The organism is Mesobacillus selenatarsenatis SF-1 (assembly GCF_000813125.1).
Taxonomy (GTDB): domain Bacteria; phylum Bacillota; class Bacilli; order Bacillales; family Cytobacillaceae; genus Mesobacillus; species Mesobacillus selenatarsenatis.
The window spans coordinates 1-113,513 of the sequence record NZ_BASE01000012.1; the positions used below are offsets into that span (position 1 = coordinate 1).

The following is a 113,513-nucleotide window of genomic DNA, read 5'->3' on the forward strand; positions in this document are numbered from 1 at the left end:
TGCAATAAGAAATAATTCCACCAAAAAAGCGCAGGAATGCTGCCCCGTATGTTTAATAAGTAAATCAACAAAAGTAACGTTAATCCTCGATCAACGCACTTGTTTCTTAATGTTATTAATTCACAAACTACATTATTAAATAACTATTATTGCTATTAAAACCGCAAAACCTCCAACAACGAGTATTACTCCAACAAAATCATTGAGTTTCAGTTTATCTAAAAATCCATTACGGTTCAGCAGCGCCACTATTATATAAATTAAAATGATACTTACAATCGGTTCAACCGTTTCTTTTAAAAAGTAATCATACTCCACAAATTTGAAGTTAACACGTATTAAAATCCCTAACATTACTAGTACGAGTAAAATTTTTAAGGAATTATAGTTTCCTATAGAAATTCCCTTATTATTAAGTATGGCTATAACAAAAATGATAATTACAACTGCAAAGACCATTTCTAAAAAAAAACATTCCCCTCACCTCCACATTCAATGACATCCTTTCTTAAGCTATCCTGCCCCGATAGTTTAAGTGGAATTGTTCACGAACTAATTATAGGAATGCTGCCCGTTAATCGAAATAGAAAAAAGCAATTCCCTCTTAGACCTTTGTTTGACAAAAGATAAAATGATCATCAGGATTCCAAACGTGTAGATGATCTGCACTGTATCCTCGGAGCCACAACACGCCGTTAATTCGTCTAAGATAAAAACCTTTTGGAAAATCATCGTCTTTGGATAGTATCTCCGACGCTATTGTAATAGAGCCTGATGGAGCTTGATTCCGCTGTAAAAGATTCCCCGAATTGCCTTCAGGCTGATCCAAATATTCCAGTCTTAAGTAAGGTCCCAGCTCAAGCGGGCACAATTCCAAACCTAGTCCGCTTGCTTTTTTAAAGATCTGATCCGTAGTAGCTCCATCAGGAAAACCAAGGTTGGCAACGGTTAATTCTACGGTCTGAAGGTTGTACTTTGTATCTGAAGTCGTAAACTTATCATCAGCTAACAGCCGCTCTCCATACTCATTTATCAAGATAGAGTATTGTTGCAATTTCTGAATAAGCTGCGATTTCGTGAGTTCCCCAACCTCTATTTTTCTATTAATAACTGGACAATCAGGGTATACTTTCTCATTTTCAAAACGCAATCGTAGTCACTCCTAACATATTGGTACATAGACTGAAAAAACGATATAAGGGACTACATTTAAATATTCTCCATTCGCCCATAAGTTTCCTTATTAAACTAAACTGCTTCGTTTGTTCAATAAGTTTTATATCCGTAAACTCTACTAAGTTCAAAAAATCTTTTTAGAAAGTAATACCAAGGAATTTACTTTATACGTCCGTTACCAACTAGTTGATAGTCCTCTTGGTTACTGATTTGTTCCAACTGGTATACATATTCAAAATCTTTATCTTCCCTAAATGAAGTAGCAGCAACTGCATACTGTTTTCCTTCTTCAAGAAGGTTGTAAACCATTGCTTCCTCGATAAAAATTTTATATCGTTTTTGGTTCTCTTTCTTTTCATAAGCGTTGTATCCAATTACCCACATTTCAAGATATTCACCTGGTTCAATATGGTGATATTTTTCTTCTATTACCATACCGGACATACTAATACTCTCTTTCATATTTGAATCTGTATTATCAAAAAAAAAAAATAGCTAGTCAATAGTCCCATTAAAACCGTAGCTATTATAGTCCACTTTATATGTAATCTCCCCATTTAAAGTCATCACTCCCTAAGTACTTATTCCACTATCCTGCTCCGTTAGTTCAAAAAGAAATTCAACCCTGAAAGTGCGTTAATCCTCAAAATCCGCTTACTACAATTATTGCTTCTAAGTTTTTGTTTTCCTAATCTTAATATCCGAGCAATGTATAATAATCTTGGTTTGTGAATGTAATAAAATTTCATGCTGTAATTTCCTTTTACTCAACGGAATGATCTCATCGTAGCCCCATTCATCAAGTCCTCTTCTTCCGCCAAAGACAATTTCATTAGGCTTATCTCCGTAAACATTTCTCTTAATATCAAAGTCCATTAAAAACTTACGAACGTTTACCCATTGTATTTCATATATCCCTGCCCCTTCTTCATATTGCTCAATAATCATTTTGATTGTGGTCGGATCCTTTGTTCTACCATTCTCCTGATTCAAAACGATAAGAGAAACAACCTTACCATCATGAAATGAATGGTTTTTCAAAAAATTGGATGTCTCTTTATTAAATCTAGGTAATATTCTTTTTAATTCCTTTGTATAGCCCATTACATCCCAATGGTCATCGTCTACAAAATACTTCAACAAAAAATCTCCTCTAACTATCAAAATTAATTATTTATTATTATCCCAGAAAATAGACAAATTGTGGAAGGGAAATTAACAACACCCTTCAACTAAACTGCACCGTATTCAATAAGGAATTCAACAAGAAAGGGCCTATTCCTGCCTGGATCAACGCACCAAGTACAATAAGATTCGTTCTGTTAATGTGCTGGAATTATGCTTTCTAACTCAATTATTTCCTCATCAATCAGTCTTTTTAGATTCTTTACAAAGTCATCAACTTGATTAAGTTCAGTAATGATGAAGAAATTAGAACGCATATAATATGGTTTTTCTTTTTTATTATCTGCTATTATTTCTAATCCGATGTTCCCTCTATTATTATGCTTAAAAAATCTAATGGATAAGAAATGGGAGACATTTTCTGTATCATTACCTGATGTCCAGATGAATTAATTTGTTTTTGAGTTGGAAAAGTCAATAATCCCTTTTCTTAACTCTTCAAGTTCGTCATTTGTGGTGTGAAAATCTATGTATACATTACAGTCGTTGCCTTTAAACTCCATTTGCACTTCATAAAAATCAACGTCTTCCCAAATTTTTGTCAATCTTATACTAGGCTCAGGCATATTGTAAATCTCCTCATTTTTTATTTACCTATTATCGATAAAAAAGTTCCTCTTGTCTTCTTGACCTAACCTCTTTTAGCTTAATAAGGTATTCAGCAATAAAGTGCATTAATCCTTCCTGGACCAACCCACTCTTAAGTTGAATAACGTACTTACTTTTCAACCCATATTGCCTTTGTATATGCTATACTCAATCCTGCTCTTTCCATATTCTTTTGACTGACGGAGGCAAATTTCGCTTGGCCCACAATTACATCACATTTTTGAAGATATGCTTGGTGGATACGATGCTTTATTAATGCACTTTGTATACCTTTATTTCTAAAAGTCGGCAATGTTGCCGCTGCAGCTAAAGTACCTATACGGTCTTTTATGAACAAAACTCCAATTCCAGCAGGTTCATTTTCATAGATAGCTAGATAAAATGTCCAATTTTTAATGTTATGAAGTATTCCATTATTTTGTGCTACTCCACTTTTTAAGAAAGCGGGCATTTCGAAACCTTTCGTGTAGATTTCAGCAAAAGTATCAAATTCATTATGTTGTAACATACGGATAACAATTTTTTCTTTATTTGATTCATAGCTTTTTTCTACTTCGTTGGAGATTGGAGCATATAAAGATGTATGAAAATCATTATGATACAAACCAGTTTCACTGAGATGGGTTAGTAACTCTGGAGAAGTATGCGCTGGAGTTAGTTCGAATCGGACGGGAATCTCTTTCTGCTTGTAAAAATCTAAGATCTTATCTATATGCTTTTCATCACCATCTTTTAGCCCCTTAACCGTGTTAAAGGATGGACCAGGTATATTTTTTACCGAGAATGCAGTAGCATTGCCAAACTTTTGTATTTCAACTTTCATTGGGTTTTTATCTATTTTTTGCATTTCTGTTAACCTAGAATTTAAAGTATCGATTTCTGAAAACTCCAACCTCTCTGCTAAGCCTCGATCGACAACTAAACCCATTCTAACAACTCCTCGATAATTAATTAGTGCTGTATTAATTCCACAGTGACATTAATATCTCCTTTTATTCAACTATCCTCCCGTCTTTATAACAGTGAAATTGGAGGGTAAATACTTTTCTCTAAGATTTAAATTTTCGAATGATTGATGTAAATCCGTTAAGTTAAAAGCGTGCAGAAACTCTTAGTTTCAGCACGCTTTTTTAATTAATTTCCTTTATCGTTTTCATAAAATGGTTCATTCCCATCGACTAAAAGTTTTTTAAGTTCATTAAAAATAGTCGAATTATTTTCAGTGAATTTATATGTTGCGTCATTTTCAATATTTAAATAACCCTGGTCATTAATCCCCACTCTATAGATTTGCAATCCATTATGAATGATAGCCATTGATAAATATCGGCCGTCATTTATTATACTTTTATATGGTACCCTGGTATATTGACTTTTGGAGAACTCACCGATTATTTTGTTTATTTTTGCGTCATCCTCAATATCAATATTATAGATATCATCCCATCTTTCATCTCTATAATCGCCAAAATTAATTTTTTCTACATTGTCCATCCCTTTTAATACATCATCAGCAGGTAAAGGAATCCTATAATACCAAAATAAAATCAGGGTTGTCATTACTATTGCAGCAAACGTTCCAACATAATATTTCACTCTGTTATTTCGCATATAAACACCCATTCATTCCATAATATTACATCCGCAATATATAATAATAGCCAGGGGGTGTATCCCCTAGCTTTTGTAATGATATCTAGTCAATTTTCGAATCAATTTCCGAGGTATCTACATCGTCCCCGAACCAGTCTCTTAATTTTGCCTTCGCTTTGTCCTTAACGTCTTGGTCAATATAAATCGCTACTTGGAATAAAGCAACACCTAAAGCTGCAAGATCGTCAGTGTACCCTACCACGGGTGTTAAATCCGGGATTAAGTCTAATGGCAATATGAAATAACCTAATGCTCCAATAATAGTTGCTTTTGCCGTTACAGGCACATCGGGTTTTTGGAGTGTAAAATATAGCAGCAGAACCGAATAAACTAGTGAAGACCCTGCTTTTTTACCGTACTTTTTGACCTTCTCCCAAAACTTATCATCTGAAAAATGTTGTCTTGATGATTCCATTTCTTTTTCTAATTCATCTGTTGTTTTTGTAGTATCCACCTTACTACCTCCCATAATTTAGTAACTTCATTTTACTATAGAATAGGCTAATAGTGAGGAAAATAATGTATCAACCAACTCACTATATTACACGACCCGTGCAACAATCCTTCTTGGATCAACGCACTCTTTAGTTTATGAATTTTATGAATAAGATAACTTTGTTATAAAATTTCTTCTGCATCAGAAGGCAAATTCCTTACATGTTTTAGGAATTTCGTCATATTTTTATCGTCATCAATAGGATATGTGAATAATAGATGATCTGCCACGTCTTTTGCTAGAGTTCTGAATAACTCACATGAAATAAATATGGCATCCCAAAAATTTTCATAGTTATAATCGGAATATGTTTTTTCATACATCGTCCAATATGATTCTGGAAGATAGTTCTTAAAAAATTTGCCCATCTTACCTGTTGAGACTTGGAAGTTATATTTTGTTCCAATCCACCATGCTACCATTTCATCAAGTGATGCTCTCGTGGTATATTCATACATTGATTTTGCGTATGGCAATTCGTCTCGCCAAATTCCTTTTGCAACATTTTGTAAACACCACCAAAAATCATTAGTACAACTCGCATACATTGGTTCTGATGGCTTTTTCACTTGATAATCAATATCTGTTGGCGGAGGAATGGTTGGTAAGTTATTGTCTTTATCTAATAATGGCACAGTAAGTTTATCACTCTCATAACCATCAATCATTGAATCTTTTGTTTCGATATGAAGGTCAATTCGATTTCCGTCAGTAAAAAGCATTAAATATCCATATGAACGGTCAGGATCCCTTTCCAAACCAATTTGTTTATCCATTTTGTCAGGTTCTTGAAGCATCAGTAAATCCCCGAAAACTTTAATCCAGGCTTCGTCATCCAGAAAAGATGCAATTTCCGTCACTACATAAACTATATCGTAATCTTGAAAAATATCTTTCGGAACATTAGGGTTGGTTCTGGAACCGTTCATATATACTGCTCGGATTCGTTCATCCTCTTCTGCAACCCTTAATATTAATTCAAACATATCTTTTTCACTTCTCAAGAGTATTCATCCCCTGTAAACTGAAGGTTTTTGATTCCCTGTTAATTCTTAATGAAATGGTAATGCCTCATCGAACAAAAAAATTTCATATTTCTCCATAAAACGGCCTGCACACTTAAACTCTGTACTCTTAGCTGAACAAGAATTTACTCCACAAAGTCAATTAGCTCTGCTGGAACTTGTTCAAAAATGTAAACTTCAGGGTTATTAAACGGTTTGAGCTTCAAGTACGCGGAAAGCGGAATCATACTTTTCCAGTATTCTTTCATTAATTCCTCTTTTGAAGGTATTCCTTCAACAAATTTCCCTCTGCCTCCGTCATATTCATCTTCTATAAAAGCAAATAAATCACTTGATATATCGAAATTAAAAACTAAAATCTTCTCACTGAACAATGGAAAGCGAAAGTAAGGTTTTTCATATGGTTCTAAATCTGCACCGAAAGCAACTTTGAAATCAATCCATTTGGGTGACTTATCCGGCCTGAAACGTTCTGTCAGTTCTGGAAAGAAATTAGCACCTCTTGAATACCATCTTGTTGCTGTTGAACGATTTAATCCTTCTTTTAAAACTCTTTGCGGTGGAATACCTGCGTCATCAATATCTTCAATAATTATATGATATAAAAACAAAAGCTTAACTCCATTCTAAAATTTCAAATCTAAACTATACCTTACAACACTTTAATAGATTCTCTAGTAACTCTGGTCGTTTTTCAGTGAAAAAAACATCATCAATTGGCACCACTGCATACCAGGGACGTGCACTTTTGCCAGTTAAAACGGGTTTGTCGTAAATCAGATGGATTCTTAATCGTTTATTGATTTCCATCGATGCAGATACCTCTTTGTAAACCTTCTCCATTCTGTCCAAGTCAAACACTCCCTCAATGGCCATCTTTCCATATAACCCATTCCACCAGGATAAAAAGAACTTCACACTTTCTGAGTATCCGAAAGAACTTGACTCGTGGTTCTTAAACAGCTTCTTATATAACACTTTATCAAAGTCAAGTACTCCATTATGGTCATAAATATGATTCTGAGAGTTCTTATCGACAGCCTCCTTCCAAACTTCAGCAAAGGTCTCTTCAAATTCTTCCTCGAGAATCCCCCACTTTGAACGATCAACATAGGGGAACAAGGGTCTTTCACAATCTATATTTTTGCTGTTCAAGTATATGTTTTGAATAGTCATTAAATAATTTAACGAATAAGGTGCAGATACTTCCATTTCAAACCCGCTATTATGCACTTCTTGAATATCTGGCATTTTCCTATTCCTCTCTTATTTTTATTAAAGATATAATCTAACCTGGCTAAATCCTCATAGCCCCAATCCTTTTTAATATCCCAAGACACTTCCTTCTTAAATCACCACACCACTCACTTTTGAGTGCTTCATCAAAGCGCCAGAAGATGAATGCAGAAACCACAGCGGTAAAAAAGAAAAAGCCGTTATTTCTTAAATTCGTGAGCCAGTTCCCGTTTCCAGCATCAAAGAGGAGAGTTGGAATTAAGACAAAAAGAGCCCCAAGAAATACATGAAGCAAACCTGCAGCTGCCCTTCTCTTTAGCCCACCCGTTCTTCTGGTAAGAAAATCAGTAAATATCGAGGATGGAATTCCATAGATTAATACAATTGGCAGGATGTACATGCCGAAAAATAGCCCTACCCCGGATTGATCAAGTACCGATAATAGCATCACCATCATGCCTGTTGCGCCAAAGGCAGAGATCAATTTTCTTAGAACCATAGTAAGTCTCCCGTCCTGATTTATTTTTTACAAAAAAACGGGCCGATCCATCCTCTTTCATGGGTGACAACATATGTCCATCTAAACTCTTGGTCAACGACGTATAAATCCGCATACTCCCCATCAGCAAGCAAAAGGTCTTTCGCCTTCAAATCATAAGCCTCTTCTACTAGTAATACATCATCAGAGTGCTGAAAGAAAATCAGGCAAGTATCTTTATATTGTTTTTCGAATGCCAGCTCCGCCTGCTCTTCCTTATCACACTTTCTTTTCTCATAACTGAACACATGCCACAAGTACCCACTCGCCCCACTATTTGAATGCAGATAGATTTGCTTTTTTTCCAAAGGACTTAAATGAGATGCAAATACATCTTCCCACTTCTTTCGTAAATCATATCCGAAGTCATCCGTTTTACTGACTAGTATTTTCTTGCTTTTTAGTTTGTGATAGAAGTCCATGTCCTTCCTCCCTGTTTACAATACCTTACTTATCATTCTCTTTATGGTTGATTAATTCCTCTTTGGAATTGTAACTGAAAGTTTAGGTTGTGTTTATTTTCGTAGTTTATGATGTTCATAGTTAGGGCTCAATCCGAATTCTGTGGTTACATGATATCGCGGAAAGAGTGCTGACTATTGACCAAATTTCAGTAACGAACATAGGAGGATATATTAATGAAGAAAATGCTTTATTCCATCACAGACTGGGTTTCAACGAAACGCGGAATGTGGATCACAATCATCGCCTGGCTGGTATTGATGGTGGGCTTGAGCGCGGGTCCAAAGCTAGGAGATTACAAAGTGACCAACTTTCAATCTTTGCCGGATGATGCTCAATCCATCATCGCACAGAATAAGACCGAGGATTTTTTCCCAAATGAACAGGGTACTCCAGGTATTCTTGTTTTCCATAATGAGAACGGCGATATCAATCTCGATGAAGTCAATCAAATCCTTGATGGGATTATTTCAGAAGATATTGAAGGAATCAACAACATCGTTGATACTCGTTCCCTTCCGCCGCAGGCGCTTGAGGGGTTCATCTCCGAGGATCAATCAACGATGATTGTCCCGATGGAACTAGAGCAAGGGCTGGGCAATGATGAATATGCCGAAATCAATGACCGAGCAACCGAAATCGGAACAGGCATTGCTGAGAAGCTTGAAAACACAGCCTTTTACATCACTGGTCCTGCCGGGATTGCAGGAGATACCATCAAGCTTTTTGAGAGGGCAGATTTCGTGCTGCTGTTGGCAACTGTCGGAATTATCCTGGTTCTGCTGATTGCCATCTATCGTTCGCCGCTATTGGCTTTCATCCCATTATTGGCGACAATCATCGTCTACCAGGTTGTGAACCAGAGTGTCGCCCTGTTGGGAGCAGGAGGCCTGGAAATCAATAATCAGACGACCTCGATCATGAGCATCCTGCTATTTGCAGCGGTCATTGATTATTCTTTATTTGTTTTCTCCCGGTTCCGCGAAGAGCTGAATCATTATGAAAATAAATTTGATGCGATGAAGCATGCTATGCGCGCAACAGGAGAGCCTGTGTTCTTCGCGGGCGGGACCGTTTTGGCTGCGATGCTTGTGCTCCTATTTGCCGATTTCCGCGATTATCAGAACTTTGCACCGATCTTCGGTACGGCGATGTTCTTCATCATGCTCGCCTCCGTTACCCTGGTGCCTGCATTGTTCACCTTATTTGGACGCAAAGCGTTCTGGCCGAAAGTACCTAAGTATGGTTTAGAAAAAGAGATCAAACACGGCGTTTGGGGTCCGATTGCCAAATTCGTTGTCAGAAAGCCTGGCTTATCTGGCGGTGTAGTCGGCGTGTTCCTGATCCTTTCCGCTTTGAATATTTTCAATCTCGATTATGAATTTGACATGGTGAAAAGTTTCCCTGAAGATTTGCCTTCAAGAGTTGGCTATGAAATAGTAGAACAGAGATATGATAAGGGAGAACTAGCCCCTTCCACACTGTTGATTGAAAGCAGCAACTCACTCACTGAAGAAGATACGATGAAAATAATCGAAAAATTTCAATCTGAAGTTGGAATTGCTTCGATTCGACCTGCCGGTTTAACTGAAAATGGAGAAGCGGCAAAGTTCAGTATTGCATTAGCAATGAATCCATACAGTGTTGAAGCGATGGACTATATGGAAGAGCTGCTGGATCAAACTCCGAAAATACTCGAAGACCTCGGCATGGACGCAAAGGCATATTTTAGCGGTGTCACACCGAAGCTGTTAGATGAAAGGGAAATCAATAACAGTGACCTCATTAAAATCGTTGTACTTGAAACAGTATTGATTCTGGGATTGCTAATCGTCTTGACTCGCAGGCTGAAAATGCCGATCTATATGATGGCAACCATCTTGCTTTCTTATGTATCCGCACTGGGTCTAGGCATTTTCTTGATCGACGTCCTGTTTGGTTTTGAGTCCATCAGTACGCGTGTACCGGTATATGCGTTCATCTTCCTTGTCGCACTGGGAATTGATTATAATATTATCCTGGCTTCGCGCTATATCGAAGAACTGAAGAAACATAACGTGAAGGATGCTCTGGAAATCTCAATCCGGAATACAGGCGGTGTCATTTCATCTGCGGGGGTTATTTTAGCGGCAACGTTCGCAGCCTTGACGACTATGCCAATCGCTGACCTGTTCATCTTCGGTTTCATAGTTGCTGTCGGCATCCTGATCGACACCTTCCTCGTACGAGGGATGCTATTGCCTGCACTGATCCTTTTCTTTGAAAAAGACAAACAAGCGAGCCGCAATACTCAATAAGGGATCGGGAGGCCTCCTCTCCCATTCCCTAAGGAGGCTTTAATAATGAGAGTACTAGTTGTTGATGATGATATAAATATTCAAAGACTCGTGACCATCCATTTAACCAGAGAGGGATATCAAGTATTCAAGGCTGATGACGCTGAGGAGGCTTTATCCCTGCTCGAAAAACAAAATGTCGATCTTGCGATTGTCGATGTGATGATGCCAGGCATGAATGGATTTGATCTCACAAAGATCCTGACACGTGATTGGGAGATTCCTGTCATCCTCCTGACAGCGAAAGACCAGCTTAGCGACAAGGAAATAGGATTCCTCTCGGGCAGCGAGGATTATATAGTAAAGCCTTTTGAAGTGAAGGAGCTGTTGTTCAGGGTTGCTGTTGTTTTAAGGAGGATGCAGCGGGTCTACGACTCGGTCATTCAGGCCGGCAATATGAAGATTGACCGCAGCAGCTTTGAAGTGGAGATCAACCAGGAGACCATTCTGTTTCCGTTGAAGGAATTCGAGCTGCTTACCATCCTTGCCTCCAGGTTGAATAAAACCACTCCCCGCTCGTTGTTGATTGAACAGGCCTGGGGAGCAGACTATGAAGGCAGTGAACAAACGCTCAATACTCATATCAATCGGATCCGGGAACGCCTGAGGAAGCATGGGGCTTCACTGGAAATCTTGACCACCCGCGGAATCGGTTACAGACTTGAGGAATTGAAATGAAGACACTATATAGGAAGTTCATCAACGCAACCCTTCTCATCCTGGGAATCAGCATAGTGATTGCTTTCATTCTTGCCAATTGGGTGTATATGACTTCAACAAAACAAAAAATTGATCAACAGAACGTTAAAATTGCTCGAGAGGTAGCCTCAAGTCTTGAACACAGGCATACTACTCCACATTTAGGCTTTAAAGAGTACTTTGAATCAGTCAGTAAACTGGGGTATCAAATCTATGTTTTAAGTGAATCAGGCGAGGAGTTCTTTTTCGGCGAACCATTTTCGGATAAAAACCTTCCTGCTGAGGCTATGAAGGTGATCGAGGAAAATAAAATCTACCATGGGATGGACGATTCTCCCTCACGCTGGCTGATGATGAGCCATTTCGCCAATCAGCTTGAAAATACCGTCGGTGTCCCGTTTATTTTTGACCAGGAAAAATACGGGTTGTACCTTAGGCCAAATAATAAAATGTTATTTTCTGATGTCCATGTTATATTCGCCTGGTTTTTTGTCGCGGTCTCGATCGTGAGTATCAGCGGAGTCATCTGGTTGTCCAAACGCCTTATTCAGCCAATCACAAAGCTGACAGAAGCGACTAGGGAAATCACAAGGGAAAATTTCAACTACCCTTTGAACATCCAGCGGGATGATGAAATCGGTCAGCTAGCCGAAAGCTTCAGCACGATGCAGGTTCAGTTACAGCATAATGATGAGTCCCGTAAATCCTTCATCAATAACGTTTCTCATGATTTCCAATCACCTTTGATGAATATTCAGGGATATGCCGAGCTTTTAAAAACGCAGGAGCTTGACGAGGAACATCTGGAGTATGTCCAAATTATCGACCAGGAATCCAAGAGGCTGTCCAATTTGACGAAACAACTGCTGCTTCTTACCTCCCTGGATCAGAAATCCTATCCAATGAAGCTTGGAACCACAAGGATTGACACACAAATCAAAGAAACGGTAAGAAGGCACCAATGGCGGTTGGAGGAAAAAGAGATTGAAATCTCTTACCATCTCCCCCCTTCACCTATACTGGTTGATCCGGAACTTATCATGACAGTTTGGGACAATCTGCTCACCAATGCGATTAAATACAACCAACCAGGCGGCAGCATTTTTATCCGAATTGCGCAAAACGAAGGTTGCTTAATCATCACTTTTGCAGATACCGGAATTGGAATGACCGAAGAACAAGCATCAAAAATTTTTGAACGTTTCTACCGGGTTGATGCTGCACGCAAAAAGGGTGGAACAGGGCTGGGGCTGTCAATTGTCAAACAGATTATCGAATTACACAATGGAAGTATTAAAGTGGAGAGTGAGATTCAATCAGGGACGACATTTACGATAACACTTACTGTAGAAAAACAAACGGAGGAATAATTAAATCAAATATAAGAAACTCTTAGCTATTCAGAGCGTAACAGGCATGGTTGGCTCACTGGGACCCACCGTCGGTATGTGGCTGTATAACCTCAACCCATTCAACATGGACGAAACACTTGTGATGATCCTGTTCATCTCGGGAGGATCACTGCTGTTGCTCGCATTTATCCTGTTCGTTTTTGTTACCTTTTTTATCGAAAAGACGGAAACTAGGATTGTGAGTTCGCAAACTGTCGCTAAATAATAGCCTGCATTCAATAAAAGGGAATGACCTGCATACCAGAGCAGGTCATTTTCTTTATAAATTAACGATTTTGAAGCTCGATAATGCTTTTCCCGCCTAAAAAGGCATGTCCTGTCATCAGTGTCATGACTGTATCAAAGCCATAACGATTATATACCTTTTCAACCCTTTCATTAATAGGAAAAACCCATAGGTTTTCAAAGCCCTGTTTTTGTACTTGTTGTTGAATATGTTGAATGATATAGCCAATTAATCCTTTTCCTCGGTATTCCTCTAATGTCGCTACACTCTCCATTCGCGCTTGTCTGCCGTGAGCAAAAATACAGGCAGTGGAACAGGCGACACCATTGTACCTTAACAAAAAGTGTTGATAAGCAGGATGATCGAACTCTTCCTTTAAAGCCTTTTCGCGAACTTCACGCCCGCCAATTTCTTTGATGCTGCATTCGATCTCTAATGCTTCTTGATAGTTTGCTTCGGTAACTTCTTCAATCGAAATAGCATCATTTCTTTCCAGGTTCATCACTTTTTGATCCCATAATTGTACAGGACTTGGCAATTCCTCATATCCAAATCCTTTTGATTTTAATTCACGTATCAGAGCAGGTTGTTCATCTGGAGTGTATATGTAAAATCTAGGAATAATGCTTTTTTCCTGATAAAAGGAAATGACTTCATCAACTACTTTTTCTGGATAATCCACTGGTTTGCGCACATGGGCATGATTCGCATCATAATAGGCAGGCTGATTTTCATTTAAAAATAGAAAACCCCACTCCCTGTCGTGACGAGCAGTAAAGGTAGCAAGGTAAGCAAACTCCAGATCCAATATTTTATCTAACATGTAACTCATTCCCCTCATTCCATTGTCTTGAAAGACACAAGATAACGAAGCAATCCAAGATTGACTTTAACATAAATATCCAAGTTCAGAGGTTGTTTCATTATATAATAGTAAAGGACAGACAAGACATACCACTTCCCTTCAATATCTGGCTCTGGCTCAGCGTATGTCCGCCGGTCGGCCTAAAAGTGAAATTGATTGAGTTATTTTTTTTTGCGAAAAATGAAACCAACATACCCATTCTGAACGACATACTAGTGAAAATAACTTTTGGAGGTTGCCCAGTGAGTGAGGAACAGAAACTAATCAATCAAATCCGGGCAGGAAATGGAGATGCATTCAGCCAGCTGGTTGAAAGTCTGCTTTCGTCTGCTTATCGGACGGCTTATCTTATACTTGGTTCGCGGGAGCTGGCTGAGGATGCAGTCCAAATCGCCCTAGAGGACTGCTATCTCAGCATTATACGTGATGTGGAGATCCGCCATTTTAAAGCGTGGTTTTACCGGCTTGTCTATACCCGTTCGATCGATGTTTACCGAAAGCAAAAGCGAAATCAATTTATTGATATTGAGGAAAATCCAGAAGCAATCTCCAAGATGCAATCCGGATCAGCACAGGAAATAGCTGTTGAAAGTGAAACAAAGCAGGAACTGCTACAGTTGATTACCCATTTAAAGGATGACCAGAGAGTTCCTTTACTGCTGTTTTACTATGAAAACTTGTCAATCAAGGAAATCAGCCTCATCCTCAATGAAAATACCAATACGGTTAAAACAAGGCTGTCACGGGGAAGGAAAAAGCTCGGAGAACTGATGAAAAATCATAGCCACTTTCAAATGGAGGGAAATACTTATGGGATATGATAAGGATAAAAGGCAGATCCCTAATTCGCTGCAGAAGTTTACAAAAGAACTGCCAGGGAGATTTGCAGCTGGTGAATTTGATGATGAGCGGAGTGATCGAGTTGTCCGTGAGCTTGAAGGGTTCGATAAAGCTTTTAAAAAGCAGTGGACATTTTGGAAAAAAGCAGGTGTTACGACTGCCGCGATCGCAGCCAGCTTCATGTTATTTGTGGGTTCAGGGTTCGTCTCCCCTACGATGGCGAAAATGGTATCAAAGATCCCTCCGTTAAGCTCCATCTTTAATAGCCCCGAGCAAGACTTGTCAGAAAGACTGACTCAGACCTTGAAAAAAGAAGGATATCCTGTGAAGCAAGTGAACGAGTTTGTCGGCGGCAAGGATGAAGGCATCATCATTACATTAGATGCCTCAGAAAAACAGTATCAGGAGATGCAACATGATGTTTTAAAAATCGGACATGACATGGTAAAGAGCAAGGAATTCAAAGGAACGAGAATCGAGGATTATTTTGTAAAAGTAAGACCTCATCGCGAACCTTCTGAAGAATGGAAACAGGAACAAGCTGAAATCGAAAGGGAAACCGATGAGGTGTTCCAAATCGTCCAGGATGCCCTGAAACCATTTGATTACCAGAACTCTGTCGGTTATATGAAAGATGAAGTGGAACTTGAAATCCCAAGTATCGAAAAGCAGGAAAAAGTGGATCAAATCAAAAAGGCTGTAGAGGATGCCCTCACTGCAAACGACAAGGATGATGTAAAGGTCACTATCAGGAAGTTTGATGTGGTCAAACGAGAACAATACGCCCTCTGGAGTGATGCGGTTGGAGGAATTGGTCATGAATTCAAAACCTATAAAAAATACAAAGTCTCCGGCGTCGGCTATAAAAGTAAAGATGGGCTGATGACCATTTTCATCACCATGAAAATGAAAAGCACTGACAAAGAAGCAGCCGAACACGCCACAGACCTTTACACAATGGCCGAGGAATTCATCAAGTCAGACGAAATATGGCCAAAAGTAAAACAAGATCCATATAGGATTGTCGTAAGGACCAAGGATAAAAAGGAATTTAATATTGAGGAAAAGCAATTTAAATAAACAAAATTGGATACAAAATGTCCATATTTCTTAAGCTGTTCTACCACCCGACAAAGATAAGAAAATGGCTACCATAGATACCAGGCTATATAAAAAAACGCTTCCGGGTGCAATCGGAAACTCAATGTACAGCAAGATGCTTGAAGTGCAGCGGCCAATAGAATAAGAAATGATCTACTCAAACATTTGCCAGTGCAGGGTAGGTCATTTCTTTTTATTTGCAGAAATTACTTCAAACCATTGGGACAAGCCAAAGTTTCATAAAAGAAAGAAACGCAGGGTATCCCCCACGCTTCTGATGAAATTATGGCTGAAACGGGTTATATCCGTCAATGGCGTAAATAAGCCAGCCTGTAGCCGAAACGGATTCCACACTTTTCATCGTCCAGTATCCATTATTCGTGCCAAGCAGAGAGTAAGGCACTCCGCCAGTTCCATAAAAATCCTGAATTTTGATGATTTCATTTAAGAAGTAGTTTGCATCCGCTGTTCTTCCATCCATCTTAAAGGAAACGACCATCTGTCCTTGCCCTTCAAACCATACATCATCTTTATCACTGTCAAAATCGAATCCATCAATCGTAATTGAACTACTTTTTACCCTCTTCGTTTGTAAATTCCGATGAGTATTCATCACATAGTCTAAACCACGATTATATTGATAAATACCTGTCGTGCCCAGTGCTTGCACACCCCAAGCATTCGTATCCATTGGATTATTTGGATCATTGCGGCCTGCCCAGAAATATCCTTCTGTGTCCTGCCACACTTGATCATCTAAAAATGACTTTACTGCTGCAGCTTCTTGTGTGTAACCGTAGTGCTTCAGCATGGCATACGCATCTTGGTTGTGTTCAGTAGATGCCCAAGTAATTACATTATCAGCAGTATCCAAACCACCGTTAATTCCACCGTCTGCTTGCTGGAATTGGAGCGACCAGTCAATTGCTTTCAGCGCCATATTCCGGTATGTCACCGTATCCCCTGTATCCTTTTCATATTTGGCAACAGCCATCACAACCCACAGGACCGGTCCGACATGCTGATTATATTCTTGAACAGATTTATTATTGCAATAGTACGCTGTATACCAGGAGCCAGATGGTGTTTGCAGACTTTTCAATGAATCCAAAACTGCCTTTGCGCCTGCATGATCCCCTTTTAACAAAAAGGCAATCGCACCAACAGCCTGGTCGTAGGTATACGATATTTGCTGTGAATCAGAAAAACTATCAATAAGCCCCGTTGTGCACTGCTGGCCCTTTAACCAATTATATGCATTGACAGATGCTGTTTCGGTTGTGGAAACGGCCGAGGTTACAGACGCTGATGAATCAATGAGTATCACACATATCAAAATCATCACTAAATTCTTTATCTTAAGCATAACTTTCCTCCTGTTCTTTTTTAAAACTAACTCTTTACATATAGACAGGGTCATTTGGGAAGAAAAAAAACAGATATGATTTTTTTGAAAAGCAGTCTCAAATACCTTCATTCATACCGAAACCAATCAATGCCGTAACAGAAATTAGCTCATTTCAGTTAAAAAATAAACTGGTATAATCCTCTGAATACCATCCCTCCTTCGAATGAATTTCTTGCTATATATCTATTAGATTTGTATCTAATTGCAAGAAAACGGACTCAATTACAGTGTGGACTCCAATACTAAAACGTTCGGGATCATTCACCGCAAAGGTGCATCTTTTTTATAAATTTCATTCAAGGAAAGCGGTTTCATTAAATATAATACTATAATCCTTTTTATAATAAATCAAATCATATCCATCGCGGAGATTATGAAAGAAATATGTAAAAAATCCATTTTTCATGTTGTGATGTGTGGATTTTTATCAAAAAAACCTCTAAAAGTATCAATTTTTGCGGAAACCGATTTCCTTTTAAGGAACAACGACCTATATGACTTATTTAAAAATAAGAAAAAAGAAGCGAAAGGATTCTCTAAACCGCGCACAATGCCTAGGACATTTTAAAACCGAAAAAACTCTTGGAAGATATTTATATGTTGACCTTACACACGATTTCATAATTGAACAAAAAAAAGAGCACAAAAACCTTCTTGTGCTCCTTTAAGATTGTCTTATGATTAATTCGGGATCGACAAGAACTTTTTTGGACTCAGGATTTCCATTTATGATATCCAACAATAAGTATGCTGCCAGCTTCCCAAGCTTTTCTTTATCCTGTTTGACAGTCGACAATTTTGGGTCACTATAGCGGCATGCTTCAATATCATCACAGCCAATCACCCTGATGTCTTCGCCGATGCGAAGACCGTGTTCACGAATCGCTTCCATTGCACCAAGTGCCATCATATCGGATGCCGCAAATACTGCTTTTGGATACGGCTTTTTTGCAAGGATCTTCTTCATGGCTTCATAACCGCTTTTTTCATAAAAATCCCCGAATTGAACCCAATCTTCGACAACCGGAATGCTAAATTGATTCATCGTTTTCAAGAAGCCATCTGTTCTCATGTCGGCCACCAGATTACCCTTGAATCCGCCAATATAGGCAATGTCTCGGATGGAGTTCAAGTACAGGTATTCAATGACATTGGCCGAAACCTTATAATTGTCTGTCAGGACATAACTGGAATTAGGTCCTTTCAGTGCAATATCCACACCGACACAAGGAATTTCGCTTTGGTCAAGCTCGTAAACAACAGATTCGATCTCTTCACCTGAAATGATGAGACAGCCATCCACCTGATAATGTCTTGCTCTGGAAAGGTAATCACCTAACTCTGTATTGAAATGTTCATTACTGAATATCAAAATATCGTAGCCCATGCTTCCAATAGTCTTTTTAAAAGAGTTGATAACCTCATTAAAAAAAGGGTTATTCAAATCAACACTTACATTACCAGCATAGATCAAACCAATTAGATTTGATTTCTTTGTTGCCAGTGATTTTGCCGAAAAGGTTGGCTGGTAGCCTGTGGACTGGATCACATTCATTACTTTATCTCTAGTCGCACTGCTGATTCCTTGATAATTATTCATGATTTTAGAAACAGTGGCCGGTGAAACCCCTGCCATCTTGGCAATTTCCCGAATCGTGAGTTTCATAGTCGAATTCCAACTCCTAAACTATTACAGCTTCAAAAAAAGTTTAATTTAAGATAACACACTTTCAGAATAACGAAATGCAGCAGAAATAGCTATAGAACTTCTTCCAAAGTTGAAATTTCAACCTATTCTGCCCGCAATTCCTGGAGTATGCCACACCGATCAAAATTCTTTCGATTCACAGCCGTAATTGTTCGGTACATTTGTTTACACATCAAACCAACGATTGCGAATCGTTTGCTTAAACCAGTAAAAACTATCTTTCTTGATTCTTTCAAGCGTTCGGTAATTGACATACACAATTCCAAATCGCATGCTGTATCCTTCTGCCCATTCAAAGTTATCCATCAATGACCAGGAGAGATACCCTTTGATATTCACGCCGGATTCAATGCTTCTGCTTAAGGAAGTGAGATGCTGCTTAAGGTAGGCAATGCGACGGTCATCCCTCACACGGCCTTCGACAGGTTCATCATTGTAGCATGAGCCATTCTCGGTAATATAGATTGGTACCTGACCATATTGCTCCGTCAGATAGGTCAGGACTTTATAAAAACCTTCAGGATAGATGTTCCAGCCAATATCTGTTTTCTCATAGCCCATATCAACAGGCTCAAGGTCAAATAATCCTGAGTTTTCCTTATATTTTGCTACACCGCCAGTATAATAATTGATGCCGACAAAATCGATTGGCTGGCGGATGTCTTCCATATCTCCATCCAATATTGGAACATGGACTCCTTTTTTCGCAAACCAATCCACCATAAACTGTGGATAGCTCCCCTTGAAAACAGGATCAAAGAACCACTCAATCAATTCTGCATTCCCGCGCTGACATGCAAGGACATCTTCTTCCTTATTACTGTACGGCTCATACCATGTAACGTTCGGCGCATAGCCGATTTCACCATCAAGGCCAAGAGTACGGAATTTTTGAACTGTACGTCCGTGGGCAACATGCAAATGGTGAGCTACGTTCACTGCTAATTGCAGATCTTGGTTTCCAGGTGCATGTCTGCCCTCATAATTCGACAGGAACGATACACACCAAGGTTCATTAAAAGTAATCCACTTGTTTACCTTTCCAGAGAATTCCTTAAACATCAGCTCAGCGTAATCCACAAAGGCATCAATCGTGTCCCTGTTATCCCAGCCACCTTGATCCTGCAATGCCTGTGGCAAATCCCAGTGATAAAGAGTAACCATCGGTTCGATGCCATTCTCCAGCAAGGCATCAACAAGCCTATGGTAATACGCCAGGCCCTTTTCGTTCACTTCTCCCCTGCCAACTGGAAAAACGCGCGGCCATGCGATGGAGAATCGATAGGTATCAATACCAAGATCTTTCATGATCGCTACATCTTCATCCACTCGATGATAGCTGTCGCATGCAACTTCCCCGCTGTCTCCATTTACGACTTTACCGGGCGTTTCACAAAAAGTATCCCAAATGGATTTGCCTCTTCCATCCTCTTTGGTTGCGCCTTCTATCTGATAAGAAGCAGTTGCAGCTCCCCACTTCATATTTGCAGGAAATTTAATAATTGTCATAGTCGTACCCCCTATGTGATGTCTGTGTTCAATTTATGTTGACTATTTTTGCCTTCTTCCCATTTCAATGACAGTTTATGGAACACACCATACATCATAAAAGCAAGCAAACTGCCACAGAGTAAAAGGAAGAATGGAAAATAGTAGCTGACAATGAGAACAAGTAAGATCATTGCTAGAAATAACACCGTATAATTCAAATGCCCTAATGACAAAAGCAATGAATTTTTTACTGTATGAAAAAGACTTAGATCATAATGCACAATCAGGAGAAATAAATAGATCGAAGTAAAAACAAACAGCAACATAAAGAAAACGAGCATCGTCAGAACAATACTTTTTCCGGTAAACTCATTTTGAAGAACAATTGCTAAATCCACCGAAATGATGGCAAAAAAGATTGTCCAAACAGCACCAAGACCGATACTCTTTTTGAAATTCATTTTAAACTCCTGAACAAACACCCTATAAACCCCTACATCCAGGCCTACTCGGATCCATTTCCTCACCGTCCCGAACAGGGCTGCTGTTGCCGGAAAAATCGTCATAACCGGCAAGCAGAACAGCAGCCATAAAAGGTTCAAAAGGACAAAAGACGTAAAAATAGTGATGATTTCATTGAACATATTCATTGTTTTATTCATTCTGACACCACTCTCTGATACAATACTTTACTTGACAGCGCCTTCGGTCAAGCTTGAAATGAACAAACGGTTAAATAGCAGGAATATAATCACGAGCGGAACTGTCGCCCAGAATGTTCCAGATAGAATCATTCCATTATCACGTACATAGTTATCGATCAAACCACGCAATGCAACCTGAATGGTCTGTGATTCTTCATCACGAAGGACAACGAGCGGCCATAAGAAATCATTCCAAACATACATGAACTTGATAATCGCCAATGTAGCAAACGCCGGAATGATGATCGGGACCGTTATATTCCAGTACACACGGAAAATCGAACAGCCATCGATTTTCGCTGCCTCTATTAATTCGTCCGGAACATTGCTGCTAATGTATTGTCTCATCCAGAAAATACCGAATGCATCGATTAATCCTGGAACTATGATCGCCTTAAAATCACTCAGCCAATTTAATTTTGAAATGATGATATATTGTGGAATCAATCCAAGCTGCGGCGGAATGATCATTGTCACAAGAATCATGACAAACAAAGCATTTTTACCCTTGAAGTGAAGCTTTGCGAAAGCAAAACCAGCCAATGAGCTGAGAATGAGCACCCCAATCGTCGTGATGGAAGCGACAATGAAGGTATTCCACATCGCTCCGAAGAAATCAATCGTATTCAAAACCTTTGTGAAGTTAGCAACCAGCTCTTTCCCTGGTAAAATGGCTGGCGGGATGCGATTGATCACCTCATTCGTATTCGTTGCCATTACAAACATCCAGTAAAACGGAAAGATCGAAAGAAGGGTAGCAATGACAAGAATCGAATACAAAAACGCCTTTGAAATGAATTGTCTGGAAGATTGTGATTTCATGCTAATGCCTCCTTTATTTTCCGATCCTATTTGCAATGAAAACATTGATTGAAGATAGGACGACAATAATCAAGAATAGAATGATGGCTGTCGCCGAAGCTGTACCGAATGCCATGTTATTGAACGCTTCACGGTATAGATAAAGCACAACCGTCAATCCTTCCTCTCGGTAAGTTCTGCCCACCATGATCAGCGGCTCTGTAAACAGCTGCAGTGCACCGATCGTCGATGTGAACACCGTCAGGATGATGATTGGTTTTAACATCGGGATGGTGATATATTGTATTTTCTGTCTTGTAGACGCACCATCAATCGTAGCTGCTTCATACAGCTCAGAAGGGATTGCTTGTAATCCCGCAAGGTAAATAATCGTGTTGTAACCAACCCATCTCCAAAATACCATGGTCGAAATAGCAATTTTCAGTCCCCAATCACTTGTGGTCCAGTTAATCGGGTCCATTCCAAACCATCCAATAATGATATTGAATAATCCGAATGGCTGATCGTTAAACATAATTCCAAATACAATTGCCACAGCTACTGTTGAAGTAACATAAGGCATAAAGACCGAAACACGGAAAATACTCTTGTATTTGATTATGGCTGCATTTAAAGCATACGCCAAAATGATACCAATCAATAACTGGGGAAGGGTTCCCAAAATCCACATAATCATTGTGTTAGAAAGTGATTTCCAAAATAAAGGATCTGATAGAATTAAGTTGAAGTTTTTAAATCCGACATATTCCATTTCACCGAATCCATTCCATTTATGAAAGCCCAGATAAAAGCTGAAAAGGATGGGAAATAACCCAAAGATGGCAAATAAGATGAAGAACGGGGAAATATATAAGTATCCAGCCAAAGCTTCTTTCTTCTTTTCAGTGAAAGAACGCTTCGTGCCTAACGGATTCTTTTTCAAAGAAGCTTTTTCAGTATTCACACCAGTCATGTTCTTTCTCCTTTCTAAGATTGAGAGCGGTCTATGTTTTTAACCATAGACCGCTCTTGTCTTGTTACTGTCTGCCTATTTGCTTTTCAATACGCTCAACTGCTTTATTCCATTCTTTTTCTGGATCAGCTTTCTTCGTCGCTACATTTGTCAAAGCAGTCAAAATCTCAGTGTTTACGATCGCATAGTTCTTACCCATATAAACTGGCTTAACGCTCTTGGCAGCTTCAGCAAAAATCTTGGCTGTCGGCTGTCCACTGAAGTATTCGTCAGTTGTTCCTAGGAAATCTTCATTTTCATAAACATCTGGTGTTGATGGAAACAAGCCCATGTCGTTAAAGGACTTCAATTGACTCTCAGGAGAAGTTAACCAAGAGATGAATTCCACAGCTTCTTCTGGGTGCTTGGATTCCTTTGGCACGGTCAGGAATGAACCTCCCCAGTTGCCTGCACCTTCAGGAATGTTTGTCAAAGACCACTTACCGCCTGCGTCAGGAGCATTGCCTTTAACAACACCCATCATCCATGCAGGAGCACCAGGCATAACTGCATAAGAACCATCTGCCATTGCACTGCCCCATTCTGGAGTCCATAGAGAGTTCTTGCCGACTAGGCCTTCTTGAATCATTTTCGCAGTGTAGTCATAGGCATCTTTTACAGATTCTTGAATGATTAATTCATCTTTTTCATTGAAGTAGTGCTCTGATTGCTGGTCACGCAAAGCGTTGAATACAAGCTCAGGGCTATCAGACATCGGCTTGCCTGTCTTTTCCTTTACCGTCTTCGCCATTTCGTAGAAATCTTCCCAAGTATTTAGTTTTGCTGAAAGCTCTTCAGGTTTAGTAGGAAGGCCAGCTGCTTCCAGGACATCAGTACGATAGAACATTGCAGTAGGACCGATATCAGTTGGGAATCCCATCTGGAAGGAACCATCAACACTCTGTCCTTGTTGCCACTTCCAATCAAGGAAATTCTTTTCATACTCATCAGCACCGTATTCTTTTAAGTTATAGAAACGTTCGCTTGCTTCCTTGAACTTTTCCATTTGGCTGACTTCAATCATCGCGATATCAGGTGCACCGCTTCCAGCTGAGATGGAAGTGAATAGATTGTTGTGCATATCATTCAATTCGCCTTCATTCAGCTTTATTTTTACATTTGGATGGTCCTTTTGATATTCGTCAATCAGCTTCTGGTACCCTGTGCTTCCGAATACCCAGAAATCCAGGGTTACTTTCTCGTCACTGCCGCTTTTGCCTGATGAAGCTTTCTCATTGCTGTCGCTGCAGCCTACAAGGGAAAGTGCTAAGGCCCCCGCCGTTAACATGGATACAAATTTTTTCATACGTATTGCCTCCAAATCTATAAATTTTTTTACTGATAGGTTTTCCATAGAATGATTAATTTGCGAAACCGGTTTCCAAACTAACGAAAAAATTTGGAAAGGTTTTCTCTGGTTTGTACTATGCTAATCTAAAAGACTATTAAATCAACATATAAACACAATCCATTCAACGGAAAACGCTTTCTTCATTTACATAGTACACCCCATTTTCTGAAAAATCAACCCACTTTCTTAGTCGTAATAATTTAGACACATATAAAAATATCGTATTTCTTACTGTTTTAAAGTGTATTTACAACAAAAAACGGCTATTTTTGTCCATATTCTGCGAAACCGATTTCTATAGGAGCATAACTTTTAATAAATAACAAAGATGAATGATGTAATAGTATGGAAATAGACGGTGCTTCTCGATAGAAGCTAAGTTTTGTATATTAATATATAAACCTGTCTTTCGCTAACATTCTTTGTCGACAATATATAGCCATCTATCTAGTGAACTGAAGGTTCACTTTTTATGCTGCATGTATTCAGGCATATTTTTTAATCTTCGTTTTTACCAAAAAAAAGAAGACCGATCGTTCCGGTCTTCTGGTTCGAATATTATTAATTCATCAAGGCAAATCGTTTGGAACTTCGCAGACTTCGTAGAGCCGTAATAGCTTTGACGAAACTGTAGCAATAGGATTGTTATTTTTAAGAAGCATAGGGGTGTTCAATAACCCCTGCTTCCTCATTATCTTAATGGATTTGAGGTCTGCCCTGTGCTTCCCTTAATAAGCGCGTGCAAACCAGACGGTGTGTTTTGATTCGCTGCCACAATGGATGCATGTTTGTTTTTCTGCTGGTGGGTTGAATGGTATGTTTCGTGTTGTGAATTTTGTTTTTTCTTTTACGCTTGCTTCACAAGCATCGTCTCCGCACCAGCCTGCCAAAACCCATCCTGGGATGGATTCACTTGTCTGAGCCTCTGCAATATGCTGTTCGAGCTGTTCCATAGTATCGATATGGGTATGAGAATTTTCTTCACGGAACGATTTTGCTTTTTCGAACAGACGAGTCTGCATCGTTTCAAGTTCGTTTTTAACTTTTTCGACCATGGATTCTAATGGCACAGAAATTTTCTCATCCATATCCCGAGCCTTCATCAAGCCCTGATTTTGATCTAAATCGCGCGGACCTAGTTCAATACGGACCGGAACACCTTTTAACTCCCACTCATTGAATTTATATCCTGGTGATTGATCGGAATCATCAAGTCGAACGCGAATGCCTTCTGCTTTTAGAGCGGCAAAGATCTCATCCAGTTTCTCGATGATGGCCGGGTTCTTTTTCCATGGACCAACCGGGATCAGGACCACTTGTGTCGGCGCAATTCTTGGCGGCAGTACGAGACCCTGTTCGTCTCCATGGACCATGATGACAGAACCAATCAAACGAGTTGATGTACCCCAGGATGTTGTATGCACAAATGTGTGTTTGTTTTCTTTATTCAGGTATTTAATATCGAATGCTTCCGCAAATTTCGTACCCAGGTAGTGGGATGTACCTGCCTGGACGGCTTTTCCATCCTTCATCATTGCTTCGATCGAATAGGTGTCAACCGCGCCTGCAAATCGTTCAGACGGCGTTTTTTGGCCATCATAAACTGGAATCGCAAGCAATCCTTCGACAACTTCCTTATAAATATTCAACATTTGCATCGTTTCCTTGCGTGCATCTTCCTCGTCTACATGAGCAGTGTGACCCTCCTGCCATAAAAACTCAGAGGTGCGGATGAATGGGAGTGTTTTCTTTTCCCAGCGGAATACATTTGCCCATTGATTTATCAGAACTGGAAGGTCCCGATAACTTTTAATCCAATTTGAATACAGATGCCCAATCATCGTTTCCGAAGTTGGCCTCAATGCCAGACGTTCTTCTAATTGCTCTCCTGCAGCTTCAGTAACCCAAGGAAGTTCTGGCGAGAATCCTTCAATATGATCCTTTTCCTTTTGGAAGAAGCTTTCTGGAATCAACATAGGGAAATAAGCATTGCGGTGGCCTGTTTCCTTGAACCGTTTGTCCATTTCCGCCTGAATATGTTCCCAGATTTCATAGCCATCCGGTTTAAAGGCAATACAGCCGCGAACCGGGGTGTAATCAAATAATTCCGCTTTTTGAATCGTTTCAATATACCATTTTGTAAAATCATTTGTTTGCTGTGACATGTTCTTCTCCTCCTGAAAAATCAAATAGAAAATAAAAAAGCATAAATAGTCCTTAATAAGGACGTCTTTATGCTAATAGACGTGGTACCACCTTAGTTCGACATTCATAGAATGTCCTCTAAACGTTGGTATCGGAACGACCCGGTTAGTTTTTCGCTAACATCTCCGTGGCAGGGTTCAATAAGGAGGGGTGATATAGCTTTCAGCCAAGGCTATATTCTCTGGATTCACAATCCTTATTTACTTGATCACTTCATTGATTACATATTTATAAATTAATATATCAAGTTTCTCGCAGTAATTCAATAGAAGCATAGGGAGGTACCTTTTGCTTCGAAACACAGTGACAACAGTAACTGAAAACCGGTGATTTATTGAATGAGAAGGAGCCTATTCTACTGCAATTTTACCAACAGAAAGAGAAGCACCGGGTACATCCTCATTGATTAGCTTTTCTACTGACGCCTTGTATGATCGTGTTTATTTTGCATTGGCCAAAATGGCCTGCTGCACTGTTCCATAAGTGTTTAATTTGGAGAAGTCGACTCCCGTGTTGATGACATCGATTGCAAGTTCAGGGCGTATGCCTGTCAGCATTGTCTCGATGCCGATCAGCCTCAGTACTTTATTGATATTGAAGATGCGTGCTGCGATTTCTGCATCGATCATGGCGATTCCTGAGAAGTCGATGATCAGTTTCTTGATTCTGAGTTCGCTGATTTTTGGAATCACATGGGTCATGATATGGTCGCTGCGTTCGAAATCGAACTCGCCGATCAGTGGCAGGATGGCCATGTCCTCTTCGAGCGGAACAATTGGTGATGACAGCTCAGTGATGATTTTTTGGTTCCTTTTGTTTTGTTCGCTTGCAAGTCTTTCCCGCTCCATCATTGTTTCCGTGATACTTAAATCAAGCAGGTAGCTGATTCGATTATTGACGAAAACCACTTCTTCGGTGGACAATCCCTCTCCAACAGAAATCTTTGTCAGCATTTCAATCAGCTGAAGTCGGGTTTCTGCATATGGCTTCAGAATACTGGCGAGCTCCTCATGACTAAATTGATATTCCCTTCGATTTGCTTGTCTCTCTTTAAACCAGGCAATGAACGTATCCGTTACATCTTCCTTTGACAGGTTCAGTGTATTACCGAGGAATTCCACGAATGCTTTGTTCGTACTCAACGATTGCTCGATGACTTCTGCTGGAAGAATGATTTCAAGTTTTTTCAAATTATAATCAGTAATTTCCTTACTGATTTCATCTGCATTATCTTTTAGGTGTTTAGAAAATCTTTCGATTGGATTCACAAGTTCAGCTCCTATTGATCATTCCCTAAATTATTTTTTAAATTATACCATGATACTCGTAGAAACTAGAAATTTAAGCTCCGCTTGTTGGCTATAAACAAAAGAGGAGCTTTCCACCTAGGGAATGCTCCTCTTTTTAAGTAGTTTGCAAAGTTCCGTCTGTTTCAGATTTCTCGAATGCCCGCTTCTAGTAGAATCGATTCTTCTTAGGAACCATATGTTTCAATTTGCTTATTAGTTTTTTCTAGTTTCGTATCCACTTTGCTTGCCTCTTCAATATGCTTGTGAATCAGCTCGTTTACTTGGTCGAACAGGGTTTTCGTTTGAGTAAGTTCGTCCATGACTTTTTGAGAGCTGCCTTTTTGATGGTCAATCTCCACAATGACTTCACCAACTTCAGATTCAACCTTTTTTTATGAAGGAAGAAATGCATTCCATTCCAGTTGATGCATCCTTGCTTAAATTTATACTTTTATGTATAAGTTCTGCACTAGAAGTGGCAGAATCCATATTTTCTTTAATTTCACTTTGTATGTTTGCTGTAAGGAAGCCAATATCATTTGTACTTTTTGCAGTACTCTCAGCAAGTTTCCGAACTTCTTCAGCGACAACTGCAAATCCTTTCCCGTGCTCCCCAGCTCTTGCCGCCTCAATCGATGCATTTAAGGCAAGAAGGTTTGTCTGGTCTGCTATTTCTTTGATAACCTTCACAATCATTTCGATTTCTTTTGAGCGGTCATTCAATTTCATCATATTCTGGTATGATTCATCATAGATTTCCCCGACGCGGATAATCAGCTGTTCAGCTTGATGAACCAGATCTCCTCCCTCATTAGCCTTCAAGACCATCTCCCTAGAAGATTGGATCAAATCATAGCCCTTATTTGATAACCCTATCGCATGATCGACAGAATCCTGACTGATATCATGCACCTTGTCAAAGTGAATCTTTATTTTACCGACCATATCCCCTAATACATAGTGCTGATTATTCACAAGTTCATGCTGTGCAATCGTACTTCCCAGCTCCTGATAGAATTTTTCGATGAACGCTTGGAAAAATGCTTCTTTTTCTCCAAACTGCGAGTACAATTGATCGAATTTATCTTGAAGTGCCTGCTTTTCTTCTTCTACAACCTTTAACCGTTTCATTGATGTTAGCATTCTGCTTTCCCACACTTTCCCAATATCTGCATGAAAAGTATAGCAATAACATAGTTCGGTTGTGGTGATGTATATCACAATAGCTCCCTAAAAAAGAACACAACGGATTATACTCCACTCGAATGAAAGTAAGTAGTTCAGATAGCGTGGAGAAATAATAGAATTAGCAGCGGAAGTCGCTATGAAATCGTAAAAGTTTTTACTCGTTTTTTTAGTGATATGTAAGGGGTATTCCTGCTTTATTGCAGAATTAACACGAGAAATAACATACCAATTAACAGGGTGACGATAGCTATTGTCACTTCATTATTATAAATTCGATTATGGTTGTTATTGAGGTGTTAAAAAAAAGGACTAGGTAATTTATTTTATAAATAAAGAAAAAATCGCTCTTGTTCCGTTAACGGGCAGGATAATTGAAAAAGGCAACCTAAAAATTAGGCTGCCTTTTCTGTATCTAATTACATTGTAACATTAATTTCCAATTAATATCAGTCTATATTTATTTAAATAAATTGATAACCTTGATATAGATTTGTTAGGAGGTATTTGGATGATAGACTATCGGATTAAAAACATTGGGGATTTCTCACCAAAGGTTGGTGAACTTGCATCTATGTTAGAACATACAAGAGCAGTTACATTGGAAGAGGTAAAGGATTTAAGTGAAGAAGAATTGGATTTTTTGGTAGATGAAGGTTCTAATACTATTGGTTCGCTTTTACTCCATATCGCCTCAATTGAATTTGTCCATCAGGTAATTTCATTTAAAAACCGAGATATTAATGAGTTGGAGCTTAAACAATGGAAATCCGCACTAGAACTTGGTGGAGATGCCAGAAAAACAATTAATAGAAATACTGTTAATTATTATATTAATGAATTGTCTAAAGTCAGAGAGAAGACTTTAAAGAAACTCAAAGAATTAAATGATGAGTGGTTATTCGAGGAGAAGGAATGGGGAAATGGAGTTCCCTATAATAATTATTACCTTTGGTTTCACGTATTTGAAGATGAAATTAATCATCGTGGTCAAATTAGAACGATTAAACGTATGCTCATAAAAAACAAATAAGATTTTCCTTAATGGGGCTTTAATGAAATAATATCCCTAAAAAGCTCAGAGCAATAAACTCTGAGCTTTTTTGTGTGCTATTTGCTGTTTGATTTAAACTGTAAATTTAAATGTTATTCATATTGTTATTTTAGGTTTTCTCCACAATAACTGAACTACTTAGAATGAAAGGTCTGGACTTTTTTATAAAAAAGTACGCAATATACTATTGATTACGATACTTCCGCTTTTGAGTCATGCCGGCTAGTAATAACCTCAGCTTTTTCTTCCCTGCCTTCGCTCCACTTAAAGACAATGGCTCCAGCTATTATGACGAGTACACCGAGGAATTGTTGGAAAGTAAACGGTACCTTCTCCAATCCCATCCAGCCTAATGAATCCCATAATACCGCGAACCCGAGCTGTGAAGTCAACACAATTGAGATCGCAAAGGTCGGCCCAAGATATCTTATGGCCTGAACGATGCCTGCAACGACTCCGATTCCGAGCAAGCCGCTGAACCAGTACCAACCTTTCATTTGCTGCAGATCGAACATTTTGCTCCCCTCAAAGAACAGGCCTATTATGAAGGATGCCACGAATCCTAACCCCAATACTAAGGTCGTTGTCGTCCATGAGCCCGCTTTTTCATTGACCTTGCTGTTAAAAATATTCTGCAGGCCGACAAGCGTGCCAGCCATTAATGCAAATAGTAAGCCTAAAAGCATAGTTTACCATCCCTATTCATAAAGATTTTCCTTAGCAAGAGACTTGAGTCCCTCCAAATCCTTGATTACAATTGCGCCATTGTCCCGTTCCACCAGGCCAGTTAAGGAGAATTCCTTGATGACTCGGTTAAGATGGCGGTAGCTTGTTCCAATTAAATTGGCAATGTCGGTGAGATTCGATGTACTGACCCTCCCATTGACCAGCGCTTCGTTTTCATCATAGGCGACAGATACGAGATAGCTTGCCAGCCTCGTTTCAACAGGATATAAAATGTTATGCCGCATGAACTGGGATTTGATATAAAACTTCCTTGTAATGATTTTCAGCAAAAATTGCAGGAATGGCGAGTGATCTTTTAATAATCTTCGCAGCACAGTTTGCCTGACTCCGATCATGATGACAGGAGAAACTGCCTCAACGGTATTGATCGTATCAATTTCCTGAACATACTCAATATCCCCAATGACTTCAAGCGGAGTTTTAAAGGATAGGATCAATGTCTTACCCTCTTCTGAAGTGGTAAAAATCTTCACTTTCCCCTTAACCAGTATATAGAGATATTCGACAGCCTCACCCTGGGAACAGATTTGTTCCCCTTTATCAAATTCAAATATAGTTAGGTAAGGAAGAATCTCCTCACTAAATAATGATTGTATCTGGTGAGACACCAAATACGTTTCTATCTGTTCTGGTCCTTTTAATTCTTTCATACGCTTTCCTGCCCCTTTAAACTTGTTAATCCCTTCGATTACCAACCCAGGATCATCACACCTGCTAACATCATTGTAATGCCAATCAGCTGCGGCATCCTCATTTTTTGTTTCTTTACGCCGAACCATCCATTCCGGTCAATCAGGAAGGTCATCCCAAGCTGGGCAATCAACATCGCAGAAACAGTTAGAGTGACGCCAATAAAATGGATCGCAGTTACGTTACTAAAGACAACAATAGCCCCAAATGTACCTCCAATCAAATAAAGCGGCCTCACTTTTCTGAGCCCCTGCCATTGCCCTTTTACAGCAAAAATCAAGACAAACAGAGCAGCTAAAAAACCCGTAAGTTGGGTAATCGAAGCCGTCTGCCATGTACCAATATCCTGGCTGATCCTCGCATTAGCCACTCCCTGCAACGTGATAAAAGCTCCCCCTAAAAAAGCAAAAATTAAACCTTTCATTTCTCTCTCCCCAAACCTCATGTTTGTATTAATTAAATGACAGAATAAGAGGGTTCGGGAAGGACATATGTCCTAAAACAAGCTATATTTGTTTTAACACATAAAAAACGCCTGTACAATGACAGGCGTTTTCCTCATAATTAATTGTTATTTTCTTCACTAGGCTCTTCATCTAAATCTGGTTCTTCTTCATCAGGATTTTCTTCACTAGGCTCTTCAGTTACATCTGGTTCTTGATTATCTTCCTGCTCTTCTATGTTTTCCATATTATTTTCATCTTCCGGTGGCGGCTCTTCATCTGCAGAACAACCGGCCAACATAATTCCTGCACCTAATGGGATAGACAATAGTACATTTTTGAATTTCATTTTCTATCATCTCCTATTCTACGATGTATGTTCCTTCATTTCTTTCCCTTTATAGAAGAATATAAACTTGTTTTATGTGGCGGTGGTTGTTTTAAGAGAGGTGTATCTCAAAGCTTAAAAGATTGGTGATTTCTTAATTGTCTGCGGAGAAAAGCTTGCAGTACTATAAGAAAAAGCTGAACCGGGAATTTCCGGTTCAGCTCCATGATTAATTCTTTTTAACCAATTCGTATCCATTCTGCTGGATGGCGTATTCGACGCCTTGCTGCAGGCTTGAAAAGGATTGGATTCCCTCGATTTTTACATTAGAACTTAAGATTTGGATGCTTAGTTCCGCTGACACACCGACAATAAAACATTGTCCACCAATCAAGCGTACTGATTGGATTAATTTTTGAATACCATGAATTGTGTACGGGTCGACCTGCTTAATGCCCGTTAAATCAATTAATAAGTATTTAGCTTTCAGCCTGGTGAGTTCCACTAATGCTTTTTCCATCAAGTTGCTGATCCGCTCTTCGTTATATTGGCCAATCAACGGGATGACGAGAATGCCATTCAGAACCGGAATCACTGGAGATGAAAGCTCTTGGACCAGAGAGTTCAGCTCTTCCGTCCGGGCCTCTACCTTCTTTTCCAATTCCATGATACTTTCCTGTTCTTTCTTTCTTGCAAGTTCATGGATGTTATGCGAAATGGTCACTGTAGATGGAAAGATTTCAATCTCATCATATTCATGGCCTTCCTGCTGGCTTTTCGTCATTTTATACCACACGTCTTGCTTGAATAGTCCGCTGAAAATACCAGCCCAATGGCTTGGCAGCAATACTCCGGCCTTATTTTTACCAGCCAGCTTGAAAATACGGTGTTCCCAGCTATTGCGGATTCTCACGACAGCTCTCTTCTCTTCATAAGAGTAATCATGAATTTCGAATACTCCCCAGCCTGCGCTTTTGTAGATATCACTATATTCATTCAGCAACTCTACCACATCGGTCCTGCCCTCATAATATGAGCTAACAAGATTGCCCATGCGGAAACCGGTCACTTCATAGACAGTAGTTGACACATCACTTCCGGAAATTTCTTCAATCGTATTCAGGAATAACTCGATCGCCGAATCCCAGAAAAGCAAAGCAGGGGCGCCATCAAATGTAAGCTCCCCTTCCTGGCTATTCCATACAAACTCATTTTTGTTCACCTTTATCTGATGGTTAGAATGTCCAATTTTAATACTCCCTCAATAGTATGAATTATTTCCATTCTAACTAAAACGATAATAGAATGCCAATATGCTGGTCTAAAAATCATATGGAAATATAGGAACGTACCATTGACCTATACTAACTAGCTTAAATGCATACTTTAGCACCAGAACATTTATTTACCTACTTTAATAGATTACCTTTATTTTTATTTCAACAAATTAGCGATCATGATAAAGAGTATCGATAGGGTAAAGAAACCAATCATGAAATAGCCAAAATACCTTAGCGGTTTAGGTAACTTTTTCAGATTTACATCAGTTGGGATTCCTTCGATTTTGCTCATATGTTCCATTGCATCATTAATAGGCTTTTTATCCGACATGATAACACTCCTTATTATTCCACATTTACTATCAAATTTAGGACACACTGTTAAAAGTTCCGTTGGGACATAAATGAAAAAATCAAGCCTTCAATTTATATTAAGAAAACGGCAATTAAAATGATGGATATCCCTGCGATTGTAAGGATATCCTGTCGCTGACTGCTGCCTTGGTTTTTAACGATTTGTTCTTTCTCGTATTGTTTGTGAATCTTATGGTGCAGATGTTCATCGCCCGGTATCTCGGGTGCTTGCACACCCATTAGCCCTCTTCCTCCAAAGTAAACGAGCTTGTGAAAAGGCAAAGCAGCAAATAAGAGTATAAAACCTAATATCAATCCCCATATCCCAACCATATTACCATCGAATTTCCCAATCATAAGAAATAAAATTAGGAAAAGAGCTGCATAACTGCCGATCACTATATAGAAGCTTAGCTTTAAACTTCTCTTCATCTGAATTCACCTCTTTTTACATACGAAACTCATCTGCAAAAAGTTCCCAATTATTTTTCAGCGAACAAGGGGAAATATCGCTGATGAATCAACATTACAAGTAGATTTAATAATGTGCTTGTCTACCCCATTCGATATCTTTTTTTCAGGCCATACGAGCTGAAAAAAAGCGGTTACCCTAAAGGATGACCGCTTTTAGGAAGTATATTATTAATAAATGCCAGGTTAACTAGTTAAAGTTCTGCCTCTAACTGTCGTTCCTTCCAGGATCAGTACTGCATGGCAATCAAAAAACTTATATAGAGGTGCTCAATTCGCCTTCGGATTGCAGTTTCATAATCGCTCCAAAATATTGTGAAGCGGTGGTAAAGGAAATAAAGGCAATGAGCTCGCTAATTTCTTCTTCAGTCAAGCTGTCCTGTAATACATGAAAGATTGAATCAGCTATATCACCCCTCTGCATTAAAAATACTTCCGCAAATCCAACCGCGATCGACGTTTTTTCATCGAATTTTTCTGGATCCGGTCTGCCTTTTGCTTTACAATACTCACATCCATTGCGTTGAGCCAGTGTTCGTCTCACCTGTTCTTTTAATTCGTAAGTAAGGAGTCCATCTTTTTCTAATACATTCCCTAGCTGAATCCAGCCTTGCATTACCTCTGCGTTATGACCTAATAGACGTTGAAATGGTGTATCTCCAATATTTGATTCATTTATTCTTGCCATTAAAATTCCCCCTTTGCTATATTTAATTATAGAAAATTAAATGCTGATTTCACATTAAACCAAGAATTAAAAATAAAGATATTTTTAACTAATTTAAGGAATTAAAGGGGAAATTCATTAAATATGAAAATTGATGATACTGACCGGAAAATTTTAGATGAATTGAGCAGAAACAGCCGACTTTCCATGAGTGAACTCGGCAGAAGAGTGAATTTATCTTCACCATCCGTAACAGAACGGGTCAGGCAAATGGAGTCTTTTGGAATTATTAAAAACTATACATTAGAAATCGACTATGAGAAATTAGGACTGCCCATCCAATGTATTGTTGAAGCTACCGTTAAAAACGGAGATTACAAATCATTCAAGAACTATATTCAAAACCTTCCTAATGTAGAGTTTTGTTATCGGATAGCAGGAAACGCATGTTTTATGCTTAAGCTTCATTTCGAAACTTTTTCACATGCAGAGAAATTCATTGAAGAAGTTAATCCTTATGCCCAAACGGTTACACATTTTATTTTCTCCCAAGTACCAACGACCCCGAGGAACTACACACTGTAGACTTTAATTATTACATTCGAATCTTGCCGTCTCTTCAGAATTTGAAAGTAAATTAGCACAAAAATACCTGGAGACCAATATTTGGCTCCAAGCATTTATTATCTGACTGTATTAAAGATTAGCACCCTATAGTTTAAGTGCATTTCTTCACAAAGTTGTACTGTTATTACAGGAATGCTGGTCCGTTTGTTCAACAAGACAACTAACTTATTTTTATAACCACTCACTAAACCAACTAGTCATCTCAAATTATTCCGTACTTTTTTAAAGCATAATGAATACCATCTTCATTAGACTTTTTCGTAATAAAATCTGCTACGTTTTTCAACTTTTCATTTCCATTACCCATTGCTATACCAAGCCCAACTAGTTCCACCATATCAATATCATTTTCCCCATCACCGAAAGCAATTGCCTCCGACTTATCAATTCCAAAGAATTCTAGAGTTTTCAGTATAGCCAGAGACTTTGATACATCCTCCTGTAAAACATTCAACACATATGGATGCCATCTTTTAAATGTTAGATGAGGAAACTTTTGTATGTACTTCTCAACTGTTTCGTTATTTGCAAAAAGACACATTAAAAATACCTCTTGTTCATGGATTGAACCATTAGTAACAGGATAATTATCGAGAGACAAAGTTTCCTTTAAGGCTGTTAAAATTTCCTTTTGTGTGACACCATTCATACTAAATTCTTCAGTATAAAAAGATAGACCGTTATTCTCTAACAGAGCGAATTCCATGACTTCTTGAATGACCGTTTTATTCATTGGTACTTTATAAATTACTGATTGGCTGTGTTTAACGTATCCTCCATTTGCTGTTATGAAGGTTTCAATGCCTAATTCCTGTAAGTCCTTACACATTGATAATGGTCTTCCTGTTGCAGCAACAACCTTGATTCCTTTGTTTTTCAAGGCTTTTATAGCTTCAATAGTCGAGTATGGTATGCTGCCATCTTCATGGTTTGTTATAGTTCCATCAACATCAAAAAATGCGATTTTATAACTCATTATAGAAACCCCTTTTTTCTTCCAAGAAATATAGCACCTTTTAACAAATTGTACCAAATGAATAAAGTTTATTGTTAAAATAATTAATATATCTTTTAGGAGGGGATAATTTTGTTAGATATGTTTTTATATAATTGGCAGGTAAGAGAGGACTGGTTTAATTGGTGTAAGTCTTTATCCTTAGGAGAGTTACAGGCTGAAAGAATTGGCGGTATGGGAAGTATCTTAAAAAACCTAATCCATGTTATTGACTGTGAACTTTTATGGATTAATTACATGCTTGAAGAACCTCATGACTATCCTGAAAAGAACTCAATTTCTAACTTGGACGAGGTTATAAGGTACTCTATATTCACAAAAACAATAACAGAAACATTCCTTCGTAATTTGCCTAATGACTATGAAAACAAAAAAATACATATAAATGGTAAGGGAGGAATATCTTATTCATTTACTTATGGTAAGATAATACGTCACCTCATCACTCATGAAGTTCATCACATTGGACAATTATCAATTTGGTCACGGGAAATGGAACTTAAACCGATTTCTTCTGATCTAATTGTTAGGCAGTACGGATAAAAAACAGGCCCCCTTTTCTAATGAAAAGGGGGCCTTAATTTAGCTTTATTATTAACCTAAGCTACCACGTTTGTTCAATAAAAAAATTCAATGAAAAAAGGTGCTTATCCTTCCTGGATCAACGCACCCGTTAATGTAATAACAACTTTTACTTAATGGTTGAACGGTGAAGCATCATTTCTGAATTATATACTACTTCCTTTTCAAAGTAACCGTCTTTACCTCTGAATACAGACAACTTCAAATTGGTACCTTTTTGCTGAAACACAACAGCATTCTGGTTTTCCTTTTCATTTACTATATATAACTCAGCTAATCCTTGTACATGGTCATCGTATAAGGTGTATTGTTTATTACCATCTTTAACAACTAACTGCCAAACCTGGCTATCATCCCAAAGATATTGACCTTCATTCTCTGGGTGAGTTTGGGGAGCTGGAGAAACATTTAAAATGATGCGTTCTTTCTGACCATCGCCATCGACATCTTCTTCAACATCCTCTAGTGTTAAAACATCTTCATAAACTTTTACATTTCCGTTTTGAATTTTCGTGATGCCTTTCTCATTAGTTGTTGTTTCTTGTGAGCACCCTGTTATTAAAAACACAAATAAGAAAAGACAAAAACACTGCTTCACGCGAAAGACTCCCTTCTTGAATTTTGATAAATTTCTTTATCTATAACTATCCTTTATTGTTAGCTGAATATATAATTACTCGCTTGGTTTCTTCACCAATGGCTCATACATATTCTCAGAGACTGAATGACTACTGAACAGGAAGGAAAGCAACCTTCCAAATTCCATCTTCATCCATAATCATTCTGAACCCTTTCAAGTTTCCATTCTCATCCGTGTATTCTATATGGCCGGATATTTCATCCTCTTTGATGAACTTACCACTTGTGATCCAGCCCAAAGAATCAAGAATCTCTTCCCTTGAAAGGTCTTCCTTTTCCGACTGATCAAGCCCCTCCTCCAATGTCCACAAACGACGGTCTTCTCTGGAAGTATAGAGGGCATATTGTGTGCTATAATCCTTATCTAATTGAGCTTGGACATAAAGCTTTGCGATACTGATTGGTGAAAGTTCTTTCAGATATTGACGGTTATGGTCAAGAGTGAACCATCCATAAGCATCACTTTCTTCCTTGGTCAGCTCAAAATTGGTTGCCTTTGCTCGTTTTTCTTCCTCAGGGGGGTCAGATACATAGACAATTTTCTCATCCATTGTTTCGAGTAGGAAGCTACCGCTTTTCCTCTCTTCTACTGCCAAGTCCATATAAGAGAAGTAAATTTCATAACTGTGCTTAGCCTTGCTTGGCACCATATTTTCAAATGCTATAGATGAATGGTCCATTCCTTCATAGCGAAGGATCAATTCCTGTGCTGTCTGTAAGTCACCCTCTAATAAATATTTTTTTAGGCTATCGGCATCTTTCTGTCTTAAAAATTCAAAATAATAAATCACAATCTTAGCAGGTTCCGGTGTACCGAGCGTCTTACTGATATTTTCATAGAATTCCCTGTAAGCATCATTTCCTGCGATAGTCTCTTCAAAATCCATGCCAGGAACGTTTTCTACATGCTCTGGAACACTAACAGATGGCAGTAGATATGGAGCAGCAATCAGTGAAAACAGTGCTATTGCAAATGTAGATGCAAGCACATATCCGAATACTGGATTTTTTTTTGTATACCGTGAAGGCTGCTTCTTATCTGAAGCGAGTTTTGCTCGCATTCTGATGACGAATTGTGCATCTGGTTCCAGGTCTGGACGGTTTTTCAATGGTTCCAACATTCTATGGTCAAGCGGTTCCTTTCTATAATTGGCCATCGGTCAAATCCCACCCTTCATTAACAGACTTTACATGTTTCTTTAACTGGTTTAGTGCCCTGTGATAGTCCACTCTCACTTTCCGCTCCCCGCATCCCAATGCGAAGGCTGTTTCCTGAACAGTTAGTTCCTTAAGCCCCCGAAGGATGATAACTGATCGGTAATGTGGTTTCAGCTTTAGCAGGGCTGCCTGGAGTTCCTGCCAGTTCCCTTTATCCATCACTTGTTCCTCAACTGTCTTTCCATCTTCGTCCGCTTTGTCAGACAGCCAGTCAGGAAAAAGAGTGATAAACTTCTGTCTACGCTTCAGGTCAATTGCAGTGAACTTGGCAATCGACAAAATCCATGGTTTTAACTTTTCCGGCTCTTTAAGCGAGTCATACTTGTGCATTGCTTTAATAAAGGTTTCTTGGGTTATGTCCTCCGCTTCCTGGCGGTTGTTCGTAAAATAAAGTGCGAAATGATATACATCACGATGATACTGTTCATATATATCACCGAAGTCAAATCTACCTCCCATTGTTCTCTCCCCCTGTCTCTAATAACAAGTCGTTTGACGATGCAGTTTGTTTCATTGTTATCTCTATTTTTAATTTTTAATTAGTTCTTTTACACAAAAAAGGCCAAATATTATTCAAGTTCATTTGGAAGTGTCTCTTAGAAACGACTTCTTCCCAACCAATAAACAAAAAAAAACTGCCTTAAGCGACAGGTTGAATTAATCAAACATAGAATACAGTGAAAAATAATTTAAATTCCCTCAGATAATATAATTGAGTACAATTCACAAATCCAAGGTTTATAAAAATATACCCTTCCAAATAACTCCTCTAAATTAAGACTATATCAAACCTTTTATCAATTAAAGTTAAGAATGTTAACTAATCTAATATCGGAAAAAACCATACATTTTCACAATTCTTCTTCAACTAAACTGCATCTTTAGTGGAAGAAGAAAAATTAACTATAATAATCCTTTATATTACCGTTATCCCATTCTTGTAAAAGATACTTTGAATCAAACTTTAAGGATTCAGATAATGTTCCAACAGATAATATTACCTCCTTCGCTGTTTTTTCATTTACTGAAAGTAGATGAATTGCAGCAATGTATCTTACATACATATTTGAATGCTCCAATAGTTGATATAAAGCATCTACTCCATTTAATTGTTCCTTTAACAGTCTAAAATTTTTATAATGGATATCATATAACTTATTGGTTTTTTTATAATTCTCAACAACCTCGTAGGCAGCAATGCCATAGTCAATTGCGGATTGAATACATTTGTTTAAAAGTTGTTCAATTACCATTGTTTTCACCTCACACTTTTTCCACCGTAACTTTATAACTCATTATTAAGCTAACCTGCTCCTTTACTCCAATAGCAAAATAGCAATCAATCCCTGCATATTCAGGGATTGTACCCGTTTGTTTAATAGGCAACATGCTAATCATTCACGAAGGCCCTATTTATTTTTTGCTTTTAATGGTATCAAAATATCATTTATTTTTTCACTGGCAACATCAAGTTGATATCGAATAGTTATGTTGAATTTACCATTATCAATTTCAAACCGCTTTTTTGGAATTTCAGTATTATCAAAATAAGTTTTTCCCTCTTCTAGTCCCATTGAATAGACATCATTGCAACCTGTTTCATAAGATTTTCCTGAATAGCTTATTAAATCATTGCAATCATATAACAGCTGTATCATTTTCTTAGTTTTATTGTGAATTTTAACTTCTACTTCGTATAAATTCTTATCTGAGTTCCATTTTGCGTTTGCTTTAAAAGATATGTTGTTCTCTTCATTTTGCCCTTGCATTTCAGTTAATTTTGGACTGCTTATAGAACAAGATGTTAAAAAAGCAACTACCATTATAGGTATAAAAATATAGAGTTTTCTCACAAATCCACCCCCAATATTTGAAGCGAATTAACTTTTTACTTACTCAATATAACTACTTCGTTTGATTCAATAAGGAATTCAACAAAAATGCGGTTAATCCTTCCTGGATCAACGTACTCGGTTGTTTAAGTTTTCTTATGGGCTTTTCGCGTGTAGAATAAGTAACTAGGTTTTTTATTGAAGGATTGAGGGAAGAAAAAGATTTGAGGGGCAATCGATGCATTGCCAAATTAGACCACAAATAAATTGCCAATTGCTTGTTCAACTAACCTGCACCGTATGTTGAATAAGGAATTCAGCAAAAAGGTGCCTCATTCCTTCCTAGATCAACCGCACCCTTTAGTTTAAATGCAGTTCTTCACATAGGAGCGTCATTACAGGAATGCTGCCCTTTTAGTTGGAAGTAGAACTATTCTTTTTTACTCTTGAAATTACAAAATAAGCAACCAGATATAATAGATATAAAAAGATGAATACTATTAAAACTGAAAGTAAGAACTTATCTTGATGCCATACTGTTCCACAACATTTATTCCATAAAAATAAGGTAAAGGCGGATCAATGTTAACTACTGTCAGCTCCACAAATCCTATTGGGAAACCTATTACCATAGGGAAACTCTCTTTTAACTCATCATATGTTTTAATCATTTTTCCGTCAAAAAAAACGGTAGAATAAACAAAAATGCACGAAATAAAAAACATCAATGGTAGAACTACTAACTTCTTTAAAAAGGGTCGCATTTTTAAATCACCTCAAAAAAACCCCTATAAAGTCTCTGTATTATTATTGTGCAAAACTGCTTCGTTACTGCCCAAAGAAGTGGGATCGCCGTCTCCATCCCGTCTTGAACTCTTGCACCCGTTAGCACAATATCAAATATATATTAATTTAACGGGGATTCAATCTTTTCATTTAATGCCTCTGCTTGGCTCATAAAAGAATCCATATTGGCACTTATAGTAATATTTAATCCTAATCCAACTTCACGAAGTGTTTTCCGTAAGTCTTCAAAGTTCTGTTTATCCTCTTCAGTTAAATCAACAAAACTATATAATTTATCATTAGGATATTGATTTAATTTGGAATACAAGTTTTCAAGGATTTCCTTGTCACTTTTAGAAAGCGTTCCTAACTGCTTTCCAGTAGTCATTCCAAGCCAAATTCCGTTTGTTACATCCCCTAATTCAGTTGTAACCAGGTTAGGTTCAGACCAATTATTATCCATCTGGTTAGCAATCAAGCCTTCCAATTCTACTAAATTATTTTGGACTTCTGTAACAAGAACTTGCTCCTTTACGAAGTTAATCTTTATAATTCCCCAAGCTACAATTGCGACGAGTAGTATATTCAAACCTATTGAAAATCTGAATAGTAGCTTCTTTTTTTTACTCAATTTTATTCCCCCTTTACCCAAGATGATTTCACCATAAAAACCCATATCTCTTGTTAAAGTATTCTGCTCCTATAGTTCAATAAAAGAAACTCTAATCCATCTTGAATTAGAGCTATCCGTTAATGAAAAAACTCTAATTATTTATTTACTTTTTTCGTTTTTTAACGCGTATTAAAATGATAATGACGATTGCTATTAAAAGAAGGGTAGGTAGGATTTTTGTGAGTATATCCATCCAATGAAAAGGTGCCTGCTGGACATAAACAGCTTTTTGCCACTTGTTGTCTCCTACTTCAACAGCTATTGCATTCTTAGTTGATATATTATTTATTTCAAAATACTTCGTACCTTTAGGATAAGCATTTGAAGCATTTCCGTAGTAATCTCCAGTCATATCATTAGGTTTTGTTTTTACTTCTCCAATCTTCTCTCCAATTTCATTAGCTAAAACCTTTTCTTCTTTTACTTCATAAACGTTCCCATTCCAAACGACAAAAGGATATGCCCAACTTAATGCTTGAACGGAGGATGTAATAGTAAGAATAAATAATATAAAAAACAATAAAGTTCTTTTCATCAGTACCTCCTCTTATTTAAAGTTCACCATAAAAATACAATAGTTCTTGTTGCACTAAACTGCCTCGTTAGCTCAATAAGGATTTCAACAAAAAAGGCGGTTAATCCTGCCTGGAATAACGCACCCGTTTGCTGAATAATTAAACTCTTTTTACCATTCGGACTTGTTTTAAGATATGTCCATCGAACTCTAAATCAGACTCTTTAACTAATTCGAACCCTTTAGCTTCATAAAAGTTCAAGCCAATCTTATTATCTTTTTCAACGTTTATATAAATTTCTTTTATACCTTTTAATTCTTTAACCGCTTGTTGTATCAAAGCAGTACCTATCCCTTTACCTTGGAATTCTGGATAAAGATAAATAGCCGCCAATTCAACTTTTCCACCATCCCTTACTGTGGAATAGTTTGCAAAACCGACAACTTCCCCCTCAAATTCTGCAACATAAACAATAGAACGTTCTATACGTTGTATCATACTTTCATCACTGTAATTTGATTTTAAGAAGTTACTTTGTACTTCTAAGGGAATTATGCCCTCATATGTTGCATTCCAAGTTGTTTTCGCTATGTTTTGAACTTGTTTTGTATCTTCGTAGTGAATCTTACGAATAGTAATATGCATATAAAGCTCTCCCTTTAATACGTCTGTAGAAAATAATTAGACTAGAATGTATAAATTCCTTCTTCAACTCTACTGCTTCGTTTGTTTAATAAGGAATTCTACAAAAAAGGTGGCTAATCCTTCCTGGATCAACGCACCCGTTAATTAAACAATATCAACATTCTTTCGCCTATTTTTAAACAATCCATCGACTTTTTAAAATCCTCTTCAAAAGCTTTATACATAATCTTATTTATCTCAATAGCCAATTCTCCAGCACTATTCACTTTTGGAAGAATTTCAACTATGTCTTTTATTTCCTCATCATATTCATCATCAGGACAATGAATTGCAAGTAAGTTAAAAGGGTCCCATGCATCTATTACCTCTTTAACAATTGAAAACTCATTCAATCAATTAACCCTTCTAATACTATAAGTTAGGTCCGGTTTGCTTGTTAAGCATTCCTGCTTCTTTACTTCAACAAAAAAATCTACTATCCTGCTTGGAACAGTAGCTGCTCCTCTTATATATTCACACCCGTTGAAGATTAAAGTGTTTTTACTTCTAAAAAATCGAATCCAGTAATCCCTTGTTTTAATACAGTATCTTTATATATTTCTGAAACAAACAATGGTATTTCGTAACCTTTAATTTTGAATATATGATAATCACTTACTGCATTTTTGTTTATTGCGTATTTCCTTATCGAATAAACCTTTTCTTCATAAAGTCCAATAACGCTATAGTCGGAATGTTCAAGGTTTAATACATCCAATATGTTAAGGATATTCGCCACAGAATAACCTTTTATTATAGAATTGTCTTTTGAGTTAACAACTCTTACTGGGAGATACTGAATTTCACTTTTATCAATTCCTTTTAACAAGGTTTTTAATTTATTTGAAATAAGGAACCAACCTAAACTGTTTGCCAAATAATCGGTCTCCTCGCTACCTTCTTCTGGGTTATAGTAAAAAGTTAAACCCTCATTCCAATTTTTAATGGACTTACCTTCTTGAAGATGGTGTGACTCAAATCCCTTACTGTCTTTACAGAAGCATACTATATCGTTCTGGTTACTATCATCAAGAAGCAATTTATAATATTTCATGTTTCCACCAACTACATTTTTTCTCTATATTTTATCATGCCTTTATTGCACATTACTGCTTCGTTTGTTCAATAAGGAATGCAACAAAAAAGCGGGTAATCCTCCCCTGGATCAACCCACCCGATAGATTATTAAAAAACCTCTCAAGATTATTTAAAATTACTTGGGATTTTAACGAGAACATAATTTCCAGTCCACATTTGAGTGGTGGCAATTAATCTCCTTCCGTCTTTTTCAAAGAACAGACCAGCACCATCTTTTTCTTTAAATTCCCATCCATTTGAACCAATCATTTGTTTTATATTTTCATCAGCAATCGATATACCTTTGTTCTCGCTTCTTGTGATATACCAAATAGAATCGCCTTCTACTGCAATTTCTGCTATTTCACTTTCCGATTCTTTTAGTTTATCAATTGCTTCTTTTGCAGATAATTTCTCTATTGGAAGAGAGGGATAGTATAATTTATTTACAAATATGAACACAGCTATAATAACTATTGCTATACCTAGTATAAATCCAACCTTTTTCATCTAATTACCCCCTTATTGGGTTCAAATCAAGTTATTTTATAGATCCGTTCTTCAACTAAACTCCTATAGTTAAATAAGAACTCCAACAAAATAGCGCACACATTCTTCCTTAAACGACGGTAGAATGCTAGATTATTTACTCGCGGCAATAGTAAATTCCCAGGGGATATTTTCTCCATTCCACCCACGATGTTCTTCGAATTTATGCAGATGAAAGCCAGCTGCAATAAAAGAATTAATGATTTCACCGATTGTATAGTACCTGACACAAACATCTGGGAATGTTTCTTGCTCTTGCTGTTCAAAGAAATATTTAAAGGCTACATCTCCATTATGTATTTCTTCATCAAAATAAGCAGCCTGAACCTGATACTGACCATCTGTTGCCTTCATAATACATCTTCTTAAGGGATGGAAATCGCTTAGAAGCAACAGACCTCCAGCTTTTAGCAAAGAAGAAAGTACGGACATGAAGCGGTCGGGATCATGGAAGTAGTGTAAGATTCCTCCTTCCAGATAAAGTATATCGAAGTGACCGCCATATTTAACTTGGTCGATATCATATATGTCTGTGACAATATACTCGATAGAAGTATTTGCGTGCTCTGCCAGTTCCAGAGCATATTGTTTATTTTCCTCTGATATGTCAAATACGGTAACTTCTGCACCTAATAAAGCAAGAGGCACAGCTTTTCTGCCATTTGATCCACAAAGGTTTGCAATCTTTTTTTCTGTAATGTTTATAAAGTAGGGTTGATGTTTCTTTAGCTGTGCTTCTGGATTTCCAATGATTCGCTTGGCAAAATCCTTTGGGGTTCCATAGCTCTTATTCCAAAATTCATACACTCTATGCTCCCAGGCCTTTTTGTTTTGATCTCTTGCTTTACTTATGCTCATATAACATCCACCTTAAAAAGACATTATTTGGTTATAAACTATTCGATAGATTATGCTTAATGTCCTTCCAGCAGTATCAAAAAGAACGCTTATCACAAGCGTTCTTCATGATATAACTTTTTATTAAAGAAATGCTGCACCTTTAGCTAAATAAGGAATTCAATCCCTCATGAATTCACACATTTTTCAGTTTAACATCTTCCTTAAATCAACTCTTGTGTAGGTTTTATTATAGGTAGTACCATCTTCATTATAAAAAATGGCATTTTTTAAATATGGTTCTGAAACAGCCTTGTAACCATGCTGATTAATTAATTTTATCATTTTAGGATTTTCTATTGTGTCAACACTAACAAATATCTCAGAAAAACCTAAGTCCTTTGCAAGTTTTTCTCTATACCTTATTATTCTTGAGCCTATGCCGTTCCCCCGATAATCCTCTTTTACATAAAGGTCACTTAATTTAGGAAGAGTAGTACCATGTAATTTAAGAACTCCAAATCCAAATATATTTGAATTTTGTTCAGCGATTACTAGGTATGCATCCTTTTTCGCGAATTGTAATAAATATTTGTGAATAATTCTTTATTATTTCTAATCTTGCATAAACCAGTTATGTCTGCATCACTCGCCAATCTTATAGCGTAATCCATTATCTGTTTCCCCTTCAATCTTCGCTTGTTCAACATAATGCATCGTTAGCTTAATAAAAGGTTTTAAGGCTTCACCTAATTCTTTCTTTTTGTTTAACCAAATATAATGTTCTGCTCCTTCAATTTCGATATATCTAGAATTAGGAATAAGGTTTGAGACTTGTTTAATTGACCAAGAAGGGCGAATATCATTCTCGGCATAAATAAACAGTGAAGGTAAGTCAATCTGGGAGATTTCTCTTAGCAATAATGGTTTCTTTATAAATTCTCTCCAAGAATTAATAAGAGAACGATGAACAATCTTATTAGCCTCATACTCAAAATTCGGTTTCAATTCATCAATTTCTACTATGTTTCGATTATAAGTTTCCTTCCAATCTCTATCATTTTGGATTCCAGTACCTGAAATTGAAACATATCCTATTACGGATTTCGGATATAAAAGCGAATAAGCCAACCCTAAATCAGCTCCCCAGGAGTGTCCAATTACTACCCAGTTTTTTAGGCCGTACTCTTCCCGAATGTTTTCAATGTCTTGAAGACAAGCTTCAAAATTGTATCCATTCCCGTCATAATTTGAGCGGCCACAACCTTTAGGATCAAACATAATAACTTCACAAATATCTTCAATAAGATTTGATAAAGGTTCCAAATAATTACAAGAGCCAGGTCCACCACTGATTAATATAACTGGAACTCCCTGCCCTATTTTTTCTGTCCATAGATTGCCATTTTCCACTTTAATGTACTTTTCAACCAACAATATCACCCTTTAAACCAAGTTTTAATGCTGATATTCTTCCTAAATACTCCAAACTCCTTCTTCCACTAAACTGCATCGTTCGTTCAATAAGTAAGTTCCACAAAAAAAAGCGTTAATCCTACCTGGGTCAACGCTCCCTATAGTTGAATAACAACTTATCCTTCAACCATTTTCAAATATGGTATCTCTTTTCCATCAATAATTGCTATGTATGCAGGTGTATCTGTTTCGAATATCTTTGTTCCTATTGGCAATTTATTCGCTGTACCATTTTTAAACTTTGATGCCTTATCTGCTTGTTTTGTTATTTCACCTACTGCCTACCTAATTCATATTCCAATTCTGTTACCCATTCTACATCTTCTGCATTTGAAAACACATAACCATCAAGTAGAAATATATCAGCATCATCGTTTTTTAAATAATCTTTTGGGGTTGGATTACTGATTAAAGGACTACTCGAATAATTATTATTACAACTAATTAAAAGTATAATCAAGATACTAAGTGGCAGTATGCTTTTTGCAAAATTCATTATATACCCCCTTATAAATATATGACGAGATCACTTTATAAGTGTATTATTTCAACCACCACTTATTAACATTACTGCATCGTTAGTCCAACAAGCACTTATATTTATTCATCATAAGCATCTCCTAAATATCTAAAATCATCTTGAAGCCAATACCATTGTTGACCTTTATTCATCATTAACCCTTCTTATAAATTCGTAAAAGAAGTTTCGACAATAGGACAACTTCCAGCAACACCGTGAACATCCCAAGAGCTGTCAAAACGTCGTCCTAAACGTAATTTATCAAGGTCAATCGTTATGTAATCACCATTCATATTATCGCCAATAATATACCAATTTGAAGATATATCATATTCAGCTCTTTCTTCGATAATTACTGGGTTTGCTAATACAAATCCTTGAGGAGAAACAATTTTTATTGCATAATCACAGCCAACAAATAAATCAATTCCCCCACAAATTTTATAAAATTCTTTTAAATCGCTTGGTAAGGTGTGTCCTTTTTCTACATCTGGAATACCTGTTGGAGGATGAACAAAACAGTTTGGCAATTTCTTTATTTTATCAATCAAGTGTTTAATTTCAATTTTTTTCTTTAGCTTTTTTAACTTTTTAGTCAGCCTAAGTATTTAATTCTCCCTGTTTTTGTTCTTTCCTTCTTGAACTATCCTGCCTGTTTTTTTAATAAGGAGAAGTCCGTAACTCCCTCTCAATCAAAGCACCAGTTAATTAACTTATTCATTCCTTCTTCTTAATTTCGTTTAATAATTCAACTATCTTTTGGTTTGTTTTATTTAGTTTCCTCAACTGTACTTCTATTGAAAAAATTGTTATAACTACAGCTATTCCAATAATTATCGTCAAATTAATTACCTCTCCCAATGTAAAGATGCTGAGATTGTCTTTATTTCCAACCATTATAGCTTCTGAGTGAATTATATTTGATTTATAGGATATATTTCTGAATGTGTTTACAGATATTAGTAGGATATCTTTTGGTATTCTCCCAGCACGGAATGAACAATATGAAGGGAATCCCATTCACCTGAGGAAGAACGAATAATAGGATTTTTTTTAGGAAACAATCACCTTTTTTTCATGGTAACACAAAGTGAATGGCTATTTATTATCTTCTTTTGTGCTGGTTTAGGCGAAGGGTTAAAACTGTATTGTTATATAGCCCAACAGTGTGAATTATGGTTTTTCTAGCACTGGAAAGACAGATAGAATTGATTCTATTTCTTTAATTAATGCTTTTAAATAGGATTGGTCTGAACAGAAATCGAATTTTAACACGGCCCCAATCCCTGATGGATAGCAAGGTTCTACTTTCCACGAAACTCTGCCTTTTTTATCAAGTTCACCTTCGAGTTCAAGATACCCATCCAAATTGATAAGACTAGCCCTTCCCCAATCCTGCATAGTAAGTTTAAAGATAAGGAATTCAACAAAATGGCAATAAATCCCTCCTATACGAGATTATTTTGTTTGCTTAAGGAATTTACTGGAATCTGTTACAATAAAACAGAATAATCTTCAAATTAGAAAAGGGAAATTTTTTTCAGGGAGGGTAGATCAATGAGCAAAAGACATATAACAATCATTTTATTGTTAACAGTTATTTTAATAAGCGGTTGCAGGGAGGAAGTTAGTTCGAAGCTTGGAGGCGAAAGATTGAAGTTTAATACAGAAGAAATTCTTGTTATCAAAGAACTTATTAATCAAAATCAGGGTGAATATCAGCAAATCAAAGAAATAACTGATAAAGAAAAAGTGGATATTTTCTATAAAGTTTTAAGTAAGGCAAAATGGGAAGACGATACCGGCAAAAGTAGTTATCCCGATTTTATGATAAACAATAAGTATTCGATATGGAGACTATCTCCTGACAATAATATAAGGGTACGGGTCAATAACCTCGAAAAAAACACATTTCTTTCCGAGAAAGACTCAAAGACAATTTATAAACTCATTTTTGATGAAGATTAATTGCTTGTTCTACCAATCTCCGTTTGTATAAAAAAAGGCCGTTAATAAATTGGAATTAACGCACCTAAAAGTTAATGAAGAATACTCTTTTCTTACTGAAAGGACTCGGCTGTTTCAATCATTTTTTCCTTGGTCCCATTTTCGTCTGAATAGGAGGTCAAGATGTAATGATAATCGCCTTCCGTCCAATGAATCGAGGATCCAGGTCCCTCTATATAGAAACCTGTGTTTCCGTTAACTGTAACATCCTCTTCCTCAATATTGACGTATTCAACCGGGGGTGGTTGGACAGTCAATGAAAACTCCATGCCTCCTTCTTCCCCATTGAATATCACCTCGTGTATATTTGTTTCGTGAGGAGGGATAACTCGTTCGTACTCTACTATAGTAGTTGGAAATTTCGTCGGAAGTTTTGGAGCAATTCCTTCTTCTTTCAATTCTTCTTTAAGTGCCGTATGGTCAAACCTTTCCTCATTTTGACTGCATCCCAATATGATTAAGGGAACTAATAAAAATAACATAGATAATACCCTTTTCATGAACACCCTCCTTCCTTATAAATTAACTACGTTTTAATTATAAAAACGTTTGATTTTCATTCAAAAAAGTTACAATTTTTTCTAAATTCACTTGAAATACCTTATTCAAACTAAACAACTATTAACAAAAAATTATAAATTGAAGATAGTTGCAATCATTATAAAAGCGGTAATGTAAAACACTCCTATAAAGAGTAATGAAATATAAAACACTCCAGAAAAAGCAGCATATTTTTTAACCACGATGTAATGAGTTAATACATAAGCTATTCCATTAGCAATTAATACAAATACTACTGTTATATATGTGCCAGCAAGACCTCTATTTATATATTCTCCATCTGAAAAGAAATAAGAATAAATAAAGATACTCGATATAATAAAACTTCCAAATAGGTATATATAAAAACCTGGCAGTAACTTTATAAAACTAAGTTTCTTAGTAACTAACAATAAAAAATACGAACCCACACTGATAATAACAAGTGTTATTAAGTAATAAGCAAGGAAACCCAAGACATCACCCCTTTTTTCAAACTAATCAACTATTGTTATTTCACAAAAAAAGCGCTAATCCTTCCTGGATCAACTCAACTGCAGCGAAAATTTCACTTTTGCTTTATTGCAATATATAGCAATAAGCCGAAAATTGCACCACTCATAATTAGCAGCACAAATTCAATGTTGCCAAAGAATGAGCCTAAACCTATTGACGAAAATACGCCAACTATAATTAATACTAAAATTAATAAATAATTCATTTCTGCTCTCCAATCTTTATGACTGCTCTTTATACCAAACTACTTGTTCCTTTGATATGAATTTATTAAAATTTATAATCCTTCTCCCCTAAATCAACGCGCCTGTCCTGATAAAAGATGAAGAATGATTTACTTAGACATGCTTGTCTGATGCTTGATGGTAAACTGGGGATGTGTAACATACTCCATGTAATTTACCATTCCATCAAACTCCAAATAAGCTTGATAGCGAGTTCGAATTGCTGGATGTGTAATAAAGGAAAGAGCTTGATCTTTCGCCACCCAACGGCTTTCGGTCGTTTCTTCAGAAACAGCCAACTGACCACCAACAGGTTTACATACGAAATCAAAAATAACTTGGGTAGGAACATCAGTTACACCATCATACCACTTAAAAGATCCCGTATTGGAATAGACACCAACTAAGTAGCTAACCGTAGTCGTAATCCCGCTTTCTTCTTTGATTTCACGAACCAAAGCATCTATTAGGTTTTCTCCAACTTCCACTTGTCCTCCAGGGTAAACCCAACCACCGTCACGAGTTTTCACTAAAAGAATATTTCCTTCCGAATCTTCAACAATTCCACCTGCGGATACAATATGTGTAGGAAAAGACATAGTCCGACCACCCTTTTTCTCGAATTTTTGGTCCAATAGTTAAGAAATCAGTTAAAACTCGTATGCAAACGCACCATTTTTTCCTTGTTCCGATATGACATTAATGTAATCTATTTCTAAAAAGTACAGCGCTTTACTTAGAACATCATAAAAGAACGGAACAAACTCCAATTCCTTAAAAACAAAAACTTCTATCTGCTTATCATTATTTCGATATGCTTCGAATATCCGATGGTTTCCATTAATACAGTAAGGTTTATCATTAGTTAGATATCGACTTTGAAGTACCATGACAGGATTTCTATGATTTGGCTTTATCCGGCTGGGATCTTTATTTATGTTACCAGGATCAACTGAGTCAATAATTTTCAATGGAGAAAACTTTACCGGTTTAATGCCTCTATCTTTTATTAGAGCAGTGGCACCATCAATATCTAACGCATATTCGAATATTCCTGATGGGTACTCTGAATATAAGGAGAATGTCTCCTGTCCGATTGGATGGATGACCGGGTAAGCTTCACGGATAAGAGTTCCATTCAAAATTACAGTCCATTTCTTGGCAACCCCAGACCCATAACTCGACTTTTTCTCCATCTCCTGAATTCGCGAAGTAATATGGGAGAAGGGATTAAAAATCTGCGATTCTTTTTCATATAGTTCAATTTTACTCTCCAATATGGATCCTCCCAACCAATTGTTATTTAAATATTAACAAAATTTAACACTTTTATAAATCACAATATAACCATTGATACTAATTGTGCCAACCTCCCTTAACTACAATAAAAAAGGTGCTTAACCCTTCATGGATTAAAGCACCTGTTGCTTATGAACAGACCTTACTTTTACACTGCTGGAAATAAACAAGGAGGCATCCTGGTTCATAAAAATAGAAGTTCCTTGATAGAATGTCTTCATTTTAGTAGATTTAAATCCAGCTTGTGTCAAACTTTTATTCAACTCTTCATGTGAAAAGCCGTTATGAACTTTCGGATGATTTATTTTATCGTTTTTATCAAAATCAATAATAATCAGCTTGCCACCGTCGTTTAAAATACTGAACATTTCTTGTAAAATTTTTCGAGTATCCGGTATATGAAGAAGGACCAGAGACATTAAGACGATGTCTGCCTTAAGCTCAGGAGTTTCTTGAGTGAAATCTGAATAAAGTACTTTTGCGTTGGTCATCCCTTTGTTAGAAATCTTTGTCTTAGCCACCTCCAACATCTGTTGTGATGAATCAACCAACAAGACGGAATCAACTAGGTCTGATAATTCTAAACTAACCAGACCTGTACCGCTCCCATAGTCCATTAAGGAACTTGATTTGCAATTTTGTAATTCTTGTCTTACTTCCTCCACTATAACTTTAGCTAATTCAATTCTGTCTTCGGTATCGTATCTTTTGGCCATCTGTTCGAATACGTTATTTTCCATATTCCACACACCTATGTAAAAAAATTTTACGTTACTTATTGGTCAGTATAGCAAATTTCAGTACCTATTGAAGGATTCTACCCTTTAACACCTCTCGTAAATATGCAAATGGCGTGGAAAGTCTAGTTTCCACGCCATTCTACTCCTGAGTTTTGCACAGGTCTCAACCATCTATTTTTTTAAAAGTAAATACACAAAATACGGAGCACCAATTAATGCAGTCATGATTCCTGCCGGGATACCTTCTGGTTCAAGGAGATTGCGGCCGATGGTATCTGCGAACAATAACAGCCAGCCGCCGACCAACACTGCGATTGGCAGGAATAATTGATTTCTTGGACCAATCAGGGCTTTTGCAAGATGCGGAGCCATCAATCCGATGAAGGCAATCCCGCCTGTTACCGACACGGCCGAAGCAGCTAGTGCAACTGCTGTTAAAAGCAGGACGATCCTTTCTTTTTCAATCGATACTCCAACACCTATCGCGACTGGATCGCTTAAGCTCAGAAGGTTTAAGCGATTGGCTTTATAAAGCGTAAACGGAACCAGGATCAAAAGCCATGGCAGGAGTGCCAGTATAAACGGCCAGTCTGTTCCCCAGATGTTGCCGGCAAGCCAGCGGGCGATGAAATCGACTTTTTGCCTTTCTGCTGCTGAAATAATGACAATCATCGCACCTGACAGTGCCATCGAAAAACCGATACCGACAAGAATCAGTCTCACAGGCTGAAGTCCGATTCCTTTTTTATAGGAAAACAAATAAATCAGGATCGCGGTTACCAGTGCACCACCGAACGCGACCAGTGGAAGCATGTACGCAAATGAAGCGGCATCAATTGGGAAGAAGAGAAAGAACACGGCAATTCCTAATCCGGCTCCAGAATTTATTCCAATGATTCCCGGATCAGCCAAATCGTTTCTCGTTAACCCCTGCAAAATCGCTCCGGATAGTGCCAGCGCCATCCCAGCTAGAACTGTCACGATAATTCGCGGCATTCTGATTGAAAACAGAACAAACTCTTCTTTGAACGTACCATTTCCAAATATCGTCGGCAAGATCCGATTATACGATACGGAGGAATAGCCCAATCCCAAACTGACTAAGATGGTTAAAATAATTAAAACTGACAAGGTCAACACAATATACCTTTGCTTCATGATTATGGACGGATGAATCATGTGAAGCTCTTCCCTCCTTTGCGGACGATGAACAGGAAGAACGGCAGTCCAAGAATGGAAATAATCGCATAAATCGGTGTTTCATAAGGAGCGTTGATCGTTCGTCCAAGAGTATCTGCGATCAGCATGAACGACGCTCCGATTATAGCTGACATCGGCAAAACGAATCGATAATCTGTGCCAACAATCATTCTGACAATATGCGGGACCATCAGTCCGATAAAGGCCATGTTGCCAACTAGCGCTACCGAAGAACCTGCCAATAAAACAATAACGATAAATAATACCAATTTAATCAGGCTTGTCTTCTGGCCAAGTCCTACTGCTACTTCTTCACTCAAGCTCAAAATCGTCAGTTGCCTTGCTAGGTAAAAAGCAATCAGCATTCCAACCAGGATGAACGGAACGATGATTTTCAGCTGGGTCCATGATGTACCCATCAGGCCCCCGGCTGTCCACATCGAGACATCTTTAGAAATTTTAAAATACAAACCGATTCCCTCTGCCACCGCGAACAAAAAGGCGGAGACCGCGGCTCCGGCCAGGACAATTCGCAATGGGGAGAATCCGCCCTTCTTCAAGGCACCAATCCCAAAGACGAGGATGACACCGACAGCTGCCCCGATAAAACATGCAAATGTAATGGCGAGGTAACCGGCCGAAGGACTGAGCGCCATAATCAGTGCCAATGCAGCATTTGCTCCAGCCGTCAAACCAAGCAAGCCCGGGTCAGCGAGCGGGTTTCTAGTCAAGCCCTGCATAATCGCACCAGCAACAGAAAGGGCAGCACCTACGAAAATTGCTGCAACCTCCCTTGGGAGTCTGATTTCCCTGATCATGGTTATTGTATCTGTTTTAACGGTTGAAGTAATCGCAAGCCAAATCTCCTTGACAGTCGTATCTGCTGCTCCAAAGACCATTGCTGTCATGAAGCTTGCGGCAAGAATGAGGATCGCGGCAACAAATCTGGCAAGCATGGAGAGCGAGCTGTTTTGGTTCAACATATGCATCTCATCTTTCTGATAGTAATAAAAAGCGTAAGCGCCTTGTTCAGCCCCGACAAGCGCTGGAGGGCTGACCGGTGAAGTCGCTCTTTGACTTCATTGGGCGGACCGAAGCGGCTCGAGGGGCTAGGCGCTGGAGCTGGATTGAGCAACCCCATATTGTTATCCCCTTCTGAATTAATCTATCATCTCATATCCAGCAAGAAGAGGAATTCCTAAGAATTCCTCCTGCTAATTATTATTGTTCCAAAAATGATTTTTTAAAGAATTCCAGCTGATATTCAAGTGTTAGAGGATCATTGAAATAGAATTCCTTCGCATTCACTTCGAATACACGGTTATTCTTTACGGCAGGAATATTTTTATAAGTCTCGGTTTGCTGGAACGATGTATCTCCCTCTGCATTCTTGCTGAAGATCACATAATCACCAGCGTATTCAGACAGTACTTCAGGTGAAATTGCATAATACCCAGGTTCTAAAGCTGCTTCTTTCACTTTTTCAGGCATATTCAAGCCCATTTCCTGATAAAGGATTTCTGTGCCTCTAGCCCAGTTGTCGCCAAAAACATACAGTTCCTTGTCGAAGTTTTCAATAACAGAAACGGTAGCGTCTGCACCAATTTTCTCCTTGATTTCTTCGCCAGTCGCTTTGGAGTCTGCCTTGAAATTATTGATCCACTCTTGAGCTTCTTTTTCCTTATTCAAGACCTTGCCGATTTCCAAGTGCTGCTCAAGGTATCCAAGCTTTCCGTAAGTAAATGTTACAGTAGGCGCAATTTCCTTCAGCTTATCGACATTTTTGATATTAGATAGACCAATGATCAGGTCTGGATTTAATTCAATAATTTTCTCCAGATTTTCATCTGTCACTTCTTCGACATCTTGCAATTTCTCAAAACGCGGATTCATTTTTGACCATGCGTCAACACCGACCATGTTCACATCGAGAGCCATCACATTTCCGGCAAAAGAGGAAAGGACAATGACTCTTTCTGGATTTGCAGGTACTTCTACAGCACCATTTTCAGATTGATAGGTGACCGTTTTTGGTGTCTCTTCCTTCTTTTCGTCGCTTGATTTTTCTGTTGTGTCTCCACTGCCGCATGCACTAAGCACGAGCACCAGCATAAGCAGGAATGGCATAAGTATTTTCTTCATTTTCTTCTTCTCCTTTTAGTAAGTTGTACGTGATGCAAATCGGTTTATTTGTACGTGGATCTCTCCCGATTTCAGCGTCAATTTGGAAAACTTTCCTGAGAACATGCTTGTTGATGACTTCTTCACTTGTTCCTGTTTTGACAATCCTCCCCGCCTTTAGAGCGATAAGATGATCGGCAAACCTGGCTGCATGGTTCAGATCATGGAGCACCATGACAATCGTCCGGTCCTGCTCCCTGTTCAATTTTTGCAGCAGTTCAAGAATTTCAAGCTGATGCGCCATGTCCAGATAGGTCGTTGGTTCATCAAGGAATATCATTTCCGTTTCCTGCGCGAGAGCGAGTGCGATCCAGACACGCTGCCTCTGCCCGCCGGACAAGGAATCGACGGCCTCGTATTTATAACTTGCCGTTCCTGTCACTTCAAGAGCCCAATTTATGACCTCCATATCCTTTTTTGTCAGCCTCCCAAATCCCTTTTGATAAGGAAAGCGTCCATACGACACCAATTCCCCTACCGTCAGGCCGGCAGCACTTTCAGGTGTTTGTGGAAGAATGGCCATCTTTCGTGCCAGGCTTTTCGTATCTTCATTAGAGATACTCGAACCATCCAGGTAAATCGAGCCAGACTGGTGGGGAATGATTCGTGACATCGATTTTAACAAAGTCGATTTGCCGCAACCATTTGGGCCAATGATAATCGTGACTTGCTGATCGGGGATTTCTAAAGTAAGGTTATTCACGATTGTTTTTTCCCCGTATCCCACGTTCAATTGGTCTGTGTATAAGCGGACCATTCATCATTCCTCCAAAGTTTTTCAATTTCTCGTTGATAATGATTATCAATGTCGTTTACAATGAATACTATAAAGCTATTATTTATTTCAGTCAATGACAGATTTGTGAATTATCAATTTTTCCGTCAAATTTTTAAAAAATATCTAACTCAATACACTAATAGGAGTGTTTCCCATGGAAAACATTGAAATCTTTGACCTTACCATTATCGGTGGCGGGCCTGCCGGACTTTATTCCGCGTTTTATGGAGGTTTACGTGAGATGAAAACGAAGATTATCGAGGCACAGCCTGACCTCGGAGGTAAGATCCATGTCTACCCTGAAAAGGTGATCTGGGATGTTGGCGGAATCGGCCCTATCACCGGCGCAAACTTAATCAAGCAATTAAAGGAACAGGCGATGACCTTCAATCCAGAGGTTGTAGTGAATGAAAAAATCGAATCCATTAGCAAGGATCAGGATTTATTTTTACTAAAAGGTGCTTCAGGAGAAATTCACTATTCGAAGTCTGTCATCGTTGCGATTGGAAGCGGAATCTTAAAACCTCAGAAACTAAATCTTGAGGGTGCGGAAAAATTCGAGGTCTCAAACCTCCACTATATGGTCAATTCTCTCAAATATTTTAAGGATCGGACGGTTGTTATCTCTGGAGGCGGCAATTCGGCGATTGATTGGGCGAACGCGCTCGAACCTGTTGCAAAAAAGATCTATCTAGTCCACAGAAGAGATTGCTTCTCTGGCCATGAATCTCAAGTGACCCAGTTGATGAACAGCTCTGTAGAATGTGTGTTTCATTCGAGCATTACTAATTTAATTGCGGACCAAAGCCGCTCATCTATCGGTTATGTTGAAATAACCAATCAGAATTCTGGTGAAGTCCATCGCCTTTCTGTTGATGATGTGCTCGTCAATCACGGTTTTGATCAGGACGCATCATTACTAAAAAATAGCGAAATGGAACCGAAGCTGATTGATGATTTTTACATTGATGGAACTGCAACAAGTGAAACCTCCGTGCCAGGCTTATTTGCAGCAGGAGATATTTTAAAGCACGAAGGAAAATTGAACTTGATTGCCGGGACATTCCAGGACGCAGCCAACGCAGTCAATAAAGCAAAACAGTTCATCGAGCCGGCAGCTTCCCAAGCGGCAATGGTATCATCCCATAACAAAGTATTTTCAGAGAGAAACAAGGAAATGATTCTTGAGCTGATTAAGTGATTTTTTAAGGAGGGAAGTCTCTTGCGTGAAAAACAAACTGAAAAATTGCTGACGGACTACCATCTGGAAACTTTTCTGGAGTGTCCGTACAAGTTTTACCATCGATTCGTGGTTGGCAAGAAGATCAGCGAGTATAGTTGGCGCGAGGCAGTACAAAATTCAGTTAATCTCATTGTCCATCAATACTATAGCCTTCCGACTAAGGCCAGGAGTAAGGTCACCGTCCTAAGATTGATTCAGCAGTACTGGGACCAGATCCCTCTTCATTTATTTCAGGATAAGGCTCATTACTACACAATTCTAGCAAAAACAACGGACCATCTGCTACAGTCTTTAACGAGTAGGGAAATCAAGAGCTCCCCTCTCTTCCTGTATGAACAATTTCAAACTTCCTTAGATGAAATCAATGTTTCGATTAGATTTGAGGTAGGAAATTGGAGCGACCGTAGTTTCACCGTATCCAAATATCTGCTCGAAGCGGATGAATCGATGGTCCATCTTTATACATATTTAACCATTCTTTTCTCCAATCAGGCATTCGGCATGCTTCCTGAGAAGGTAGAAGTAATCACCCTCCTTGATGGCAAGCATTCTCAATATTATCCAGATGAAAATGATGTCCAGCTTGCTAAAGCCTACTTTAATGAACTTAAAGAAAATATTAGCAGGCCTAAAGAATACTTTAAGGACTGCAATGAATGTGTTTTTGAGCATGGTTGCAGTTTAAAAAATGACATAAAAGTCGTTGAGAAGAAACCTGGTTACTTGCATTAGGTAACTCTTTGTTCCGTCATTTTTACTTCCTATCTCTTTGAAGGACAGTCCTTTTAGGGGTAAAATGGGTATAAAGATAACGAGAATGAGGAGACTTCCATGTCTAAGTTTAAAAAACAGCAACGTCAAGACCGCTGGGATCATAAATACGATTCCCTCGATTTGAAAAAGCTGCTGACAATCCTGAAGGAAAACCGGAGGAACATTCAGAGTAACCAGCAGCTCTATTATGATCCAGACCAGGATGAGCTGGATATTAAAGACTATTACCGGGGTGCGCAGAAGCTGGATTTGTCAGGTCTGGCCCTCTTTTACAAATTCCATACAATCGTGTTCCAATCTCATAAAAATCAGCTGCCCTACTTCCTGGCAAAGGATTTGTATTTGTACACCTGGGTCGATTTATATCCGGACGGTTCCGCAAAGAGTGTCTATTCCAGCCAGAAGAAGGATCCGGAGTCATTGTTGATTGAGGATAACGAAACACTGAGGGAAAAATACGATGAGTTCAGACGGCGATCACGCAAGATTCAGGTGAATGGCTTTGATTCGATCAAGGATTTGAAGGTTTTTGAGGACCATTTCAAGATGAACACAGAACATATTGTGCCGCAGTCCTGGTTCGAGGGAGCCGAGCCGATGAAAGGCGATCTACACCACTTGTTTGTCTGTGAACCTGATTGCAACATCTCGCGCTCGAACTACGCATTTGCCGATTTTGATTTTTACAATCCGGAACGTGACGATGAACCAATTCAAAATAACTGCGGAGTCACAACAGGCTTCGAGTTCGAACCTGAACACGGCAAAGGAGCCTCCGCTCGAGCCATGCTTTATTTTTTCCTGAGATATCCTAAAAGAGTAAAGAACGAATTCAAAAAGAAAGTAGATATCCCGCTGCTGGTCCGCTGGAACAAAGAATTCCCGCCCACCCTTTACGAACAGCATCGCAATCAAGCTATCTACTATATCCAGGGAAACCGGAACCCGTTCATCGATTTTCCGGAATTGGCAGAGAAGATTGAGTTTCCATGGTAAAGGCTGAACCAGATTTTTGTTGGTTCAGCCTTTTATTTGTTTACAGATTTTCTTTGCCCTATTGTACCCTGCATCTACATGGTCTCAATTGACATAAATAAAGAAAAAAATAAAGACTGTAATTTAGATAAATTTATAGATAAAGTGTTCCTTGTATGAATTCGAGAGGAGTGGTCTGCTATGTTTTATAAGTTTAAAAAAGAGCAGCAGCAAGAAATGATATCTGATATCCAGAGGTTTTTTTCAGACGAAAGGGATGAAGAAATTTCGGAATTTGCAGCTGAAAGAGTCCTTGACTTCATTAAAGAATCACTAGGACCCCACTTTTATAACGCAGCTGTATTAGATGCCATCCAAGTTGTAAACCAACAATATTCTTCTATGGAAGAAGAAATGTTGACGTTGGAGCAGCCTATTAGAAAGTAGTACATACATGAAACCCAGCCATTGTGAGCCGGGTTTTCCTATCAAAATTGATATGTCTTTAAGTTTTAATTCCAGTTGTTTGGCAAGTACGATTATTCACCTTGATCAGCAAATGAATTAGCTATTTCAACAAATACATCAGTAGGAACTCGGTTTGATACTCTTTTATCAATGCTCAGAATATACTGCCAGCCATCCCTTTCAAAGACCAACAAGTTGAAACCTGAGACATCTGTATAAATGGCATCGTTTCCATTCTTTAATTTAAATACGTTCTTAGCCTTCAGTGGGATCTTATATTTAGCAGGACGAACATTAATTTTATAATGGTGTTCAGCCGACATATCACTAATTAATTCGATTTCTAAAGAGTCATTTATCTCCCCTTCTAAATCATTGAACCTTCCAAAATGATGCGTAAAGTCAATAGGTGGCACTCTCAAAGGTAACTTTAAATCCTGATTGAAATGATGTTCAAATTCTTTCACTGACTCTTCAACTGTTTTATAGCCTATTTCTGGGTAGATTTCTTCCAATGGCCTTGGCTTATCATTACTCGCATTCGCTGTTCCACTATGTATCCAAAATAATATGATACTTAATATAAACAAATGGAAAAACTTCTTATGCATCTACCTCACCCTAATTTATATTTGGGTTATTTTTCCCGATTAAACCGTATCTATCCCTGTCCAGCGCTGTTTATATAAAACTTTTACGCCCCTGCATATTTTCATACATTTATCACATTTACACCTTATTATTATTGAGAATTTAAATGACGAATGAATGGAGTCTAACATCATGAAGAAAATATTATTCTTTTTTATAATCATTCTGTTTCTGATCACAGGCTGTTCGTCTGGCCCGGATCCCAAAGAGGAATCGCTTGATAACGTCCCCGAACTATTGGAGGTCTCAATTATCACTCCTGAAAATATCGAGGCCAATGAGGAGATTACAATCAAAGCAGAGGTAATTCAGGGAGAGGAAAAAGTCATTGATGCAGATGAGGTGAAATTTGAAATCTGGAAATCTGGTCAGGAAAACCATGAAATGATACCGGCACAAAACGAGAAAGATGGCACATATTCCATCAAGAAAAGCTTCAGCGAAGGCGGGAAATATTTCATTGTGGCTCACACAACAGCAAACCGGATGCATAGCATGCCAAAGAAGGAAGTAATTGTGCTGGGTGTTGACTCAGACCATGAACACACTGCTGACGAGGAAAATGAAAAAGATGATCAACATTCCAATCATGGTCATAACGACCACCATAATAGCGAGGCAACCTTCGATTTCCATGCTCCTTCAACGATAAAAAACAACAAGCCTACCGAGTTAACGGTTAAGATTGCTCAGGAAGAACAGCTAATTACTGGTGCTGTAGTCCGTTTTGAAATCTGGCAAGAGAACGATACGAAGCATCAATTCATCGAAGCGAATGAAAATTCATCAGGAACTTATTCCGCTGATTTCAGCTTCCCTGGTAAAGGGCATTTTATAGTGAAAATACATGTGGAAAAAGGAAATATCCATGACCATACAGAGAAAACGGTAGAAGTTGAATAAAACCCATCTCAAAATAAAAAATGCTCATTTACCTTTTTTAAAAGGCATGAGCATTTTATCACACTTGTTATATCTTCCGTATTTAATAATTTAAATTAATGCAGATGGTTATTCAAAATCATAACAACGGCAGTTGAACGATCCTTATTCACCTTCTAATGATAAAGGTCAATAAAAATTGACGCCATTTTTAGGAATCAGTGAATAAATCGGCCTTTATTTTGTATTATTCAGCCCTAAAAAATATAAGGCTTCTTTAACACCGGAAAAAGTTTTTACGTTTTCTAAGTTGATGCCAAGTTTAACTGCTTCTACGGCTAATTCTGGCCTTACCCCTGTTATGATGCACTTTACACCAATTAATTTTAGCACATTGCTGAGTTTAAAAAGAGAATCAATCACTAAATTATCAATTTTATAAATTCCTGAACAATCTATAATCAAACTCCTTACTTCTTGCTCTTGAACATTGGCTGGTACTAATTCTAAGAGTTGTTCTGCTCTATCTTGATTTATTGCTCCCAACAAAGGAAGCACAGCAATGCCTTTTAAAAGGGGTACAATATTTGACGCTAACTCATCTATTTGTCTATTCATTACATATTGTGCTTTTTCTTGCTGTTTTCTCTCCGTGATGTCTTTTACATAAGTTTGAATGGCCTTTGTTTCCCCTATCTTAATAGGGTGACAATATAACTCAACCTCAACTTGGGTTTCATCCATTCTATATATAGTTTCCTCAATAAGCTCTGCTGGTTCATTATAAGCCCCGGATATTCTTTTTGTAATTGCGGGTTTAGAAGAGTCTTTAAAGATATCCAACGGACTTGCCCCAATTACTTCGTCTCTTGAGGCTCTAAAAAATTTTTCTGCAGCTTCATTTATATATATGATCTTCAGTTGCGTATGAACAATTAGCGGATCCAGTGCATATTCAATTACTTCCTTGTAATCAATACCTTCAATGTTTTCACTCATTACATCACTCCCTAGACAAAGGGTAAATCATTTTATCGTTGTATACAAGGAGAACCACTTTACCATTAAATTTAAAATTGACCTATCCTAATTCGAAAGAAGGCAAAAAGCCAGCAATCAATTTACTATTCTCTACAGTTATCCCCCCGTAATTTACGATTGGGTTGGAGTCGGAATATGTATATTAACCCAAAACTCCCCCTTTGTTGTAAACTGAATAGCAGACAGCAAAAAGCTGAACCTACTTATCATTCATAGGTTCAGCTTTATTGTGCTTTTACCGTTAATTATTCGAAATTTAACGGTTGGTACCAATATTTGTACGGTTGGCTCATTTAATTATACGGTTAGCGCAAATAATTTAACGGTTGCAGAAGATTTTTTAACGGTTAGGTCCATTTTATCCTCGTTGTTCCTCTTTTAATCCTGGTTAAACATGATTTAATCCCCGTTGACCCAATTTTAATCCCCATTGAACATGATTTATTCCCCGTTGACCAAATCTCCACAAAGATGAGTGGGGTACAAAGTCAACTAGCAATAAAAGAAAGCTGACTCAGCTACTGCTCAGTTCGCCTTCTTCTCATATTCCAACACAAAAAGCGGTTCATTTTCCATCCACTCCGCGAATAGCACATCTTCATAATGGTGGATTTTTTGCTTCTCTAATTCATTTTTCAGCCACTGTTCGTCCAAGCCTGCTTCTTTAAGATTTTCGCGAACTACTTCTCCATCAAGAATCATATTGACTGGCAAGCTTGGATCCTCTGCTTTGATTTTCATATCGCTATTTTTAGGTGTGTCATAATCTGCTTTTGGCAGGACACTGACCATTCCATTCGTTTCGATGATCGCGTATTCTACTTCGCGTAGTGAAAAGTAGCCTTGCTGTCTGACAAGACTCTGCAGCTGGTTGATATCCAGCTTGGCTTTTTTCAAAGCTTCGAATTTAATCTTTCCTTTTCGGACCACAATGTTCGGTTCGCCCTCCAGTAACTTCCGCGAACGTATGAACTTTTGTGTAACCGTCTCTGTGACATAAACAAGCACTCCCCACAAGGCCACGGCAAAGGCGATTTCGCCTATTTTTACTTCGTGATCATAGATGGCGTTTCCCACCAACTCACCAAGGATGATTGCTGAAATAAAGTCAAACGGAGTAATCTGGGAAAATTGCGTCTTCCCTTGTAATTTTGTCATGATAAATAGAAATACAAATCCGCTCACCAATTCTACGGCAATTGATAAATAATGATTCAACACTCCCACTCCTTCCTTACCCATTATGGGAAGATTTACAGAAGTTGAATCGTTTCCCTTCAAAAAAACTCCATAAACCGACAAATAACTCGATTTTTTGTCGCGCGATTTATTTCCACATAACGGTAAAACATGTAACTTTTATGAGAAAATATCGTTTATAAGTTTGAGAATACAGATTCTTTATTGCACGGCCGTAGCCCATATCCGAAAGATAGGCCCTGCAATTGAAATCAAGGAGGATAGGAAATGAAAAAGTTGCTGGTTTCGATGATGCTTCTATTGTCGCTGCTGTTCTTTGAGGCACCTGCAGAGGCTGCTGGCGGTGATATGATTATCATCAATAAGTCTAACAATCAACTGGCTTATTACAAAAATAATAAACTGGTAAAAACGTTTAAGGTGGGAACTGGGCGAAAAGCTTCTTATACGCCTGAGGGCAAGTTCAAGATCGTTAACAAAATCAAGAATCGCCCTTATTACAGCGGAAATATCCCAGGCGGTGACCCTAGGAACCCGCTTGGCGACAGATGGCTCGGCATTAATGCGAGGGGAACATGGGGAACAACTTATGCCATCCACGGCAACAATAACCCTAAGTCAATCGGCGGATATGTGAGTGCCGGTTGCGTGCGAATGTATGACAACGAGGTTCAGTGGCTTTATGATCAGGTGAAAGTCAATACTCCGGTTGTCATCACCACTTCCAAAAAGTCCTTTAACGCAATCGCATCCGCTAACGGATATAAGGTAACAGGCCAAGCCGCAGTTCCAGTCATCGCAGCACCAACAAGCACTGTCCTAAAAAAAGGTATGCGTGGCGCAGAAGTGAAGCAACTGCAACAGGCCCTAACGAATAAAGGCTACAGCACAAAAGGAATCGACGGAGTTTTCGGGCCAGCTACAGAAGCCGCCGTAAAGAAATTCCAAAAAGCGAAGAAACTCAAGGTTGACGGTGTCGCCGGGCCAGCCACCAAAAAGGCGCTGGGAATGAAATAGCAAAAAGACGGTCCTCCATTATATAGGAAGGACCGTCTTCATTTTTTAAACACCCTTGACTAATTCTCTCATCGAATTCAGCTGTTCAGACAGCTCCAGGAACCATTCTTCATCCCCAGTTGCAAGCGCTAAATCAATCAGATTTTGTATTTGTGCCTTATTTTTCACTTTAGGGTCAGGCAGTTTTTTTACTCCATTTGTGGAAATTGGAATTATTTTGCCAACCATGGATTCATCATCACTTGATGTAATCGTTGCATTAACCTTTTCGTCCAGAATATCAAGGGACTCTATATATCCGATGAATAATTCACCATCCCGGGATTTCCCCTTTACCCAATCGCCTACTTTTAAAATACTGTTATTATTGGACAACATATAAGTCACCTCATTCATTTAATCTGTAATATTTTTCATTACATTTATCGCCTAAGAAGAAGATACTCTCTCCTTAGTCGCAGTTCGTTTCTTTTACCAGGTCCACTATTTCTTTGATCGAATAGTGCTTCAAATATTCTCCCAAGTGTTCTTCAGCACCAAGGAAAATAGCAAACAGAACCCTGTGCATATTCGCTCCGACGACACATTTCTCATTAGAGTCAGGACACTTTGGCTGTAGTGCACCTTCGGAAGTAAGTTTATATATATCCCTGAGGTTTACTTCATTTAAATCGAGCGCAAAAATGAAGCCGCCGCCGGTACCTTCTTTTGATTTGATAAAGCCATGTTTTTTTAACAAGCCCAGCACTTTGCGGATACGCACAGGATGAACCCCTGCACTCTCTGAGATCGCTTCGCTTGTCGACATTCTGTCCGGCTGAAGTGCAAGCAGGGTTAAACTGTGAATGGCCAAGGTAAAATCGCTGTTCATTGCCTGCCTCCTAACAAAAGTAACTATTTATTATGCTATATATTACCTTTCATCCAGTCCGATTTAAAGCAAAAGCACCTAGGTCGCAATACTATCCAACTCTAAGCCAGTAAATGTACGTAGCTTGCGCGGCAAGAAGCTTCGAATTTCTTCTTCATTGTAGCCAACCTGCAGCCGTTTATGGTCCTGGATAATCGGGCGGCGCAGCATTTGCGGATTTCTCCTGATTAGTTCATATAATTGATTCAGTGGAAGAGAGTCAATGTCCATATCCAGCTGCTTATAGGTTTTTGAGTTCGTCGAAATAATCTCTTCTGTTCCATCCTCTGTCAATCGAAGAATCGATTTAATTTCGTCAACAGAAAGTGGATCTGATACAATATTTCTTTCAATAAAATCAATTTGATGTTCCTGCAGCCATGCCTTGGCTTTCCGGCAAGACGCACAGCTTGATGTGATATATAAAGTAACCATGATCAACAGCTCCTCCGCCTAACTGTAATAATAAAAATTACAGATAAACAACAATAGAATCTTTTTAGATATAAAAATACCGATACTGTAATATTAAACTTTACAGTTAGCAATGTCAATAGTAGTTTCAAGGGTTTCCCCCTTTACACCACCCATTTTTCCCTCCATCTAAAAATAGGCTTATCCTTTCGAAACTCTGGTGCAATCATCTCGTCAAACTATTTGAGGTGATCAAAAATGAAGAAGACAAAACGTTTCATGCAGCTCGGGTTGGGCATCTTGTTGATGGTTTCATTACTCTTTTTCGCCAACGGGTTTGGTTATGCAGATGACCATTCTCTGACTGTTAAAAAAGGTGATACACTTTACAGCATTTCAAAAAAATACAACCTGACTGTCCAGGAGTTAAAGGAGTTCAACGGGTTAAAGAACAATACCATATATATTGGCCAAAAGCTGCTGCTCCCTGGCGTGACAGAATCGGAACCGATGTATGCAGTTGTCGGTGGTTCTTTTACCAAGAAAGACAATGCAACAAAGCAAATCGCTAATCTTAAAAAGAAAGGAATTGAAGCTACGTTCGTTACAAAGGTCATTAATGAAAAAACTTATTACCGTATCCAGGCTGGTGTTTTTTCAAAAAAAGGTAATGCCGAAAAGCAGAAAGAGCTGTTGCGTAAAAATGGGATTAAAGATGCCTATATTGTAACAAGTAAAAATCTACATGTTAATGGTGTCCACGTTGGCTCCACATACAGCCAGCTACTGCAGCAATTCGGAAAGCCGGTAAAAACAGAGGACCAGTTGAATATCCGGTCGCTGTATTACAATGGTGAGGGTGCAGGAGTTCGCGTGAATTTCAACATGGAGAATGGCTCCGTATTCGGCCTGCAAGTCTATCCGGAATATTTACAACTTAGCTCCCTTCCGAAAGACAAAAGTCAGATTATCGATGTATATGGATACCCTAATCAAGTAAAGACCGTCTCTTGCTACGAAAGTGCGTCTTGCGGCCAATTCATCTATCAATTTAATAAGAACAATTTAATCATCCAGTTCGATCGCGATGGAAAAACTGTTCAGTATTATGATTTAAGTAAATTTCATTAGCTTAGAGGCCGCCATTTGGTGGTCTTTTATTTTGCAATTTTGGATAAAAGAAATGCCTTGTATTAATAATAATGGAGGACGTTATTAACCTACAAAGGAGAATGTGTAGCATGAAAAAAATATTGGTGATGGGTTTTATTTTATTTTTATCGATGAATATGATGGCCGGATCACCCCCTGCCTACGCTAAACCACAGCACAAATGTATTACCCAATCTGAGGTAAAGTTCGAAAATGATTTCCGTCGACTATGGGTCGACCATGTATTGTGGACAAGCAACTATATTACAAGTGCCACGACAGCAGGTGCAGAGGATCAAAAAGACGTGCTTGAGAGGCTTCTAAGAAACCAGGAGGACATCGGAAATTCAATCAAACCGGTATATGGAGAGGCAGCCGGAAACAAACTTACGGACTTGCTTAAGGAGCATATAGTTATTGCCGGTGGTATAGTTGAAGCAGCTAAAAGTGGAGATAAAGCAAAGCTAGATCAGCTAAACAAAGAATGGTATAGAAATGCTGACGATATCGCCGCTTTCCTCAGCAAAGCCAACCCAAATCTAAAAAACGAAGATGTAAAGAAGTTACTGTATACCCACCTGGAAATGGTTGCAGATGACCTTAACGCAAGCTTGAAAAAAGATTGGCAAGCAAGAATTGTTTCCATCGACGACGGAATGACTCACATCATCATGATGGCCGATGCCATATCAGATGCAGTTGTAAAGCAGTTTCCGGAGAAGTTTAAGAAATAGTTTGTAACGGTGAAATATCAATAACACAACAAAAAAGCCTGCAATTCCTCTTACGGTGCAAATCCTATAAATAACTTAAAATGGCCTGCCCAAACTCACATCAGTTTGTGCAGGCCATTTTTCTATTCAAATCTATCTCCTACATAACTGCATCGTTTGATTATTATGGAATTCAATAAAAGGCGGTCAATCCTTCCTGATCAACGCACCCTATTGCTAAATATCAATTTATAAGGATAAAACCATATGTTTTCCAAAAATCCGCAATAACCCAAAATGGTGGTGATAAATCAAAACGTACATAGTTGATAATTTCGTTCGAAATCATTCTCTCTACTTACATTATACAACTATTTATGAATTATTTATAGACTACTCTTTTAGTAATTCCAATAATATACTGATATACACAAATCCAAAAATTAAGAGGTGGATAAATATGGATGCCAATAAAGATGTCTTGGATCATGGTCCTTTTTTTCATGGTACTAAAGCCGAATTAAAAATTGGAGATTTATTAGAATCACAACACCTATCAAATTACCAAGATAAAAAATCTAACTATATATACTTTACTGCAACATTGAATGCTGCTAAATGGGGTGCTGAATTAGCAACATCTAACTCAAAAGAAAGAATTTTTATTGTAGAACCATTAGGTGAATTTGAAAATGATCCAAACCTGACTGACAAAAAATTCCCCGGTAACCCAACACGTTCTTATAGGTCTAAATCTCCTTTAAAAATAGTAGCTGAATTAAGTTCATGGCAAAGACATTCCGATGAAGAAATAAATCATATGCTTGCAACTTTAAAAATGTTACGCGAACAAGGAAAAGCTGTAATATATGATTAATCTTTAACATCTTTAAGAAAATGTCTTAGGAGGACCAAATGAATTTGCTTTTCCAATTGGTTATCGCTTTCGGCTTTTGTACGCAAAGATGTGCAAAAGCCGGGGCTTGAATATTGCCCTAACTCACTAGCTTATGCTTTGTTTCTTTTTACTCCTTTTTAAAATTGAATTACCGATTAAACCAATCCATAGGGATGCCAAAAACCAACTTTTATTTCTATCAAAAAATTCTCTTCCAATATTGAAAAATGCCAAAGTAACAGCTACTACACCGATAATAGATAAAGTGTAAAATAACCAACTCAACTTAAGTTTCATTTTGTACCTCCCAATAATGTAACTTAACTTCTCATTGATCCAAACGTATTTCAACGAGAAAAAGGCATCAATCCTTTTATGATCAACGCACTTTAAGTTTAAATCTTAAAATTTGCTATGAACTCCCCAACATTAATTCCCAGACGATAGGATCCATACCAAATCCAAAATGTAATTAACAGAGTTGTGAGGACAGGATGCTCTTCAGTTATTCTTTTCAGTTCTTTTGAAAAATCAGCCATCTAATCAGTCCCCTATCATGGATTTAAAATTCCCTTTAATTTTTCACTTCAAAATTAATTGGTGCAGTACTCAAACTGAACTGATTTGAATCAACCGAGAAAGGTGAAGTTTGAACAAATGCATCATATTTTCCTTCTTCAAGATTGATACCATTTAATGTTTGAGAAAACTTTTCTTCTTTTTTCATAGTTGTTTTAATATCATTAAAGTCAATTTCTTCAATTACATTTCCACCTTCATAATTTCTAATTACGATTGTGATTGTAGGTTCAGAAGTAAACTCTATGTCTTTTTCACCAATATATTTTAAGTAAGCACTAATTTGTATGTTTTCGTCTTCTTGGTATAGTTTCTTATCTCCCTCTATAACCAAGCTGAATTGATCTGTTTTCTTTTCTTCTTTAACTGGCTCATTTGATGAATTGCTATAACAGCCAACCAATAATAAAAAAATACCTATAAATATAAATACAATATTCTTCACATGTACCCCCCCTTATAATCTCACACATGTTATATTTTACCATAATCCTATTGTTCCTTTTAAACATAGCTGCTTAACTAGTTCTTACACTCTAATTCTAAAAAAAGAGCGTCAATCCTTTCTGGATCAACACCCACATACATTCTAATTTCACTAATCCTGAATAAGTCTTTCAAAGATGATTTCATAAGATCTTGGTTTTCCGTTCCCATTGTACTCCAAGGGTAATACTTGTACTAATCTCCACCCATCAGCTGCATATTCAATAATAGTTTCCCTATGTGTTGCTGAAGAAAAAAATCCCCCTAGAGAAGTCTCTACAAATATATATTCGTACATTATATGTACCTCCAAATCTTATATTTTCAATTCAACATCTATATCACAAGTTACATGTCAATGACCAGACAGTCCTTATTCTTTGTCCATCTTTTCAATCCTCTGCCGATGATTTACATCAATAACAATTTCACCAACTCCCATTGCAATTAATCCATTCAGCAAAGCAAATAACAGAAGTGCTATATCTCCACCACTATCTGAAAAAGAAACCATTATTATCCCTAATACACTAAAGAAAACAAAAGCCACTCCTAATAAATATAAAGCACGGCCAATAAACAATTTTTTCACCTCTTCGTAATTCATTCTTCTCGTTGGTTCAATAAGTTCAACGTCGAAGGTTGTAATTCATTCATGTCTCTATACAGCCATTTATTAAAAAGAAGATTCACCGTTTCTTCTTGACCAATTCAATTAAATAGAAGACTTGTGATATTAGAAATGATAGAAGAATGACAATTATTGTTCCTAACGTTAATACCATCTCTTCTGCTGGATTGCCACCGACCATAAAGAATGATGCAAATGTAAAAAAGAATATCAGACTTACCATTAGAGTTAAGAAAAAAACGCTAACATACTTTGACACAAAAACCCCCCTCTATAACAAAACATAATTTATATTTTCTAAAAGTCGCTGCGTACTTTTTTTGTACTAATCACTACATAGTTATATAAATCAATGGACAGGCATATTGTTTAAATGAAACTTCAACAAAAGGAGCCTATAAAATTGAAACGAATAATCGCCTTATCAGGTTTACTGCTACTCTGTATTTATTTGGTCTATAACAGTCCTCAAATATCCCAGAAATACTCTCAAATAGAGTCCTTAGAAACAAATGCCAGAATTGGCACAACTGATGACCTCCTGGAAACGATCATACCTGAATTTGAGTATGTACATGAGAAAGGTAAAGACAAAGAAGTGGATGGTTATATCGTTGAAACTCACAGGGAGTATGAGATTTTCAGGGATGAAGATGGTAAGATTTTAAAACAGGTCCCAACTTCAAACTTTGAATATATTAGATATAAAAAATACTAATTCACTTTGGGTGCCCAACCTATTGTTGGTGAACTAACATACATTAGTTAAAAATGATGTTATACAAAATAAACGCGACTATAATCCCAATTACAACAAAACCGCCAATTGTTGGACTCCCAAAAAAGGTTCTGTTCCAACCATCTTCATTATTTTTACTATGATCTTTGTTTTCCTTATTCATGAGTCCATATCCCCCTATATTTGATATGTTAATTTTATAAAACGCTGTTTTACTTACCCTATAATTTTATATCGATTTTCCACCTTTTTGTATGGGATCAAAATATGAGGCTGGCCAGGAGGTGTAAAATCTTCTATGCCTGTTTGATTAACATCGGGAGCGAAATATTTTCGGCCCCATTTTTTAATGCCATCTCCAGTAATACCTTTTTTGATGATTCCTTTTTTGGGCCTGCCAAATGGAGCAATATTCCTAAAGGCAAGACTGGAATATTCAGTGTAGAATACCATATCTTCGACCATTTCAATTTTATATAAGATTTTCTCTGTGCCTATCATTCTTTTCACCTACAAAAAAATATGTAATATTTTGTATACGATTAAGATGAAGAAAAGTTTCTAAAAATACACAAACGAGAGCCTGGAAATAACCAGGCTCATCTATTTTCATTTTATTAAGTCGCTTTCGTCTTCAGCAGCTGGATGCCCATTCCGATAAAAACAATTCCAGTCAAACGGTTTAAGACCGTTCCGGCTTTTGCATTTTTCCTTAGCCTTGTTGTTGCCATCGAGGAAAAATAGGCAGTAAGCAGACACCAGATTCCACCGGTCAGCGTGAAGGTCATTCCAAGGATGATGAATGGTATTGGGCTTGCAGTTCCTGCATCGGCCTGAATAAATTGTGGGAGGAATGCAAGGAAAAACAAAGCCACTTTCGGATTTGTTACATTCGTGATCATGCCTTGAAAAAAGATCTTTTTATTGCTCTGGATTGGCAGGGATTTCTGTTCATTTGTCTTGCTCTTTGCCATTAACATTTGGATTCCCAGTAAAGCAAGATATATGGCTCCCGCAATTTTAATAGTTTGAAATAAAAAAGCTGATTGCGTCAATATGACTGATAAACCAAAAGCTGCAAGAAGTGTATGAACGACGATTCCAGAAGAAATTCCAAAAGCTGAGTAAATCCCAGCTGTGCTGCCTTGGGATATACTTCTGCTCACGATGTACATCGTATCTGTTCCAGGCGTTAAATTGAGCAGAATCGCTGTTACCAAAAACACTTCGAAATTACTAATCCCTAACATAAATCATCTTTCCCCTCTGTAAAAATCGTTCAATTAAACAACTTTCTGCTGATGCTGCTCGATGAAAGCTGCTAACGCTTCTTTGAATTGCTCTATTTCTTCTATCGTATTATATGGTGCCAGGCCGATTCGAACCCAACCGCCTGTTGGATAGACATCAAGAACCTCAGCCATCGTGGAAGCGTAAAAATCCCCATCTGCGACACACATATTGTACTTTTCCGCAAGCCATGCTGTCACCTCGCGGGAATGATGACCTTCTATTGTGAAAGCAAATGTTGGTGTCCTTCGACCGGAAGCCGCGCGATACAATGTCACTTCCGGAAGGCTCCTCAAAAAGCTTTCCACCTCGGCTGCAAGTTCATTTTCATATTCATCGATTGCATGCATTCCGGACAACAACCGTTCCCTTCTCGTTTCTCCATAACCTAATTCCTCAATGAAATGGATTGCTCCCATAATCCCGGCTATGCCCTCATGATTTTGAGTTCCGGTTTCGAGCTTGTAAGGAATCTCGACAGGTGCAGGCTTAAGCTTATAGACAGGAAGTTTTTCAAATAAACTCTCCCTTACGACAGCGATGCCAACATGCGGCCCGAAAAACTTATAAGCAGAACACAGGAGGATGTCACACCCTAGTTCCTGAACATCTATCGATAAATGCGGAACTCCATGAACAGCATCGAGAATTGCCAGGGCTCCGACTTCTCTTGCACGTTTTATAAATGGCTCTAAATCCGTTACAGTGCCCGTAACGTTCGATGACATCCCAGCTGCTACCAGCTTTGTTTTTTCTGTAATAATTTCTTCTAAGTCATCTAATTTTAAAGTGAAAGTTTCAGGATTCAGTTTAATGTACTTAACTGTGGCACCACGGTCCCTGGCAAGGGTAATCCATGGATCAACATTGGCACGGTGGTCCAGCTCTGTGACTACGATTTCGTCTCCCTCATTAATAAAACCTGCTAAACTCCGTGCAATTGCAAAGGCATGGGTGGTCATATTGGCACCAAACGCCACCTCATTCGCCTGGCATCCAAGCAAATCAGCGACAGCCTCCCTGGCTTCGTCCAGCAATGCATCCGTGTCAGCGCTGGTATTGAATGTCCCGTGAAGATTAGCCATTCCATTCCTTATGTACCGATACATCGACTCCATCGCAAAATCTACCATTTGTGTACCGCCAGGGCCATCAAAGTAAATCACCTGCTTGCCATCATCCTTGCGTCTTAGAGCAGGAAACCTCTCCCTAACCTGTTCAATCGGAAACATACTAGCCAACACGCATCACTCCTTAAAGAAAGATAACATCATTATGTCATAATTTTCAAAAAACTGCAGTTATAAAATTTCGACAAACGAAAGAGCCCGGTCATAGAATGGCATATAAAAAGCAAAAAACTCGCCTCAATGGACAAGTTTTATCAAATATTTGATGGGGAATTTCTAAAACAAATTTAAGTCCGACCAGATTGTGTCGATCTTAATCTCTCTTAGTAAAAGACATCCATATATTTAATCCTATCTTACACAGAATGTAGATTATAAAGAAGTTCACTAAAAGCGCCAACATGTTGACATCAATCCCGCCATATCCCCTTCCATGAATAGACAAAGACTGTAATGGTAAACCGTAGTATTTACCAGAATCATCGTGACCAACAGTAGGAACAAATGTAAGGATTATTGTTAGAACTAGTGATGTGATTTGCAACTTGTTGATTGTCCTCAATTTTTCATTGTCCATTTAAACCACCCCACTTATAAGTAATTATTTCTTACCTTTTAGTTCTAAAAGTATAGGTGCTATATTTAGTAAGATAGAAACAATTGTCAAAAACCATAATGCTCTTTCCATACCAGGTACCACATCCGATAAAGCTGCCCAATCTTCCACTTTTACCCACCGAGATACAAGGCTGTAGTCTGCACAAAGTGTTAATGCTGTAAATGATAAACCCATCGCCATAGCAAGCTTATAATCCTTTCCTGCTTTATAAATATAGAGATTTATAAAAGTTGCTACTATAGCAATAACCCCTAATATCACCCACATAACTATACCTCCATATATTTTCTTGTCCCGTAATAATACTAATGTGCTTCATCTAAATTTTTTGCATTACTTTTTTATTAGACATTAATACTTCTAGATTATTTTACAGTGAATACTCATTCCTTTTGTGATTTCTTACTGAATAAACCTGACCGTTAGTTCCATAAGAAATATTGATATTGACCTGGAGGCTTGATATCAAATAGGAATCCCAACCAATTTACGTCTGCCTATTTATAATGTGTTTAGATTCTTCCCTGTTTTGTTCTTCCGACTTTTGCTTTCTTAACTCTGTCATTTCTCTTTTCAATTCCTTTATTACCCTTGATTCATCTATACCTTTTGTAACGGCTGTTTTGACAATTAGATAAAATACAAATAAAAAAATTATGCCGTATAGTAATTCCATTTTAAGCCTCCCATCAGTTGCCTTTCTTATTTACCAAATATTTTCTACATAACTGCACCATTATCAATAATCATATGTTTTGTCTTATCGACAGCTCACAAAGCACTATTCCACCGTTTACAATTAACCATTTACCAAGTCATCATAATATTCTTTCGGATTAGCAATATTGTTTTCAATAAAAAATCTAGCCTGATGTTTGAACATATCTATATAAGAATGTCTATCCATACTTAAGTCTCCCAAATCACTAACGTCTCCTTGGACTTTTACAGTATCTGTTTTAAGTTCAACAAAAACGGTCATATAAGTTTTTTCTTTGTATGTAACAATACCGATTGCTTGTTGTTTCTCTAGATCTATATGAGGAAATTCGTGTTGTACTCCTGTCGATTTAAAAAGTGTATATCCAACATTAGATTTTTCAGCTTTATTATCCATTTTTCACCACCTCGTTTTTTATTAGATAACCTTTTTCATTGTCCGTGTACTTGTTCTATCCTGTTCTTTTTGCTGCATAAGGAGTTCAACAAAAAATGCGTTAATCCATCTTGGATCAACACATCAAACTATTTTACCAGTTCTGCTCTTTTTAGCCTCATGCGTTATTGGTTATTCACCTTTTGAACTTTGGAAAAGACCATCAATTACTCTAAATGTTACGACCACAACTGTAATAAATCCAATGACTGCAAAAACGCCTATTGTCCCTTGTATAAACATTTCATTTCCTATTTCCATTATTTTTATTTCCCCTTTTTCAATAACTTTGTAAAGTTAAAACACGATGAATCTATCATTTATCAAATCTCAGTTTTGCATGTGGAACAGGTAAGTTTAGCCTCCTTGTCTATCGATAACTTCTCCACTTTTTGAGAGTCCTCTGACAATAGGCTCTCGTCCTGTACGAAAATAATATCGTTTTCCTTCTTTCTCAATGATTTTAGTCTCTTCAAATGACTCTTCATAATGTCCTTTTGTTTCGACTTTTACAATTTCAGGATTGTGAACTTCCCCGAACACCACATAAAGATCATGAAGTGCATTGCCTTGTCTATCAAAGTCATAAAAAGGTTCAATATATAGCGTCATATTATCATTTTCATAATGAGACCATCCATGGCCGCCTATACTCTCCCAGCCATTTTCGTCACTGCCTGTAAAGCATGCTACTGCGAGGGCTTCCCAATCAGCTGAAGGAAAGTCTTTTTCATCAGGGTCGGTCGTGTACATAACTACAGTTACTCCACCTTGTTCTTCTTTATGGATAATATTATTCACTTCATACGGAATTCCTTTTTGTATCGCCTCTTGAAAATCATCGTATTTTCCGAATTCAAACTCAGATGTATAAATCCCAAAAATAATGCCTAAGACTGCCAAAAGACTTATGGCTACGATTCTCGTGTTTTTCATATTCCCCTCCATATTGAATTTCCATGGATATCCTTACTCTATTTCATATCAAATTAATCCGCTTAGTCAGTAAAAATCAACTCTATATTTATTCATTCCGATATAAAAATAAAGCTCTAATCAAAAAGACAAAGCCTATTACAAAAATGAAGAAATAATTATTCCCTTGTAAGAGGGTATTCATTGTAAGAACATCTAATATCGATACTACAAGCAATGAAATCCCTATAAATATGAATGCCTTTAACTTTGCTGCCGGCTTCATGTAGCCCTCCATTCGTTTTGAGCAGTTGTATTCTACAAATTAAATCTAGCTTGGATACCTTTAACAAATTATACCAAAAACCTAAACTTCATTGTTGCATTTTTCAAATATATTCATCCAGAAATACACCTAATAAACCCCCACCAATCAAAAAAAGTGCTTTGAGACTATGTCTCCAGCACTTTTAATACTTATTTATAATTATTGATAATTTATAACTCACATAATTACTCAAGTTAGTCAAAAACTCATCTAATGATTCATTGGAGGGAAATCTGCATTCCAAAAGGTAACAGCTTTCTCCACTGACTTTAAAGTTGTTCCTGACAATATCTTTTTGTTTTTTTAAGAATGAAAGATATGGTTGGTGATTCGTCGTTTTCGTAAAAATATGAATGATTGCGTGAACTCCATACCCCATTTTCATTTGATTTACATTAATGGTGTATCCTTCAATAATCCCTTGATCTTCAAGCTTTGCCACCCTTGTCGATGCAGCCTGGCCAGTCAAATGTACTTTCTCGCCTAATTCCTTCATTGTTATTCGGCTGTTTTTGGTGAGTTCATCTATAATTTGCAAATCTGTGGAGTCCAGCATTTTATCAAATCCTTTCAATAATCAAGTGAAACAGCTAAAAGACTTGATTTAAAGTATGTAAGTCAAAAGCGGTCTTATTATAAACTATATGTACATTATAGAAAAGGAGCTAAAGAAAATGAATATACAACAAATTAGAAACGCAACACTAATTGTGCAATACGCGGGAAAGAAGTTTTTAATCGATCCATTTTTGGCAGAAAAGGGCACTTATCCTCCTTTCCCAAATTCATTAAGGCAAGATCAGAATAATCCTTTAGTGAACCTGCCATCTTCCATTGACGAGATTATCGATAATGTGGATGCTGTTATTGTAACTCATTTACACCTCGACCACTATGATGATGCTGCCAAAGAGGCACTTCCAAAGGACATTAAAATGTTTGTGCAAAATGATGAAGATGCCATTGCAGTTAAAAACGATGGTTTTCAAAATGTAGAAGTTTTGCAGGAAGATACAGCTTTTGAAGGCATACAGCTTATCAAAACAAAAGGAGAACATGGCAGAGGGGAAATATTGAAACTTGCAGGTCTAGTGTGTGGGGTTGTCTTTAAACACCACACAGAGAAAACCTTATATATTGCTGGAGACACAGTTTGGTATGAAGGAGTTCAAAAAGCCATTGAAACACACCATCCAGAGATAATTGTCGTGAATGCCGGAGACAATCAGTTCCTCGAAGGCGGATCACTCGTCATGGGCAAAGATGATGTGTATGAAGTGCAAAAAGTAGCCCCTGCTGCAAAAATCATTGCAAGCCATATGGAAGCTGTCAACCACTGGACTTTATCAAGAGGAGAACTAAAAAGCTATATTAATGAAAAAGGAATCTCTGAGAGTGTTTTCGTACCAGAGGACTGAGATTCGTACTCATTTTAATTAAAGAATAGAAAGAATAAACTCAGGTAGATGTTGTTAAACTGAAGTAATCACCACCTAATTTCTAGTAACTACAACACAATAAGCAGCAACAGAAAGCTCAGAATCAAATAGCTCTGAGCTTTCATTCAAGGTAATCTCTAGAATTTCAGATAATTATTTAGTAAAAAACATGGTATTCAAAAAATGAAACCCGCTAAGTTACCCCTCAAAATTAACCATCTTAAAATAAAAGAAGACCGAACTTACTAATCCTAAACCTAACAAAATACTTCCGCTCACCAGGAAATTATTAATATAGCTTTTGACAATCAAATAATAATAGGCAGTATCCGCTCCTCCACGACTGGCTAACCACGAATCCGCATAAGAAGTTCCAAATTTAACGCTAAATGCAATTAAAATAATCCCCAGGAAAGCTAATAAGGCACTAATAATCGCAAAACCTTGCAATTTTTCCTTTGACAATTTATCCCACCCCCTAGACAATAATTTATCATAAAAATCAGAAAAATAATTGACTACTTATCAGAATTTTACTTAACCTCAATCACAAATCCGTAAAAAGCATCTCCATGCGATAAGTGCTCTTCCTTTTCATCCATCCACCATACACCATATGAATAATAATAGATCCCTGCCTCAGTAGGGACGGTAAAGCTGTTATCAGAAACAGTAATTTTCTTTTCTTCATTATTATGAAATTGGACTAAGTGGATTTTATTAGGTTTTGGATTATAATCCATTTCAAAAGAAATTGCCTCCCCAGCTTTCACGATAATGGGCTCTGTGCCTTCTAAGCGTTCGACCCGTCCAGCTGTATCGACACATGTACCTTTCCAGCAATAAGTACCTAAATCCGTGTCGTATTTTTCATCGCCAATTTTGACAAAAGCTGATGGCGGCTTAGCCCCAGACAATCCACCATTAGAACAACCTGCTAAAATCACTCCAAAAAGCATGACTACTGCTAAGAAATACTTCCACATAACAACACCCCTTTTGCAATTAGACGCAAAATTGATGGAAATGTTTCCTAAGTTTTTACATCGATTGAAAACCTGCACAACCTAAAAAGTGCTTGAAGACTATTGCAGTCTCCAGCACCTTTATTACTCATTAATATAAAAAGGCAAGCACAACACGCGCTTACCTTTTTCCAATGTGAAAAGATTTATTAGGTTAAACTCGGCATCCTTACTAATGACTCTAATCTTCTGTTGATTAAAATCATGAAAAACCTTGCTTTTATCACAAAGGTGATGATCGCCTTAACCAGGCTGTGAAGAATATTCACTGAAATCCCCCCACATTGAGATTAGTGTTAGAACTAACAATAATCTTAGTTTGTGCCAGACGCTTATTTCAATTCCCTTTTTTAATAATAGCCGCCCGGTCCTCCATTTGCGGGGGCTCCTCAAACCAGCCGTTCTTGATTTTGATTTCAATGCCTTCCTGCGAATAGAAAAATATATCCTTGGACACCATGATCGCTTTCATGGATAAATCGTTTCCTAAGGTGAAAAATGCTCCCGCCCCCGCACCGATAAGCCCAAAATCATTCAAAATGTATATGCAATGCATCATGAGTTTGTCTGAAAACAGCGGAATGGTTGATGTAGTGATCGTGCCCCCTAATGTAGCTGAAGGTTTGGAGATTGCTCTCTTAACAGATATGTTCCCGGTCTCTTGGTCAAACGGAATAACCGGGCACTTTTTCAGCAGATATGTTCCCGGCCTCTTGGTCAAACGGAATAACCGGGCACTTTTTAGCAAATATGTTCCCGGTCTCTTGGTCAAATGCAATTACGGGCACTTTTTCAGCAAATAAGTTCCCAGTCTCTTGGTCAAATGAAATAACCGGGCACTTTTTCAGCGAGTATGTTCCCGGTCTCTTGGTCAAATGGAAGTTACAAGGCACAATCCAAGTAATCAGGCTATTGAACTGGATAATAGTATTTTAAACGAACATAAAAAAATATGCCTATACGATAGAATCGTGCCTTTATAGAGCTGCTGATTTAGGCTAATAAATACGAAATAACCTCTGGTATGCGTTTTTTGAAGGCTTGATAATTATGCTCGGCCCCTTCGATGACTTTCAGTTCTGTCTCGACCTCTTTATTCCGGATAATTTCGAATACGGCTTTATTGGTTTCCAGGAATGGCCCTGCAAGTTTCTCGCCACCTTCTTTCGTGCCGCAGTCCAGATATACTTTTTCCAGATGAGACAGATCTGCAGTTTTCAACAACTGCTCTATTTCCTCCTGGTTACGATAAAAACCGGATGAAAGCCCTGCTATTCTTTTAAAAATATGAGGATAAGTGCATGCAGCGTATGTTGTGATTAACCCGCCCAAAGAGATGCCGGCCATATAGGTTTGGTTGGGATTCGTACTATACTTCGAGTCAATGAGTGGCTTCAATACGTTCACGATGAACTCAACATACTCCTTTCCTTTTCCGCCTTCAGAACACGGTTTGCCAAGAAGCTTTGTTGTATATTCTCCATTTATCCAGGGACAATACTCATTCACTCGGTCCCCAGAATTCTGGTCGATTGCCACTACGATGAGCTCTACATCATTCTTTTCCAGGTAGTCATGCAGTTCAAGCCCCACACCGCCAATCGCCTCTTCATTGCCAAACACATTCTGACCATCATGCATATAAAGAACAGGGTATTTTATTTCCTTCTTATTTAAAGGCAAATAGACTCTAATTTTCCGTTCCTCTCCAAACAATGACACAGGGAAACTTTCGATCATACCTTACACACTCTTTTCGCTTATTTTGATGAAAATTTTACCATATAAAAAAATTCACTACCAGATACATTTTTAAAAAGAAGGAGAATTTTGGAAGAATGTAGAAAATAACAATCTTCAATGCATATTTAATTACAGCAAAAATATATTTAATTTGATTTTGGGAATGCATAGGGGGCTTTTTATGAAGAGATTAATCGTGACCATGTTAGTATTTATCATTGTCGGCATCGGATCCTTTTGGACATTTGACTATGTCAGCCGTGATGGAGATTTCACTAAATGGAGCCATACAACCATGGGGTATGAACATTACAAGGAAGGGAAGAAATACTATTTAGGCTATGATATTAACTGGGAAGGTATCGGAAAACCAACCCTCGAAAAAGTGGAGTTCATCAAGAAAGACGGAACAATTGTAGCTAAGGATGATGATGAATTCAAGAATGAACCCTATATAGCAAAAAATCGAAATATTAGCGGTCTGGATGAAGAATCCGTACTGGAAGAAGGAAAACACGAGGATCTGACAGATATTAAAAATTACCAGGTAGACGAGGATTTTCATTTAATCTTAGCTGCCCAATACATACAACGGCACGACTCCTGAGAATGATATCAATTTATTAAGGATTACCTAAAAAAATTCGGCGTCACCCAGCATCGCAATATTCCATTTGATGATGGAGTAATCACTGATCCGATTGAAAACTAAGCTTAGGATTCCGCACAGCTTTTTTGCTGATGTTTATGCTATATAACTACGGACTCATGAAAATAAGTTCCGGCCATCAAAAGAAAGGCAAGGGAGTGTGTTCCCTTGCCTTTCTTTATCAACTATTTCTGGTTCCTAACTATGCAAACTTCCTTTTAACCATGCCCGTGGACGGTATGAGCCAATTGGTATTTGGATTAAGCTGGTTTTCCCTATCATTCTATAAAGCTCATCGGCCTTGCCTGCATCAAACCCTAGCAGGGGGTGGCCCCCTAATCCAAGAGCAGAAGCTGTTAAAAGTAAATTTTGTACGAGCATTCCTGCTTCCATTTGTAATATCCGGTAGCCTCTATATCCTAATTCTTCTCGAAAAAAATCCTTATTGCCAGCGACATGCAAGCAAAGTGGTACTTGCTGCAGGTTAACGTTATCTATTGACAATCCTGTTTGTAAACGCAGGCGGTGGTCCCCTTGCTGGATTTCTTTTAGAGTATGTTCTGCATGGTTGTAGTAGTAGGCTCCATGGGGGATCCCTTCTATATTGTAGAAACAGCCATAAATTGAAACTCTGGACTCATGGCTGCAGTAAATATCGTCCAAATCATTCCGGTAGGAAAAAGCAGCCATTGACTCCTTCAACAGGTCAGCCAGCTGCTGCTGACTAACCCTAGATAAAACAAAATCCATTTCTGGAGAAGAACGTTTTTTGCTTACCTCTGCCAAATCAAACGGTAATGATTCAGTTCTAGGAAGAGTAATCTGTCGATTCCCCTTAACTTCACTAGGTTGGTTACAAAGCCTGTTAATCGACTCGGTCGACCCCATTTTTGCTGCTTCATTCAAGGTTATTAGTTTAGGAAACTCTAATACTTTCTTCGACCTTTCATGACTCTTAAATTCAAGAGGTTTCAATTCCCTTTTCAATTCTTCTGACGTTATGTTTTTGTGGGAAGCTGTTCCATTTGCAGACCAGTTTGTCGTTTCCACTGACAGCGGAATAATTGAATACACACTCTCCTCCTTCTCACATAATCCGAGAAGATGATTGATTGCCGAATCCAGATATTGAAAGTAAACACCAGAAGCGAAACCAAAACGTTTCGCCGTTGCCAGCAGCTGCCCCATCAGTACCCCAGCATCCAATCCTTGGAGCCGATAGGAAAAATTATTGTATTTAAAGAAGTTTTTCCAAAACATCGTAGAAATGAACACGGTCCCAAAGCATGAAGAGATATCGCAACGGTCACCAAGTGCGGCAGCAATATAGGAATCGAAGTTGCCAGCTCTGAGCAAAGCAAGGCGGTGATGGGCTGGATCAAAATGGTAAATCCCTTCAGGCAGATCGTCTATCTTTAAATATACATAAAGTTCGTTCGGGTAAAGTCCCCCGCCAGAAGGAGCATGCCTCCTATAAGTATGGGCTGGATCTGCATCATCAGAAAAAAACGACTCGCTTACTTGAGTGATTCCATAAATATACCAGAGGAAATGTCCAATCTCCTCTATCCCCGGCCTGGCTGGCGTCTTGTTTTCTGCCAGGGACAAGGGCACCTCCCCGGATAGTGGCACCACTGGCAACCCTTTATACAGTTTATAGGTAAGAGGAGCGTCTTCCCAGTTTGGTTCCCAGTTTTGCTGATTGGCACGGTCTATATTAAACTGAAGATCCATTAAAAATTGATTAAGATTCATCCTGCTGCCTCCTAAGGGAACGGATGCGGGAAGTGATTTAGTTCTTCACGTGACAAAGGTTCTTTCACATATCCAAGCTTCATTGGGACGTGGAGCACCCGGTCAAGTCCTTTGAGACGGGTCAGATGGTGTCCAAAGGTCATGGGCAGCATCCCCGGTATCAATACTTTTACACAATAAAGCCCATTTTTCCTTATTTCAGGAGGAGTCTGGTCGACAACGATGACATTGAGCCCCAATCGCCGAAATTCCTTGAGGATATCATTCAAATCTTCCGTTAGGTCCGGATGTCGCGACTCCTTTTGAAACGCGTCTTGAAAACTCTGTAATGCTCGATCTTCATCGAGCAGGAAGCCTAAGCGTTCCTCCGCCTGCGGCAATCCGTATAGCATTCCGTGATCATCCATCTCTCGTACTAGTGAATCATCATCAAGCATTTGCAAGTATTTTTCCTTGTTTCCTTCCAGTTTTTCATCGAGATTGAGCATCATGCCGGCGAGCTCCTGAACCGCGCTTTTGGCGGCCTTAACTGGATCAAGATGTGCCCCTGCCGCACAAATAATGTTCAACCCATTATCCTTCCTGTTTTTCGCCATCGCCCAGACACTTGGAATACCGTGCTCCATGGTGGCATTAAATAAATACAAATCATATCCAGCTACAGCCCTCATCCGCTCCGCCATCAAAAGCAGTTCTTCATCTTCAGCAGATTGAAGATCGAGGCGGGGCAGTTTCAACTTTGAGTACCAGGACAAAAGGAAAGAATCACGCTCTACTACTTCCATGATGCCGTAGAAAATCGCCTCTTCCCTGCTTCCGCCAAGCGCGCAGCCATTTGACGTTTCATAAACAAACCCGGCTGATCCGCATCCCAGACTATAATAGGAAAGCAGCTCGGGGACGAGAATCGGACGCTCTTCTACAAGCGAGTACCCCCAAACCCAATCCATCGGCCGGTCAGGGTCGAATTGTTGAAACGGAAAACCTGGCTTTACATATTCTTCATCGGCATGGACACCTACTTCCAGTGGGTTCAAGGCCTGCTTTTCCAGGTTACGGTAACTATCATGAATGACTGTCCGCTTCCCGCGAGGCTGAAGTCCGCAGTGACGCTCAAGCCCTTCCAGTATGGCAGTCAATTCGCTTTCTGCGTAGCATTGTGTCCTGCCGGCTGTACCCTCATTGCCTCCGGAAATCATTGGCAGATTGACGCTCGCATCGGCGAAGGGGGTGACCAAATCGTACATTTTACTGTTTAACAGCCCTGTCCGATTATCAAAATAATCGCCAATGAGCGCTTCCTTCATCTTTTCCAGCGGTGTACATCGGTAGCTGCTCGCACTGATCTTCGGACTTGGATTTAATGAGATCTTTGCAAGAGAAGCTGAATCGTCTGGAATTGAACTGCAAACGTGGCACAGGGAATCTGCCAGGAATGTATGCCACGATCCATTCAATGTTTTTAAGTCGGTAAAATACATCCGTCCTGCCGAAAGGCCCTCCTTGCCCGCAAGTACTCGATCTGCTTCGGTTACTATTAAATGAACCAGATGCAGAAGGCCATTTTTAGATGCCCAAGGGTCTGAACTCGTTTCTTTTTCAGACAGCTTTCGCTTCACCTCTTGCATTTCGCTCCGTTCCTGCCCCCCCAGCAGTCTCCTCAGGTCAGCACATTGGGAACATCCGGGTGTGCCTGGCCTGACGAGCGGCCCAATGATTCCTTCTCCAAACGAAACAAAGGCACGGAGCCAGGGACTGCCACTTAGTTTTACGGCTTTTTCAGCTTTTTGATGCGCCATGGGATTCCAAGAATCATGAAGGACAAGAATCAACTCTGAATTTTCTGGCAGTCCATTCTCAAAATCAGTCCTTCTGAACATCTGGTAGCGTGATGATAATTCTTCAGCAACCGAATCGGCCAGCAATCCTTCCCCAATAATGACTACGAAGGAACTCAACTCAATCCCTCCTCTCGCAGCGACACACCATATACCCCATCTAGTTGCTGGTTGAAAATCGGTTCAATGCTTAATTCATACACTGACATTTGAGTTCTGTTCTGTTTAAGAACCTCAATGGCATCCTGCAGTGTTTCAAGCTGAATCCTACCTGTACATTCCGGAATCGTTAAGATTTGTTTATCCCTTTCCCAATAATGAACCTCTGAATCTTTCAGGACTTTAGCTCCATCTCCATCTGACTCATTTTGAAAATCGGATAATGCATTCTGTAAAGCGCTTCTTAACGCCAACGTATTATTCAGCCCTGCACTTCCATACCAGCCTTTCTCCGTTCCAATCCAGATAACAGGGAAACCATGAACTTCCTTTCCGGCCCCCGCTAAAGGTATTCCCTGTATCGTCGTAAGAGCCTTTAAATAGAAAGCACATCTCTCATCCTCAATAAGCTCAAGGTCAATAAGGGAAATAGACTCTTTCCCGCTGAGCAGTCGATTGTTCAATTCTTTTGAGAGACATTTTTGGAGCCCTCGCCCAACAGCTTCCGGAAAAGATTCACCGGCACCAACACCCAAAGTTCGGCCATTCTCAATCACTTCCGCCATGCGGGCTGCGTATGCTTCAATTCCCGTCAACGCCGCCTCCATTCGTGCTTCTTCATGTGTGAACCCTGTACAAACCCTTGCTGCCAGTAATTCAGACGGCCCACCTGAATATGGATCAGCTGCCTGGACTCTGCATTGTGCCAATGGAAGCTGCTTAAGGTCCCCTTCCTCCCATTCATGTAATATCCCAGTCTCTTTTGAAGTCAATAGACTGAAATACTGCAGAAGTTTTTCACGTTCACCTTTTCTTTGGTCATGACCAAGCCGATTCTCAAGATCTCCTACCTTTATGGATGAGAAAACGCCTGTTACTAGTGGATGTGGCGAAACCAAATGCCAGCTTCCCTCGAGAGTTTCTAAATTCAGCAAATAAATTCTGTTTCTTTGTTCAGCTTTCGTGATGCCCGCAAGTTCTTTATATAATTCAAATGTAATAACGTTTGCCAGCAATGCTCCGGTGGTCAAAGATGCGGCAGAGACCTTGTGCTCATTTTCCAAAACAGAAGAATGCAATCGCCTCCACGCCGACTCCCAGCAAAGCTCTGAATCAGGAGCAAACAAGGGACCGGCCATGCCTGTTTGTTTGAACAGTATGGCTGGAATGAACGTTTTCCTAACCTCCCTGCAGATCGATTGCAAAAGCCGCAGTTCTTCAACATTGCCGCTTTGTGAAACATAGAGGACCACATCGAAAGGGCTAAGCACCTCGCTCCAATCCTTACTATTATGCTCCTCGTACTCCAACTCCGAGTCTGTTTTACGTGCATAATTCACAAGCTCAGCCAACCTTTTTCTATTCGTCGGGATTTCATCTGTAATAGAGACATTCATTTTCTGCAGACCGGATTCCAGCAAAATGGAAACGAGAGAATTCAACATGGGACCTGAGCCGACGGCCAGTACCTTTGCCTTGCGGAATGACTGGAATCTTGACGCACCTGAACCAGCCAAATTGTCGACAAACTCAATTTGCGAAGCGAATTTTTTCAGTACTTGCTCAGATAATTGATGCTGTTCATCCTGTCTCACATCCCTGACAAAACCATTTTCAAGAAGAACTTCAGCAATTTGATAAACGCGCTGCCTGTAAGCTTCAGGCAGGCCACCGGTCAATTTTCCCAGCGAATACTCCCCGTTAAACATTGGCAATAGCTTTTCAACCCACTGGTCAATTCCATTGCCTTCAAGACGGAATGAACATGAATTATTCCTTAAATACACACCACTGTTTGGCTCTGCGAGATAAAATGTATCTCTTTTCACCTTCAATACCATAGAAGGGTCCAGCTTCACCATCTCACTCCTCCTCAGGCACAAATGCCTTTACTCTCCTTCATTGACTGTCATTATCATCGTATGTAGCGCAATTTGTCCCTTATGTCTCACATTAAAGAACAAAGCCCCTGCAAAACTTCCGCAGGGGCTAAAGTCTGTATTGTCTAACTTAACCGCGATGGCAGCGGCCGCAACCACCACAGCGTCCGCACCCGCCGCAACGAGCACATCTTCCACATCCTCCGCAGCCTCCACAACGGAAACATCCGCCGCAGCCAAAGCAGCTAAAGAAGCAAGAAAAACCGAAACAACCGCCAAAACCACCCAGGCCTAGAAAAATTCGCTCATCCCCTGAATGGTATTGGTTTTGATCCCAGCTAACCGGCTGAGTTGCCTGGAAATCACCAACATTAAGCATTTGCAGTTCATTTTGAAAATTATTCATCATTATTCTTTACCTCCTCGGATAAATACAGGGCTCCAAAATACAAGTCACAACGTTGAGCACTATCGAAAATATTCCTATATACATGGTACAAACATAATTAATAAGAATACTCTTCACCAATTTATGAAGACGAAACGGCATTTGTCACATATGCAAAAGCCTATTTAAATTTTTACAGAAGAATGCGTCTGAAACTGATTACTTTTAGTTCCTTCGAGAACAAGGGACGCAAGAGTTTGGAAAAATCAAATTGATTCGGCCATTGCTTCAAAAATGAAACACTACCGCATAACATCCTCAAATAAATCCCTAAGCATGACTATAAAAATATTCTGCAACTTCCAACACAAAGTTGTACAATGAACATGTAAACTCAATTATTTGGAGGGAATAGCATTGAGAAACCATGAAATTGATTTTAAAATCTATGGCGATGACATGCAGTTTGTCGAGGTTGAATTGGATCCGAATGAAACAGTTGTAGCTGAAGCTGGCAGTCTGATGATGATGGATCAGCAAATTGAAATGGAAACGATTTTTGGCGATGGTTCAGGCAGTGGCGGCGGTTTCGTTGGCAAGCTCTTTGGAGCGGGAAAACGATTATTGACGGGCGAGAGCCTTTTCATGACCACATTTACCAATACTGGCCACGATAAGAAGCATGTATCATTCGCCTCTCCTTATCCTGGTAAAATCATTCCGATGAATTTGAGTGAGAATGGTGGAAAGATCATCTGCCAAAAGGATGCTTTCCTCGCTGCGGCAAAAGGTGTTTCAGTGGGGGTTGAATTCCAAAGGAAGCTTGGAGCAGGCTTCTTCGGCGGAGAAGGCTTCATCATGCAGAAGCTTGAAGGAGACGGAATGGCATTTGTCCACGCTGGCGGAACGATACATAAAAGAGAACTTCAACCAGGAGAGGTCATCAAAGTCGATACTGGCTGCCTGGTTGCAATGACAAGCAACGTGAATTACGACATCGAAATGGTAAAAGGAATTAAAACAGCCTTATTTGGCGGAGAAGGACTTTTCTTTGCGACACTTAGAGGACCAGGAACTATATGGATCCAATCACTTCCATTCAGCCGCCTAGCCAGCAGAGTATTTGCAGCCGCTCCACAAGCCGGAGGACAAAACAAAGGCGAAGGCAGTGTCCTTGGCGGAGTCTTCAGAATGCTTGATGGTGATTAATGATGACAAATGGGGATGGATTTCGAGTCAGGAACCATCCTTTTTTCATTTGAGAATAATGGAACAAAGAGCCCATTCTTGTAATACATGAATCTTTTCCATTACATAAACGTATTAAAGTTAGCTAAACTCTTTCTAAGTGAGGTGTTGACGGATGTTCTTAAGGATTTTTCATAAATCGAATCGTCCTACCAAAATAGCTCTATTAACCGGCACCATTCTTTTACTGCTAGGTGGAATAGCTAGTCTTTATCTTTAAGCTTTTTATTACAAAGTCGACGACTAAAAATAAAGGCTAAACCAAGTATTTTCCTGGTTTAGCCTCTTTGATTGATTGTTTTAACTTGTGTTATCCCTAATGTAATGGAATATAACCAATCTCCTCAAGCAACTTCTGGCCCTCGGGACCCTGCATCCACTCAAGCATAGGCTGGACGGATTTTTTCGGGTTGTCCTTTACTGTAATAGCATATAGATTGACGACATATGGATATTTACCTGATGCAATATTTTCAGGTGATGGCTCGACTCCGTTCAGTGAGATCAGCTTGATCTTTTCATTCGGATTCATGCCGGTTGTGAAAAAACGAAATGAGTAACCTATTGAATTATTGTAGTTGCGGTAGCTGGCAACCTCCTCCATTACATCGCCCATTCCAGCAACTTCTTCTTTTAGCGCCGGCACCAATGGCGTATCACCCATGAATTTTTCCATGATTGTCTGGCTGCCCGAGTCCGCTGGCCGCTGGAACGCCATGATCTTATTATCCTCTCCACCAACTTCATTCCAATTGGTTATTTTACCAGAATAAATGGATTTAATATGCTCCGAAGACAGGGATTCAACAGGATTCTTTTCATTTACAAAAAACACAAAGGCTTCCTTGCCAATTGGTGTGAGAACGAGTTCCTTCCCCCTGCTCTCTGCTAGGCTTTGTTGCGAAGCAGAAGGCTGGGCTCCGAAGAAAATATCAACCTCTCCTGATACTAGTCTTTCAAAAGCATAAATTGTATTCGTGAAACTAACAATCTCCTCACCTGATGGTAGCGCGTTATTGTTTTTAATATCTATGTAGGTTGCGTTTGCGAATGCAGCATAAACGGGATACGCTGCCTCCGCTCCATCCAAAATGGGCATTTCGCTTTGAGTTTCCACACTGAAACTCGCCGGTTCTTGAAGCTTTGGCAGGATGTTATTGGGGTTCGTCACATAATACGGCTCCAGGTCAACACTCGAAAAGCCATTGCCATAATCAAAGCCATATGATGGCGGAAGGATATGCTTGCTTCGCTCAATATGGATTGAACCAATAACAGCCAACAATAGGACAATGATGCCAATCCCCGCAAACAGATTCAGCTTCCTGAAAGTAACTTTCGACTTCGTCCTCCGTTCGGATACGATATAGCCGATCAAAAAGAATAAATAATAAGCGAACGGCACTGCAAATATGTAAATAAATTGTCCCATCATCGCGGATAAAAACGAATTCGGTAAAAAAGGGAACAGCGTGAATACGAAAACTACCCATACCTGATGACCGAAGAACCCCTTTGATATAATCATCCCAACTGCAGCAAGGAGCACCGTCAGTAAAAGCGGAGTATAAATCGGCAGATACCGACCATAAAGCGTTTTGGCCTGTGGTCTTTTCCCAAATCGAAACCCTATGATCATAGCAACAATCGAGATAATCCCTAACAGGGCTGGCGGACCGAACCTTTCAATTGATAAAACTGCAAACCCTAATAACGATAGAAAAAGAGGCATAATTACTAGATAAATAATCAAAAAACCAGAATCCTTCTTCATTTCGAAGACCTCCAAAACTCATTATATTTAGTGTAATTTTACACTAAAAGAATAAATTGGCAAACATATATTTTTGAATTTTGAAATTGAAATGTAAAAGATCAACTTTATATTCCATTGGTGAACTAAATCTCCTGAAACATGAAAAAACAGGGCACCAATACAGTCTATTGATGACCTAAATCTTGAAAATATGAAAAAACAGGGCACCAATACAGTCTATTGATGACCTAAATCTTGAAAATATGAAAAAACAGGGCACCAATACAGCCTATTAATGACCTAAATCTCAGAAATACGGAAAAACAGGGCACCAATACAGCCTATTCGTAACCTAAATCTCGGAAATACGGAAAAACAGGGCGCCTATACAGCCTATTGGTGACCTAAGTCTCGAAAATACGAAAAAACAGGGCACCAATACAGTCTATTGGTGACCTATATCTCGAGAATTCGAAAAAACAGGGCACCAATACAGCCTATTGGTGACCTATATCTCAAAAATAGAACGAATCAGGGCACCAAAAAAAACTAAATTAATGTAACTTCCACAAAAATAAGAGAGGAACCTTAAACAAAGCTCCTCCCCCAGCATCAAGCCGCTCTATTTATCTTTATATCCTTCCTCCGATAAACACTCAGAACGACTCCCATAATAAACGCATTAAATAGCATCGGGATAAATCCATAACTGATGAATGGCAGAGACATAGACGTCAGTGGAAGCAGACCAATCATCATTCCAACATTGTAGATGAATTGAACGAGGAACAATGTCACCCCGCCGACCAGCAACAGGTTTCCAAAGCGAGTGTTGATTTGAGTGGATATCATAACAATTCTCGCCGCAAACAGTGAGAGAATCACGAATAAGCCAATCCCAAACGAATAACCGTAATGATAAGTCAGATTCACGAATGCGTAATCGGTATGCTCGAATGGCAATGCTTCAGTTTTGACGGCAGAACCGAACCAACCGGCAGAGGATAATCGTTCTTTCAGTTGCAGATACATATATCCCCAGCTGTCTGGATATTTTTCAGGATTCAGGAATCCTAATATCCTTGCAAGCTGGTATTCTTTCACAGTGAACCAGGCAAACGTGCTAAAAGCTGCAACTCCCATTATTGACGTGATCGTTATGAGAGTTGCAGTTTTTCGACTAAACGTGCTCCACCACATCATTATAAAAATCATTACCATATAAATGAAGCTAACTGCTAAGTTCGGAACTGCCATTAAAAGAAGCAGTGGTAAAGCAAATAATAAAAAACGCTGCCATAGTTTGATTTTCGGATTGTTGAAAAATGAAGCCCAGCCCAGAAACAAGAATGGCAGTGCGTAGTGGCTTTCCATCTGGAAAGGGCCAATCATAAAATATGGGACCCCATTTATGATTGCATTTGGGATCGTTAATAATAAGAATAAAAACAATACCCCGATAGAATAATATACCCAGCCTTTGTTTTCTAATTTTCGATAATCAATAAACATCATGGCTGCTGCAATCATCACACCTAGTAAAACATGAATAGCTTTCATCACTAAATAACCATCTGATAACTCATCACCCAATGTGATCAGCGGCAGGAAGCTCAGTGCCATGGTAATAGCCAACAAACCGATCAGCCACCAGTCAATCCTAGGTTTATGAAGTTTATTCAACTCGTGTCCAAGCTTTGACGGACTTCCCATTTGGCTAACCGCTTTTTCCTCCGCTTCTCTCTCACTCAAACCTTTACCAACCCATTCTTTTTTCACCTCATTAAGATGGTATTCCAATTCCGAAGCCACATACTTTTTCGCTTCCTTAGACCGAATATGATTCGTCACTTCACTTAAAAAATAATCCCATCTATTATTCATAGCTCTATCACTCCTCCAGCACTCCTTTTATGACGATACGGCCTGAAGACGATTCTTTCTCCTGCTTACGGAGATACTTCCTCCCTTTATCGATAATCTGATAGAATTTCGTTCCTTCACTATTCCAGCAGGAAGCAATCAACCGTTTTTGTTCAAGTGTGTGCAGCATCGTGTACACCGAGCCTTCATTGGCCTCAAACTTCTTGAAGCCCCTCGACCTTAGCAGTCCCTTCAATTCATAGCCTGTTTTTTCATGAAGAAGCAGCTGCAGAATTGCTACCGTAAGCAAATCATCACTTTCATCAGGCATGTTTATTTGTTTATGAATTTCTTTTCTCATTTTTTCTGAAAAACTTAATTCTTTAAAAGTAGACTTCTCCATGGATTTTCGGAGTTTATTCAGCCGTTCTTCCATTTATATTTCCTCCAATCTTTCTTTAAGGAGTTCTTTCGCTCGCTTAAGCCGTGTCTTAATTGTGTTTTCTTTAAACTCTGTCACCGCCGAGATTTCCTTGATGCTCATCTCTTCAAAATAAAAAAGGTAAATCACTTCCCGATAGTTAACTGGCAGCTCCATAACCGCGGCGGCCAACTGGCCATCTTCTTCGTCCTGAATCACGGTTTGCTCGACACTATCACTCTGCAGTGAATCATAAATAGGCTGATAATCGGTCGTAAAAACATTCTTGTTGTACCAGCTTTTCAAATAGTCCTTGCAGTGGTTGGAAGCGATCCGCCATAGCCAGGTCCGGAACTTTGATTTACCGCTATATTTATGAAGCGATTTATAACATTTCACGAAAATCTCCTGAGTCAAATCCTCAGCGATTTGTTTATTTTTCACATACGAAAACGTTAGCTGCAGAATCTCTTGCCCATATCTGGTCATGATTTCATCAATCGCCTCTGCCGCATTCTCGATTTCATTCATCTCTGCTGTTATTTCCTCCACAACCGTTCCCCCTTCAAAGTTATAGACGACGGACTTTTAAAAAAGTTTTGTAATCATTTTTTGATCTATTTAAATCGGGATAAAAGTTCTATTTTTTCAAAAATTGAAAATAATATTCGTTCCTCTTCGCTTTCGTCTAGTAAAATAGAAAGTGGATTTAAGTCGCGTGTACATATTATACAGAAATTAATTGTAAGGGAGGCTTTTAAAATGATCAAAGAAGAAACTCAACGAGCCTATACCTCAGATATAAAAGATTTCCATGATATAAGCTTAGCACTGCTGAATGCAAAGGATTTTCTCTCCAGTCATACATTGGACGGAAGATTTACATATGCGGCACCTTCCTGTGAAATTCTCTTCGGTTATACATCAGCCGAGCTGTACGATCAGTCCATTTTCAATTTTTGCCATCCGTTCGACCAGGAAAAGTTAGAACATTACTTTTCTTCAAATCAATACGGAGAAATCATGTTTCGTTTCAGGAGAAAAGAAGGTGATTATCTTTGGCTGGAGTCAAGCAGCACGAAGGGGCTTTCAAACACTGAGGTTGTGCTCATATCAAGAAATGTAACCCACCGCGTAAATCGGGAGGAAAAACTGAAAGAACGTCAAAAGAGAGATCGGTTATTCCTTGAACATTCCAAGGATACAATGGGAATCATCACAAAAAACGGTGTATGGACTTACATTAATGAACAGGGTAAGAAATTGATGGGCGCAACTAGTTTCGATGAAATAGTTGGTACCTCTTTGTATGACTATACTGACTCAAAGGACTATAAGTTGCTGCGAGAAAGCTTGGACACAAGAGACTCAAGTGACCTTGAAATCAGTTTAATCCGGAAAGATAATGATTCGAAGAGAGCTGAGGTGCAGCTTATCCCGACGGTATTCAAAAACAGAGATGTTTCCCTTGTCATCATTAAAGATATTACAGAACAAAGGAATACCGAGGACCAGCTGCAGGTAGCTGAAAAACTTTCAGTAATCGGCCAAATGGCGGCCGGAATCGCTCATGAAATCAGGAATCCTTTGACTGCGATAAAAGGCTTTACTCAGCTTTTGAGTGAGCACCCGGCAGAAGAAGCAGAAGATTATGCCGAAATCATCCTGGATGAGCTCGCCCGTATAGAGTCTATAGTTGGGGACTTGCTGGTCCTTGCCAAGCCTCAGGCTTCCAATCTATCGAATGTAGATTTGGTCCCTCTGGTGAACGGCGTTGTGAACTTGCTCAATCCTCAGGCAACGCTATCAGATGCCTTTATTAAGATTAAAACTGATTCACCTAGCATTTACATAGATTGTGAACCGGATAAAATAAAACAGGTGTTAATCAATTTAATCCAAAATTCTATAGAGGCGATGACAAAAGGCGGAGAAATCCTTGTGGCTATTTCAAAAGAAGCAAACCTAGCTTCAATTCAGGTTACGGATCAGGGAGCAGGAATTCCAGAAGACCGTCTCAATAAACTAGGAGAACCCTTCTATAGCACAAAAGAAAAAGGAACCGGCCTCGGCTTGATGATTTGCCAGAAAATCATTAAAAACCATGGCGGCAAAATCGATTTCTCTAGCATCGTTGATGAAGGAACAACCGTTACGATTACCCTGCCTGTACATGATAATTACCAGGATGACATTATTTAATCAGGGAAATAAGAATCACTTGCTAGTGAAAATAACCCGCTCGGTTAAAAATGAAAACCGTTCCGTTTCAGGGTGCACATATCATATATATGACAATTAAAATGGCGTGTAAACTGACTTAAGTTTTGTCACGCCATTTTTATGCTTTATTGTATTTTTGCATCTAAAATGAAAACAATCTTGTTCAACATAAGCACCCGTTACTTCAATAAGCTAAGTTCCTCTTTAGCAAGTTTTATTGCGTTCTGTTCTGTATCAGTTATTGTTTTAGTATAAGTAATTTCCTGCCAAAATTCTTCCCAAGTATCACCTTCTTCATCTACACACTCAGGAAAGTATTTAAACAACTGGATTTCATATGTCTTTTCGCTTTTTAAAATGACAGCCTTAAATTTTTTGTTATCCGCTAATATTTCTTTAAAAATCCCCATTAATTAATCACCATTTTTTCTATATGATTTTTCACTAAAGCACCCGTTAACTCATATGATTGTATTCTAATATCCGTTTACAGTTTGAATTATTCCAGAACCAGCTATTATTTTTGCCTCAACAGTTCCTGTTATGTTTACTATCAGTAAATCTGTTTGTTCATCCTTGCAAATATCAATATCACCTCTGTACGTATTACTACTTGCTTTAATGCTTACTTCCTGAATATCAAAGAAGTCCAATTCAACAAAAGTAGTTGTATATCTTCCTTCAATCCATTTTTTTGGAGGTTTATCAGCGAAAAAAGGCAAATCAAAACCCACGGTCAATCTATCTCCTTCACGAGATATTTCAATCTTTTCTATTCTTAAATTTTTTAAAGTAGGCACCTTTGTATAAATCATTGAAATGAATTTGTTATCAGTAAAGTGTTCGTACCACATATTTTCAACCCCAAATTTCTACTTAAAATTGTTGTCTTTAATGTACCGTCTTATTTAACTAACCTGCTCCTTTAGTTCCATAAGGATTTTGTAAAAAAAGTGCAATAATCTTTCCTGGATCTCCGCACCTGATATCGTGAAATAAAAGGTAATTGTTATGTTTCCTTTGCATTTTTAAATAATTCAGATAGAGAATTAGCGATTATTCTTTTTGCTGATAAAATTTCATCGGGATGTTCACTAACATCGTGATATATCTGATAAACTGGTGGATTTTCACCTTCATCTAAAGAGATATAAATTTGGTCTCCTGTTCCTAAAGCATCATTTCCAATGCATAAATAGCCCTTATCTATTAAAGAAATACCTGGATATGCCTCAGTAGCTTCAGAGATTATCCCTTTAACATTTAGGAATTCTATATCTAAGTAATCTTGGTCATCTTCTGAATCTAAGTATTTTGTTGCAATTTCTAAACCACAAATAGGGGTACTATAATAAAACTGAATAAGCCATTCGGGGAGTTTATTTTTAAATAATTTATTTAAATCATTAAGTTGATTTAATGAACACCTTTCTCCCATTTTACCTTCACTTTCAGCACGTTCGAGTAATTTCTGTACGGAATTTTTAACTTCTGGATTCACCATATCACTCCTTTCAGGACAATTCATCATCTATTTTTAATAGTAATCTTACCACTTCTTCTTCAGCTAACCTGCCCCGTTTGTTCAATAAGGAATTCAACAAAAAAGGTGCTTAATCCTTCCTGGATCAACGCACCCGTATGTTTAAGTGTATTGTTTTACAAATAAATTGAACTCTTCTAATATTTAGCAAGACATCCCCAAGAAGTATTCCATTTATTCATAAAATCACTGGTGAAATAAAGTTCACTGTTTTTTTCTGCCTTATTGTAATAATTAAAGAAAAGAATAGGTTCTTCAAAGCAATTTATCAATTGCTCCCTTCCTAATGTGTTATCGATTACATTACACATATGATAACCGATTGCTTTGTCTCGGGGTTCAAAACCATTGGAGTCAAAGGAATATTTATTAATCAGGTTTTTTATTTCATCATCTTTTTCGGCATAATTGAGGGCTTTCAGGATATCTTGTTCTAATTCTCTAATGAGTGTGCCAATATTTAGTTGTCGGTTATCCATTGACTGACGATATTTTAGTGCGTAATCCTCTCCGTGAGATTCAACTACCAGAGGATACAAATCGTGTGAATGGTTAAATAAATAGGTAGCTGCTCCCTCACTTAATATGGCAATTGATAAATACCTGGCAATATCAATTCCCTTATCTATTCCTGTTAATTTAAATTGTGGAATTTTACTTAACCAATATTTAAAACCTATATGATGATATTCGTGCAATAGAATCCCTTCTATTAAGTAAAGATCCTTTTGATTAGAAGGAAAAAACATAGCATTTAATAACATATCATTGTTTCCATAAATGCTTCCACCGTTAATCCCATCTAATGTGAAATAGATATTAATATTTATTTCAGTATTAACCGGAAGCGTTTCCAAGAGTTTCTCTTCCATTTTACTGAAATTATACCTTTCAATTAACGTAAGTTTATTTCTTAATAAATCAATATTTCTTAATTTACATAGATTTTTATATAGTAACTGCAGGCTAGGATTATCTGTTTCGTATCCAATATTGCACATTGATTTGTACAAAATCTCTAAATATTGTTCCTTACTGAAGACCCCCTCATAAAAGGCAAGCATTTTATTAAATGCGATATTGGATTCAAATTGGGTTACTAACTGTTGAAAATTTTGTTCTGTAAAATCCTCAGTATCAAAGAACTCAACAAAATCTTTTACCAGTGTGTAATCAACCTTAACTTTCATTGGACATCCCCCCTAATCCGCCTACATACTAGCTCCTAGTGCCTCTACTCCTTTTTTAATTAATTCGATAATGGGGATCTTTATCCTGTTATGTAATACAAAATTTAACCAATTGTTCAAATTTCTTATTCAACTAAACTGCCCCGTTTGTTCAATAAGGAATTCAACAAAAAGGTGCCTTAATCCTCCTGGATCAACGCACCCGTTCGTTGAAGATGAACTCATTAATCAGAAATAATGAGTCCATCTTTTGCAACTTGCCCCTGAACAATAAAATTTGGGTATTCAACCAATTCAAAGGATACTTTTTGGCCATGTTTTAGAACTCTGAATACATCAGGAAACTTTTCCGAATCAAGTAAAATAGAACTGTAATTCAGAAAAAAATCGCTGAAAGCAACAACTATTATAAAGTGCTTTTCGGCTTCTTGATTGATATTTTTTTTAATATGTTCCTTCCAGCTAACAACGCAAAATATAAAGAAATTGTGACTAGTAATATTGCATAAAAGTCTCGTCTAGCAAGGTAAGTTGTAGAGTGAAGACCTTTTATAGTTAAGTGAGCAAACAGGTACGAGATAGGCAATAGAATCATTTTTTCTAGTCCATTTCTTATTTTTTCGTTCTTACGGAATATGACCAATCCAATTCCACAAATAAGTAAAAATCCTATAGCAAACATCACATAGTAGCTTAAAACTAGCCGAGGTAACGTAATGACAGAACCATCCGTTATTGGATCTCCATAAATTAAAATATTTTCACTTCCATCGGTATTGTAATAATAGATTGAAGCGACCGTTTCTCCATTCGGGTTTAAGACAGTATTTTCTAGGTTGTTTTTGCTTATTTTATGTTGCCAAATCGTTTCCCATGTAGTTATATCATAGACATAACCTGAATTGTCTGCTGCTGGATATTGTTCTACATGGAATCCGGAGACTTCTTCACTAAAATTCAAAAGTACAGTTCCGTCATCCTTTTCAATGATCGAAACTGCATTTTCATTATAAGAAATGTATGCTGGCTCTGTCAGATAAGCCATTGTAACCACTGCAAAAACCAATGTTACCATGACTGTAAGAATAATCGTTTGCAGCTTTTCCCTTCGCAATGTATTTTGTATATTTCTTAAGGGAGCTATATCGGTATCTATTGGCAGTTCTTCAAGCGTCCTCATTTCTTCAAGTCGTTTTTTGCAGTTTTCACAAGAAGCTATATGTTCTTCAACGATATCTCTAGTATCTTGACTTGCCATATTCTCGACATATAAAGGCAGTATATCCCTAATCATATTACAACTAATTTTCATCGATAATCCCCCAATCGCGCTTTAATCTTTTCTCTAGCACGGTGATAAGTAACACAAGCCCAGTTATCACTTTTTGCATACAATTTGCCAATTTGCTTAAATGACAGTTCTCCAAATACACGGAGCGTAAAGACTTTTTTATATGGCTCTTTTAAATTCTGGATAATTTCATGTACCTTCATAGACGCTTGCGAAGTGGTTATTTCTTGTTCTACATTGTCTTCACTAGCTGATTCCGGAAGTGACTTTAAATCTACAAAGTTTTTTTTCTTACCCAAGTAAGAGTAATAACTGTTTTTGGCAATTTGGCATAACCAAACACGGATATCACTATCCCCTCTGAAACTGTCTAGCGATGTTAGTGCCTTCATAAAAGTTTCCGAAGTGATATCTTCAGCGATATGCTTATCGCCAGACAAACTATACACATATAAAAATACATCTTTAAAGTATGTATTATAAATATCCTCAATCTGTGTCACCATCTCACCTCCTTATATATAAGACGCGATAAACTCAATTATCTTACAAAAATATAAGAAAAACCGTACAAAATACGTCCGGTCTTTTTTCTTCCACCATAATTATTGGAAATCCTGTAGTCGATACTCCTAAATCCCTTTATAATATTCAGGGACCATTTCTCCTCCACATTGTTCACACTGAAATAGGTTTAGTTTGAAATATATACAATCTTTATACTAACTAATATCTTATTGCCAAGCGATCTTTAACAATAGGGCCCGTTTGTTGAATAAGAAAAGCGCCCCTTCTCAATTGAAGCATCGCATCATCTATGAAGTTATACAATAAATTACGTTCTTTCATCTACTTAATAAACAAAGCTAATTGTGAATCATTACACTTAAACTAACCTGCTCCTTTACTTCAATAAGAAAAAAAGCATTCTTAAATAAAGAATGCCCCTTTTAGATTAAGTGTGATCTTCCACTAAATATTACCTTAATATATATTTCTCACCAGTGTACTTGGAGTTTATTTCCATTTAAATCAAAAAAGTGAAAAAAGGAATGTCCATTATCCTCTTTTATATCCTCAACCTTAACACCATTTTCAATAAGGTGTGTATGAAATTTAGATAGTTCTGGACTTGTAAAACCAATGCTAAAGGCTGGAACATTACTAATTGTAAAATGTGCAAATGTATCATCTTCAGTAGGAACTAAGATAAGTAAAAAAGGTCCCTCATTAACTTTTATAATGGCAAATGGATCCTCAGTAATGGTTAATAATTGAAGCCCTAATATATCTCTATACCATTGTGCAGACTCCTCCAAGTTTTTCACCGGAATTCTAATATAATGTACTTGTTCAATAAATGAATTACTCATAAACTACCTCTCCTTTATTTAGTATGGTTTATTAAGTAATTCCCTTTTCATATCCCTTTTTCCTTCCAATTTATTGAACTAACCTGCTTCGTTTGTTCAATAAGGAATTCAACAAAAAAGGCGTTTAATCCTTCTGGATCAACGCATTCGTTAATTCTATATGAATTTATAATGACGAAGGACTATCAAACAGACAAATCGATAAATTCCAGTTTCATTTCTGCTTCTGCTTTCGATCGATAAACGGTAATTTTATCATAGGGTTTCAAGTTATCTTGCCATGAACCTATATTACTCAGAAAATCTTCTCCGTTTTTAGAAATTATCAAGCACTCTAAATGCCTATTGATATAACAAATTGGTGTATCACTTTTCAAATCACATTGTTGACCAACAGTTCCGATAAATCCACCTTTACTATCTTTTGCCATAATATCTACATATGGAACCGTATAAAATTCTAAATGTGGAATATCATCGTCAAAGATAAATTGAATATCATAATCGTTAGCATATTTTTGATACTCCTCATTTTTATGATAAACACTCATAGGATAAATTGTTGTACCTGCTGGTATAACCTCAGTATCTTTTAAATTTACATTTATGGCTCCAGTTAATTCTGTTCTATCTAGATAAACTTTTCGCATCTCAAACCCCCGTTTAATCTGATTTTAATGTAAATGCTAATTCCTTTTGTGATTTCTTATTGAACTATCCTGCTTCTTTAGTACAATAAGAAAAGGCTGCCACAACGAAAGCCCTGATCTTCAACTCACCACCCGTTTGTTGAATACCTTTTTAAAAGTAACAGTTAATCTCCAGTTCTCCCGTCTAATGACCAATAACCGCCACCCAAGCCAGCATCATCTACTCCATAAGGATACGAAGTACCACCTACCACCTTACCTTCTACAACATATACGTAGGTGTAAGCTTTACCTTTTGATTTTACTCCATCACAACATTCCCAATTATCCAATGGGTGATTTTTGACGATAAATTTCTCGACATCAACTGTTTTTTTATAATAGGGAACTGGGTTATTCCCAGGGACACCCCAAAAGAATTGATATGGCTTCCTTTCAACTTTACTTTTTGTGATTTTATAGCTTTCTTGATGTTTTTCATAAGAAAGCACATTGTACCCTTGTTGCTCAAGATATTCTTTTGCAACCGTAGCAGTCTCTGATAATTCTTTATCCTGACAACCAACTAAACCTAAAAGTAGTGCAATAAATAATAAAAGTATATTACTGAATTTCATTTTCTCCCCTCTCCTTCCAAATATAAAATTAAACTTGCTTCTTCAATTAACCTGCCAGTTTGTTTTATAAGCGAATTCCACAAAAATAGCGTTAATCCTTCCTGGATCAACGCACCCGATCGTCTAATTGTATGGTTTCACAAACTCCTGTTTTTCCTGCGTTCCATTGATTTAGAGTATCCAAAACAATCTCTAAATAGTTTCCTACCGATATATTGATGAAAATTATTGTATTTAAATCTGTAATATTCGTTCCAATAGCTAATCATTCTGTTATAGCTTTTGCAGAACGAAACATTATTTTGAAGACAAAATTTTTTGATTCTTTCTGTGTCCTGGTCTTTTAAGATTTCATAAATCATTTCTAATATTTCTAAGACATATTCATCACATATTTTTACGATGTATGGTATTGGCCAATCTTTATAATCCATCAAAAGCAATGAATTCATATGTTTTTGTCGTACAAAACCGTCACAACTTCTTGAATAAATGCAATGCACAATCATTTTTTGTTGTTCATTAAAACTGTCTATAAATTCATCTGAATTATCGATGTAATAAATCCGATAAGGAAATTTAATCACGTTATCATCTTGAAAATACTCAACAATCTCCTCTGATTCTCCAATAGTGACATTATTATAGGTCTTTTGCGAAATGAGTTTAATTATTTTATTCACATCATCTCTCAAATTGATTGGAAATCCATCGTGAAAAATACAATCACACCCTTGCTTTGAGCTTCATTTGTGTTGTTCAACTGCCTCGTTTGTTTAATAAGAGTTCAAAAAAAGGCGGTTAATCCTTCTGGATCAACGCACCCTATTGTTGCTTAAAAGTATAAGACATATGTCAGTTTAAAAATCCGCAACAACCCAAAATGGTGATGCTAAATTAAAACGTAAATAGGTTAGTTGTCGTTCGAAATCATTCTCTCTACTTACATTATACAACTATAGATAAATAATTTATAGACTACTTTTTTTATCATTCCAATAATATACTGTTATACACAAATCTAAAAATATAAGAGGTGTATCAGTATGAATGACAAAAAAGATGTCTTAGATAATGGTCCTTTTTTTCATGGTACTAAAGCAGCATTAAAAATTGGTGATTTATTAGAACCACAACACTTATCAAATTACCAAGATGAAAAATCTAAATATATATATTTTACTGCAACATTCGATGCTGCTAAATGGGGTGCTGAATTAGCAACATCTAAATCAAAAGAAAGAATTTTTATTGTAGAACCATTAGGTGATTTTGAAAATGATCCGAACTTAACTGACAAAAGATTTCCTGGCAACCCAACACGTTCTTATAGGTCTAAATCTCCTTTGAAAATAGTAGCAGAATTAAGTTCATGGGAAAGACATTCCGATGATGAAATAAATCATATGCTTGCATCTTTAAAAAAGTTACGCGAACAAGGAAAAGCTGTAATCTACGATTAATCCTTAAAAACGTGATGCCTTAAGAGAGGCAATTCAATTTGCTTTTCCGATTTGGTTTTCGCTTTCGGCTATTGCACCAAAGTGGTGCAATAGTCTGTTTTTGAATGTTGAACTAAACCACGTTTCTTCAACTAATCTCCATATGTGCAATAAGGATTCACCAAAAAAGGACGGCACTCCTTCCTTGGATAACGCACCTGGATATCTTCCCTGATTTTAAAACCTGCTTTTCCAGTCATAATAAAAATCCTGGAGGGTAGTATGTATTGCATCTTTCTTCATTAGTTATGTAAAGACTATCGGCCAAACTCGAAACCTCTTCTGCCATATTGCCATAATCTAGTCCAAGTAATTTTGAAAGGTTATTAATCCATTGGAAGCCGTTACATTCAGCGAATCGTTTTTCATCGATTGATTTTTTGGACTTTATTAAAAATAATAACGACTAAAATACACAATATCGAAAGTATAAAAATGTTTAGAATACCTTGCTTTCCATCAAATTCATATTCTCCTTCTCTGTATGCCTTTATATATTGTCCATCAGATTCTCCTATGGCTATTGCATCGTCCGTACCTATACCTTCAATTGAATAGTATTTAGTACCTTTCTTATAAGCATTAGAGAAGTTACCAGAATACTGTTCCATATCCGAATACCTTGAGACCTGACCAATTTCACTATCAACTTCTGTTACATTTTCATTACTTATCACATAAATATATCCGTCCCAAACTACAAATGAATATGCCCAAGATGTTGCCATTGGCTTACCTGATGAAAAAGAGGTTAATACAATTAGAAAAACTGTAATCAAAAATAAGTGATTGCTTCTCAAGCAAATCTCCCTATCCTTCTAGTTTGTTGTATTTTTTAATTTTCAGGTTCACCCCTACAAGAATCATAGCGATAATAAACGCTATTAGGCTCCATTTAAAAACCCAATTGCATAGGATGGAATCCCTTAAGTAGCAAAATGCAAATAAAAATAATTCACTTTGATATTATCCCCCGAATTTAAGATTCATTTTTCCACTCCTTACTTCTCGGGATTAAGAAGAATTACAAGAAAAAATGCATTACTCCTTCTTAGGATTAATGCACCAGGTTATTTAAAAAACAATCAAATTTAGTTGTTTTTCTTATCCAAAGATGTGAATTTAGTATGGAATATAGTTTTTGTCATTTAATAGAGAATGTCGAAAGGATTATAGGATAGTTTTACTTCACTTCTTCCTTAAACAATCCTCCGCCCGCTTTTTCCTAGGGCATAGTAAATACCATGCTGCAAGGTTTGAAGACATTCATATTTTCTCAGGCCGGTCAATGTTTCGGTTATCACCATAGCCAGTTCAGCTGAAATCCCTACAAGGATCACCTCTACTCCGAGCAATCTGGCCGCCGAACCTAATTTTTCGATCAACTCGGCCGTATAAGGGGAGATTTCCTTATTTAAGCCAGTAAGATCAAGCAAGACATATCTGGCTTGATATTTTGGCAGATTGTTCAGCGTGTTCATTATCAAATCTTCAGCACGATCCTCATCGTATCTCCCAATCAATGGGACAACGACAATTCCATCTAAAACCGGAATGAGCGGAGATGATAATTCCTTCACCAAATCCTGGAGCATTTTGGTTTTTTCCGCTACCAGGTTCTCCAGCTGCTGGATTTGCTTTGCTTCTTGTCTCCTTGCCATCTGCCAAATGCTTTGCTGTACATTCATGTCAGATGGGAAGTATTCCACAACGGTAAATGGGTTGGAGTCATTTTGGTACTCGACGATCTTATACCAGAAGTTCCTCCCAAACAAGCCAGTAAAAACACCTGCATAATGCGCAGGAACAAAAATGCCTTGTTTTTCTTGGGCACCAAGTTTATTCATTTTATATTCCCAGTCATCTTTGATATATAATGTGAAATTCTTCGTATCAACTTCCATTTTTTCGACTCTCACATAACCCCAGCCAGCTGGAACATATGTATCCGAGAGCCAGGCCACCACATTGGATGTATTGATTTCCTTCATTTCCTTGAAGCCTTCACCGACGATGATTCCCTGGCGGAATCCAGTAGCCTCAAGTACAAGATTCGTGGCCTCTTCCCCTGTAATTTCATTAATTGTGTCAAAGAAAGTTTTCATGGCAGACACCCAGAAAAAAACAACGTCTCCCCCTTCAAACAACACTTGTCCAGTAGTTAAATCCCACTTCAATTCCACGCCGCCAACAACAAGATCCTTTTGCATCTCCATTTATTTCACCTACTAGTAATAGATTATGTAAAAAGTAAATTGAGATTTATTATCATTAATTCGACCAATTATCTCTCATTTCCTGCTAAATTTGACAATTTTATCAGATTGGGTAGTTGAATTGCAAATGGCTTATATATTATATCCAAGGGTAAATTAGTAGTGAAAGCGAGGTGTTTATGTTGAAGAGCACACAAAAAGACCGGTTGCTAGTCGGAAGTTCTATTCTATCCGGAGTGATGAGTACTGTTATTTTAGGTTTGACCATTTACCACAACGCTAAAGTGCAGAATAAGCTTGATAAGCTAAGGAAGGATTAGTGATTCTGTCACTATCCTTCCTTTTTAAAAATAGAATATCCCACACTTTCTCGAAAAAGAAGAACTCCTCTCGCGGAAACATTTACCCATAAAATCCAGTAACATTCAAAAATAATACACCAACCAATGTCACACAAATACCAGTTAGTGCAACGATCCCGGTTGTCCTGAACTTTTTCGTATCGAACCACACGGTTAAAGAAACAATGATGGTGAAAATGATTCCAAAGAAAATAGCAGCTGCCGGATTCGTTGGACCTAGCCAATCATACCAATTCAAAAAATCCATAAAACCACACACCTTCCAATCTTTTACTTATATACGATATAATCACTATTTGGTTTCATTTTTCCCATTTTATAAACACCGAATAAAAGAAAAGGCTGCATAGAGACAAAACTCTATGCAGCCTTTTTTCGATTTTAATATGGACCTGATTCGTGGCTATTCTTCACTGCATCTTTTGTTGCTTCATTTGCAGCTAGTGAACCTTGCCCACCCTGTCCATATTTAGAGTTACCTGATTCACGGCCTGGAACTTTGTCTTCTTTAGCCATTGCTTCGAGTTCCTTCACACGCATTTCGATTCCTTCCTTCACTCGACGGCCATAGTCTTCATCCGCTTGTGTGAAGTGATCAATCATGGCATCCTGGATCTTTTTGTTGCATGCCGCAAGTGCTTCAGAGAGGTTTTTGATCAACTCGTCGCGCTCCCAATCGTCAAGGCTGCGATATGTGTGTCCTGCTTGACCGTAGTTATTAGGACGGTCAATTGGCTCGCTCACTACCGCTGCATTGTAAGATGGCTGATGTGGCGGATGGCCTTCATTGCCCGTTTCCTCGAAGCCTCCTAGCATCGATGGCTCATAGTTGATATGTGGATTGTCCCCAGACTCTTTCGGATCACGGACATCCATTTGTCCGCGATGCTGGTTCGTGCGAATAGGTGCTTTCGGTGAATTAACCGGCAATTTCAGATAATTGGCACCGATTCGGTAGCGCTGTGTATCAGAGTATGAGAATGTACGGCCTTGAAGCATTTTATCATCCGAGAAATCCATTCCATCAACAAGCACCCCTGTTCCGAAGGCAGCTTGCTCAATTTCAGAATGGAAATCAACTGGATTACGGTCCAGCACCATACGTCCTACAGGCAGCCATGGGAACTGATCCTCTGGCCATAGTTTCGTATCATCGAGCGGATCAAAATCAAGTTCTGGATGGTAATTATCCTCCATGATCTGGACGAAGAGCTCCCATTCCGGATAGTCTCCACGCTCAATCGCTTCATATAAATCCTGGGTTGCATGGCCGACATTTTTCGCTTGAATCTCATTGGCCTCATCTTGTGTCAGGTTGCGAATTCCCTGTTTCGGCTCCCAGTGATACTTGACGAGCACAGCCTCGCCTTTCTCATTTACCCACTTATAAGTATTAACACCAGAACCCTGCATATGGCGGTATGTAGCCGGAATACCCCATGGTGAAAATAGGAATGTAATCATATGTGTAGCCTCAGGAGTTCTAGAGACAAAATCAAACATGCGCTCAGGGTTTGGCACATTTGAAGCCGGATCCGCTTTAAACGCATGAATCATATCAGGAAACTTCATTGCATCGCGGATAAAGAAAATCTTCAGGTTATTCCCGACTAAATCCCAGTTGCCATCTTCCGTATACATTTTAACCGCAAAGCCTCGAGGATCACGTGCCGTTTCCGGAGAATCCTTCGCCCCAGCGACTGTCGAAAAACGGACCATTAGAGGTGTTCTTTTTCCCGCACCTGAAAAAACCTTCGCTCGAGTATACTTCTCAACTGGTTCATCGCCCACTTTTCCGTATGTTTCAAAATAACCGAACGCTCCAGACCCGCGTGCATGTACAACCCGCTCAGGGACTTCTTCGCGATCAAAGTGAGAAATCTTTTCGATGAAATGGTAATTTTCAAGAGTTGCCGGACCACGATTGCCGACAGTACGGATATTTTGGTTATCTCTAACAGGATGTCCCTGGCGTGTCGTTAGCTTCTCACGATTCAGGTCAACACTGTTTGAAGTATTATTATCCTTGTTCTCCGCCAAAATGAAAAACCTCCTTTAATTCGTCACCCTTATACTATCTCCGATTGGGAAATTTATACATCATCACAGGGTTCACTATATAGATAAATAAATTGTTTCAGTTGTCATATCATTGTTATCAAATGCTTATCTTTGTTTTACTCATAAAAAATAGGAATTTAAGTATGTTAAGAGACTTCAATCTTTTCGGAATAAATTTCCATTCCATCCAGTTTATACCCTTGTACAATGTTGATTAAACAGTCTAATTTTACGGTTTTAACCCTAGAAGGGCTATTCAAAGCTATAAACTGGAGATGCAGCCTTTCCAGAGTACAGAAAAGAAAAAAGCGCAGGAATATATCCTTACGCTTCTAGTAATTAATCTATAAATCTACTCAGCCCTGTGCTTACATTGTTTATAAACTTAAAGTCATTATAATCTGATTCGGTTTCTACCCATTTTCTAGCCAGTTCTGGCCGTATCCCGCTTATTAGAACTTCTACCCCCAGCAATTCAAGGGCTTGTTTTGCTTTTTTCAGGGATTCTATAAAATCTGAATCAGGTTCTCTGACCGTCGATAAATCAATGATTAGCGATTTAACGGTTTTTTCAGACACTTGTTTTAGCGTTCGTTCAAGTTTTAATCCTGACTGTCCAGGCACCCAATAAATCGGAAGAAGGGCAACCTTATTTTTAAGAGGAATGAGCGTAGCAGATAATTCATCAATACGTTCACTTAATTCATTTTGTATGGCGATCGTATCAGTAACATCCATGAAAAACACGGCAGCGCCCATGAATCCTGCTTGATGTTCTAAGATGGATGTACGGATATCCAAATATTTATTGTATTTTCCCCATTTATAAGGCATTGCCTTTACATAGTATTCCTCTTTATCCCTTACCGTTTTCTCTACAAAACGGACATCATCTGGCGCATCGGGCCAAACATCGTAAGCGTTCCTTCCCATTACGCTATCACCGTTTACACCGAGAATCTCCTTTGCTAAATCATTTATAAAAATCACATTATATTGTGGATCCAGAGCCATAGCTGCCTCAGTTACCGAGTTTAACATTGTAGAAAGTAATATTTCAGATTGAACTTCATTAGACATTTATTATTTCCCCCGTATTGGTCTGCCTTTTATCCGTTGGCTTGATTCCCGACCAAAAATGATGCCAACCATCCTCTAATAATTCGGCAGTGTCCTCGTTTCCTTTTAACAATCGTGCTGTCAGGATACCATCTATTAATATTTGAAAAAGAGCGACTAGTTTATCTGATGGAGTATTAAGTAGTTCCCCGTTCTCAACACCTTGTCTAAATAAGTCAGCAAGCTCTTTGTGAAAACTCTTTGCCACAGTTTCGGCAGAAATACTTTTAATATGATTTTCGAGGTGTTCAGGTGGAAAGACACTAACTCTTCGCCAGAATTTTGTTACATCTTTCATATCAATCCAAAGCTGCATGTACCAGCGGAATACCTGAAAAAGTTGATGTTCCACTGGTTGATCTTGATCCTTTAAAGTAGAGAAAAATTGCTCCACTTCAGCTTTATAAATATCTGCTACATATTGAATCACCGAGATAAATAATTCATCTTTGCTATTAAAATGTGCATAAATAGAAGACTTTCGTATGCCAACTTCCTTAGCAATCATTGAGAGAGAAGTGCCATAATATCCTCTTTCCGCGAACAAAATCAGTGCTTCTTGGTTTATACGATCCAGCGAGTTCATTTTTACCTACCTATCGTTCGGTTTTTTATTTAAATTATAGCAAATATCTTTATTCACTCCAAGGATAAAGTGATAAATAACCTTTGCTATAAAGGTAATATGAAAATAAATATCGCCTCTTTTCTATCTGCTGTTATCTATTCCGGTAACGGAATTCGGGAAGGTAACTCTGTCAAAGTTGAGTACCATCAAAATCGAAACTTTTCCAAATGTAAAACGTATACAAATCAGGAGGTGCTGGAATGACTATTAAAAGCTTGGTTGTTACACTTGGAACGCTTATTTTAACGACAGGTTTGCTCTTCTTAGTCGGACATATTTTTACGATTCGCTGGTTAATGTTTTATTACGAATACACTTCTGATGCAGAGGGTTTCTTCATTTCTGGCGGGTCCATGATCCCATTGATTGTCGGCCTGATTTCCAGCTTCATTGCTGAAAAGGTTTATGCATATAAGCAAAACCAAAACCATGGATAAGAACTCCTAACTAAAAAAAGCATTGATCCCTGAATCAATGCTTTTAGTGTGCTGAGAATTATTCACCTATAATCTTCATTTCTTTTAAAGGATAAAAAACAACCTTCGTTTTTCCAACGATACTTTCAATAGGAACTGCCCCTATATGGCGGCTATCCTTACTATTCCTTCTATTATCCCCCAGCACAAAAACATGCCCTTCTGGAACAACATCACTGCCAACAGGCGTCTCATCTAATGTAAAAGAACCAGTCAGCAGCCCATTCGTAATGAGATTTTTGCTTTTATTCAAATATGGTTCTTCATAAGGCTTGCCATTTATGTAAAGCACATCGTCTTTGTATTCTACCCGGTCACCTGGAAGTCCGATTACCCGTTTGATATAATCCTTGTCCTCGGTTGCATGGAAAACAACGATATCAAACCGTTTTGGTTCGCCGATTTTCGTGACGAACATCCTCTCCTGGCTATGCAAGGTTGGCTCCATGGAAGCACCTTTTACCTCTATGGGAGTCATTAAAAACGATCGAACAACAAAAGCTATTACGATTGCGATAAGAAATGCCTTTGCCCATTCCCAAATTTCATTTCGCTCTTTTACCATATGGCACATCCTTTCCAAACTATTCTATTGGATTCTATTTCCACATAGAACATTGGAAATCCTTCTTGCTTAAAATTCAAAATAAAAAAGAGGCAAAAGCCTCTTTTGGTCATAATTATTTTTTCACATGCTGCATCAGTGTATCCGGGTCAAAACCAAGAACCCAGTTGCCATTTACCTTTGTTTGCGGCACACCCATCTGGCCAGTTTCTTCAACCAGCTTTTGCGCAGCCTCTTGATCGTATTGAACATTAACTTCTTTGTAGTTTAATCCTTGACCCTCAAGGAATTGTTTCATCATTGTGCAGTAAGGTCAAGTGTTCGTTGTGTAAACAGTAATATCATTCATTCTGAATGCCTCCTTAATTTTTATACCCTATAATGTATTATCCCAGTTATGCTAAATTTATGCAAAAAAGAAGTATTGGGATACCTATGTTTTTCCCTATTTCACTGAAAAAAAACAGGATGGGAGGTATTCTTATAGTAGGTGGGTACCTAATTAAATGCAAAGTAATCACCCGAGAGGTATAATGAAGGAAACATACTCCTAGAGCGGAGGCAAGATTTATGGAACTTCTCATGATCCCAGTTGCTATCGTATTTATTGCCATGTTCATACATGCTGTTAATGATGTTTCAAAAGTTCGAAAAGAACTGGAACTTGTAAAAAAACAGAATAAAGAAATTATTGAGTTATTGAATTCTAATAAGAAAAGTATGTAGTTTTTTACTGTCGTGGAGCAAAAAGCATAACCGAAACACCGATTATACATATTCCGGCTCCAACCCAATCGTAAAAATCAGGAGTTTTCTTATCAACTCCCCACCCCCATAGCACAGACAAAACAATGAACACGCCTCCATAAGCGGCGTAAACTCTGCCGAATGATGGGAAAGATTGAAACGTAGCAATGACGCCGTAAATAGCGAGTGCCAATCCTCCTCCTATCCCCCAATAAAACGGTTTTCCTTCCCTCAGCCAAAGCCAGACCAAATATCCTCCACCAATTTCGGCTATTCCTGCAACAATGAACAAAATAATCGCACTAAAAATGAGAATCACTTCCTAGGTAGATATGCATCTGCATTATAGCGTAATTTTATATGGTGCTTATAACCTTGCTTCACTTTTTATAGCGATATTTTATTTTTAATAGCGAAAAATCCATTTTAATAGCGAAAATCTATTTTTAATAGCGAAAAATTTTATTTTATAGCGATTTTTTCATTTTTATAGCGAATTGGAAATTCAGCTTGTTTTTTTCCAGTTTTAATTTGTTAAAATAAAGAAAACCATTAGTCAGGGAGTTGTATTTATGCTGAATTGGCAATATGTGAGAAGTATCAGTCTCAAGAGTGAGGAAGTGCCATCATTTCGAGATTACCCGTTTAATCTTCCGAGTTTTAAAGCATTGAATGAATTGACTCTCCACCCAAAGGTGACATTTCTGATTGGTGAAAATGGAATGGGCAAATCGACATTACTTGAGGCGATTGCTGTTGGACTGGGTTTCAATCCTGAAGGCGGTTCATTTAATTTCAATTTTTCAACTTATGACTCCCATTCGGATTTAGGGAATTATTTACGAATTGTAAAAGGAGTAGAACGGCCACAGGATGGATTTTTTCTGCGTGCTGAAAGCTTTTACAATGTCGCTTCCAATATTGAAGAACTCGATCAGGAGGGCCCAGGTCCAAAGATAATTGATTCATTTGGCGGAGAGTCATTGCACGAACAATCACATGGCGAGGCATTT

The 113,513-nt window shown here is 38.2% G+C and carries 140 protein-coding genes, 1 pseudogene and 1 other annotated feature (1 of these 142 running past the window's edge); of the genes and pseudogenes, 29 read left to right on the forward strand and 112 right to left on the reverse strand.

Annotated features, from left to right (window positions below):
* Positions 1–135 precede the first annotated feature (135 nt).
* From TY49_RS02260 to TY49_RS02320, 13 genes are all read right to left on the reverse strand, one after another.
* On the reverse strand, positions 136–459 hold the full coding sequence (locus TY49_RS02260; protein ID WP_041964284.1) for a hypothetical protein: 324 nt from the start codon (positions 457–459) through the stop codon (positions 136–138).
* Between the two features lie 145 nt (positions 460–604).
* Positions 605–1,150, reverse strand: a complete 546-nt coding sequence (locus tag TY49_RS02265) for a hypothetical protein (RefSeq protein WP_041964285.1) — start codon at positions 1,148–1,150, stop codon at positions 605–607.
* A 185-nt stretch (positions 1,151–1,335) separates the two neighbouring features.
* Positions 1,336–1,620 (reverse strand): hypothetical protein, encoded by a 285-nt coding sequence (locus TY49_RS02270; protein ID WP_041964286.1) that lies wholly within the window; start codon positions 1,618–1,620, stop codon positions 1,336–1,338.
* A gap of 228 nt (positions 1,621–1,848) precedes the next feature.
* Positions 1,849–2,316 (reverse strand): hypothetical protein, encoded by a 468-nt coding sequence (locus TY49_RS24870; RefSeq protein WP_041964287.1) that lies wholly within the window; start codon positions 2,314–2,316, stop codon positions 1,849–1,851.
* Between the two features lie 434 nt (positions 2,317–2,750).
* A complete protein-coding gene (locus tag TY49_RS25120; protein WP_232310357.1) occupies positions 2,751–2,927 on the reverse strand; it encodes a hypothetical protein in 177 nt (58 codons plus the stop codon).
* 152 nt (positions 2,928–3,079) lie between these two features.
* A complete protein-coding gene (locus tag TY49_RS02285) occupies positions 3,080–3,898 on the reverse strand; it encodes a GNAT family N-acetyltransferase (protein ID WP_041964288.1) in 819 nt (272 codons plus the stop codon).
* 206 nt (positions 3,899–4,104) lie between these two features.
* Positions 4,105–4,581: a hypothetical protein gene (locus tag TY49_RS02290; protein ID WP_041964289.1), complete on the reverse strand. Its 477-nt coding sequence runs from the start codon at positions 4,579–4,581 to the stop codon at positions 4,105–4,107.
* Positions 4,582–4,666: 85 nt separating this feature from the next.
* Positions 4,667–5,038 carry a YkvA family protein gene (locus TY49_RS02295; RefSeq protein ID WP_041964427.1) on the reverse strand — a complete coding sequence of 124 codons (372 nt, stop codon included), beginning with the start codon at positions 5,036–5,038 and terminating at the stop codon, positions 4,667–4,669.
* 203 nt (positions 5,039–5,241) lie between these two features.
* Positions 5,242–6,123 carry an aminoglycoside 6-adenylyltransferase gene (locus TY49_RS02300; protein ID WP_041964290.1) on the reverse strand — a complete coding sequence of 294 codons (882 nt, stop codon included), beginning with the start codon at positions 6,121–6,123 and terminating at the stop codon, positions 5,242–5,244.
* Between the two features lie 146 nt (positions 6,124–6,269).
* On the reverse strand, positions 6,270–6,755 hold the full coding sequence (locus TY49_RS02305; RefSeq protein ID WP_041964291.1) for a hypothetical protein: 486 nt from the start codon (positions 6,753–6,755) through the stop codon (positions 6,270–6,272).
* A gap of 34 nt (positions 6,756–6,789) precedes the next feature.
* Positions 6,790–7,395, reverse strand: coding sequence for a hypothetical protein (locus tag TY49_RS02310; RefSeq protein WP_041964292.1), 606 nt, complete (start codon positions 7,393–7,395; stop codon positions 6,790–6,792).
* A gap of 46 nt (positions 7,396–7,441) precedes the next feature.
* Entirely contained in the window at positions 7,442–7,879 is a 438-nt protein-coding gene (locus TY49_RS02315; protein WP_041964293.1) for a hypothetical protein, read from the reverse strand.
* 20 nt (positions 7,880–7,899) lie between these two features.
* Positions 7,900–8,340: a DUF4275 family protein gene (locus tag TY49_RS02320; protein ID WP_041964294.1), complete on the reverse strand. Its 441-nt coding sequence runs from the start codon at positions 8,338–8,340 to the stop codon at positions 7,900–7,902.
* A gap of 216 nt (positions 8,341–8,556) precedes the next feature.
* Here TY49_RS02320 and TY49_RS02325 point away from each other — a divergent pair, with 216 nt between their 5' ends.
* The 4 genes from TY49_RS02325 to TY49_RS02340 are packed head-to-tail and all read left to right on the forward strand — an operon-like array spanning position 8,557 to position 13,032.
* Positions 8,557–10,677 (forward strand): MMPL family transporter, encoded by a 2,121-nt coding sequence (locus TY49_RS02325; RefSeq protein WP_041964295.1) that lies wholly within the window; start codon positions 8,557–8,559, stop codon positions 10,675–10,677.
* 45 nt (positions 10,678–10,722) lie between these two features.
* Positions 10,723–11,394: a response regulator transcription factor gene (locus tag TY49_RS02330; RefSeq protein WP_041964296.1), complete on the forward strand. Its 672-nt coding sequence runs from the start codon at positions 10,723–10,725 to the stop codon at positions 11,392–11,394.
* Complete coding sequence (locus TY49_RS02335) at positions 11,391–12,785, forward strand: sensor histidine kinase (RefSeq protein ID WP_041964297.1); 1,395 nt, start codon at positions 11,391–11,393, stop codon at positions 12,783–12,785. Before TY49_RS02330 ends, TY49_RS02335 begins: the two co-directional genes overlap by 4 nt.
* 46 nt (positions 12,786–12,831) lie before the next feature.
* Entirely contained in the window at positions 12,832–13,032 is a 201-nt protein-coding gene (locus TY49_RS02340; RefSeq protein WP_052442057.1) for a hypothetical protein, read from the forward strand.
* A 61-nt stretch (positions 13,033–13,093) separates the two neighbouring features.
* On the opposite strand, the gene TY49_RS02345 is transcribed toward TY49_RS02340, so the two are convergent.
* Positions 13,094–13,876 (reverse strand): GNAT family N-acetyltransferase, encoded by a 783-nt coding sequence (locus TY49_RS02345; RefSeq protein ID WP_041964298.1) that lies wholly within the window; start codon positions 13,874–13,876, stop codon positions 13,094–13,096.
* Positions 13,877–14,160: 284 nt separating this feature from the next.
* Between TY49_RS02345 and TY49_RS02350 the strand changes: the two genes are divergently transcribed.
* On the forward strand, positions 14,161–14,739 hold the full coding sequence (locus TY49_RS02350) for an RNA polymerase sigma factor (protein ID WP_041964299.1): 579 nt from the start codon (positions 14,161–14,163) through the stop codon (positions 14,737–14,739).
* Complete coding sequence (locus TY49_RS02355) at positions 14,729–15,838, forward strand: DUF4179 domain-containing protein (protein WP_041964300.1); 1,110 nt, start codon at positions 14,729–14,731, stop codon at positions 15,836–15,838. The genes TY49_RS02350 and TY49_RS02355 overlap by 11 nt, the downstream gene beginning before the upstream one ends.
* A gap of 304 nt (positions 15,839–16,142) precedes the next feature.
* On the opposite strand, the gene TY49_RS02360 is transcribed toward TY49_RS02355, so the two are convergent.
* The 11 genes from TY49_RS02360 to TY49_RS25365 all read right to left on the reverse strand — a co-directional run bounded on the left by TY49_RS02360 (position 16,143) and on the right by TY49_RS25365 (position 28,971).
* Complete coding sequence (locus tag TY49_RS02360) at positions 16,143–17,225, reverse strand: glucosidase family protein (RefSeq protein WP_052442058.1); 1,083 nt, start codon at positions 17,223–17,225, stop codon at positions 16,143–16,145.
* 706 nt (positions 17,226–17,931) lie between these two features.
* Positions 17,932–18,933, reverse strand: coding sequence for a LacI family DNA-binding transcriptional regulator (locus TY49_RS02365; protein ID WP_041964301.1), 1,002 nt, complete (start codon positions 18,931–18,933; stop codon positions 17,932–17,934).
* Between the two features lie 207 nt (positions 18,934–19,140).
* Complete coding sequence (locus TY49_RS02370) at positions 19,141–20,484, reverse strand: GH1 family beta-glucosidase (RefSeq protein WP_041964302.1); 1,344 nt, start codon at positions 20,482–20,484, stop codon at positions 19,141–19,143.
* An 11-nt stretch (positions 20,485–20,495) separates the two neighbouring features.
* On the reverse strand, positions 20,496–21,128 hold the full coding sequence (locus tag TY49_RS02375; RefSeq protein WP_041964303.1) for a YesL family protein: 633 nt from the start codon (positions 21,126–21,128) through the stop codon (positions 20,496–20,498).
* 27 nt (positions 21,129–21,155) lie between these two features.
* On the reverse strand, positions 21,156–21,992 hold the full coding sequence (locus tag TY49_RS02380) for a carbohydrate ABC transporter permease (protein ID WP_041964304.1): 837 nt from the start codon (positions 21,990–21,992) through the stop codon (positions 21,156–21,158).
* A gap of 13 nt (positions 21,993–22,005) precedes the next feature.
* Positions 22,006–22,944, reverse strand: coding sequence for a carbohydrate ABC transporter permease (locus TY49_RS02385; RefSeq protein WP_084135352.1), 939 nt, complete (start codon positions 22,942–22,944; stop codon positions 22,006–22,008).
* A gap of 64 nt (positions 22,945–23,008) precedes the next feature.
* Positions 23,009–24,289, reverse strand: a complete 1,281-nt coding sequence (locus TY49_RS02390) for an ABC transporter substrate-binding protein (protein WP_041964305.1) — start codon at positions 24,287–24,289, stop codon at positions 23,009–23,011.
* Between the two features lie 773 nt (positions 24,290–25,062).
* Positions 25,063–26,499 (reverse strand): proline--tRNA ligase, encoded by a 1,437-nt coding sequence (proS, locus tag TY49_RS02395; RefSeq protein WP_041964306.1) that lies wholly within the window; start codon positions 26,497–26,499, stop codon positions 25,063–25,065.
* Between the two features lie 54 nt (positions 26,500–26,553).
* Positions 26,554–26,765, reverse strand: a binding site (T-box leader).
* A 214-nt stretch (positions 26,766–26,979) separates the two neighbouring features.
* Positions 26,980–27,807: an STAS domain-containing protein gene (locus TY49_RS02400; protein ID WP_041964307.1), complete on the reverse strand. Its 828-nt coding sequence runs from the start codon at positions 27,805–27,807 to the stop codon at positions 26,980–26,982.
* A gap of 206 nt (positions 27,808–28,013) precedes the next feature.
* Positions 28,014–28,187, reverse strand: a complete 174-nt coding sequence (locus TY49_RS24485; protein ID WP_156972584.1) for a hypothetical protein — start codon at positions 28,185–28,187, stop codon at positions 28,014–28,016.
* A gap of 22 nt (positions 28,188–28,209) precedes the next feature.
* On the reverse strand, positions 28,210–28,971 hold the full coding sequence (locus TY49_RS25365; RefSeq protein WP_156972585.1) for a methyl-accepting chemotaxis protein: 762 nt from the start codon (positions 28,969–28,971) through the stop codon (positions 28,210–28,212).
* A 553-nt stretch (positions 28,972–29,524) separates the two neighbouring features.
* On the opposite strand from TY49_RS25365, the gene TY49_RS02410 reads away from it, so the two are divergent.
* Positions 29,525–30,046, forward strand: a complete 522-nt coding sequence (locus tag TY49_RS02410) for a DinB family protein (protein ID WP_041964308.1) — start codon at positions 29,525–29,527, stop codon at positions 30,044–30,046.
* A gap of 212 nt (positions 30,047–30,258) precedes the next feature.
* Here the strand turns inward: TY49_RS02410 and TY49_RS02415 are convergent, their stop codons facing one another.
* From TY49_RS02415 to TY49_RS02445, 8 genes are all read right to left on the reverse strand, one after another.
* Positions 30,259–30,753, reverse strand: coding sequence for a DMT family transporter (locus TY49_RS02415; protein WP_041964309.1), 495 nt, complete (start codon positions 30,751–30,753; stop codon positions 30,259–30,261).
* Positions 30,754–30,765: 12 nt separating this feature from the next.
* Entirely contained in the window at positions 30,766–31,464 is a 699-nt protein-coding gene (locus TY49_RS02420) for a Crp/Fnr family transcriptional regulator (protein WP_041964431.1), read from the reverse strand.
* Between the two features lie 38 nt (positions 31,465–31,502).
* Positions 31,503–31,928 (reverse strand): DMT family transporter, encoded by a 426-nt coding sequence (locus tag TY49_RS02425; protein ID WP_041964310.1) that lies wholly within the window; start codon positions 31,926–31,928, stop codon positions 31,503–31,505.
* 140 nt (positions 31,929–32,068) lie between these two features.
* Positions 32,069–32,296 carry a hypothetical protein gene (locus tag TY49_RS02430; protein ID WP_041964311.1) on the reverse strand — a complete coding sequence of 76 codons (228 nt, stop codon included), beginning with the start codon at positions 32,294–32,296 and terminating at the stop codon, positions 32,069–32,071.
* Between the two features lie 208 nt (positions 32,297–32,504).
* The gene (locus TY49_RS02435; RefSeq protein WP_052442059.1) at positions 32,505–33,497 is read right to left on the reverse strand and encodes an STAS domain-containing protein; all 993 of its coding nucleotides are present in this window, start codon (positions 33,495–33,497) and stop codon (positions 32,505–32,507) included.
* A gap of 212 nt (positions 33,498–33,709) precedes the next feature.
* Positions 33,710–33,886 (reverse strand): amino acid transporter, encoded by a 177-nt coding sequence (locus tag TY49_RS24490; RefSeq protein WP_156972586.1) that lies wholly within the window; start codon positions 33,884–33,886, stop codon positions 33,710–33,712.
* Positions 33,887–33,981: 95 nt separating this feature from the next.
* Positions 33,982–34,341 (reverse strand): hypothetical protein, encoded by a 360-nt coding sequence (locus tag TY49_RS02440; RefSeq protein ID WP_041964313.1) that lies wholly within the window; start codon positions 34,339–34,341, stop codon positions 33,982–33,984.
* Between the two features lie 295 nt (positions 34,342–34,636).
* Entirely contained in the window at positions 34,637–35,068 is a 432-nt protein-coding gene (locus TY49_RS02445) for a carboxymuconolactone decarboxylase family protein (RefSeq protein WP_041964314.1), read from the reverse strand.
* Between the two features lie 123 nt (positions 35,069–35,191).
* Here TY49_RS02445 and TY49_RS02450 point away from each other — a divergent pair, with 123 nt between their 5' ends.
* Positions 35,192–35,632 (forward strand): Lrp/AsnC family transcriptional regulator, encoded by a 441-nt coding sequence (locus TY49_RS02450; RefSeq protein ID WP_041964315.1) that lies wholly within the window; start codon positions 35,192–35,194, stop codon positions 35,630–35,632.
* A gap of 244 nt (positions 35,633–35,876) precedes the next feature.
* On the opposite strand, the gene TY49_RS02455 is transcribed toward TY49_RS02450, so the two are convergent.
* On the reverse strand, positions 35,877–36,650 hold the full coding sequence (locus TY49_RS02455; RefSeq protein WP_041964316.1) for a Cof-type HAD-IIB family hydrolase: 774 nt from the start codon (positions 36,648–36,650) through the stop codon (positions 35,877–35,879).
* Between the two features lie 120 nt (positions 36,651–36,770).
* Here TY49_RS02455 and TY49_RS02460 point away from each other — a divergent pair, with 120 nt between their 5' ends.
* The gene (locus TY49_RS02460) at positions 36,771–37,232 is read left to right on the forward strand and encodes a DinB family protein (RefSeq protein ID WP_232310363.1); all 462 of its coding nucleotides are present in this window, start codon (positions 36,771–36,773) and stop codon (positions 37,230–37,232) included.
* A gap of 148 nt (positions 37,233–37,380) precedes the next feature.
* Here TY49_RS02460 and TY49_RS02465 read toward each other — a convergent pair whose 3' ends face one another.
* From TY49_RS02465 to TY49_RS25590, 18 genes and pseudogenes are all read right to left on the reverse strand, one after another.
* Positions 37,381–37,869 carry a putative periplasmic lipoprotein gene (locus TY49_RS02465; RefSeq protein WP_041964318.1) on the reverse strand — a complete coding sequence of 163 codons (489 nt, stop codon included), beginning with the start codon at positions 37,867–37,869 and terminating at the stop codon, positions 37,381–37,383.
* Between the two features lie 130 nt (positions 37,870–37,999).
* Complete coding sequence (locus TY49_RS23765; RefSeq protein ID WP_052442060.1) at positions 38,000–39,067, reverse strand: hypothetical protein; 1,068 nt, start codon at positions 39,065–39,067, stop codon at positions 38,000–38,002.
* Positions 39,054–39,587 (reverse strand): RNA polymerase sigma factor, encoded by a 534-nt coding sequence (locus TY49_RS02475; RefSeq protein WP_041964319.1) that lies wholly within the window; start codon positions 39,585–39,587, stop codon positions 39,054–39,056. The genes TY49_RS23765 and TY49_RS02475 overlap by 14 nt, the downstream gene beginning before the upstream one ends.
* 440 nt (positions 39,588–40,027) lie before the next feature.
* A complete protein-coding gene (locus TY49_RS02480; RefSeq protein WP_041964320.1) occupies positions 40,028–40,381 on the reverse strand; it encodes a DUF2019 domain-containing protein in 354 nt (117 codons plus the stop codon).
* 156 nt (positions 40,382–40,537) lie between these two features.
* A complete protein-coding gene (locus tag TY49_RS02485; RefSeq protein WP_041964321.1) occupies positions 40,538–40,981 on the reverse strand; it encodes a hypothetical protein in 444 nt (147 codons plus the stop codon).
* Between the two features lie 886 nt (positions 40,982–41,867).
* Positions 41,868–42,377, reverse strand: a complete 510-nt coding sequence (locus TY49_RS02495; RefSeq protein ID WP_041964323.1) for a hypothetical protein — start codon at positions 42,375–42,377, stop codon at positions 41,868–41,870.
* Between the two features lie 145 nt (positions 42,378–42,522).
* Positions 42,523–42,954 carry a hypothetical protein gene (locus TY49_RS02500; protein WP_041964324.1) on the reverse strand — a complete coding sequence of 144 codons (432 nt, stop codon included), beginning with the start codon at positions 42,952–42,954 and terminating at the stop codon, positions 42,523–42,525.
* A 139-nt stretch (positions 42,955–43,093) separates the two neighbouring features.
* Positions 43,094–43,579: a GNAT family N-acetyltransferase gene (locus TY49_RS02505; RefSeq protein ID WP_041964325.1), complete on the reverse strand. Its 486-nt coding sequence runs from the start codon at positions 43,577–43,579 to the stop codon at positions 43,094–43,096.
* A gap of 140 nt (positions 43,580–43,719) precedes the next feature.
* Complete coding sequence (locus TY49_RS02510; protein WP_041964326.1) at positions 43,720–43,971, reverse strand: DUF1871 family protein; 252 nt, start codon at positions 43,969–43,971, stop codon at positions 43,720–43,722.
* A 137-nt stretch (positions 43,972–44,108) separates the two neighbouring features.
* The gene (locus TY49_RS02515; protein ID WP_041964327.1) at positions 44,109–44,672 is read right to left on the reverse strand and encodes an imm11 family protein; all 564 of its coding nucleotides are present in this window, start codon (positions 44,670–44,672) and stop codon (positions 44,109–44,111) included.
* 149 nt (positions 44,673–44,821) lie between these two features.
* Positions 44,822–45,205, reverse strand: a complete 384-nt coding sequence (locus TY49_RS02520) for a hypothetical protein (RefSeq protein WP_041964328.1) — start codon at positions 45,203–45,205, stop codon at positions 44,822–44,824.
* 132 nt (positions 45,206–45,337) lie between these two features.
* Positions 45,338–46,102, reverse strand: coding sequence for a class I SAM-dependent methyltransferase (locus TY49_RS02525; RefSeq protein WP_041964329.1), 765 nt, complete (start codon positions 46,100–46,102; stop codon positions 45,338–45,340).
* Positions 46,103–46,288: 186 nt separating this feature from the next.
* Entirely contained in the window at positions 46,289–46,684 is a 396-nt protein-coding gene (locus TY49_RS24070; RefSeq protein ID WP_369389167.1) for a GNAT family N-acetyltransferase, read from the reverse strand.
* A 42-nt stretch (positions 46,685–46,726) separates the two neighbouring features.
* Positions 46,727–47,515: an alpha/beta fold hydrolase gene (locus TY49_RS02530; RefSeq protein ID WP_084135353.1), complete on the reverse strand. Its 789-nt coding sequence runs from the start codon at positions 47,513–47,515 to the stop codon at positions 46,727–46,729.
* A gap of 316 nt (positions 47,516–47,831) precedes the next feature.
* On the reverse strand, positions 47,832–48,053 hold the full coding sequence (locus TY49_RS25130) for a hypothetical protein (protein WP_232310358.1): 222 nt from the start codon (positions 48,051–48,053) through the stop codon (positions 47,832–47,834).
* A 104-nt stretch (positions 48,054–48,157) separates the two neighbouring features.
* Positions 48,158–48,643, reverse strand: a pseudogene (locus TY49_RS02540) (SMI1/KNR4 family protein).
* A 151-nt stretch (positions 48,644–48,794) separates the two neighbouring features.
* Positions 48,795–49,097 (reverse strand): hypothetical protein, encoded by a 303-nt coding sequence (locus tag TY49_RS02545; protein ID WP_041964330.1) that lies wholly within the window; start codon positions 49,095–49,097, stop codon positions 48,795–48,797.
* Between the two features lie 153 nt (positions 49,098–49,250).
* The gene (locus TY49_RS25590) at positions 49,251–49,478 is read right to left on the reverse strand and encodes a WapI family immunity protein (protein ID WP_439646148.1); all 228 of its coding nucleotides are present in this window, start codon (positions 49,476–49,478) and stop codon (positions 49,251–49,253) included.
* Between the two features lie 156 nt (positions 49,479–49,634).
* Between TY49_RS25590 and TY49_RS02555 the strand changes: the two genes are divergently transcribed.
* Positions 49,635–50,045 (forward strand): hypothetical protein, encoded by a 411-nt coding sequence (locus TY49_RS02555; RefSeq protein WP_041964332.1) that lies wholly within the window; start codon positions 49,635–49,637, stop codon positions 50,043–50,045.
* 92 nt (positions 50,046–50,137) lie between these two features.
* Here TY49_RS02555 and TY49_RS02560 read toward each other — a convergent pair whose 3' ends face one another.
* The 9 genes from TY49_RS02560 to TY49_RS02600 all read right to left on the reverse strand — a co-directional run bounded on the left by TY49_RS02560 (position 50,138) and on the right by TY49_RS02600 (position 57,541).
* On the reverse strand, positions 50,138–50,584 hold the full coding sequence (locus tag TY49_RS02560) for a hypothetical protein (protein ID WP_041964333.1): 447 nt from the start codon (positions 50,582–50,584) through the stop codon (positions 50,138–50,140).
* 132 nt (positions 50,585–50,716) lie between these two features.
* Complete coding sequence (locus TY49_RS02565; protein ID WP_041964334.1) at positions 50,717–51,100, reverse strand: hypothetical protein; 384 nt, start codon at positions 51,098–51,100, stop codon at positions 50,717–50,719.
* Positions 51,101–51,474: 374 nt separating this feature from the next.
* Entirely contained in the window at positions 51,475–51,963 is a 489-nt protein-coding gene (locus TY49_RS02570; protein WP_041964335.1) for an NUDIX hydrolase, read from the reverse strand.
* 51 nt (positions 51,964–52,014) lie between these two features.
* Entirely contained in the window at positions 52,015–52,641 is a 627-nt protein-coding gene (locus tag TY49_RS02575) for a hypothetical protein (protein WP_041964336.1), read from the reverse strand.
* Between the two features lie 135 nt (positions 52,642–52,776).
* Positions 52,777–53,403: a class I SAM-dependent methyltransferase gene (locus tag TY49_RS02580; RefSeq protein WP_041964337.1), complete on the reverse strand. Its 627-nt coding sequence runs from the start codon at positions 53,401–53,403 to the stop codon at positions 52,777–52,779.
* 171 nt (positions 53,404–53,574) lie between these two features.
* The gene (locus TY49_RS02585; RefSeq protein ID WP_041964338.1) at positions 53,575–54,582 is read right to left on the reverse strand and encodes a FecCD family ABC transporter permease; all 1,008 of its coding nucleotides are present in this window, start codon (positions 54,580–54,582) and stop codon (positions 53,575–53,577) included.
* The gene (locus tag TY49_RS02590) at positions 54,579–55,559 is read right to left on the reverse strand and encodes a FecCD family ABC transporter permease (RefSeq protein ID WP_232310365.1); all 981 of its coding nucleotides are present in this window, start codon (positions 55,557–55,559) and stop codon (positions 54,579–54,581) included. Before TY49_RS02590 ends, TY49_RS02585 begins: the two co-directional genes overlap by 4 nt.
* A gap of 265 nt (positions 55,560–55,824) precedes the next feature.
* A complete protein-coding gene (locus tag TY49_RS02595; RefSeq protein WP_041964339.1) occupies positions 55,825–56,745 on the reverse strand; it encodes an iron-hydroxamate ABC transporter substrate-binding protein in 921 nt (306 codons plus the stop codon).
* On the reverse strand, positions 56,696–57,541 hold the full coding sequence (locus tag TY49_RS02600) for an ABC transporter ATP-binding protein (RefSeq protein ID WP_041964340.1): 846 nt from the start codon (positions 57,539–57,541) through the stop codon (positions 56,696–56,698). Before TY49_RS02600 ends, TY49_RS02595 begins: the two co-directional genes overlap by 50 nt.
* A gap of 175 nt (positions 57,542–57,716) precedes the next feature.
* On the opposite strand from TY49_RS02600, the gene TY49_RS02605 reads away from it, so the two are divergent.
* From TY49_RS02605 to TY49_RS02620, 4 genes are all read left to right on the forward strand, one after another.
* The gene (locus tag TY49_RS02605; RefSeq protein ID WP_041964341.1) at positions 57,717–58,763 is read left to right on the forward strand and encodes an NAD(P)/FAD-dependent oxidoreductase; all 1,047 of its coding nucleotides are present in this window, start codon (positions 57,717–57,719) and stop codon (positions 58,761–58,763) included.
* A 21-nt stretch (positions 58,764–58,784) separates the two neighbouring features.
* Positions 58,785–59,537: a hypothetical protein gene (locus tag TY49_RS02610; RefSeq protein ID WP_052442061.1), complete on the forward strand. Its 753-nt coding sequence runs from the start codon at positions 58,785–58,787 to the stop codon at positions 59,535–59,537.
* Between the two features lie 99 nt (positions 59,538–59,636).
* Positions 59,637–60,575, forward strand: coding sequence for an endonuclease I family protein (locus TY49_RS02615; protein ID WP_052442062.1), 939 nt, complete (start codon positions 59,637–59,639; stop codon positions 60,573–60,575).
* Positions 60,576–60,755: 180 nt separating this feature from the next.
* The gene (locus TY49_RS02620; protein ID WP_041964342.1) at positions 60,756–61,001 is read left to right on the forward strand and encodes a DUF2164 domain-containing protein; all 246 of its coding nucleotides are present in this window, start codon (positions 60,756–60,758) and stop codon (positions 60,999–61,001) included.
* 92 nt (positions 61,002–61,093) lie between these two features.
* Here the strand turns inward: TY49_RS02620 and TY49_RS02625 are convergent, their stop codons facing one another.
* On the reverse strand, positions 61,094–61,633 hold the full coding sequence (locus tag TY49_RS02625) for a hypothetical protein (protein WP_041964343.1): 540 nt from the start codon (positions 61,631–61,633) through the stop codon (positions 61,094–61,096).
* Positions 61,634–61,805: 172 nt separating this feature from the next.
* Here TY49_RS02625 and TY49_RS02630 point away from each other — a divergent pair, with 172 nt between their 5' ends.
* The gene (locus TY49_RS02630) at positions 61,806–62,576 is read left to right on the forward strand and encodes a FixH family protein (protein WP_041964344.1); all 771 of its coding nucleotides are present in this window, start codon (positions 61,806–61,808) and stop codon (positions 62,574–62,576) included.
* 216 nt (positions 62,577–62,792) lie between these two features.
* Here the strand turns inward: TY49_RS02630 and TY49_RS02635 are convergent, their stop codons facing one another.
* On the reverse strand, positions 62,793–63,554 hold the full coding sequence (locus TY49_RS02635; protein ID WP_041964345.1) for a PAS domain S-box protein: 762 nt from the start codon (positions 63,552–63,554) through the stop codon (positions 62,793–62,795).
* Positions 63,555–64,121: 567 nt separating this feature from the next.
* On the reverse strand, positions 64,122–64,814 hold the full coding sequence (locus TY49_RS02640; RefSeq protein WP_041964346.1) for a DUF421 domain-containing protein: 693 nt from the start codon (positions 64,812–64,814) through the stop codon (positions 64,122–64,124).
* A 249-nt stretch (positions 64,815–65,063) separates the two neighbouring features.
* On the opposite strand from TY49_RS02640, the gene TY49_RS02645 reads away from it, so the two are divergent.
* Positions 65,064–65,813, forward strand: coding sequence for a L,D-transpeptidase family protein (locus TY49_RS02645; RefSeq protein ID WP_041964347.1), 750 nt, complete (start codon positions 65,064–65,066; stop codon positions 65,811–65,813).
* Positions 65,814–65,858: 45 nt separating this feature from the next.
* On the opposite strand, the gene TY49_RS02650 is transcribed toward TY49_RS02645, so the two are convergent.
* The 3 genes from TY49_RS02650 to spxA all read right to left on the reverse strand — a co-directional run bounded on the left by TY49_RS02650 (position 65,859) and on the right by spxA (position 67,158).
* Positions 65,859–66,191, reverse strand: coding sequence for an IDEAL domain-containing protein (locus TY49_RS02650; protein ID WP_041964348.1), 333 nt, complete (start codon positions 66,189–66,191; stop codon positions 65,859–65,861).
* 73 nt (positions 66,192–66,264) lie between these two features.
* Complete coding sequence (locus TY49_RS02655; RefSeq protein WP_041964349.1) at positions 66,265–66,684, reverse strand: RrF2 family transcriptional regulator; 420 nt, start codon at positions 66,682–66,684, stop codon at positions 66,265–66,267.
* 78 nt (positions 66,685–66,762) lie between these two features.
* Positions 66,763–67,158 (reverse strand): transcriptional regulator SpxA, encoded by a 396-nt coding sequence (gene spxA / locus TY49_RS02660; RefSeq protein WP_041964350.1) that lies wholly within the window; start codon positions 67,156–67,158, stop codon positions 66,763–66,765.
* Positions 67,159–67,395: 237 nt separating this feature from the next.
* Here spxA and TY49_RS02665 point away from each other — a divergent pair, with 237 nt between their 5' ends.
* The 3 genes from TY49_RS02665 to arr (TY49_RS02675) all read left to right on the forward strand — a co-directional run bounded on the left by TY49_RS02665 (position 67,396) and on the right by arr (TY49_RS02675) (position 69,879).
* Entirely contained in the window at positions 67,396–68,268 is an 873-nt protein-coding gene (locus tag TY49_RS02665; protein ID WP_041964351.1) for a LysM peptidoglycan-binding domain-containing protein, read from the forward strand.
* 110 nt (positions 68,269–68,378) lie between these two features.
* Positions 68,379–69,023, forward strand: coding sequence for a hypothetical protein (locus tag TY49_RS02670; protein ID WP_041964352.1), 645 nt, complete (start codon positions 68,379–68,381; stop codon positions 69,021–69,023).
* A gap of 439 nt (positions 69,024–69,462) precedes the next feature.
* Positions 69,463–69,879, forward strand: coding sequence for an NAD(+)--rifampin ADP-ribosyltransferase (gene arr / locus TY49_RS02675; protein WP_041964353.1), 417 nt, complete (start codon positions 69,463–69,465; stop codon positions 69,877–69,879).
* A 126-nt stretch (positions 69,880–70,005) separates the two neighbouring features.
* Here the strand turns inward: arr (TY49_RS02675) and TY49_RS02680 are convergent, their stop codons facing one another.
* From TY49_RS02680 to TY49_RS02695, 5 genes are all read right to left on the reverse strand, one after another.
* Positions 70,006–70,197, reverse strand: coding sequence for a hypothetical protein (locus TY49_RS02680; protein ID WP_041964354.1), 192 nt, complete (start codon positions 70,195–70,197; stop codon positions 70,006–70,008).
* 98 nt (positions 70,198–70,295) lie between these two features.
* Positions 70,296–70,439 (reverse strand): hypothetical protein, encoded by a 144-nt coding sequence (locus TY49_RS24875; RefSeq protein WP_198135574.1) that lies wholly within the window; start codon positions 70,437–70,439, stop codon positions 70,296–70,298.
* A gap of 35 nt (positions 70,440–70,474) precedes the next feature.
* The gene (locus TY49_RS02685) at positions 70,475–70,924 is read right to left on the reverse strand and encodes a hypothetical protein (RefSeq protein ID WP_041964355.1); all 450 of its coding nucleotides are present in this window, start codon (positions 70,922–70,924) and stop codon (positions 70,475–70,477) included.
* Between the two features lie 153 nt (positions 70,925–71,077).
* Positions 71,078–71,263 (reverse strand): DUF4177 domain-containing protein, encoded by a 186-nt coding sequence (locus tag TY49_RS02690; protein WP_041964356.1) that lies wholly within the window; start codon positions 71,261–71,263, stop codon positions 71,078–71,080.
* A 75-nt stretch (positions 71,264–71,338) separates the two neighbouring features.
* Positions 71,339–71,548 carry a hypothetical protein gene (locus TY49_RS02695; protein ID WP_041964357.1) on the reverse strand — a complete coding sequence of 70 codons (210 nt, stop codon included), beginning with the start codon at positions 71,546–71,548 and terminating at the stop codon, positions 71,339–71,341.
* A gap of 451 nt (positions 71,549–71,999) precedes the next feature.
* On the opposite strand from TY49_RS02695, the gene TY49_RS02705 reads away from it, so the two are divergent.
* Positions 72,000–72,314 (forward strand): hypothetical protein, encoded by a 315-nt coding sequence (locus TY49_RS02705; RefSeq protein ID WP_041964359.1) that lies wholly within the window; start codon positions 72,000–72,002, stop codon positions 72,312–72,314.
* Positions 72,315–72,357: 43 nt separating this feature from the next.
* Here TY49_RS02705 and TY49_RS24495 read toward each other — a convergent pair whose 3' ends face one another.
* The 10 genes from TY49_RS24495 to TY49_RS02750 all read right to left on the reverse strand — a co-directional run bounded on the left by TY49_RS24495 (position 72,358) and on the right by TY49_RS02750 (position 78,329).
* Positions 72,358–72,498 carry a hypothetical protein gene (locus TY49_RS24495; protein ID WP_156972587.1) on the reverse strand — a complete coding sequence of 47 codons (141 nt, stop codon included), beginning with the start codon at positions 72,496–72,498 and terminating at the stop codon, positions 72,358–72,360.
* A 53-nt stretch (positions 72,499–72,551) separates the two neighbouring features.
* Positions 72,552–72,836: a hypothetical protein gene (locus tag TY49_RS02710; RefSeq protein WP_156972588.1), complete on the reverse strand. Its 285-nt coding sequence runs from the start codon at positions 72,834–72,836 to the stop codon at positions 72,552–72,554.
* A 116-nt stretch (positions 72,837–72,952) separates the two neighbouring features.
* Positions 72,953–73,585 (reverse strand): LysE family translocator, encoded by a 633-nt coding sequence (locus tag TY49_RS02715; RefSeq protein WP_041964361.1) that lies wholly within the window; start codon positions 73,583–73,585, stop codon positions 72,953–72,955.
* A 33-nt stretch (positions 73,586–73,618) separates the two neighbouring features.
* Positions 73,619–74,857 (reverse strand): cysteine desulfurase-like protein, encoded by a 1,239-nt coding sequence (locus TY49_RS02720; protein WP_041964437.1) that lies wholly within the window; start codon positions 74,855–74,857, stop codon positions 73,619–73,621.
* A 499-nt stretch (positions 74,858–75,356) separates the two neighbouring features.
* Positions 75,357–75,641: a hypothetical protein gene (locus TY49_RS02730; RefSeq protein ID WP_041964363.1), complete on the reverse strand. Its 285-nt coding sequence runs from the start codon at positions 75,639–75,641 to the stop codon at positions 75,357–75,359.
* A gap of 220 nt (positions 75,642–75,861) precedes the next feature.
* Positions 75,862–76,050, reverse strand: a complete 189-nt coding sequence (locus TY49_RS02735) for a hypothetical protein (RefSeq protein WP_041964364.1) — start codon at positions 76,048–76,050, stop codon at positions 75,862–75,864.
* A 123-nt stretch (positions 76,051–76,173) separates the two neighbouring features.
* Positions 76,174–76,491 (reverse strand): hypothetical protein, encoded by a 318-nt coding sequence (locus TY49_RS02740; RefSeq protein ID WP_041964365.1) that lies wholly within the window; start codon positions 76,489–76,491, stop codon positions 76,174–76,176.
* Between the two features lie 171 nt (positions 76,492–76,662).
* The gene (locus TY49_RS25370) at positions 76,663–76,791 is read right to left on the reverse strand and encodes a hypothetical protein (protein WP_269745706.1); all 129 of its coding nucleotides are present in this window, start codon (positions 76,789–76,791) and stop codon (positions 76,663–76,665) included.
* 96 nt (positions 76,792–76,887) lie between these two features.
* Positions 76,888–77,466, reverse strand: a complete 579-nt coding sequence (locus tag TY49_RS02745; protein ID WP_052442063.1) for a hypothetical protein — start codon at positions 77,464–77,466, stop codon at positions 76,888–76,890.
* Positions 77,467–77,915: 449 nt separating this feature from the next.
* On the reverse strand, positions 77,916–78,329 hold the full coding sequence (locus TY49_RS02750; protein WP_041964366.1) for an Lrp/AsnC family transcriptional regulator: 414 nt from the start codon (positions 78,327–78,329) through the stop codon (positions 77,916–77,918).
* A gap of 118 nt (positions 78,330–78,447) precedes the next feature.
* Between TY49_RS02750 and TY49_RS02755 the strand changes: the two genes are divergently transcribed.
* Positions 78,448–79,191 (forward strand): MBL fold metallo-hydrolase, encoded by a 744-nt coding sequence (locus TY49_RS02755; RefSeq protein WP_041964367.1) that lies wholly within the window; start codon positions 78,448–78,450, stop codon positions 79,189–79,191.
* A 219-nt stretch (positions 79,192–79,410) separates the two neighbouring features.
* Here TY49_RS02755 and TY49_RS02760 read toward each other — a convergent pair whose 3' ends face one another.
* The 4 genes from TY49_RS02760 to TY49_RS02775 all read right to left on the reverse strand — a co-directional run bounded on the left by TY49_RS02760 (position 79,411) and on the right by TY49_RS02775 (position 81,977).
* Entirely contained in the window at positions 79,411–79,677 is a 267-nt protein-coding gene (locus TY49_RS02760) for a hypothetical protein (protein ID WP_041964368.1), read from the reverse strand.
* 68 nt (positions 79,678–79,745) lie between these two features.
* Positions 79,746–80,198: a hypothetical protein gene (locus TY49_RS02765; protein ID WP_041964369.1), complete on the reverse strand. Its 453-nt coding sequence runs from the start codon at positions 80,196–80,198 to the stop codon at positions 79,746–79,748.
* A 376-nt stretch (positions 80,199–80,574) separates the two neighbouring features.
* Positions 80,575–80,958 carry a DUF3231 family protein gene (locus TY49_RS02770; protein WP_232310359.1) on the reverse strand — a complete coding sequence of 128 codons (384 nt, stop codon included), beginning with the start codon at positions 80,956–80,958 and terminating at the stop codon, positions 80,575–80,577.
* Between the two features lie 272 nt (positions 80,959–81,230).
* A complete protein-coding gene (locus tag TY49_RS02775; protein WP_041964371.1) occupies positions 81,231–81,977 on the reverse strand; it encodes an alpha/beta hydrolase in 747 nt (248 codons plus the stop codon).
* A gap of 184 nt (positions 81,978–82,161) precedes the next feature.
* Here TY49_RS02775 and TY49_RS02780 point away from each other — a divergent pair, with 184 nt between their 5' ends.
* Complete coding sequence (locus tag TY49_RS02780; RefSeq protein ID WP_041964372.1) at positions 82,162–82,587, forward strand: hypothetical protein; 426 nt, start codon at positions 82,162–82,164, stop codon at positions 82,585–82,587.
* A gap of 240 nt (positions 82,588–82,827) precedes the next feature.
* Here the strand turns inward: TY49_RS02780 and TY49_RS02785 are convergent, their stop codons facing one another.
* The 4 genes from TY49_RS02785 to TY49_RS24075 form a co-directional block, all read right to left on the reverse strand.
* A complete protein-coding gene (locus TY49_RS02785; protein WP_041964373.1) occupies positions 82,828–84,384 on the reverse strand; it encodes a SagB family peptide dehydrogenase in 1,557 nt (518 codons plus the stop codon).
* A gap of 11 nt (positions 84,385–84,395) precedes the next feature.
* Positions 84,396–86,342, reverse strand: a complete 1,947-nt coding sequence (locus TY49_RS02790; RefSeq protein ID WP_041964374.1) for a TOMM precursor leader peptide-binding protein — start codon at positions 86,340–86,342, stop codon at positions 84,396–84,398.
* Positions 86,339–88,243 (reverse strand): putative thiazole-containing bacteriocin maturation protein, encoded by a 1,905-nt coding sequence (locus tag TY49_RS02795; protein ID WP_041964375.1) that lies wholly within the window; start codon positions 88,241–88,243, stop codon positions 86,339–86,341. Before TY49_RS02795 ends, TY49_RS02790 begins: the two co-directional genes overlap by 4 nt.
* 148 nt (positions 88,244–88,391) lie before the next feature.
* Positions 88,392–88,670, reverse strand: a complete 279-nt coding sequence (locus TY49_RS24075) for a heterocycloanthracin/sonorensin family bacteriocin (RefSeq protein WP_319004982.1) — start codon at positions 88,668–88,670, stop codon at positions 88,392–88,394.
* A gap of 396 nt (positions 88,671–89,066) precedes the next feature.
* Between TY49_RS24075 and TY49_RS02805 the strand changes: the two genes are divergently transcribed.
* Positions 89,067–89,858 carry a TIGR00266 family protein gene (locus tag TY49_RS02805; RefSeq protein ID WP_041964377.1) on the forward strand — a complete coding sequence of 264 codons (792 nt, stop codon included), beginning with the start codon at positions 89,067–89,069 and terminating at the stop codon, positions 89,856–89,858.
* A gap of 355 nt (positions 89,859–90,213) precedes the next feature.
* On the opposite strand, the gene TY49_RS02810 is transcribed toward TY49_RS02805, so the two are convergent.
* The 4 genes from TY49_RS02810 to TY49_RS02825 form a co-directional block, all read right to left on the reverse strand.
* The gene (locus TY49_RS02810; RefSeq protein ID WP_041964378.1) at positions 90,214–91,671 is read right to left on the reverse strand and encodes a PstS family phosphate ABC transporter substrate-binding protein; all 1,458 of its coding nucleotides are present in this window, start codon (positions 91,669–91,671) and stop codon (positions 90,214–90,216) included.
* A gap of 594 nt (positions 91,672–92,265) precedes the next feature.
* A complete protein-coding gene (locus tag TY49_RS02815; protein ID WP_041964379.1) occupies positions 92,266–93,537 on the reverse strand; it encodes an FtsW/RodA/SpoVE family cell cycle protein in 1,272 nt (423 codons plus the stop codon).
* Positions 93,538–93,544: 7 nt separating this feature from the next.
* Positions 93,545–93,952 (reverse strand): PadR family transcriptional regulator, encoded by a 408-nt coding sequence (locus TY49_RS02820; protein WP_041964380.1) that lies wholly within the window; start codon positions 93,950–93,952, stop codon positions 93,545–93,547.
* The gene (locus TY49_RS02825; protein ID WP_041964381.1) at positions 93,953–94,489 is read right to left on the reverse strand and encodes a sigma-70 family RNA polymerase sigma factor; all 537 of its coding nucleotides are present in this window, start codon (positions 94,487–94,489) and stop codon (positions 93,953–93,955) included.
* A gap of 210 nt (positions 94,490–94,699) precedes the next feature.
* On the opposite strand from TY49_RS02825, the gene TY49_RS02830 reads away from it, so the two are divergent.
* Positions 94,700–96,139, forward strand: a complete 1,440-nt coding sequence (locus TY49_RS02830; protein ID WP_041964382.1) for an ATP-binding protein — start codon at positions 94,700–94,702, stop codon at positions 96,137–96,139.
* A gap of 200 nt (positions 96,140–96,339) precedes the next feature.
* Here TY49_RS02830 and TY49_RS02835 read toward each other — a convergent pair whose 3' ends face one another.
* From TY49_RS02835 to TY49_RS02875, 9 genes are all read right to left on the reverse strand, one after another.
* Positions 96,340–96,570 carry a hypothetical protein gene (locus TY49_RS02835; protein ID WP_041964383.1) on the reverse strand — a complete coding sequence of 77 codons (231 nt, stop codon included), beginning with the start codon at positions 96,568–96,570 and terminating at the stop codon, positions 96,340–96,342.
* Between the two features lie 66 nt (positions 96,571–96,636).
* Entirely contained in the window at positions 96,637–97,014 is a 378-nt protein-coding gene (locus tag TY49_RS02840; protein WP_041964384.1) for an Imm50 family immunity protein, read from the reverse strand.
* A 155-nt stretch (positions 97,015–97,169) separates the two neighbouring features.
* Positions 97,170–97,664 (reverse strand): SMI1/KNR4 family protein, encoded by a 495-nt coding sequence (locus TY49_RS02845; protein WP_198135575.1) that lies wholly within the window; start codon positions 97,662–97,664, stop codon positions 97,170–97,172.
* Between the two features lie 176 nt (positions 97,665–97,840).
* Positions 97,841–98,893: a DUF5700 domain-containing putative Zn-dependent protease gene (locus TY49_RS02850; RefSeq protein ID WP_041964386.1), complete on the reverse strand. Its 1,053-nt coding sequence runs from the start codon at positions 98,891–98,893 to the stop codon at positions 97,841–97,843.
* Positions 98,894–99,299: 406 nt separating this feature from the next.
* Positions 99,300–100,205, reverse strand: coding sequence for a zf-HC2 domain-containing protein (locus TY49_RS02855; protein WP_041964387.1), 906 nt, complete (start codon positions 100,203–100,205; stop codon positions 99,300–99,302).
* Complete coding sequence (locus TY49_RS02860; RefSeq protein ID WP_198135576.1) at positions 100,202–100,690, reverse strand: RNA polymerase sigma factor; 489 nt, start codon at positions 100,688–100,690, stop codon at positions 100,202–100,204. Before TY49_RS02860 ends, TY49_RS02855 begins: the two co-directional genes overlap by 4 nt.
* A gap of 492 nt (positions 100,691–101,182) precedes the next feature.
* On the reverse strand, positions 101,183–101,557 hold the full coding sequence (locus TY49_RS02865) for a VOC family protein (RefSeq protein WP_041964388.1): 375 nt from the start codon (positions 101,555–101,557) through the stop codon (positions 101,183–101,185).
* 185 nt (positions 101,558–101,742) lie between these two features.
* Positions 101,743–102,207: a hypothetical protein gene (locus TY49_RS02870; protein WP_041964389.1), complete on the reverse strand. Its 465-nt coding sequence runs from the start codon at positions 102,205–102,207 to the stop codon at positions 101,743–101,745.
* A 164-nt stretch (positions 102,208–102,371) separates the two neighbouring features.
* Complete coding sequence (locus TY49_RS02875) at positions 102,372–102,824, reverse strand: hypothetical protein (protein WP_041964390.1); 453 nt, start codon at positions 102,822–102,824, stop codon at positions 102,372–102,374.
* A 1,046-nt stretch (positions 102,825–103,870) separates the two neighbouring features.
* On the opposite strand from TY49_RS02875, the gene arr (TY49_RS02885) reads away from it, so the two are divergent.
* Positions 103,871–104,287 carry an NAD(+)--rifampin ADP-ribosyltransferase gene (arr, locus tag TY49_RS02885; RefSeq protein WP_041964391.1) on the forward strand — a complete coding sequence of 139 codons (417 nt, stop codon included), beginning with the start codon at positions 103,871–103,873 and terminating at the stop codon, positions 104,285–104,287.
* A gap of 404 nt (positions 104,288–104,691) precedes the next feature.
* Here the strand turns inward: arr (TY49_RS02885) and TY49_RS25135 are convergent, their stop codons facing one another.
* Positions 104,692–105,126 (reverse strand): hypothetical protein, encoded by a 435-nt coding sequence (locus TY49_RS25135; protein WP_052442064.1) that lies wholly within the window; start codon positions 105,124–105,126, stop codon positions 104,692–104,694.
* Between the two features lie 399 nt (positions 105,127–105,525).
* Positions 105,526–106,542: an STAS domain-containing protein gene (locus TY49_RS02895; protein WP_041964392.1), complete on the reverse strand. Its 1,017-nt coding sequence runs from the start codon at positions 106,540–106,542 to the stop codon at positions 105,526–105,528.
* Between the two features lie 179 nt (positions 106,543–106,721).
* Between TY49_RS02895 and TY49_RS24500 the strand changes: the two genes are divergently transcribed.
* The gene (locus tag TY49_RS24500; RefSeq protein WP_156972589.1) at positions 106,722–106,862 is read left to right on the forward strand and encodes a hypothetical protein; all 141 of its coding nucleotides are present in this window, start codon (positions 106,722–106,724) and stop codon (positions 106,860–106,862) included.
* 82 nt (positions 106,863–106,944) lie between these two features.
* On the opposite strand, the gene TY49_RS02900 is transcribed toward TY49_RS24500, so the two are convergent.
* The 4 genes from TY49_RS02900 to TY49_RS23775 all read right to left on the reverse strand — a co-directional run bounded on the left by TY49_RS02900 (position 106,945) and on the right by TY49_RS23775 (position 110,670).
* Complete coding sequence (locus TY49_RS02900; protein ID WP_041964393.1) at positions 106,945–107,151, reverse strand: hypothetical protein; 207 nt, start codon at positions 107,149–107,151, stop codon at positions 106,945–106,947.
* Between the two features lie 134 nt (positions 107,152–107,285).
* Positions 107,286–108,944: a catalase gene (locus tag TY49_RS02905; RefSeq protein WP_041964394.1), complete on the reverse strand. Its 1,659-nt coding sequence runs from the start codon at positions 108,942–108,944 to the stop codon at positions 107,286–107,288.
* Positions 108,945–109,304: 360 nt separating this feature from the next.
* Positions 109,305–110,045 (reverse strand): STAS domain-containing protein, encoded by a 741-nt coding sequence (locus TY49_RS23770; RefSeq protein WP_052442065.1) that lies wholly within the window; start codon positions 110,043–110,045, stop codon positions 109,305–109,307.
* Positions 110,038–110,670, reverse strand: coding sequence for a TetR/AcrR family transcriptional regulator (locus TY49_RS23775; protein WP_052442066.1), 633 nt, complete (start codon positions 110,668–110,670; stop codon positions 110,038–110,040). Before TY49_RS23775 ends, TY49_RS23770 begins: the two co-directional genes overlap by 8 nt.
* A 242-nt stretch (positions 110,671–110,912) precedes the next feature.
* On the opposite strand from TY49_RS23775, the gene TY49_RS02920 reads away from it, so the two are divergent.
* Entirely contained in the window at positions 110,913–111,149 is a 237-nt protein-coding gene (locus tag TY49_RS02920) for a hypothetical protein (protein WP_041964395.1), read from the forward strand.
* A gap of 58 nt (positions 111,150–111,207) precedes the next feature.
* Here the strand turns inward: TY49_RS02920 and lepB are convergent, their stop codons facing one another.
* Both lepB and TY49_RS02930 read right to left on the reverse strand, forming a co-directional pair.
* Positions 111,208–111,753: a signal peptidase I gene (gene lepB, locus TY49_RS02925; RefSeq protein WP_041964396.1), complete on the reverse strand. Its 546-nt coding sequence runs from the start codon at positions 111,751–111,753 to the stop codon at positions 111,208–111,210.
* Positions 111,754–111,868: 115 nt separating this feature from the next.
* Positions 111,869–112,102, reverse strand: coding sequence for a glutaredoxin family protein (locus TY49_RS02930; protein ID WP_084135358.1), 234 nt, complete (start codon positions 112,100–112,102; stop codon positions 111,869–111,871).
* A 221-nt stretch (positions 112,103–112,323) separates the two neighbouring features.
* On the opposite strand from TY49_RS02930, the gene TY49_RS24505 reads away from it, so the two are divergent.
* Complete coding sequence (locus TY49_RS24505; RefSeq protein WP_156972590.1) at positions 112,324–112,479, forward strand: hypothetical protein; 156 nt, start codon at positions 112,324–112,326, stop codon at positions 112,477–112,479.
* 4 nt (positions 112,480–112,483) lie between these two features.
* On the opposite strand, the gene TY49_RS02935 is transcribed toward TY49_RS24505, so the two are convergent.
* Positions 112,484–112,810, reverse strand: a complete 327-nt coding sequence (locus TY49_RS02935; RefSeq protein WP_041964443.1) for a YnfA family protein — start codon at positions 112,808–112,810, stop codon at positions 112,484–112,486.
* Positions 112,811–113,072: 262 nt separating this feature from the next.
* On the opposite strand from TY49_RS02935, the gene TY49_RS02940 reads away from it, so the two are divergent.
* Positions 113,073–113,513, forward strand: partial view of an AAA family ATPase gene (locus tag TY49_RS02940; protein ID WP_041964398.1) — the 5' portion only. Its footprint extends 306 nt past the window's final position; 441 of the gene's 747 nt are visible here — the first part of the coding sequence; it begins with the start codon at positions 113,073–113,075; its stop codon lies beyond the right edge, outside the window.

Bases quoted from the DNA above. Each gene is read 5' to 3' on its own strand.
- TY49_RS02260 (WP_041964284.1), bottom strand. From the start codon at position 459: ATGGTCTTTGCAGTTGTAATTATCATTTTTGTTATAGCCATACTTAAT.
- TY49_RS02270 (WP_041964286.1), bottom strand. From the start codon at position 1,620: ATGTCCGGTATGGTAATAGAAGAAAAATATCACCATATTGAACCAGGT.
- TY49_RS25120 (WP_232310357.1), bottom strand. From the start codon at position 2,927: ATGCCTGAGCCTAGTATAAGATTGACAAAAATTTGGGAAGACGTTGAT.
- TY49_RS02285 (WP_041964288.1), bottom strand. From the start codon at position 3,898: ATGGGTTTAGTTGTCGATCGAGGCTTAGCAGAGAGGTTGGAGTTTTCA.
- TY49_RS02290 (WP_041964289.1), bottom strand. From the start codon at position 4,581: ATGCGAAATAACAGAGTGAAATATTATGTTGGAACGTTTGCTGCAATA.
- TY49_RS02295 (WP_041964427.1), bottom strand. From the start codon at position 5,038: ATGGAATCATCAAGACAACATTTTTCAGATGATAAGTTTTGGGAGAAG.
- TY49_RS02310 (WP_041964292.1), bottom strand. From the start codon at position 7,395: ATGCCAGATATTCAAGAAGTGCATAATAGCGGGTTTGAAATGGAAGTA.
- TY49_RS02315 (WP_041964293.1), bottom strand. From the start codon at position 7,879: ATGGTTCTAAGAAAATTGATCTCTGCCTTTGGCGCAACAGGCATGATG.
- TY49_RS02320 (WP_041964294.1), bottom strand. From the start codon at position 8,340: ATGGACTTCTATCACAAACTAAAAAGCAAGAAAATACTAGTCAGTAAA.
- TY49_RS02325 (WP_041964295.1), top strand. From the start codon at position 8,557: ATGAAGAAAATGCTTTATTCCATCACAGACTGGGTTTCAACGAAACGC.
- TY49_RS02330 (WP_041964296.1), top strand. From the start codon at position 10,723: ATGAGAGTACTAGTTGTTGATGATGATATAAATATTCAAAGACTCGTG.
- TY49_RS02335 (WP_041964297.1), top strand. From the start codon at position 11,391: ATGAAGACACTATATAGGAAGTTCATCAACGCAACCCTTCTCATCCTG.
- TY49_RS02340 (WP_052442057.1), top strand. From the start codon at position 12,832: ATGGTTGGCTCACTGGGACCCACCGTCGGTATGTGGCTGTATAACCTC.
- TY49_RS02345 (WP_041964298.1), bottom strand. From the start codon at position 13,876: ATGTTAGATAAAATATTGGATCTGGAGTTTGCTTACCTTGCTACCTTT.
- TY49_RS02355 (WP_041964300.1), top strand. From the start codon at position 14,729: ATGGGATATGATAAGGATAAAAGGCAGATCCCTAATTCGCTGCAGAAG.
- TY49_RS02360 (WP_052442058.1), bottom strand. From the start codon at position 17,225: ATGCTTAAGATAAAGAATTTAGTGATGATTTTGATATGTGTGATACTC.
- TY49_RS02365 (WP_041964301.1), bottom strand. From the start codon at position 18,933: ATGAAACTCACGATTCGGGAAATTGCCAAGATGGCAGGGGTTTCACCG.
- TY49_RS02370 (WP_041964302.1), bottom strand. From the start codon at position 20,484: ATGACAATTATTAAATTTCCTGCAAATATGAAGTGGGGAGCTGCAACT.
- TY49_RS02375 (WP_041964303.1), bottom strand. From the start codon at position 21,128: ATGAATAAAACAATGAATATGTTCAATGAAATCATCACTATTTTTACG.
- TY49_RS02380 (WP_041964304.1), bottom strand. From the start codon at position 21,992: ATGAAATCACAATCTTCCAGACAATTCATTTCAAAGGCGTTTTTGTAT.
- TY49_RS02385 (WP_084135352.1), bottom strand. From the start codon at position 22,944: ATGACTGGTGTGAATACTGAAAAAGCTTCTTTGAAAAAGAATCCGTTA.
- TY49_RS02390 (WP_041964305.1), bottom strand. From the start codon at position 24,289: ATGAAAAAATTTGTATCCATGTTAACGGCGGGGGCCTTAGCACTTTCC.
- proS (WP_041964306.1), bottom strand. From the start codon at position 26,499: ATGTCACAGCAAACAAATGATTTTACAAAATGGTATATTGAAACGATT.
- TY49_RS25365 (WP_156972585.1), bottom strand. From the start codon at position 28,971: ATGCTAACATCAATGAAACGGTTAAAGGTTGTAGAAGAAGAAAAGCAG.
- TY49_RS02410 (WP_041964308.1), top strand. From the start codon at position 29,525: ATGATAGACTATCGGATTAAAAACATTGGGGATTTCTCACCAAAGGTT.
- TY49_RS02415 (WP_041964309.1), bottom strand. From the start codon at position 30,753: ATGCTTTTAGGCTTACTATTTGCATTAATGGCTGGCACGCTTGTCGGC.
- TY49_RS02420 (WP_041964431.1), bottom strand. From the start codon at position 31,464: ATGAAAGAATTAAAAGGACCAGAACAGATAGAAACGTATTTGGTGTCT.
- TY49_RS02425 (WP_041964310.1), bottom strand. From the start codon at position 31,928: ATGAAAGGTTTAATTTTTGCTTTTTTAGGGGGAGCTTTTATCACGTTG.
- TY49_RS02430 (WP_041964311.1), bottom strand. From the start codon at position 32,296: ATGAAATTCAAAAATGTACTATTGTCTATCCCATTAGGTGCAGGAATT.
- TY49_RS24490 (WP_156972586.1), bottom strand. From the start codon at position 33,886: ATGTCGGATAAAAAGCCTATTAATGATGCAATGGAACATATGAGCAAA.
- TY49_RS02440 (WP_041964313.1), bottom strand. From the start codon at position 34,341: ATGAAGAGAAGTTTAAAGCTAAGCTTCTATATAGTGATCGGCAGTTAT.
- TY49_RS02445 (WP_041964314.1), bottom strand. From the start codon at position 35,068: ATGGCAAGAATAAATGAATCAAATATTGGAGATACACCATTTCAACGT.
- TY49_RS02450 (WP_041964315.1), top strand. From the start codon at position 35,192: ATGAAAATTGATGATACTGACCGGAAAATTTTAGATGAATTGAGCAGA.
- TY49_RS02455 (WP_041964316.1), bottom strand. From the start codon at position 36,650: ATGAGTTATAAAATCGCATTTTTTGATGTTGATGGAACTATAACAAAC.
- TY49_RS02460 (WP_232310363.1), top strand. From the start codon at position 36,771: ATGTTTTTATATAATTGGCAGGTAAGAGAGGACTGGTTTAATTGGTGT.
- TY49_RS23765 (WP_052442060.1), bottom strand. From the start codon at position 39,067: ATGGCCAATTATAGAAAGGAACCGCTTGACCATAGAATGTTGGAACCA.
- TY49_RS02475 (WP_041964319.1), bottom strand. From the start codon at position 39,587: ATGGGAGGTAGATTTGACTTCGGTGATATATATGAACAGTATCATCGT.
- TY49_RS02480 (WP_041964320.1), bottom strand. From the start codon at position 40,381: ATGGTAATTGAACAACTTTTAAACAAATGTATTCAATCCGCAATTGAC.
- TY49_RS02500 (WP_041964324.1), bottom strand. From the start codon at position 42,954: ATGAAAAGAACTTTATTGTTTTTTATATTATTTATTCTTACTATTACA.
- TY49_RS02505 (WP_041964325.1), bottom strand. From the start codon at position 43,579: ATGCATATTACTATTCGTAAGATTCACTACGAAGATACAAAACAAGTT.
- TY49_RS02515 (WP_041964327.1), bottom strand. From the start codon at position 44,672: ATGAAATATTATAAATTGCTTCTTGATGATAGTAACCAGAACGATATA.
- TY49_RS02520 (WP_041964328.1), bottom strand. From the start codon at position 45,205: ATGAAAAAGGTTGGATTTATACTAGGTATAGCAATAGTTATTATAGCT.
- TY49_RS02525 (WP_041964329.1), bottom strand. From the start codon at position 46,102: ATGAGCATAAGTAAAGCAAGAGATCAAAACAAAAAGGCCTGGGAGCAT.
- TY49_RS25130 (WP_232310358.1), bottom strand. From the start codon at position 48,053: ATGAATTTTGCAAAAAGCATACTGCCACTTAGTATCTTGATTATACTT.
- TY49_RS02545 (WP_041964330.1), bottom strand. From the start codon at position 49,097: ATGGGATTCCCTTCATATTGTTCATTCCGTGCTGGGAGAATACCAAAA.
- TY49_RS25590 (WP_439646148.1), bottom strand. From the start codon at position 49,478: ATGCAGGATTGGGGAAGGGCTAGTCTTATCAATTTGGATGGGTATCTT.
- TY49_RS02555 (WP_041964332.1), top strand. From the start codon at position 49,635: ATGAGCAAAAGACATATAACAATCATTTTATTGTTAACAGTTATTTTA.
- TY49_RS02560 (WP_041964333.1), bottom strand. From the start codon at position 50,584: ATGAAAAGGGTATTATCTATGTTATTTTTATTAGTTCCCTTAATCATA.
- TY49_RS02570 (WP_041964335.1), bottom strand. From the start codon at position 51,963: ATGTCTTTTCCTACACATATTGTATCCGCAGGTGGAATTGTTGAAGAT.
- TY49_RS02580 (WP_041964337.1), bottom strand. From the start codon at position 53,403: ATGGAAAATAACGTATTCGAACAGATGGCCAAAAGATACGATACCGAA.
- TY49_RS02585 (WP_041964338.1), bottom strand. From the start codon at position 54,582: ATGATTCATCCGTCCATAATCATGAAGCAAAGGTATATTGTGTTGACC.
- TY49_RS02590 (WP_232310365.1), bottom strand. From the start codon at position 55,559: ATGCTTGCCAGATTTGTTGCCGCGATCCTCATTCTTGCCGCAAGCTTC.
- TY49_RS02595 (WP_041964339.1), bottom strand. From the start codon at position 56,745: ATGAAGAAAATACTTATGCCATTCCTGCTTATGCTGGTGCTCGTGCTT.
- TY49_RS02600 (WP_041964340.1), bottom strand. From the start codon at position 57,541: ATGGTCCGCTTATACACAGACCAATTGAACGTGGGATACGGGGAAAAA.
- TY49_RS02605 (WP_041964341.1), top strand. From the start codon at position 57,717: ATGGAAAACATTGAAATCTTTGACCTTACCATTATCGGTGGCGGGCCT.
- TY49_RS02615 (WP_052442062.1), top strand. From the start codon at position 59,637: ATGTCTAAGTTTAAAAAACAGCAACGTCAAGACCGCTGGGATCATAAA.
- TY49_RS02620 (WP_041964342.1), top strand. From the start codon at position 60,756: ATGTTTTATAAGTTTAAAAAAGAGCAGCAGCAAGAAATGATATCTGAT.
- TY49_RS02625 (WP_041964343.1), bottom strand. From the start codon at position 61,633: ATGCATAAGAAGTTTTTCCATTTGTTTATATTAAGTATCATATTATTT.
- TY49_RS02630 (WP_041964344.1), top strand. From the start codon at position 61,806: ATGAAGAAAATATTATTCTTTTTTATAATCATTCTGTTTCTGATCACA.
- TY49_RS02635 (WP_041964345.1), bottom strand. From the start codon at position 63,554: ATGAGTGAAAACATTGAAGGTATTGATTACAAGGAAGTAATTGAATAT.
- TY49_RS02645 (WP_041964347.1), top strand. From the start codon at position 65,064: ATGAAAAAGTTGCTGGTTTCGATGATGCTTCTATTGTCGCTGCTGTTC.
- TY49_RS02650 (WP_041964348.1), bottom strand. From the start codon at position 66,191: ATGTTGTCCAATAATAACAGTATTTTAAAAGTAGGCGATTGGGTAAAG.
- TY49_RS02655 (WP_041964349.1), bottom strand. From the start codon at position 66,684: ATGAACAGCGATTTTACCTTGGCCATTCACAGTTTAACCCTGCTTGCA.
- spxA (WP_041964350.1), bottom strand. From the start codon at position 67,158: ATGGTTACTTTATATATCACATCAAGCTGTGCGTCTTGCCGGAAAGCC.
- TY49_RS02665 (WP_041964351.1), top strand. From the start codon at position 67,396: ATGAAGAAGACAAAACGTTTCATGCAGCTCGGGTTGGGCATCTTGTTG.
- TY49_RS02670 (WP_041964352.1), top strand. From the start codon at position 68,379: ATGAAAAAAATATTGGTGATGGGTTTTATTTTATTTTTATCGATGAAT.
- arr (WP_041964353.1), top strand. From the start codon at position 69,463: ATGGATGCCAATAAAGATGTCTTGGATCATGGTCCTTTTTTTCATGGT.
- TY49_RS02680 (WP_041964354.1), bottom strand. From the start codon at position 70,197: ATGAAACTTAAGTTGAGTTGGTTATTTTACACTTTATCTATTATCGGT.
- TY49_RS24875 (WP_198135574.1), bottom strand. From the start codon at position 70,439: ATGGCTGATTTTTCAAAAGAACTGAAAAGAATAACTGAAGAGCATCCT.
- TY49_RS02690 (WP_041964356.1), bottom strand. From the start codon at position 71,263: ATGTACGAATATATATTTGTAGAGACTTCTCTAGGGGGATTTTTTTCT.
- TY49_RS24495 (WP_156972587.1), bottom strand. From the start codon at position 72,498: ATGAATAAGGAAAACAAAGATCATAGTAAAAATAATGAAGATGGTTGG.
- TY49_RS02710 (WP_156972588.1), bottom strand. From the start codon at position 72,836: ATGATAGGCACAGAGAAAATCTTATATAAAATTGAAATGGTCGAAGAT.
- TY49_RS02715 (WP_041964361.1), bottom strand. From the start codon at position 73,585: ATGTTAGGGATTAGTAATTTCGAAGTGTTTTTGGTAACAGCGATTCTG.
- TY49_RS02720 (WP_041964437.1), bottom strand. From the start codon at position 74,857: ATGTTTCCGATTGAACAGGTTAGGGAGAGGTTTCCTGCTCTAAGACGC.
- TY49_RS02730 (WP_041964363.1), bottom strand. From the start codon at position 75,641: ATGTGGGTGATATTAGGGGTTATTGCTATAGTAGCAACTTTTATAAAT.
- TY49_RS02735 (WP_041964364.1), bottom strand. From the start codon at position 76,050: ATGGAATTACTATACGGCATAATTTTTTTATTTGTATTTTATCTAATT.
- TY49_RS02740 (WP_041964365.1), bottom strand. From the start codon at position 76,491: ATGGATAATAAAGCTGAAAAATCTAATGTTGGATATACACTTTTTAAA.
- TY49_RS25370 (WP_269745706.1), bottom strand. From the start codon at position 76,791: ATGGAAATAGGAAATGAAATGTTTATACAAGGGACAATAGGCGTTTTT.
- TY49_RS02745 (WP_052442063.1), bottom strand. From the start codon at position 77,466: ATGAAAAACACGAGAATCGTAGCCATAAGTCTTTTGGCAGTCTTAGGC.
- TY49_RS02750 (WP_041964366.1), bottom strand. From the start codon at position 78,329: ATGCTGGACTCCACAGATTTGCAAATTATAGATGAACTCACCAAAAAC.
- TY49_RS02755 (WP_041964367.1), top strand. From the start codon at position 78,448: ATGAATATACAACAAATTAGAAACGCAACACTAATTGTGCAATACGCG.
- TY49_RS02765 (WP_041964369.1), bottom strand. From the start codon at position 80,198: ATGTGGAAGTATTTCTTAGCAGTAGTCATGCTTTTTGGAGTGATTTTA.
- TY49_RS02775 (WP_041964371.1), bottom strand. From the start codon at position 81,977: ATGATCGAAAGTTTCCCTGTGTCATTGTTTGGAGAGGAACGGAAAATT.
- TY49_RS02780 (WP_041964372.1), top strand. From the start codon at position 82,162: ATGAAGAGATTAATCGTGACCATGTTAGTATTTATCATTGTCGGCATC.
- TY49_RS02785 (WP_041964373.1), bottom strand. From the start codon at position 84,384: ATGAATCTTAATCAATTTTTAATGGATCTTCAGTTTAATATAGACCGT.
- TY49_RS02795 (WP_041964375.1), bottom strand. From the start codon at position 88,243: ATGGTGAAGCTGGACCCTTCTATGGTATTGAAGGTGAAAAGAGATACA.
- TY49_RS24075 (WP_319004982.1), bottom strand. From the start codon at position 88,670: ATGATGAATAATTTTCAAAATGAACTGCAAATGCTTAATGTTGGTGAT.
- TY49_RS02810 (WP_041964378.1), bottom strand. From the start codon at position 91,671: ATGAAGAAGGATTCTGGTTTTTTGATTATTTATCTAGTAATTATGCCT.
- TY49_RS02815 (WP_041964379.1), bottom strand. From the start codon at position 93,537: ATGAATAATAGATGGGATTATTTTTTAAGTGAAGTGACGAATCATATT.
- TY49_RS02820 (WP_041964380.1), bottom strand. From the start codon at position 93,952: ATGGAAGAACGGCTGAATAAACTCCGAAAATCCATGGAGAAGTCTACT.
- TY49_RS02830 (WP_041964382.1), top strand. From the start codon at position 94,700: ATGATCAAAGAAGAAACTCAACGAGCCTATACCTCAGATATAAAAGAT.
- TY49_RS02835 (WP_041964383.1), bottom strand. From the start codon at position 96,570: ATGGGGATTTTTAAAGAAATATTAGCGGATAACAAAAAATTTAAGGCT.
- TY49_RS02840 (WP_041964384.1), bottom strand. From the start codon at position 97,014: ATGTGGTACGAACACTTTACTGATAACAAATTCATTTCAATGATTTAT.
- TY49_RS02845 (WP_198135575.1), bottom strand. From the start codon at position 97,664: ATGGTGAATCCAGAAGTTAAAAATTCCGTACAGAAATTACTCGAACGT.
- TY49_RS02850 (WP_041964386.1), bottom strand. From the start codon at position 98,893: ATGAAAGTTAAGGTTGATTACACACTGGTAAAAGATTTTGTTGAGTTC.
- TY49_RS02855 (WP_041964387.1), bottom strand. From the start codon at position 100,205: ATGAAAATTAGTTGTAATATGATTAGGGATATACTGCCTTTATATGTC.
- TY49_RS02860 (WP_198135576.1), bottom strand. From the start codon at position 100,690: ATGGTGACACAGATTGAGGATATTTATAATACATACTTTAAAGATGTA.
- TY49_RS02865 (WP_041964388.1), bottom strand. From the start codon at position 101,557: ATGAGTAATTCATTTATTGAACAAGTACATTATATTAGAATTCCGGTG.
- TY49_RS02870 (WP_041964389.1), bottom strand. From the start codon at position 102,207: ATGCGAAAAGTTTATCTAGATAGAACAGAATTAACTGGAGCCATAAAT.
- TY49_RS02875 (WP_041964390.1), bottom strand. From the start codon at position 102,824: ATGAAATTCAGTAATATACTTTTATTATTTATTGCACTACTTTTAGGT.
- arr (WP_041964391.1), top strand. From the start codon at position 103,871: ATGAATGACAAAAAAGATGTCTTAGATAATGGTCCTTTTTTTCATGGT.
- TY49_RS02895 (WP_041964392.1), bottom strand. From the start codon at position 106,542: ATGGAGATGCAAAAGGATCTTGTTGTTGGCGGCGTGGAATTGAAGTGG.
- TY49_RS24500 (WP_156972589.1), top strand. From the start codon at position 106,722: ATGTTGAAGAGCACACAAAAAGACCGGTTGCTAGTCGGAAGTTCTATT.
- TY49_RS02900 (WP_041964393.1), bottom strand. From the start codon at position 107,151: ATGGATTTTTTGAATTGGTATGATTGGCTAGGTCCAACGAATCCGGCA.
- TY49_RS23770 (WP_052442065.1), bottom strand. From the start codon at position 110,045: ATGTCTAATGAAGTTCAATCTGAAATATTACTTTCTACAATGTTAAAC.
- TY49_RS23775 (WP_052442066.1), bottom strand. From the start codon at position 110,670: ATGAACTCGCTGGATCGTATAAACCAAGAAGCACTGATTTTGTTCGCG.
- TY49_RS02920 (WP_041964395.1), top strand. From the start codon at position 110,913: ATGACTATTAAAAGCTTGGTTGTTACACTTGGAACGCTTATTTTAACG.
- lepB (WP_041964396.1), bottom strand. From the start codon at position 111,753: ATGGTAAAAGAGCGAAATGAAATTTGGGAATGGGCAAAGGCATTTCTT.
- TY49_RS24505 (WP_156972590.1), top strand. From the start codon at position 112,324: ATGGAACTTCTCATGATCCCAGTTGCTATCGTATTTATTGCCATGTTC.